We start from the raw sequence: 107,218 nt of genomic DNA, 5'->3' as shown, positions 1-107,218 counted from the left end.
GCCTCCCCAAAGGGAGGCTTTTTTTATGGATTTTCGCCTGGTGGCCTCAGCGTTGGTTGGGCGGGAAGCGGATGGTGAAGCTAGCGCCTTGTCCTAGCGCGCTGTCCAGCCGGATGTCGCCTTTCAGGATGGTGTGCACGATGTTGTGCACCATGGCCAGCCCCAGTCCCAAGCCGCTTTGTCCCATTTGCGTGGTGAAGAAGGGGTCGAACACCTTGTGTTGCAGCTCCGGCTCGATGCCCTTGCCGTTGTCTGAATAGCAGAGCAGCAGGGCATCTTCCTGCGCTTGCAGCCGGATGTCGATATGGCCGCGATCATGCCCGTCAAAGCCGTGGGCGAGGCTGTTGGCGATCAAGTGGGACAGGAGTTGCTCTAAAGCGCCTGGATAATTCTCGATTTGCAGATCTTGCGGCGCTTCCAGCGTCAGTCGGATGTCCGGATAGTGCTCCGGCGGCAGCAAGGCTCGCGTTAGTTGGGCGAGGGTTTGAGCGGGCTTGAAGGCGCGCTTGGGCTGCGTGAGTTGATCGGAGGCGATCAGCTTGAAGCGGCCGATCAGGTCGCCGGCCAGCTCGCTGTTTCTTTGTAGCAGTTCGCTGGTTTCGACTGTCTTGCGCAGAAAATCTTGCAGATTGCCGCGCGAGAGCTGTTTGGCTTCATCGGCTTGAATGATGGACCTGAGGTCCGCGTGCAAGACCGAGGCGCTGAGCAGGATATTTCCTATCGGGGTGTTCAATTCGTGCGCCATGCCGGCGACCATGCGGGCGAGCGCAGTCTGTTTTTCCGCGATGCTGATTTGCTGCATGGCTTGCTTGAGCTCGGCGCTGCGCTTGGCGACGCGTTCTTCCAGGTGGCTGTTGAGTTGCTGCAGCTCGGATTCCGCCTGTTTGCGCCGGCTGATGTCGGAGTAGGTGCCTATCATGCGCGAGGGCCGTCCCTGCTCGTCGCGGCCCACCACCATGCCGCGGCTCAGCAGCCATATCCAGCCGTCTTGCGCGCGGAAACGGTGTTCCGAGGTGAAAGACCCTTCCGGCTGGCGCAGGTAGCGGCTGATTGTGGCCTCGACCTCGGGCAGGTCGTCGGGGTGAATGCCGGTTTGCCACAGCTTGAACGCCTCGCTGTCCCGCTCGTCCAGCCCCAGCAGTTGTCGGCAGCGGGAGGACAGAAAGACAGTGTCGCCGGCGATATTCCAGTCCCAGACGCCGTCGCCGGCGCCTTCCAGCGCGAAATGCCAGCGCTCCTCGCTTTCACGCAGCGCCTGCAGCGCTTTTTGCTCTCCGGCTCGCAAAGATTCGAACTCCCGCCTGACCCGCTCGGCCTCGTCCGCGCGCAGGATGGCGTCTTCCTGTTCCCTGGCCTGATCGTGATACACCTGGTGCAGATCGCGCTCCACCATGGCGCGGAATTGGCCGAGCAATTGTTTGTGGGTCTGGCTATAGGGGTTTTCGGCCCGGTCGAGCACGCAAATGGTGCCGAACACGTCCTGATTGGGCCAGATCAGCGGCATGCCCAGGTAGGAGATCATGCCCAGCTTGATGTCGGGATTGTGATCCCAGTCCGGATCTTTCAAGGCGTTGGGCACCAGCAGCTCTCTGCGGCTGCTCATCACGGTCTCGCAATACAGGCCGGTGTCGAGGTCGGCCAGCTCGTCTTCTTCGTAGGGGTTGCCCTGGCTATGGCTGGAGAGGAAGACCTTGATGCGCGGAGCCTGCTTTTGCATGATCAGCGCGGCGGGGATGTCGACGATTTTGGCCAGCAGATCCAGCACCTGCTGCCACTTTTCCGACAGATCGCGGCTGATGCTCAGGTTTTGGGTGTCGATCTTGATGGCCGGCATCGGGGGCTCCATGTTTTGCTAAGCGTTTTCATCTTTTTAGCATATGGACCGATGCCGGCGGGGAACGGCGGCGTTTTAGCGCGCCTTGAACCGTTTACAGCATCAGGTTGAGCATGCGGTCGATGCGCACGCGGCTCAGGCGGGTCAGCAGCTTTTTGATTTGCTCGGGATAGGTGCGCACGTCTTCCAGTTCGCGGTAGTGCAGCAGCTGCCGGCTGTGGCGCAGGATGTTTTCCTGTTCCTGTTGGTTCTGGTGCTTGAGTTCGGCCTTGGGGTCGCTGATCAGCAAGGCGTTTTCCATGTCCAGGCGGAAGGCGCGCGGATTGAGGTTGTTGCCGGTCAGCAGCATGTGGCGCTGGTCGCTGAACATGCCTTTGAGGTGATAGGTGTTGTCCCCGTCCTTCCACTGGTGCACGCGCAACTGGCCGGTGCCGATGTAATGGCGTTGGCGCTTGGCGAAGCGGCGCAAATTCATTTCGTAGAGATAGGGCAGCGCGCCGATGACGCGGAAGGGCTCGCTGGGCGGAATGTAGAAGTCGTTGGCGGTCTTGTCGCCGACGACGATGTCGATCTGCACGCCGCGGCGCAGCGCCTTGCTGATGGCGAGCACCACCGGCCGCGGAAAGTTGAAATAGGGGGTGCAGATGAACAGCGAGCTGCGGGTGTTGGCAATCAGTTCCAGAATCACCCGGTTGAGCGCGTTGCCCTTGCCGATGCCGACAATCGGGCTGACGCTGAGCTCGTCTTCCGCGCCGGCCTGGTTTTCAATCCGGTATTGGCTATGGCTGATCTTGTCGCGGAAGGCGCGGATTTCCTTGCGGATGCTGCGGGTGGCCGGCGCCGGCTTGTCGAGCCGGAAGACGGCGGGGTCGTTGAAGAACTGCTCGTGCATATAGTCGGCCATGACGTCCGCTAGCGCCTGGTTGCGGATCAGGTGGTAGCGGTCGAAACGGTATTTGTCCAGCTTGTGCAAGTAGACGTTGTTGATGCTGGCGCCGCTGTACAGCACCTGATCGTCGACAATCAGGCCTTTGAGGTGCAGCACGCCGAACAACTCGCGGGTTTGCACCGGAATGCCGTAGACGGGCACGTCAACGCTGTGCCGCAGCGCCTGGGCCCGATACCAGGAGGCGTTGCAGCTGTCCTGGCTCTCGCCGATGCGCCCGCGCTGGGCGCGGTGCCAGTCCACCATCACGCGGATGTCCAGCTGGGGCTGGCGTTGTTTGGCGGCGAACAGCGCGTCCAGCACTTCCTGACCGGCCTCGTCGTGCTCCAGATAGAGCGCGGCGATATAAATGCGGTGCCGGGCCTGCGCGATCGCTTCCAGCAGGCTAAGACGGAAGTCGGCGGTCTGGTGCAGGGTGGTGATGGCGTCGGCTTGCAGGCGAAGCTTGGGCAGCTGGGCCAGCAACGATCTTTTTAGCAGAAATGCCATGTAAGCGTTGGGTTTGACGTTTAATCGTGGAATCGTAGCATCGTTTTCGCCTCTTGGGGGAGTCCGCGCCTGCGCAATCCTTGCGCCAGCGCAGTTCCGGACGAAGTCGGGCCTTTGCCGGGCCGGCGATAGAGTCCATGGCAAGGCGGGGCGAAATGTGCAAAAATTCGTTCAACTAGATGAATTGCAGGTTTTCCAATGCTGGACCGGGACGGATACCGCCCCAATGTCGGAATCATCCTCATCAACGGCAAAAATGAGGTGTTCTGGGGCAAGCGAGTGCGAGAGCATTCCTGGCAGTTTCCGCAAGGCGGAATCAAGCCAGGCGAAAGTCCGGAAGCCGCGATGTATCGCGAGCTGCTGGAAGAGGTGGGTTTGCTGCCGCAACATGTGAAAATACTGGGACGCACCCGCGACTGGATGCGCTACGAGGTGCCCACCAATTGGGTGCGTCGGGAGTGGCGCGGCAGTTACAAGGGGCAGAAGCAGATTTGGTTTCTGCTGAAGCTGGTGGGGCGCGAGTGCGATGTCTGCCTGCGCGCCAGCAGCCACCCGGAGTTTGACGGCTGGCGCTGGAACGAATACTGGGCGCCGGTGGACGCGGTGATCGAGTTCAAGCGCGAGGTGTACGAGCGCGCGCTGGCCGAGTTGTCGCGCTTCCTGCGCGGGGTGGAGAGTCGGGAGGCCTATCTGGCCCGGCTTGGCCGCGCCCAGGAGCCGCATTGACGCGCCGCCGGGCGGCGGCGTCTGCGCGCGCGGCCTCGAAGCGACACGGCGGGCCTGGCCCGCTGTCTTTTTTTGCGCCGCGGCCGTGGCCGCGGCGTTTGGCGTAATTTGCTGAGCAACAAGATTCAAACATGACGCAACAATACGATGAGTCGTCGGTACGGGTGCTGAAAGGCTTGGAGCCGGTCAAGGAACGGCCGGGGATGTATACCCGCACCACCGACCCCACCCATATTTGCCAGGAAGTGATAGACAACGCCGCCGACGAGGCGCTGGGCGGCTTTGCGCGCAAGATCGCGGTGACGGTGCATCAGGATGGCTCGCTGTCGGTGGAAGACGACGGCCGCGGCATTCCGGTTGGCCTGCATCCGCAAGAAGGCGTGCCGGTGCTGGAACTGGTGTTCACCCGCTTGCACGCCGGCGGCAAATTCAACAAGAAGGACGGCGGCGCCTACGCCTTCTCCGGCGGTTTGCACGGCGTCGGCGTATCGGTGACCAATGCGCTGTCCACCCGGCTGGAGGTGGAGGTCAAGCGCGAGGGCGGCGTGCACCGCCTGGTGTTTTCCGGCGGCGACGTCATCGAGCCGCTGGCTCGGGTGGCGGATTGCGGCCCGCGCACCAGCGGCACCCGGGTCAGGGTGTGGCCGGACGGCAAGTATTTTGAAAGCCCGCGCTACTCCTTGCCGGAGTTGGAGCGTCTGCTGCGCGCCAAGGCGGTGTTGCTGCCCGGCGTGGCGGTCACCCTGGTGGTGGAGCGCCCCAGCGGCGACGAAGTCAAGGTCTGGCAGTACCCGGAGGGCTTGAAGAGCTATCTGGCGGAACTGTGCAACGGCGACGAGCCGGTGGCGCCCTTGTTCGCCGGCGAAGCCTATATCGGCGACGATCACGAGCAGTTCGCCAAGGGCGAAGGCGCGCAGTGGGCCATGGCCTGGTTCGAAGACGGCGCCAGCGGCGAAAGCTACGTCAACCTGATTCCGACCCCGGTGGGCGGCACTCACGAGGCCGGCTTGCGCGCCGGCGTGTTCGACGCGGTGAAGAGCTTCATCGATCACCACAATCTGCTGCCGCGCGGCGTCAAGCTGATGGCCGAGGATGTGTGGAGCCGCGTGCGCTTCGTATTGTCCGCCCGCGTGCTGGACCCGCAGTTTCAGGGGCAGACCAAGGACAAGCTGACCAGCCGCGACGCCTTGAAGCTGATTTCCGGCCTGGCGCGCGATCCGGTGGAACTGTGGCTGAACCAGAACGTGGAGTCCGGCAAGAAAATCGCCGAGCTGGCGATACGCCAGGCGCAGTCGCGCTTGAAGTCGGTGAAGAAGGTGGAAAAGAAAAAGGGCTCCGGCGTGGCGGTGCTGCCCGGCAAGCTGACCGATTGCGAGAGCGAGGACATTGATCGCAACGAGCTGTTCCTGGTGGAGGGCGATTCCGCCGGCGGTTCCGCCAAGCTGGCGCGCGACAAGGAATACCAGGCCATCCTGCCCTTGCGCGGCAAGGTGCTCAACAGCTGGGAAACCGACAAGGATCAGCTGTTTTCCAATGCCGAGATTCACGACATCTCGGTGGCCATCGGCGTGGATCCGCACGGCCCTAACGACCGTCCAGACCTGTCCGGCCAGCGTTACGGCAAGATCGCCATCCTGTCCGACGCCGACGTGGACGGCTCCCACATCCAGGTGCTGTTGCTGACGCTGTTCTTCCGCCATTTCCCGCGCCTGATCGAAAACGGCAACATCTACGTGGCCCAGCCGCCGCTGTTCCGCGTGGACGTGCCGGGGCAGGGCAAGCATCGTCCTCCGCGCAAGCTGTACGCGCTGGACGAAGGCGAGATGACGGCCATTCTGGACCGGCTGCGCAGCGAAGGCGTGCGAGAAAACGCCTGGAGCATTTCCCGCTTCAAGGGCCTGGGCGAGATGAACCCGGAGCAGTTGAAGGACACCACGATGAATCCGGACACCCGCCGGCTGTCGCAGGTGCGGGTGCGCGTCGGCGAACTGGAGCAGACCCTGTCCACTTTCGTCATGCTGATGGGCAAGGGCGAGGCGTCCAGCCGCCGCAGCTGGATGGAGGCCAACGGCAACGCGGTCGAGGCCGACATCTGAGAGGCCGCGTCGGCGGTTCCGCTTGAAGGAAAGCCCCTGCGAGCCTTGCTTGCGGGGGCTTTTTCATTGCGGGCTATAGTGAGGCTAGGCGCGGCGTCTCAACTCAAGGGGAAAGGCATGGCCAAGCGATGGCGGGGACTGTTGGCGGGCTGGCTGGCGTTGCCCGCGCTGGCGGCCGGCTACCACTCTTCCAGCCAGGACATCGGCCCCTGGGGCGACGGCGCGAGCCAGGACGGCCTGGCACCGCGTTTCATCCGCTTCGTCGCGCGGCAGGCGGGGCTGGCGCTGACCCAAGACGTCCGGCCTCTGCCGCGGGTGATAGAAGAACTGAAACAGGGCCGCAACGCCTTGGCGCTGGTGACCGCCTCGCCGGAGCGTTCGCGTTTCGCCGTGGAGTTGTGCCGGCCGGCGTCTATCCGCATCTCCGTGCTCTATCATCGCCGCGGCCTGGTGTCGCCCATCGGCCCGTCTTGGTTCCGCCAGCGCAGCCTGGGCGTTCTGCGCGGCACCCATACCCTGGACGGCTTTATCGCCCAAAGCGGCGCAGCGCCGGTGGAGGTGTCGGACATGCCGCAGGGTTTTCGCATGCTGCAAGCCGGCCGGCTGGACGCGATGATGTGCGTGCGTCCCGGCTGCGGCCACGCGCTGCGGCAGATGGGCGGCAGCCTGCCCAATCTGACCGAATACGCGCAGGGCGACGAACCGATGGCGCTCTACGTGTCCAAGCGCAGCGAGCTGGCGCGCGACGCCGCGATGCTGGGCAAACTGAAGGCCGCCTGCCTGTCCGCCGCCGGCAGGCGCGAAATGGCCGAATTGCTGACGATTTACGACTAAGGCGCTGTTCAAGGCCGTAGCGCAGACGCGCTACCGACATTGAACGGTTTCTAAGGCGCCGGGCTCACCAGACGCGCAGCGTCTGACCGGTCTGCACGCCCTCCACGCTGCGCACATAGGCCAGCGCCGCGCGCGCCGCCGGCACCGCCTCGAAGCCGGGGAAGAAGTCCCGGTACTGCTCCCAGGATTCTTGCAGCACATTGGGGCTGACCACATTGATGCGACGCCCGCCGTCCAGTTCCGCCGCCGCGCCGCGGACAAAGCCTTCCAGCGCCGAGTTCACCGCGCTGGCGTTGCTGCCGAAGCGGATGGGCTGCTCGCTGACGATGCCGCTGGTGAGCGTGATGGAGCCGCCGGCGTTCAGGTAGTGCTGGCCGATCAAGGCCAGTTCCACCTGGCCCATCAGCTTGTCCTTGAGGCCGACGCGGAACTGCTCGGCGCTCATTTCCGCCAGGGGGCCGAAATGCAGTTTGCCGGTGGCGCTGATGATGGCGTCCACCTTGCCTATGCGTTCGAACAGCGCGCGAATGCTGTCGCCGTCGGTCAGGTCCACCAGCGTGTCGCCGCGGCGGCTGCCGGCCTTGATCAGCTGATGATGGGACAGCGCCTGGCTGACAGCCTGGCCCAGCGTGCCGTGGGCGCCGACGATGAGAATCTTTTTCATGGGGGATCTCCCGGACAAGTACAAGACCCGGCCATTCTGCGCCCGCGCGGCGTCTTGATTAATCCGCTAAGATGAACAAGATTGAAAACTGTGGGTTATGAATGGCATGGATCGCCTATTGAGCATGGAGCTGTTCGTGGCGGTGGTGGAACGCGGCAGCTTCACCGCGGCGGCGGAGGCGCATGGTTTGTCCCAGCCTATGGTGGGCAAGCATATCGCCAGCCTGGAGCAACGGCTGGGCGGCCGGCTGCTGGCGCGCACCACCCGCCGCCAGCAACTGACCGAATTGGGCTCGCACTATTTCCAGCGCTGCCAGTCCATTCTGGCGGAAATCCGCGCGGCGGAAAGCGGGGCCGAACTGATCAGCGGCGCGCCGCGCGGCGTGCTGCGCGTCAACGCCTCGGTGACTTTCGGCTCTCTGCGCCTGGCCGGCCTGCTGGCCGAGTTCATGCAAACCTATCCGGACATCACCGTGGACCTGAGTTTGTCCGACGAACTGGTCGACTTGGTGGCCGACGGCTACGACGCCGCTTTTCGCATCGGCCGGCTGCCGGACTCCGGCCTGGTGGCGCGGCCCTTGCAGCCCTATCGGATGATGGTGGCGGCGGCGCCCGCCTATCTGGCGCGCAAGGGCGTGCCGCGCACGCCGGCGGATCTGGCCGCGCATGATTGCCTGGGTTTCTCGCTGTGGCGCAAGGACGACGGCTGGGAATTGCTGGGCGCAGGCGAGTGGGCCCGCGCCAGCCGCTTTCAGTCCAATCACGGCCAGGCGCTGCGCATGGTGGCGCTGGCCGGCGGCGGCATCGTGCTGCAAGCCGAGGCCTTGCTGGGCGACGATGTGGCCGCCGGCCGGCTGGTGGAGGTGCTGCCGGGCTGTTTGCCGCCGCCCAAGCCCATGCATTTGATTTATCTGCAGGACCGCCGGCCTTTGCCCAAGCTGCGTGTGTTCATAGACTTCATTCTGGAGCGCCTGGGCGCGCTGTGAGTTTTATTGACAGGGCCTGTCAGCGATTTTCGTTTGAGCTGCGGCGCGCATCGGCGTAGCGTGGGCGCATGGCTGATTTGGCGAGAGGAAAGGGCATGGAAGCGGATGTGCGGACGCCCAGCCGACGTGATTTGTTCGCCGGCTTTTTCTCGATCGGGTTGACCGGTTTCGGCGGCGTGTTGCCGCAGGCGCACCGGATGATGGTGCTGCGCCGTCATTGGTTGAGCGAGGCGGATTTCGCCGTGGTGCTGGGCCTGGGGCAAGTGCTGCCGGGCCCCAATATCGTCAATGTCGCGGTGGCGGTGGGCAGCCGCTTTCACGGCGTGAGCGGAGCCTTGGCCGCCATCGCCGGCCTGTTGCTGGCGCCCATGGTCATCGTGCTGCTGCTGGCGTCCTTCTATGGCCATTATCGGCAACTGCCGCTGGTGCAGAATGTGTTGCACGGCCTGGCCTCCGCCGCCGCCGGCTTGATCGCGGCGATGGGGCTGCGGCTGCTGGCACGCATCGAGCGCAAGTTGTGGTGCGCGCTGGTGGCGGCGCTGACTTTCTGCGCCTTGGGCGTCTTGCAACTGCCCTTGCTGTGGTCGCTGGCCTTGCTGGCGCCCGTCGCCATCGGCTTGGCCTGGCGCGACCGGCCGAAGGAGGGCGCGTGATACTGCTGACGCTGCTGTGGCAGTTCTCCTTGTTGTCGCTGATGGCGGTGGGCGGCGCCAATGTGCTGATACCCGAGCTGCAACGCCTGGTGGTGGAGCAGGGCTGGATGAACGCGCGCGAGTTCGCCGCGCTGTTCGCCATCGCCCAGGCCGCGCCCGGCCCCAATGTGCTGGTGGTCAGTCTGATAGGCTGGCAGGTGGCCGGGGTGCCGGGCGCTCTGGTCAGCATGCTCGGCATTTGCGGCCCGTCGTCGGTGTTGAGTTATTACGTGGCGCGCTGGTGGCAGCGTTATCAGCAGGCGCCGCTGACCCGGGCAATCCAACGGGGACTGGCGCCGCTGGCCATAGGGCTGGTGGCGGCCAGCGCCTGGCTGTTGAGCCAGGCGGCCAATGCCGACGCGGGCGCTTGGCTGCTGTGCGGCGCGGTGGCGCTGACGGCGTGGCGCACTGCGATCAATCCCTTGTGGCTATTGTCGGCCGGCGCTTTGCTGGGCGGCTTGGGCTGGCTCTAAGCAGCGGCTCAATGAAGCGCGGCTGACTTTGAACAGCGTCTAAGCGGCGGCCATAATGAACAGGGTTTTCTCGGGAGGGCGCGCATTGACGCGAATCTTGATGCTGCTGCTGTGCGTACTGGCGCTGCCGGCGCAGGGGCAAACTTTGTCTATCCGCTACGCGCTGGTGTCCGGAGAGCAAGACCCGCATCTGCCCTATATGCAGGCTTTGCTGCAACTGGCGTGCAGCGAGGCCAAACTCAGTTGCGAGCTGAGCAGCGCGCTGGACATGAATCAGGGGCGGGCGCTGGAGCAGATGGCGCACGGCGACGCCGGCGTGGATCTGTTCTGGGGCATGAGCAGCCGCGAGCGCGAACAGAAGGCCCTGCCGGTGCGGATTCCCCTGTACAAGGGCTTGATCGGCTGGCGCGTGCCGCTGGTGTCGCAAAAGCGCGCCCGGCTGTTTGAAAAGGCGTTCACGCTGGCGGATTTGAAGACGCTGAGCGCCGGGCAAGGGCAGGATTGGCCGGATACGCAGATTCTGCGCGCCGCCGGTTTGCCGGTGGTGGCCAGCCCCTTGTACCTGCCGCTGTTCGCCATGCTGCGTCAGGGGCGTTTCGACTATTTCCCGCGCAGCGTGATCGAGGTGGGCCAGGAGCTGGAGTCCGACGCCGCCAAGGGCCTGGTATTGGACCCTTACATTGTGTTGCACTATCCGGCGGCTTTTTATTTCTTCGTGTCGCCGCGCCGGCCGGAGTTGGCCCGGGCGCTGACTCAGGGCCTGGAAGCCGCAATCAAGGACGGCAGCTTCGACAAGCTGTTCCTGCGCTTCAACGGTCCGCGCCTGCGCGCCTTGAATCTGGCGCAGCGGCGCATCATCGAGCTGCCCAACCCCCTGCTGCCCAAGGAGACGCCGCTGCAGCGCAAGGAGCTGTGGTTCTATCCGCGTTGAGGGTCCAGCGGCAGCAAGTCCGTGAATACAAATCCGTCCCGCTCCACCGTCTCGCCCACCGCGTGCGGCACTGGACGCAGGAACATCGGGCCGTCCCAGGCGAAGGAGTGGAATTCGCCGTATTCGCCGCAAGGGTCGGCGTCGGGCGGCAGCGCGTCCAGCAAGGCCTGGCCGAACTCGCGGCCGGCCAGTTCGCGCGGCAGCTTGCGCGGGTCCAGGCAGGTCAGCCTGGCCTTGAGCCCGCTGCGCAGCATGGTTTGCGCCAACTCGGCGGTGGGCAGGCCCCACAGCGGGAAGAGCGGCGCGATGCCGCTGCCGGCCAGGTTCTGCTCGCGGTAGGCGCGCACGTCCTCCAGGAACAGATCGCCAAAGGCCATATGGCTGACGCCGTCTGCGCGGCAGGCGTTGACGAAGTCGGCCATCCGGCTGGCGTAATCCTCGTTGCCGCAAGGGTAGGGGATGGCCAGCTGGCGCAGCGGCAGACCCAGCGCCGCCGCCTGCGCCTGCAGCAGTTCCACCCGCACCGCGTGCATGGCCACGCGCTGGAAAGCCTGATTGACGGTGGTGAACAGGCCGACGACTTCGACGTCGGGATCTTGGCGCAGCACATGCAAGGCCCAGGCGCTGTCCTTGCCGCTGCTCCAGGACAAGAGTACGGTTTTCTTCATGGCGCACAGCTTAGCCGCGCGGAGGCGCGCCGCCAAGCGGGGGGACTGGGCCGGGGGACTCGGGTATAATGACGCTCTATTTTTTCGTCATTCAGGACTGATTGCCGCATGACCCAGCTCAAGAACGATACCTTCCTGCGCGCGCTGCTTGGCCAGCCCGTCGAATACACCCCGATCTGGATGATGCGCCAGGCCGGCCGCTATTTGCCGGAGTACCGCGCCACCCGCAGCCGGGCCGGCAGCTTCATGGGTTTGTGCACCAGTCCCGATTACGCCACCGAAGTCACCCTGCAGCCGCTGGAGCGTTTCCCGCTGGACGCCGCCATCCTGTTTTCCGACATCCTGACCGTGCCGGACGCCATGGGCCTGGGCCTGTACTTCGCCGAAGGCGAGGGCCCCAAGTTCGAGCGTCCTTTGCGCGATGAAGCCGCCGTCCGCGCGCTGACGGTGCCGGCGCTGGACAAGCTGGGCTACGTCTTCGACGCGGTGTCCAGCATCCGCAAGGCGCTGGACGGCCGCGTGCCGCTGATCGGCTTCTCCGGCAGCCCGTTCACCCTGGCCTGCTACATGATAGAAGGCGGCGGTTCCGACGATTTCCGCCACGTCAAGGCCATGCTCTACAGCCGTCCGGAACTGCTGCACCATATCCTGGACGTGAACGCCCGCACCGTGATCGACTATCTGAACGCCCAGATCGACGCCGGCGCGCAGGCGGTGCAGATTTTCGACACCTGGGGCGGGGCGCTGACCCAGGCGGCTTATCGAGAATTCTCGCTGGCCTATATGCGTCAGATCGTCGCCGGACTGAAGCGCGAGGCCGACGGCCGCCGCGTGCCGGTGATCGTGTTCACCAAGGGCGGCGGACAGTGGCTGGAAGAGATCGCGGCCATCGGCGCCGACTGCGTGGGCCTGGACTGGACCACGGATCTGGGCGCCGCGCGCGCCCGGGTGGGCGACAAGGTGGCCTTGCAGGGCAACTTCGATCCCAACGCGCTGTTCGCCGAGCCCGCCGCCATCGAGCGCGAAGTGGCGCGCATCCTGGCCAGCTACGGCGCCGGCAGCGGCCATGTCTTCAATCTGGGCCACGGCATCTCCCAGCACGTCAAACCGGAGCATGCCGGAGCCTTGGTGGACGCGGTGCACCGCTTGTCGCGCTCCTACCATGCCGCGGGCTGAAAAGCCGCTTTTTAAGCCGGCGGCATGTTTCTGCTGTTCCGGCGCGATACCCCCCGGCGGGCGCACCAAGTTGGCGCGGGCCGGCGGGCATTAAAGCCGGCTTTATCAGTGTCTAAATCCGGCATCAAGCTGCTGTTAGCGCGGCCGGCGGAAAAGGATTTGTTTTTTCAACAGAAAATTTAACTTTTCCCCTGAGGTCGTCCGCGCGTCGTCGGGGTATCCTTACCTGTCCGGCCAATGGTTCTCCTGCGGCCGGATTGTATTTTTACACTGGGATGAACAAGGATATTGACAAGGCGAACCGTAGTCGTTCTCGGAGTTATGCACATTTGCTAGTCAGAGTTCAGGTTCTTGTCAAGCCGATTGCTCATGTTTTTTTGATCAATTTAAGTCTTTGAAAACAAAGAGAAAAATAATTGATTAATTTTTGCGCAATCTAACGGAAATGTTGATCTGGGGCCGTTTCGACCTCAAGGCGACAGCTTGTTCACAAAGTTATCCACAGCATCTGTGTACAGTGGCCGCAAAGCCTTGTCACAACAGCATTTGTCTTCGGGGGCGCGCCGGATGGGGCAGCAAAGCATCGTGCAAGTGGCCGTGGACGTGCCGCTGCCAGGTACGTTCAGTTACCTGACCCAGTTGTCTGTCATGGCCGGGCAAAGAGTGGCGGTTTCCTTCGGGCCGCGCCGGCTGTGTGGCGTGGTTGTCACGGATATACCTCAGCAGGGTATCGACCCGGCCAAGCTCAAGCCGCTGGAGTCCGTGCTGAGCGGACTGCCGCCGCTGCCGGCGGACTTCATGGCCCTGGTCCGCTTCGCCGCCGATTACTACCACCATCCGCTGGGGCAGGCGCTGTTCACCGCCTTGCCCACCGGTCTGCGCGAGCCCCGGGACATCGCCTTGCCGGATGAACGGCCGTACGCGCTGACGCCGCAAGGCGAGGCGGAAGCGCCGCCGGCCCGTCAGCGCGCCCGCTTGGCGCTGTGGCAGGCGCTGCAGGATGGCGCGTTGACGCTGGCCGCCGCCAAGGCGGTGACGCCGCAGGCGGGCAAGGTGCTGGCGGACTGGCTGGCGGACAAGAAGGTCCGCCGCGTGGAGCCGGAAGCCACGCCCTTGCGGGTGGCGGACAGTCCCGAACTGAACGAAGAACAACAGGCCGCGCTGGACGCCTTGCGCGGCCAGGCCGGCTACCAGCCCTGGTTGCTGCACGGCATTACCGGCAGCGGCAAGACCGAAGTCTATCTGCGGCTAATCGCCGACCATCTGGCCGCCGGCCGCCAAGTGCTGGTGCTGGTGCCGGAAATCAATCTGACCCCGCAGCTGATCACACGCTTCACCCAGCGCTTTCCGGACAGCCGCATCGCGGTGCAGCACAGCCACCTGGCCGATGGCGAGCGCCTGAAAGGCTGGCTCGATGGCTGGCAAGGGCGTGCCGACGTGGTGATAGGCACCCGGCTGTCGGTGTTCACCCCGCTGCCGCGCCTGGGGCTGATCGTGGTGGACGAGGAACACGACGGCTCCTTCAAGCAGCAGGACGGCCTGCGCTACCATGCGCGCGATCTGGCGATCTGGCGCGCGCGCCGGGCCGCTGTGCCCATCCTGCTGGGATCGGCCACGCCCAGCCTGGAAACCATGGCCAATGTCGAAGCCGGCCGTTATCGCCGGCTATCCCTGAGCCGGCGCGCGCATGGCGCGGCCAGGCTGCCGGATGTCCGCTTGGTCGACGTGCGGCGGCAAAAACTGGCCGAAGGCCTGTCCGAACCTGTGATCGAAGCATTGCGCCAGCGCCTGGCGCGCGGCGAAATGAGTCTGGTGTTCATCAACCGTCGCGGCTTCGCGCCGGTGGTGGCCTGCACCGATTGCGGCTGGACCAGCGGCTGCCCGCGCTGCTCCGCCAAGCTGGTGGTGCACCTGCTGGAGCGCAAGCTGCGCTGCCACCACTGCGGCTGGGAGGAGGCGGTGCCGCGTGCCTGCCCGGATTGCGGCAATCCCGACATCAAACCGCTGGGCGAGGGCACGCAACGGCTGGAGTCGGCGCTGACTCGCCTGTTTCCCGCCGCGCGCATCCTGCGCATCGATCGCGACACCACCAGCCGCAAGGAAGCCTGGGACGACATCTACCGCAAAGTGCACGCCGGCGAGGTGGATATGTTGGTTGGCACCCAGATGCTGGCCAAGGGCCACGACTTCGGCACCCTGTCGCTGGTGGTGGCGCTGGGCGCGGACGGCGGTCTGTATTCCGCCGACTTCCGCGCCTCCGAGCGGCTGTTCGCGCAACTGATGCAAGTGGCCGGCCGCGCCGGCCGCGCCGACGCTCCCGGCGAAGTGCTGATCCAGACTCAGTGGCCGGATCATGAGCTATACCAAGCGCTGACGCGCCACGATTTCGACGGCTACGCCAAGACCCTGCTGGACGAGAGACGCATCGCCGGCTTCCCGCCCTGCGCCTATCAAGCGCTGTTGCGCGCCGACAGTCCCAGTCTGGAACTGGCCACCGCCTTCCTGGCCGAAGTGCGCCGGCTGGCCGAGCCGCTGGCGGCGGAGGTGCTGATCGCCGGCCCGGCGCCGGCGCTGATGGCGCGGCTGGCCAATCGCGAACGCGCCCAGCTGGTGCTGGAAGCGCCGCAACGGCAGGCGCTGCACGCTTTTTTGAACCCATTGCTGCCGCAGGTGGAAGCGGCGGCCAAACGCCATGGACGCGGCCTGCGTTGGTCGCTGGACGTGGATCCGCAAGACATGTGATCGCCCAATGAAAGCAAAAACGAAACAAACCCTGACGGCGGCTTGCCTGCTGCTGTCGGCATGGCCGGCCTGCGCGCTGGACCTGCACGGCCTCAAGCCGGAGGAGGTGGCCGTCTGGGCCGCGCCGGTGGAAAGCGGCAAGACGCTGGCCGGCCACCGCGCCGACAGCGCGGTCAACCCGGCCTCCACCATGAAGCTGATCACCAGCTGGAGCGCGCTGAATCTGCTCAAGCCCGGTTATCGCTGGCATACCGGGCTGTGGTCCGCCGCTCCGCTGCGAGACGGCGCGCTGCAAGGCGACCTTTACTGGCTGGGCGCCGGCGACCCGCGCTTCAACAACGACAGCCTGCTCAATCTGCTGTACGGCCTGCGGCTGCGCGGCGTGCAACGGATAGACGGCAAGCTGGTGTTGGACAAGAGCGCCTTCAAGGGCGTGTCCAGCGCCCGCGACTTCGACGAAGACGCCGGCCGCGCCTTCACCGTGGAGCCGGACAGCCATCTGACCAATCTGAAAGTGGCCTGGCTCAATTTCTACGTCGACGCCGACGGCGCGCGCGTGGCGCTGGACCCGCCGCTGGCCGGCGTCAGCGTCAACGCCAAGCTGCAGGCCGGAGGCCAGAGCGGCGCGAACGATTGCTCCGACGTGCGCCGCTACGTCAGCATCGCCAACGACGTGCGCTCGGTCACCGTCAGCGGCACCTTGCCGCCCAGTTGCGACGGCGCCAAGACCTTCGTCAACGTGCTGGACCACGACGCCTTCGCCAGTCAGGATTTCGCCGCCCTGTGGCTGGCGCTGGGCGGCGCCGGGCCCAAGGGCGCGGGGCTGGGGCGGGTGCCGGCCGGCGCGCGCGAACTGGCCGGTCACGATTCCCAGCCGTTGACCGTGGCGATCAGCGACATCAACAAATACAGCAACAACACCATGGCGCGCACCTTGTTCCTGACCTTGGGCAAGGAGGGCGGCGGCGGAGAGGACACCCGCGCCAACGCCGAGCACGCGGTGCGGCGTCTGCTGGCGGCCAACGCCATTTCCGATGAAACCCTGGTGCTGGAAAACGGCTCCGGCCTGTCGCGGCGGGAGCGGGTGAGCGCGCGCCTGATGGGGCAAGTGCTGCTCAACGCCGCGCGCGGCCCCTACGCCAGCGAATTCCTGGCCAGCCTGCCCATCGCCGGCGAGGACGGCACCTTGCGCAAGCGCTTCGCCGAGCAAGGGCCGCGGCTGCGGATGAAGACCGGCACCCTCAAGGACGTCAAGGCGCTGGCCGGCTACTGGCTGGGCGCGGACGGCCGCCGGCTGGCGCTGGCGGTGATCGTCAACAGCCCGCGCGCGCCGGAGATGGGCAAGGCGATGGACCAGATCGTCGCCGATCTGATCGACCGCTTCGAGGCGTCCAAGTAAGAACATGGCGGATTGACGGTTTCGGCGCGCGCGGCGGGAGTATACTATCGGGTTTTGCGCGCTCCTCGCCGGAGCGCCCGATTCCGCGAGAGCCATCGATGAAACCCGTAACCATGTATACCACCGCGGTGTGCCCCTATTGCATCCGCGCCAAGCAAATCCTCTCCGCCAAAGGCGTGGCCGAGATCAAGGAAATCCGCATCGATCTGGACCCGGTCGAGCGCGACAAGATGATGGATCTGACCGGCCGCCGCACCGTGCCGCAGATCTTCATCGGCGACGCCCACGTCGGCGGCTGCGACGACCTGGTGGCGCTGAACCAGGCCGGCAAGCTGGACCTGCTGCTGGCCGATTGAGCCGGCTTGCCCGCGATCAAACCGCGCGCTTGCGGGCGGTTGGCCCTGAACCGCTTTCGTGCGATGATGCAGGCCTGTTTTAACCATTCCAAAACCGGCCGCTTGCGAGCGGCCTCCGTGTGAGACAAAGAGATGAGCGAACAACAAGAGCTGCAGCCGGCGTTTTCCATCGAGAAAATTTATGTGAAGGACATGTCCCTGGAAGTGCCTAGCGCGCCGCAGGTGTTCCTGGAGCAAGAACAGCCGGAAATCGACATGCAGCTGGCCAGCGAAGGCAAACAGCTGGACGACGGTTTCTACGAAGTGACCCTGACCGTGACCGTGACCGCCAAGCTGCCGGAAAAAACCATGTTCCTGTGCGAAGTGGGCCAGTCCGGCATCTTCCAGATCCGCAACGTGCCGGCCGAAGACATCGACCCGATCCTGGGCGTGGCTTGCCCCAACATCCTGTTCCCCTACGCGCGCGAAGCCGTGTCCAGCGTAGTGAACCGCGCAGGCTTCCCGCCGGTGCTGTTGTCCCCGATCAACTTCGAAGCCCTGTACATGCAGCAACGCGCGCAACAGGCCGAAGCCGGCAACGCCTGAGGCGACGCAAGCAATGAAACGCCTCGTATATCCGCTGGCGCTGAGCCTGGGCCTGCTGTCCCACGGCGCCGCCGCACTTGAGTTTCGCTCGGTGAAGGAAACCGGCGTGGCGCTGTACGAGGCGCCGACGCTCACCTCGAAGAAACTGTTCGTGGTGAGCCGCTATTACCCGGTGGAAGTGCTGAGCAGCCAGAAGGAATGGTCGCGGGTGCGCGACGCCACCGGCGGCATCGCCTGGATTCCGGCCGCCGCGCTGTCCAAGCAGCGCTGGCTGCTGATCACCGCCGACAAGGCGGAAGTGCGCGCCGCGCCGGCCAACGACGGCCCGCTGGCCTACACCGTGCCCAAGGACGGCGTGGTGGAGCTGCAAGAGCCGCCCAAGGGCGGCTGGGTCAAAGTGCGCCACCGCGACGGCAGCATCGGCTATGCTCGTATTACCGACCTCTGGGGCTTGTAAGGGCTACGCATGAAACTGGCCATCCTGGGCGCTGGCGCATGGGGCACCGCCCTGGCCATCGCCTTCGCCCGTCACCATCAAGTCACGCTCTGGGCGCGCGACGCCAACCAGGTGGCCGAACTGGCCGCCAAGCGCGTCAATCAGCGCTATCTTCCCGATTGCCCGTTTCCGGACGCGCTCAAGCTGTCCGCGGAACTGCCGCGCGCCATCCACGACGCCGAACTCATCCTCATCGTCACGCCGATGGCCGGTTTGCGGCCCACCTTGCGGGCGCTGACCGCGCTGTCTTCGCAACTGCCGCCGCTGCTGTGGGCCTGCAAGGGCTTCGAGGCCGGCTCCAGCCTGCTGCCGCACCAAGTGGTGGCCGAGGAATTGCCGGCCAACCACCGCTGCGGCGTGCTGTCCGGCCCCAGCTTCGCCCGCGAAGTGGCCCAGGGCTTGCCGGCGGCGGCGGCCGTCGCCTCCGACGACGAAGCCTTCGCCCGGCAGGTGGCGCGGGATCTGCACAGCCCCTTGCTGCGTCTGTACGCCAACGCCGATCTGGTGGGGGTGGAAGTGGGCGGCGCGGTCAAGAACGTGATGGCCATCGCCACCGGCGTGGCCGACGGCCTGGAATACGGCATGAACGCCCGCGCCGCGCTGATCACCCGCGGGCTGGCGGAAATCACCCGCCTGGCCACCGCGCTGGGCGCCAGCCAGCACACCATGATGGGCCTGGCCGGCATGGGAGATTTGATACTCACCTGCACCGGCGCGCTGTCGCGCAACCGCCAGGTGGGCCTGAAGCTGGCCGAGGGCAAGCCCTTGCAGCAAGCGCTGCAGGAGCTGGGCCATGTCGCCGAAGGCGTGGCCACCGCCCGCGAAGTGCTGACCATGGCGGAGCGGCTGGAAGTGGACATGCCGATCACCGCCGCGGTCTGCGGCCTGCTCTACCAGGGGCATGATCCGCAGCGGGTGGTGCAGGAGTTGCTGAGCCGTTCGCCCAAGTCGGAGGATGGCGATCTGCTGCATTGAAGCATCTGCCGGGGGCGCCGGCCGAATGAGAAAACGGACCGTTGCTCAGAAGAGCGCGGTCCGTTTTTTTATGGTGGCAGGGAATAGCTACCGCCTGTTGTTCGTGTAAAGCCGCCTTGTCATGCGGTGACTGTTCCAGGTGCACATGACCACGCCTGTAGCGCTCTCCTTGGCGCCTCCTTGCTTGTTTTTCAGGTCGGGGCTAGCCATCCCTTCAAGGCCGCGCCTGCAGCGCGTCCAGGCCGTGTTGCAACCACTGCTGCGCCGGCGCCAGCGTCAGATGCAGCACATTGCAGGGGCAGGGCTGTTCCTTGGCCTGCTCCAGCAGCGCCAATACCGCGCGCAGGCTTTCGTGGCCCTTGCGCAGATCGCGTATGGCGCTGCGCAGGCTTTGCTCGCGGGCGTACAGCCGGCTTTCCAGTCGTTTCAGCGAGGCCGGCGCCACGCTGTTGAACGGACGCAATTCGGAGAGCAGCGTATTCAGGGGAAGAGAGGGAGACAGCAGGGCGCGATAGCGCCGGGTTTGGTGCGTCATCGGAAGGCTCCTATGGCTGGGCCTGCCTTCGCTGCTACGCGGGTACGGCAGGCGAATGACGAGGGTAGCAGACCGGCCATAGCTCCGGCAGGCGCACGAATGCGCCTCCCCGCCAGCGCCTGCCTTTGATAAGGCGGGGACTATGGCGAGGCTATGGCTTTATGAGCTGCTACACCCAAATACCGCGGAATGAGGCGGCACGCGGCGATTGTTACTGATTGGGGATGGAGGGTCAAGCCAGCGGCTTTGGAGGGGGGCAAGGCCTGCAAGCAGGCGCGGCCGACGGCTCCGGGGAGAAGTAGCGCCGCCAGAAAGCTTCGCGGCAGGTGCTGTTGAAGCTGATATGGCCGGGCTGGATGGCGTCGCCGGACGGCTGGCGGACGACTTCGTAACGAATCCAGCACTCGGCGCAGGCGGCCTCGGCCGGGTAATCGTCCTGTTCCGTCGTCCGCTGGATCATTGCGCCATCGTCGAAAACATAGGTGGACTGCTCTGCAACGACCGTATAGCCCTGATCCGTCCAACGGTTCCGGCTTGAGCCGTCCAGGCGCGCGCGGCGCGGGGAGGGCGCGTTCAGGATGGCGTTGACGTAGTTGACCAGATGATTCATGCGGCTGCGGCTTGGACAGGTGCGGAAGGCTGTAATGGTAGGCGCAAACGGGGCGAAGAACAAAACAAAAAAGCCCTTGATTTCTCAAGGGCTTAATTGCTTGGTCTGGCGGAGAGGGAGGGATTCGAACCCTCGGTACGCTCGCACGTACGCCTGATTTCGAGTCAGGTACATTCGACCACTCTGCCACCTCTCCGACTCAGAGTGGGGCATTCTATTGGGCAAGGGATTACCTGTCAATAGCCTTGTCGCAGCTAGCCATAAAAAACGCCGCCCGGAGGGGCGGCGCGTTCAACGGAGCAGACCATGCTCAGTGTTTTTTCAGCTCGCCTTCCCACTTGGCCACCACCGCGGTGGCGATGGAGTTGCCCACCACATTGGTGGCGGAGCGGCCCATGTCCAGGAAGTGGTCGATGCCCAGCAAGAGCAGCAGGCCGGCTTCCGGAATGTTGAACTGGGCCAGGGTGGCGGCGATCACCACCAGCGAGGCGCGCGGCACGCCGGCCATGCCCTTGGAGGTGAGCATCAGGATCAGCAGCATGGAGATTTCCTGCGCCAGCGTCAGATCGATGCCGTAAGCCTGGGCGATGAAGATGACGGCGAAAGTGCAGTACATCATCGAGCCGTCCAGGTTGAAGGAGTAGCCCATCGGCAGCACGAAGCTGGCGATCTTGTTGGAGCAGCCGAAGCGCTCCAGCTGTTCCAGGGTCTTGGGGTAGGCGGCTTCGGAACTGGCGGTGGTGAAGGACAGCAGCAGCGGTTCGCGCATCATGCCCATCAGCTTGAGCACGCGCGGGCCGATGAACATCGCGCCGGCCAGGATCAGCAGGCCCCACAGGATGCCGATGGACAGGTAGAACTCCGCCATGAACTTGCCGTAGGTGGCGAGGATGCTCAGGCCTTCCTTGGCCACGGTGGCGGCGATGGCGCCGAACACGGCCAGCGGCGCGAACAGCATCACGTAGCTGGTCACTTTCAGCATCACGTGGGCCACCACGTCAATGGTGTCGATCAGCAGCTTGGCGCGGTCGCCCAAAGCGGCCATCGCGCAGCCGAAGAACACCGAGAACACCACGATCTGCAGAATCTCATTGGTGGCCATCGCTTCAAACACGCTCTTGGGAATGGCGTGGGTGACGAAGTCCTTCACCGACAGCGCGCCGGCCTGGATGCCGCTGGTGGCGTGGGTGTCCGGCAGCGGCAGGTTGAGCGCCAAGCCCGGCTTGAGCAGGTTGACCATGATCAGGCCCAGGGTCAGGGACATCAAGGACGCGCTGATGAACCAGAGCATGGTCTTGCCGCCGATGCGGCCCACGGTCTTGGCGTCGCCCATCTTGGCGATGCCAACGATCAGGGTGGACACCACCAAGGGCGCGATGATCATCTTGATCAGGCGCAGGAAGATGTCGGTCAGGATGGAGATATTGCTGGCGAAGGCTTTGATGTCGGCTTCGCTGGCGGCGTTCTCGCGATAGAGATAGCCGGTGATGATGCCCAGCACCAGGCCGATGAGGATCAGCCCTGTGAGTTTTTTCGACTGCATTGAGAAGTTCCTACCTGTATTTGAGAGCGTTTTGATAACAACACGGCAAGTTCGCAATGAAACAATGCCGGCGCCGGTCCGGTGGAGGGAGCAGCCGCTTCGTGTGTGTCAAGGTTGCCGATGTAGTGGCCTGCCTACGTTATTGTTGTTTGATTTTATTGGCATTGCTGCCAGTTGTAGGACAGTTGTTGACCTATTTAGGGGTGGGATTATAGTGAATTAGCGAACGCTTGTCTTTGTTGTATTTCGAGTCTTGAATTTCGCAGCGGAGTGTGTGTTGCGGAAACGAATGATGATGAACTTGCCATCGGGATGAAGGGCCGCCCCGTCGCCTTGCGGCGGCGGCCCGGTGTTTCAGTGGTGGATGTCCAGCGTGACGTCGCCGCGTTCCTCGGCCACGGTTTCCAGAATTTCCAGAATGGTGGCGTAAAGGTCCACGCCCAGCGCCTTGCGCGCTTCCTCTGTTTCGCGCCAGACGATCTCGAAGGGGCCCGTCACGTCTTTGGCCAGGCTGTCGTACAGCGCGTCCAGATTGCGGCCGAAGTGGGCCGGCAGGAGCAACTGGCGGCTCAGCTCGTCAAACAGCTGGTCCAGGCTCTTGATGTGGTGCAGTTCGCAAACTTTCACTGGCATGGTGGCACCTCGATGAAGCGGTTGTAGTGATCTACGGTGACGAAACGCTGGCCGGAACCGGAGAACACGATGCGGTAAGCGCCGCGCTTGCCCCCTTTATAGTTCAGATCGGCTTCCTGCCATTGCCCCTTGGGCAGACGTTTTTCGTAATTGCCGAAACGGTCGCCGCCTATGGATTTGCCGTTGAGGCCGGGCACGCTCCACAGGCTGCGGCCGGGCTGCCAGCCGGCGTTCTTGGCCTGGCGCTTGTTGATGAATTGCGGCGGCAGCTGGCCGTTCTTGCCCAACTGGCTCAGCACCGCGCTCAGCTCGTTCTGGTTGAGCTTGTTGCCGGCTTGCTGATTGACTTGGACCGCCACCAGCGAGCATTGCGGCAAGGCCCAGGCGGCGGGGGCGGCGATCAGACAGGCCAGCGCCAACAGGCGCGATAGACGTGGAATCATTGGGCTTGCTCCAGAGGCAGGGATTCAACCGGGTGGTCGGCGCCTATCAGCAGCGGCAGGATGCGGCGCATGCCGGCGCTGTCGGCGTCGGTGGTGATGAAGCGGTAGGCCGGGGCGACGGCGGGCGCGGCGTCCGGCAGCAAGGAGGCCACGCGCCGGGCGATGGCCTCGGCCGGGTCGTACAAGGCGATGCCGTCGCCGGTCAGTTCGCGGATCAGCGGCTCCAGAAACGGGTAATGGGTGCAGCCCAGCGCGATGTGGTCGATGCGCTCGTCAAGTAGCGGCCGCACTACGGCCGCCACCAGTTCGCGCGTGCGCGTGCTGTCCAGCTCGCCGGCTTCCACTTGCTCCACCCAGCCCGCGCCCACGCGGCGCAGCACTTCAATGTGGCCGGCGTGGGTGTCCAGCAGTTTGCGCACCCGCTCGCTTTGCAGCGTGGCCTGGGTGGCCAGCACGGCGATGCGGCCGGTGCGGCTCATGGCCGCCGCCGGCTTGATCGCCGGCTCTATGCCCACCAGCGGGATGGAAAGCTCGCGGCGCATGGCGGCGATGCCGGCGGTGGTGGCGGTGTTGCAGGCCACCACCAGCAGGGTGGCGCCTTGTTCTTGCAGATAGCGGCCCATTCTGACGCTGCGCTCGGCGATGTCGCTGTGGCTGCGTTGGCCGTAGGGGCAGTAGGCCTGATCGGCCAGATAGGTGATGCCCCAGCCGGGCAGCGCGGCGCGCACGGCCTTCCATACCGAAAGGCCGCCGAGGCCGGAGTCGAACATCGCGATCATGATGCGTTTGTCAGTTGTTCTGGATGACGATCTTGGGGAATTTGCCGGAGAAGTCCTGGGCTTTCTCGCCCACCTTCACCGCCACTTTGCGGGCGATGGCCTTGTACAGTTCCGCCACCTTGCCGTCCGGATCGGCCGCCACCGTGGGGGTGCCGCCGTCCGCCGCCAGGCGGATGCCCATGTCCAGCGGCAGGGAGCCCAGCACGTCCACGCCGAAGTCCGCCGCCATCCGCGCCGCGCCGCCTTCGCCGAAGATGTGTTCGGCGTGGCCGCAGTGGGAGCAGACGTGGATGGCCATGTTCTCCACCATGCCCAGGATGGGGATGCCCACTTTCTGGAACATGGTGACGCCCTTGCGTGCGTCCAGCAGCGCGATGTCTTGCGGGGTGGTGACGATGACGGCGCCGGTGACCGGCACTTTTTGAGACAGCGTCAGCTGGATGTCGCCGGTACCCGGCGGCATGTCGATCACCAGATAGTCCAGATTGTCCCAGCGGGTGTCGTTGAGCAGCTGTTGCAGCGCCTGGCTGACCATGGGGCCGCGCCAGACCATGGCCTGGTCCGCGTCCACCAGATAGCCGATGGACATGGTCTGCACGCCGTGGCTTTCCAGCGGCTTCAGGCTTTTGCCGTCCGGGGTTTCCGGACGCTGGCCCTGCAAGCCCATCATCAGCGGCTGGGACGGGCCGTAGATGTCGGCGTCCAGGATGCCGACGCGCGCGCCTTCCGCGGACAGCGCCAGCGCCAGGTTGGCTGCGGTGGTGGATTTGCCCACCCCGCCCTTGCCGGAGGCGACTGCGATCACGTTCTTGACGCCGGAGAGCAGCGGCACGCCGCGCTGGGCGGAGTGGCTGGTGATCAGGCTGCCCACGCGCACGCTGAGTTTGCGTTGCTCGGCCAGCGGCGCCAGCGCGGCTTCAAAGCGCAGGCGAACCGGTTCGTGCTGGCTGTTGGCCGGATAGGCCAACACCACGTCCAGCGACAGTTCGGCGTCGCTGATCTTGATGTTTTTCACCGCCTTGGCGGCGACGAAGGGTTTGCCGGTGTTGTCGTCGATCAGGCTGGACACGGCTTCCAGCACTTGAGCATCGCTGAGTGACATGCTGTTTTCGGTTCCCGGTGAGGACTGGAAAAGGCGGGTGAGCTTGGAGAGCATGGGGAGGACATCCGTTGAATCTTTGGCTGTCCGGCAGTTTACCCCAACTTGCCCGCGCTGGCATCGGCGCGGGCGGGCGGGGGCTGCCGGCCTGGCTTATTTGACCACGTTGCCGGCGACGTTGAGCACGTCCCAGGTGCGGGCGAAGGGCGGCGCGTAACAGAAGTCCATCATGCCCAGTTCGCGCGCGCTGACGCCCTTGGCGATGGCCACCGCCAGCGCGTCCAGCCGATGCACCACATCGCCGTTGCGGCCTATCATCTGCGCGCCCAGCAGCCGCCGGCTGCCGGTTTCGTAGCAGAGTTTGACGTGGACTTCCGCCTGGCCCGGCACGTAGTTGGTGTGGTTCTTGTCCTTGACCAGCACGCTTTGGCAATCAAAGCCGGCGGCGCGCGCCTGGGCTTCGGACAGGCCGGTGCGCGCGGCGTCCAGCGACAGCACCCGCACCGCGGCGGAGCCCAGGGTGCCCGGATAGGCCTGGCGGCCGCCGGCCAGGTTCTCGCCCACCAGCCGGCCCAGCTTGTTGGCCCCGGTGGCCAGCGCCACGTAGACCGGTTGGCCGGTCAGCTGATGCGGCGCGGCGGCGCAATCGCCGGCGGCGTAGATGTCCGGCAGGCTGGTTTCGCCGTAGGCGTTGACCACGATGGCGCCGTTGCCCAGGCGCTGCAGGCCGGCGTCGGCGGCAAAGGCGGTGTTGGGGCGTATGCCTATGCTCAGCACCACCAGATCGGCCGGGTATTCGCCGCGCTCGGTGAGCACGCTTTGCACCGCGCCGTCGCCGCGCAGCGCGGTGACGGCCTCGGACAGGTGCAAGGCCACGCCGTGTTCGCGCAGCTCCTGCTCCATCAGGCCGGTGATTTCAGCGTCGAAGGTATCCGGCATCACCCGTTCCGCCAGCTGGATCAGCCGCACGCGCTTGCCCAGGCGGACCATGGCTTCGGCCAACTCCAGGCCGATGAAGCCGGCGCCGATGATGGCGACTTCGCGCACTTCCTCGCGGGCTGCGGCCGCGCGCAGCGCCAGGCCGTCTTCCATCACCCGCAGCGTATGCACGCCCGGCAAGTCCAGGCCCGGCAGCGGTGGGCGGATTTCGCTGGCGCCGGTGGCGATCATCAGCTTGTCGTAAGCGGCGTCGAAGGCTTCGCCGTCCGCCAGCCGGCGCACGCGCACCCGCTTGGAGGCGGGGTCTATGCTCAGCGCCTGGTGGCCGGTGTGCACGCGGATATTGCGCTTGGCGAAGTCTTCCACGCTGAATTCGGCCATATAGCCGGGCTCGTCGAACTCGCCGCCGACGAAGTAGGGCAGGCCGCAAGCGCCGAAGGAAATGACCTCGGACATCTCGTAGACGTCGATTTCGGCTTGAGGCGCGCTACGGCGCGCCTTGGCCGCCGCGCTCATGCCGGCGGCTTCGCCGCCGATGATGACGATTTTCATAGTGTGTTCCCGTCCGGGTTGTTGCTGTGCCGCATTGTGGGGCAGTTGGCGGCTTTAATGGAAAAACCGCCTAGTATGCTGGATTTACAGGTTGTAAATAGGCATTCCCAGGCGGTTTTCAAGGCGGAGTCTCGCGCCGCTTGTTAAGCCATTTCTTCGTCCAGATTGATCTCGCGGTCGCTATTGAACACCTGCATATCGGTCTGGCCCAGCAGACGGCTGGTCACGGTGCCGGCGGTGATGGAGCCGCTGACATTGAGCGCGGTGCGGCCCATGTCGATCAAGGGCTCGATCGAGATCAGCAGGCCGGCCAGCGCCACCGGGAAGTCCAGCGCGGACAGCACGATCAGCGCGGCGAAGGTGGCGCCGCCGCCAACGCCGGCCACGCCGAAGGAACTGATGGTGATGATGGCGATTAGCGGCACGATGAAGTGCAGATCCATCGGATTGACGCCCACGGTGGGGGCGATCATCACCGCCAGCATGGCCGGGTAGATGCCGGCGCAGCCGTTCTGACCGATGGTGGCGCCAAAGGAGGCCGCGAAGTTGGCGATGCCGTCCGGAATGCCCAGCAGCTTGTTCTGGGTGGCCACGTTCATCGGGATGGAGCCGGCGCTGGTGCGCGAGGTGAAGGCGAAGGTCAGCACCGGGATCACTTTTTTAGTCCAGCGCAGCGGATTGACGCCCGCCAGGCCCACCAGCAGCAGGTGCACGGTGAACATCAGCAGCATCGCGCCGTAGGAGGCCAGCACGAAGTTGATCAGGTTGACGATGTCGGCCCAGCTGGAACCGGACACCACCTTGGTCATCAGCGCGAATACGCCGTAAGGGGTCAGGCGCAGCACCAGGGTCACCATGCGCATCACGATGGCCTGGGCCACGGCGATGAAATGGCTGAAGCTGGCGAACAGCTCGGGCTTTTTGCGGGCGATGCCGGTGGCGGACAGGCCGATCAGCACGGAGAAGATCACCACCGCGATGGTGGAGGTCTTGCGCGCGCCGGTCATGTCCAGGAAGGGGTTGGCCGGCAGGAAGTCCAGCACCAGTTTGCTGAAGGACAAGTCCTCCACCGTGCTCAGGTTCTTCACCAGCGATTCGCCGCGCGCCACCTCGGCGGCGCCGGCGGTCAGACCCTCGGCGCTGAGGCCGAACAGATTGGCCATCAGAATGCCGGCGCCGGCGGCGAGCATGGTGGTGAACAAGAGCACGCCCAGGGTGGCGGCGCTGATCTTGCCCAGCGAGGAGCCGCCTTCCAGCTTCAACAGCGCGGCGATGATGGACACCATGATCAGCGGGATTACGATCATCTGCAGCAGCTTGACGTAGCCGGAGCCGATGATTTCGCACAGTTCCAGGCAGGCGGCCAGCGCCGGCGAGCCGGGTTGGGCCAGCCATTGCAGCGCGGCGCCGAAGGCGACGCCCAGCGCCAGGCCGGTGAAGACCCGCTTGGTGAAGGAGACGTGAGTGCGTTGCTGCTGCCACAGCAGCGCCAACAAGGCCAGCGTGACGGCTAGCGTGGCGATGACGGTCAAGGTCATGGGAAACCCCTTAATCTATTGGTTTTGTCGTCAGGTTCCGCTGGCCGCCCGGGCCGGCTTGGCGTCAAAGCGCAGGGGCGGGTTTTGGGGTGGGGCGGCGAGCTGGGCTCAGCGTAGCGACGGCGCGGCGTCGGCATTTTGAGCGAGGTCAGACGAGCTTGGAATCCTGATAAAAAAGCTTCGCCCGGCGGGGCGCCGCTGGCGGGAGCCCGCGCGGCCGCGCCGGGGGAATACGGCGAAAAGCGGCGATTTTACCGATATTCCCCGCGCTTTACTCATATTAATAAGCATAAGCTTATTGATTGTTTTTCTATCAATCGCGCCGTGGCGCCGAGCCGGAGCGATCGACGATGGCTTGGCCGGCGCCTGCGCGCTCGTCTCGTCTTTGCTTGGCGGGGTGTGGGGTGTTTGGGTTGCAAATTGCTGTTTTTATTGTGTTTGTGGCAAAAATTGCTTTGCGCGCCAGGCTTTCTGCAGGTACAATTGCGCCCCTTTTTCGCTTTATTTGGCCCTTGTCCGTCCGGCCGCATGGGCAAGCGCGCCGCTTGCCGGTCTCAGAAAGGCTGCATCTCCCTAATGTCCGCTCTACACGCAAAGCTTAGCCGTTCCAATCTATTGTTTCCGCTGGCCCTGGTTCTGTTCGAATTCGCCGTCTACATCTGCAACGACATGGTGCAGCCGGCCATGTTGGCGGTCACCCGGGAATTCCTGGTCGACGCCTCCTGGGTGCCGGCGTCCATGACCGCCTTCCTGCTGGGCGGCGCGCTGCTGTCCTGGCTGACCGGCCCTCTGTCCGACCGCATCGGCCGCCGGCCGGTGCTGCTGTTCGGCGTCGCCTACTTCACCGTGACCTGCCTGGCCACCTATCTGGTGAACTCCATCGAGGCCTTCATCGCGCTGCGTCTGCTGCAGGGCATTGGCCTGTGCTTCATCAACGCCGTCGGTTACGCCGCGGTGCAGGAAGCCTTTGAAGAAAAAGCCGCGGTCAAGGTCACCGCCTTGATGGCCAATGTGGCGCTGATCGCGCCGCTGGCCGGCCCGCTGGCCGGCGCCGCGCTGATGGAGCTGGCGCCGTGGCGCACCAGTTTCCTGCTGATCGCCGCGCTGTCCTTCCTGGCCTTGCTGGGCCTGATCTGGAAAATGCCGGAAACCACCCAGCCCAGCCACGAGAAACTGCCGCTGGCGCAGATGGGCCGCGATTATCTGAAAGTGTTCGGCAACGGCCGCTTCGTGCTGTCCGCGCTGTGCATCCCGCTGCTGGCGCTGCCGCTGATGGGCTGGATCGCCATGTCGCCGGTGCTGTTGGTGAATGATCTGCACATGAGCGCGCTGGAATACGGCCTGATGCAGCTGCCGGTGTTCGGCGGCCTGATCGCCGGCAATCTGGCGCTGGTGCTGGTGGCCGGCCGCTGGCCGCTGGGCCGTTCCGCGCTGATCGGCATGTGGCCCATCGTGATCGGCCTTAGCCTGATGCTGTCCGGCGTGCTGTTGTCCGCGCATCCGCAATACTTCATGGTGGCCGGCATGACGCTGATGGCTTTCGGCGAAGGCCTGGCGTTTGGCGTGCTCTACCGTTTTGCGCTGATGTCCTGCGACGCCGCCGGCAAGGGCACGGTGTCCGCCAGCATGAGTATGTTGTCCATGGCCGGCTACGCGCTGGGCGTGGAGCTGTTCCGCATCGCTTACCAGCAGGCCGGCATGCTCGGCTTCGCCTGCCTGTCGCTGGCCTTCTCGCTGGCCTATGTGCAGGTGGCGCGCCGCACCGTGCGCGGGGCCATGCTGGAGCGCGCGCAACAGGCCGAGGCCAAGCAGCCGGAACTGGCCAATCAGGCTTCCTGAGCCCGAACCCGGCCCCGCTGGCACAGCCCGGCCCGCATGCGCGGCCGGGCTTTGTCTTGATGGCCGCCGTTTCCCGGATATCCGTCGTGACCGCCGGGGGCGACTGCCTCTATAATTGATCGTTTCAGATCGCACCTTTGGAACAATCCTAATGAGCAAACGCAAGATTCTGGTGACCAGCGCACTGCCTTACGCCAACGCGGGGCTGCATCTGGGTCACATGCTGGAACAGATTCAGACCGATATCTGGGTGCGCTTCCAGAAGATGCGCGGCCACGAATGCTATTACGTCTGCGCCGACGACACCCACGGCGCCCCCATCATGCTGGCGGCGGAAAAACAGGGCATCACCCCGGAGCAGTTGGTGGACAACGTGCGCGAACTGCACCTGGCGGATTCCCAGGGTTTCCTGATCGGCCACGACAACTACTACAGCACCAACAGCCCGGAGAACAAGGCGCTGGCGGAGCAGGTGTATCTGGCCTTGAAAGCCGACGACAAGATCGCCTGCCGCACCATCGAGCAGCTGTTCGACCCGGAAAAGCAGATGTTCCTGCCGGACCGCTTCGTCAAGGGCGAATGCCCCAAGTGCAGCGCCAAGGATCAATACGGCGACAACTGTGAAGTCTGCGGCGCCACTTACAACCCCACCGAACTGAAGAACCCGTACTCGGCGGTGTCCGGCGCCAAGCCGGTGCTGAAAACCTCCGAGCACTATTTCTTCCGTCTGGGCGAGTGCGCCGACTTCCTCAAGCAATGGACCGGCGGCAGCAGCGTGCGCGCCGACGGCGCGACCCAGCCGCATTTGCAGCCGGAATCGCTGAACAAGATGAACGAGTGGATTTCCGGCGGCCTGCAGGACTGGGACATCAGCCGCGACGCGCCGTACTTCGGCTTCGAAATCCCGGGCGCGCCGGGCAAGTACTTCTATGTGTGGCTGGACGCGCCCATCGGCTACATGGCCAGCTTCAAGAACCTGTGCGATCGCAGCGGCCTGAATTTCGACGAGTGGTTCGGCAAGGACAGCCGTACCGAGATGTACCACTTCATCGGCAAGGACATCCTGTATTTCCACGCGCTGTTCTGGCCGGCGATGCTGAACTACTCCGGCCTGCGCGCGCCCACCGGCGTGTTCGCTCACGGCTTCCTCACCGTGGACGGGCAGAAGATGTCCAAGTCGCGCGGCACCTTCATCCAGGCCAAGAGCTATCTGGATTGCGGGCTGAATCCGGAGTGGATGCGCTATTACATCGCCGCCAAACTGAACGGCCGCATCGAAGACATCGATCTGAACCTGAACGACTTCGTCGCGCGGGTGAATTCCGACTTGGTGGGCAAGTTCGTCAACATCGCCAGCCGCTCCGCCGGCTTCATCGCCAAGCGTTTTGACGGCATGCTGGCCAGCCAGGTCAGCGACGGCGACATCCTCGCCAAGCTGCAGGCCGCCGCCGATGAACTGGCCGCCGCCTTCGAAGCGCGCGAATACGCCAAGGCGCTGCGCGACGTGATGGCGCTGGCGGACGTGGTCAACGCCTACGTGGACGCCAACAAGCCGTGGGAACTGGCCAAGCAGGAAGGCCAGGACGCGCGCTTGCAGGAAGTCTGCACCGTGTTGATCAACGCCTTCCGCCTGCTCACCATTTACCTGAAGCCGGTGCTGCCCAAGCTGGCCGAAGGCGTGGAAGCCTTCCTCGACGTGGCGCCGCTCGCCTGGAGCGACGCCGCCAACCTGCTGCTGGGCAAGAAGATCCACGCCTACCAGCACCTGATGCAGCGCATCGACCCGGTGCTGATCGACAAACTGATAGAAGCGAACAAACAGAATATGCAAGCCACCGCAGACACCCCGGCCGCAGCTCAATACGAGCCGCTGGCCGAAACCATCAAGATCGACGACTTCGCCAAGCTGGACCTGCGCATCGGCAAGGTGCTGGAGTGCAACTTCGTCGAAGGCTCGGACAAACTGCTGCAGTTCACCGTGGATATGGGCTTTGAGAAGCGCAACATCTTCTCCGGCATCCGCAAGGCTTATCAGGAGCCGGAAAAACTGGTGGGTCGCAATGTGGTGGTGGTGGCCAATCTGGCCGAGCGCAAGATGCGCTTCGGCGTGTCGCAGGGCATGATCGTCTGCGCTTCCGGCCAGGACGACAGCGAAGGCCTGTTCCTGCTGGACGCCGATCAAGGCGCCAAGCCGGGCATGCGCATAGGCTGAGCCGGTAGTTCCTAATCCTGACTGTTCTTTTTACTAGTTGGGTCCCGCGGCCCCTGCTGTCATATTGGCATGCAGGGGCCGCGTCATTTCGCGGCCCCGAAACCTTCACCGGGCTGTCATCTGAGGCTGTTACATTCACTGCAAGCCAAATGCGAAACATTCTCGTCCGGCTGGCGGAACTTTTGAAAATATGGTATGTCTCTAGATGAAATGAATTTTGAACAACCCAAAAAAAAGAAAAAGGAATGAACCATCATGAAAATTTCTCAACTGAAACCCGGCTACAAAATCCTTGAGCACAAGGACAGCGGCTCTACCATGCATTACGAAGTGGTCAGCATTCGACAGGTTGGCAAGATGTTTGAAGTGACTTTCAAGTCCGCCTTGGGCTTGGCCAGCGCCTTGTATCCCGCCAACGCCTTCATTCAGGCGGCCGCCTGATGCCACTCCCCTGCGTTTGTCCATTCCATTGCGCAGATTACAGATGAAGCCCCGCAAAATGCGGGGCTTTGTTTTTGGCCCGTCCTTTTTCTCCCCCTGCGAAAAACTCAAGTCAGGCAGTTGACGTTTCGATGCAAATTGTTCATGCTTTTTGCATTTGAAGGCGGAGGCGCCGTGCCGAAACGCGCAAAACTGATACTGGAAATCATCGTCAATTTCCTGCTGCCCTGGTTGTGCTACCGCTATGGCGAGCCGCGCTGGGGCGAAGCCGGCGCGTTGATGTTTTCCGCCTTGCCGCCGGTGCTGTGGAGCGTGATCGAGCTGTTGCGTTTCCGGCGCGTGGACGCTTTGAGCCTGCTGGTGTTGCTGGGCATAGGCTTGTCCTTGCTGGCCATGCTGCTGGGCGGCGACGCGCGCCTGCTGTTGCTGCGCGAGTCCCTGATCACCGGTTTGATCGGCTGCGGCTTTCTGCTGTCCCTGGCGCTGCGCCGGCCGCTGGTCTTCTATCTGGCGCGGGCGACCTTGGCGCGGGAGTCGGAGCAGGGGCGGGAGCGGTTCGAACAACTATGGCGCGCGGATGGCTTCAGGCGCGCCATCCAGCAAATGACGCTGTGGTGGGGCTTGGGTTTGAGCCTGGAGGCAGGCGGGCGCGCTTATCTGGCCTGGACCTGGCCGGTAGAGCGTTTTCTGCTGGTGGCGCCCTTCATCAGCTACGGCGTGATGGGCGGGCTGTGCCTGATGACCTTGGTGTATAGGCGGAAGATGCGCCGCGAAGCCGCCGTGGCCATGGCCGCGCTTTGAAGCGGATCTCGGGCGAATAGACAAAAAAAAAGGGCCGCAAAAGCGGCCCTGAAGTTCCGTGATGAACACTTAGGAGGAAAGACACGGCTGCTTGTTTTGCGGCTTCGCTGGCAGTCGAAACCGCAGCGGCAATGTCTTCCAAAATGCACAAGATCGCGCCCGCATCGGCAGCGCCTGTTGGCAGACAGGCGGCTGACTTCTCGGGCCGCAATCGCTCGGGGAGAACGACTGCGCTGACCTTGAGTTCACTTTAGACGGTCTTTGTTGATCAGGTGTGTGGTAGTAAAGATCAACTGTTAACAAGTATGAATCATCTTGGTGCGAACTTTCCCCGCATCAGAAATTTTTTTTTCCAAAACGCTTGACCAGAAAAACGGGGCGGGGTATAGTTCGCTCCTCTGCACGAAACACAGCAGACAGATCAGACGCGGGGTGGAGCAGTCTGGTAGCTCGTCGGGCTCATAACCCGAAGGTCGTAGGTTCAAATCCTGCCCCCGCAACCAGTTTTATAGTAGTAAGCAAGTTAGCCACCGGGACGGTGGCTTTTTGCATTTCTGCCCACCGTTTACCATGTTCGTCTTTGACGATCCTCACCGGCCCGAACATGTCATGTAGTATCGTTCGCGCTTCAGCTGGCTCTGATTGCAGGGCCGCCTCTAGGTTGGCTAGTTGCATCTGGTAGCGCTCAACGATCTGCGCCGCGGATAGGGTTTGAGCCGGCTTTGCATGCTTTCTAATCTCTGCTGTTAGGCGGGCTTTTTCCTCTTCTGCTGTCGTCAGTCGTGCTTTCAATGCGGCAGATATCCCGATTGCTGCAATTGCATCAACCATCCTCCCTATCTCTTTCTCTAGATCTACAATTCGTTGAGCCATTTGCTCCGCTTCGGTGTTGCCATTGTTTGCTTGCTCATTCATTAGCACCTCTACTCGGCAGAGCAACTGTTGGATGGCGTCAGGTGAGCCGAGGGCGGTCCTTATCTGATTCAGCAATATTGTCTCGACCTTATTGCGTGGAATGGTAATGCCACTGCACGCGCTTGGGCCGCTGTTGTGTTTGACGCTGCAGCCGTAGCTGTAATGGCTATATGCAATCATTGGGCCACCGCATACGCCGCAGCGTAGAGTCCCGCCGAAAAGGGTGGATGTGCGTCCCCCGCGTTTGGTTTGGCCGCCCATGATCGCTGGAAGCTCTTTGCGTTGATTGGCGGCATCCCATAACTCATTGCTGATGATGATTAGCTCCGGCCGTTCCTGTATTACCCATTCCATCTCTGGCCGTGGAAGCCGGGTGCGTTTGCCGGTTTCAGGCGAGGTGATCCACTGGCTGCGGTTCCAGATGAAGCGCCCTCTGTATATCTCGTTGTGCAGTAAGCCCGAACTTGTTTTCTTGGTGCCGGCAATGGAGCTCAGTTTCCATTGACCGCCGCGTGGGGAGGGTATGCCACGTTTGTTTAGATCATAAATAATGGTTTTGAAACTACAGCCGGCAGCGAATCGCTCAAAAATCTCGCGCACGATCTTGGCTTGGTCTTCTGCGATTTCGAACCTGCTGCCAGCCTCCTCTTTGACCAGTCGATATCCGTAAGGCGCGGCTCCCGCAACAAACCCTCTATGCACTTGGCCGGCTAACCCCCGGTGTATTTTAAGTCGCAGATCGTCGATGTACATTTCATTGATGATGCCGCGCATGCCGCGATGCAGCTTTCTGCTGCTGGAGTCGGAGTTGTAGCCGTCGGCAACGCCAATGATGTTGATCCCCCAATACTCCAGCAGCCTTACTGCAACCTCCTGGTCAACTCTATCCCGTGCCAGTCGGTCCAGTCCTTCAATGATCAGTACATCGAACAGCCGGGCTTTTGCGGCTTCCATCATCGCTGCGGCACCGGGGCGTTCCGTGATGCTGGTCATGCCGGAGATGCCTTCATCCTGGAATACCTGGCCTACGGCCATATTTTCCAGCGTGGCGCGCTGCCGGGACACGCGAATCTGGTCGTCGATAGACGTTTCGCGTTGCTTATCTGACGAGTATCGAGCGTAGATTACGGCGTTCATTTTTGAACTCCTCGGTGTGCTGTTGCAGCATACGTATGGCAACCAACTTCATTAACTTTGAGTGACAGCGGATGGTCAAGCTAGAGTGGTTCGCGTGATCTTAAGCGCCTGGTATTTCCGTGGTGACGGTTTCGGAAACAGCTTCAAGCGGTGCCTGCTGAACTTCGGCATAAAGGTGTTGGAAGCGGGCGGCGTAGTCGTCCAGTACCTGGATGGACAGGTCCGCCAACAAGTACTGATGGGAGGCTGGGGGCGTTTGGGACTGGAGGGCGGTTAGGGTGGAGCGTAAGAGGGCGAAGCAGTTGAAGGCCATGGCGCAAGCGTCCAAGGTTTGGGACAGCAGGCGTTGTTGTTCCTGGCTTGGGGCCGGGGGCGGTTTGGCGAGAGTCGAGGGAGAGGTCATTGCGGTCTCCAAGTCAGCGTTGGAAACCTGTCCGGCGAGACTTGGACAGGCGCGTGACAAGGTTGGAAGACCGGTACTCGTAACCAAAAACCGGTAGCTCGCTAGGAACTCCCTGCCACGGCCTGTCCGGATGGGGACAGCGTGGCAGCAGACGTAGCTGTGCCAAAGCGGACACTAGCAAGTCTGCGATTACGAGTTATTGGGCTTCCAAACCCTGCGCGGCGTTATTGTGCGCTGCGCGAGGCAAGAGTACTGAGGTGGCGGGGGGGCGTCAAGGCGAGATCGAGGCAGAATCTGCGTGCAATTAAGCGCCTGGGTGGGTGGTCAGGCGCTTTCCTTACGTCAGACGGATGGGGGGGAGGGCTGTCTGACTAGGGCTAGGCGGGCTTCGGCCATATTGCTAAAGCCGACTTGTTTGTAGCAGGCGCGAACACATGTGTCGCGGTTCTTCCATTTGCCGCTGGCCCAAAGTTCGCGGATGGCGGCCCAGGCGGCGTCATTGCGAGGTTTTGCGTGCAGGAGTGGCGTGAATTCCGATAAGAAGCCTTGCCGCATCGATGGGCTAAGTTTCCGCATCCAGTGGTAGTACAGATCCATGGTGAGCTTCATCTCCTGTTTGAATTCGGTATCGATGCCCTGTTGCGCAGGGCAGACGTTCGAGACGGAGCCGTGCTGCGCTTCATAGGCAAGGATGACTTGCACCGCCTTTTTGATCGTCTGGTGTTGTCGAATCACTAGATTCATCATGATGTTCTCCTTCCCATTAGCGTTTAGCAGCGATTGAGGCCGCGGCCGAGCGTGTTGGCTTCGGCTTGGCCGTGCGGGTGGTGTACTCGACTCCACGATAAAAATCCGTCCCGGCAACTGGAACTGCGCCTGCTGCTGCAAGGCCAGCGGACTGGCTCCGGCCTCGCTGCACAGCTGGTAGTGCGCCTGATGCCCGTCCGGCAAGGCCCTGCTCAGCTTCCGCTGGAGCGGTCTATCTGCTAGGGAATAGGATGGGTGGTGGTGGTTGCCTGACTAGGGCTAGGCGAGCTTCGACCATATTGGTAAAACCGGCTTGCTTGTAACAGGCGCGCACGCAGCGGTCCCGGTTACTCCATTTGCCGGTGGACCAAAGCTGACGGATGGTGGCCCAGGCGGCTTCATTACGGGGTTTAGTTGGCATTAACGGCGGTAACTCCTTCAAAAAACCTAGCCTCATTGATGGGCGATATTGCCGCATACAGCGGTAGTACAGGTCCATGGTGAGATTCAGCTCAAACTTGACCTCGGTAAGGATGTTCCGGTAAGCAGGGCAGGTTTTTGAGAGGAGGCCATGGTGCGCTTCATAAGCCTGGATCAGTTGCACCGCCTTCTTGAGCGACTGATGTTGTCGAATTAATAGATTCATCATGATGTTCTCCTTCCCATTAGCGTTTAGCGGTGATTGAGGCCGCGGCCGAGCGTGTTGGCTTCGGCTTGGCCGCGGCGGGGGGTGTGCTGGGTTCCACGATAAAAATCCGCGCCGGCAGCTGGAACTGGATCAGCTGCAACAAAGCCAGCGGGCCGGCTCCGGCCTCGCTGCGCAGCTGATAGCGTGCCTGATGCCCGTCCGGCAAGGCCCAGCTCAACTGCCAGCTGGCGCGGTCAATCTGTTCGCCACCACCCCGCAACGCACCAGCTCTTCCCCGGAGGCGGCGGCAATGCCTATCTTCGCGGCCACACCCAGCAGAGATTTCAGTTCGATGGAACCATTGGGAGACAGGCAGATTAATTGATAGCGATAGCTCTCGGAAACGCCTTCCTCGCCTTCCAGAGCCTGAGGCAACAAGGTTTCAGCCGCGATACTGCCATCCCCGAGGGACAGCGTGAGCAGACGATTGTCTTGCGTGAAGGCACTGGAAAAACTGGCAAGCAGCTGGCTGATATCCATGGAATAAAATGTCCGCAAAGAAAAACCACTTACGCAAAGTGGCCTATTGGTGATGGTTCGCAATGGAGAGCGGAAACATTCTATTTGGATGGCTTGTGACGGTACAAGCGAGCTAGGTCAAGGTTTGGTGAGGCCCAGTTCTAAAGGACAGGTGCGGTACGTTCGCGGTTTTGAAGAGAGCGCTCCCAAAGCACATAGAGTCAGACGGGGAAATACGAAGAGGCTTCATACTCAACACCAGATATCGACAGCGGCAGTGATCGCCATGAAGTTGCTGGGCAGCGGCTATTACGACGTGGGAGCAGATGAGGGCAAGGCGACGCAGGTCAAGGCCGCCAAACACATCTATGGAGACCATAGACGCCGAGGGCGCGCACATCCGGCGTGACGGCATGGGCGCGGCCTTGGCGGGGGCGTTGAGGGAGGGGGAGGGCTTCTTGATGTACTGAAAATGGAAGTTGGGTAAGGGGGGCAATCAAGTCTGAACTCCTGCAGTTTACCAGGTACTTTGATGGCTGTTTCCAATGCAAAAACAGTCACGTTCACCTCACCCGCAAAGGGCAGCCTTGGCCGATCAGCAGCCCTCCCATCGCGGTAAGGGCCGATCATCGGCCATAGCAGTCGGGCAATCTACCTCTGTGGTATGGCTGCTATCGACTCAAAGCGGACTGTGGATAACATCCAAAGCAAACGCTTAGCACAGTAATTAAGTCGCAGATGAAATAAATTATTGCCATCATTGCTAGCCTAATTAATGATGTTGCCTATTATTATTTTTCCTCCAAGAAGGACTTCAATTAGAGATCCACGCTTTTCATGTTTAGACAAGTCATTGTCATCGTCTATCTTTAGCCCTTTCCAATAGCAACAATAGAAGTAGCCAAACTCACGAAAATCTCTCGGAAACTGCTGGTCAAGCCATGTCATATCAAGCTTTAACCCCGCGTCAGTTGATTGAATCTCGAATATCTTAGCATTGCCTTTAAATCCATTCCGTAAAATGTACTTATGGGCATCCTCAATAGAATCAGTGGCAAAAAAAGAGTTGAGCCGCGACTTAGTCGCCAATTTCTTGATCTCTGGATGATCTGTTCTAAATACCTCAAGCCAGAACTCTCTATATGCAGAACTGTCAAGACGATTTACCTCATCAGGAACATTTTGTAGCGAAGGAATGCTTTTTATTCCAACGTTCTTGAATTTTGTCCAGTAATTCTTTCCAAACACCGATGGAGCATTAGAGCGTAAATCTATGTCCATGCCTGAGCGCAAGCGGCCGGTCATATCCACATGAAAGAATGTTTGCATTTTCTTAAATTCGGCAATTAGGGTTAACGTAACATCAAACGCAGCGTAACGCGCTTATAACTGTGTCTACGTGATATCTGACCGCAAAACGCTTACTCCAGAAATCCATGGTAGTGGCCAACTGACACCACGGCATCGACGAATCTCTGTGCCGTTGCGCGGTCCATGATGACTGTCTTGCCGTCTACTGTTAGGTAAATGCTGTCTTCTGGGTAGGACGAAGAACGCCCAAACTCAATATCAAGCGAGGTTTTCCCTCCCTGATCTCTTACCCTTTCCTCGAAATACATCGTTGTTGCCATGACTTATGCTCCTGAGAAAGAAGTTCTACATCTCCGGGGAGAGCGTAACGCACTGTCGATATTCAAGTTTGGTGTCTGGAGTGTATCCCTCTGCCACGCTTAAACGTCGGCTTTGGACCGATAGCAGTCATGCTAGCACAAAGGCATGATCGGCTGCTTCGGCCGAGTTATGGCCAGCAGCAAACAGAATTTCTGATCAAGCGCCTTGCGGTAGCCCACGTAAAAATGCCCCAGCCGAAGCCGAGGCATAAATATTACGATTACAAATCATGAAGATTTAAAGGTAAAAGCGTATACGGCAGTATGTCTGCTTTTATTCCATAGAAGCCCCATTTTCGGGGCGCTCCCTGGCGATGGCCCGGCTACACCAGGCGGTTGATGTGGTTCACGCCATGATTCAAGCGTTGTAGCACCGGCTCCAGCAGCGCCACCGCCTCCTCGCTGCTGAACAGCAAGGGTTCGTCGCGGCGTTGCAAGAGAGTCATGATGGCTTGCAGGCCGGTCTGAGCGGAACGGATATCGATCAGACCTTGCAATAAACAGGCATCCATCTCCGCGCATTGCTGGGCCAGCTGTTGGCCCAAGTGAGGCAGCGCGGTGTTGTCCCGCGTATCGAGCAGGTTCCGGTTCAACTGCTTTAATTGCTCCAGCACCGGTAGTTCGTCTTGCTTCATGACCGGGCCTCCTGCGGGATCAGCTTCGCCTGTGGTTTTTGGATGAACAAGATGATCAGCACCGCCGCTGCCGCCTCCAGCAGCGCAACAAAATACAAGCCAGCGCTCAAGTTGCCGGTACTGGTTTTCAGAAAGCCGATCATATACGGCGCAACAAAGCCCGCCAGGTTGCCCACCGAGTTGATCAGCGCAATGCCGCCGGCCGCGGCGGTGCCGGCAAGGAACAGCGAGGGCAGGGCCCAAAACACCGGGAAGGCGGCCAGAATGCCGACCGAAGCCAGGGTCAGCGCCAACAGCGCCAGCCAGGTGTTGTGAAGCAGCGCTGCGGTCAGCACCAGGCCCAGGGCCGCAATCAGGGCCGCGACGGCGCAGTGCAGGCGGCGTTCGCCTACCTTATCGGAGTGCGCGCCGTTCCAGACCATGGCGATGGTGCCGGCGAGGAAAGGCAGCGTCGAAATCAGGCCGATATTGAGGGTGCCTTGGATGCCGAGTTCCTTGATGATGGAGGGGGACCAGAAGGCGATGGTGGCGTTGCCGCTGACGATGCAGAAGTAGATGGCGGCGCAGAGCCAGACATAGGGGCTGGTGAAAGCGGCTTTCAACGACGACTGCTTGTTGGGGTCGCGCTGATCCGCTGCGATGTCCTGGCGGATGGCTTCTCGTTCCGTCGGACTCAGCCAAGCCGCTTTGGCCGGCGTTTCCGGCAAGTAGCGCAGCACCGCCAGGCCGGCCAGAACCGAGGGCGCGCCTTCCACGATGAATAGCCATTGCCAACCCTGCCACTGGTTCAAGCCGTCCAGACTGGACATGATCAGCCCGGCCAGCGGGCCGCCGATCACCCCGGCAATGGCGAAGGAAGTCATGAACAGGCCATTGATGCGGGCGCGTCGGGCGAGAGGGAACCAATAAGTCAGGTACAGCACCACGCCGGGGAAGAAGCCGGCCTCGGCGGCTCCCAGCAGAAAACGCAGCACATAGAACTGAGTCGGGGTCTGCACCAGGGCCATCGCCATGGAGATGGCTCCCCACAAGATGGTGATCCGGGCCAGAGTCTTTCGCGCCCCGACTTTTTCCAGATACAGGTTGCTGGGGACTTCAAACAGGAAATAGCCGATGAAGAAAATGCCCGCGCCCAAGCCGTAAATGGCCTCGCTGAACTGTAAGTCGTTCAGCATCTGCAACTTGGCGAAGCCGATATTGACCCGGTCAATCCAAGCCAGGATAAAGAGCATGATCAGGAAGGGGATAAGCCGCAAGGTGGCTTTGCGGTAGGCATTGTTCCGCTCGTCGGGAGTCACTCGCAGGGTCTTGTCCATTGCCGTTCTCCTTTAGGCATGGGCCAGCGCGGATTCAATGCTGGCGGCTAGTTTCAGGGTGTGATGATCGCGGTTGTAGAGCCCGCTCACGCTCAGGCCGATTTGCGGCGTCAAGGGGAGGCTGACCGCGCAGCCATCCAGCAGGTTGATGATGCTGGTGTTGCGTAGCACCAGGCTGTTCAAACGGGTGAATGTGGCGTCGTCCTCCAATTCGGCCAGCGTGGGCGGGAGAATCGCCACGGTGGGCATCAGCCAGGCGTCGGCCATGGACAGGCGGCGGGTGGCGACGGCTTGCAGCGCGCGGCGCTGTTCGAGTATGTCCAAGTAGTCGGCTGCGCTTTGACTGGCGCCCGCGCGGATGCGGCGGGCGATGCGCGGATCATAGGAGCTGCCGTCTTTTCCTGTTAGCCGCGCGTGATGCCAGCGCCAGGCTTCGGCCGCGACTAGGCCGCCCTTGGCGTTGATGTCGGCGATCTGTCGCAACTCGGGGAAGTCGAAGCGGATGATTTTGGCTCCGGCACGGGATAAGCGGGACAGGGCTTGCTCAAAGGCCTGGGCCACGGCGGGATCAAGCTGATCGGCGACATAGTCTTCGCTTACATAGAGCCTGCGCCCATTGAGGCTGGGCAGAATGTCTTGGGAGAGCGCAGGTGTCCCGCCAACCCGAAGCACGGCGTCCATCATCGCGCAGCAGGACACGGAGGAGGCGAGCGGCCCAATCGAGTCCAGCGACGGCGACAAGGGCAGGCAGCCTTGTTGCGGCACGCGCCGCGCGGTGGGCTTGAAGCCGGTCAAGCCGCAAAAAGCGGCGGGGATGCGGAGCGAGCCGCCGGTATCGGTGCCCAGCGCGGCGGCGCTCATGCCCTGCGCCACGCTGACCGCTGCGCCGGAACTGGAGCCGCCGGCAATGCGCGTCGGATCGCCGGGGTTGATCGGGGTGCCGTAGTGCGGGTTCAGTCCCAGGCCGGAGTAGGCGAACTCGCTCATATTGGTGCGGCCGAGCAGCACCGCGCCGGCTGCGCGCAGCCTGGCTACCGCCTGCGCGTCTTGGCGGGCCGGCGGCTCGTTCTTCAGCACCACGGAGCCGGCGGTGGTGACTTGGCCCCGGACGTCGAACAGGTCTTTGACCGATATCGGGATGCCGGAGAGAAAAGAGGGATAGTGCTTGGCCGCATCAATCTTGTGGGCGGCGGCCAGCGCGGACTCCGCATCAAGCTGAAGGAAGGCGACGCCGCCATCCTCCCGGTGACGGTGAATCGCGTCGAGCGCGTGTTCGGTCAGCGCCACGCTGCTGGTGCGCCCCTGGCGCAAGGCCAAGTGCAGCTGCGTCAAGGTCGGCCTCATGTCGCCACCTCCAGCGTCTTGACGCGGTAAGCGTGGCGCAGCGTGCGCCCCAGCACCGGGTCATGCAGTTCCATTTCAAACGCTTCGCCATGGCCCAAGGAGCCGTTTACCGCCAAGGTGCCGCAAAACAGTACGCTGCCTGTCGGCAGCGGCCGGCCCTGGCCATAGCGTTCGATCAAGAGCCGCGGATGCAGCAGCTGCGCGGTGCCGCCCTGCTGGTACAACTCGCGTACGCCATTGCGTTCCCGCCAGCATCTCATCAGCAGTTGGTCCCAGTGCGCGACGACTTCATTGAAACGCCAAAGCTCGGCGCTGATCGGCTTGGCGCACATCTGTTTGGAGACCGTCACATCATAGGCTTCCACCTGGCGGTCGGTGTGGTCGGAGCCGACGCCGACGAACAGGCCGTCGGCATCGGCGAACAGCACGCATTCGACTTCGCCGGAGGAGTTCTCGCGCGGCACTTCCAGTTCGGCGGCGGTCGTCAGCAACTGGTGCGACAAAGGATAGAAACAAGGCGTGCTTGCCGGGGGGCGCACCCCCAGCGCTTCCAACTCGCGGATATGGTGCTCCACCGCGTGTTGATCCCGCCCGGCCCAGCCGGCGATGATTAATTGCTGTGGGGAAAACCTACGTGGGCCTTGGCCGACGACATGAAGTTCCAACATGGCTGCCTCCTGGCTAGATACTGCGGGTGGTATTGCGCTTGAACTCCTCGATGTGGTGTTGCATCAATGCTTGCGCGCCGGCGACGTCCCTGCGTTCAAACGCCTCGACAATGGCGAGGTGCTCGCGGTGGACCTGCTCAAGATGGTCGGGGGCGGAGAGGGACAGGAACCAGAAGCGCGCCTGTTTTTCGTGAAGGGCGCGTAGCAATTCGGCCAGCGTGCTGTTGCGCGCGGCGGCGGAGATGGCCATGTGGAACGCCACATCCAGTGCGGCCAGACCGGCGATGTCGCGCTGAGCGATCAGGGCGGGAGTGCGTTCAACGATGGACCGCATGGCGGCAATCTCGCCGTCCGTTGCGTTGTTGACCGCCAGCCCGACGCAGAACACCTCGTTTAGCGTGCGCACGGCGACCAGCTCCATTAGCAGATCAAGCGACAGCGGGGTAATCAGCAAGCCCTTGCGCGGCAGAATCGCCACCCAGCCATCCACCTCCAGCCGATGCAGCGCCTGATTGATCGGTCCGCGGCCCAGTCCCAACAACTCCATGATGCGAGACTCGTTCTGGACTGCGCCGGGCGTGAATTCAGGCTCGCAATGGATGATTCGGTGTTTGATTTCCGCATAGGCCGATTCTCGCTGCGCGGCGCCCTTGGTGATGTTCGTCATCTCGATTCGCACTCGTGAATGATGAGTGAATCAACACTGATCTATCAGGCTGCGGATGGTCAAGCCAGCGTGGTCCGCGTGATCTTAAACAGGCCTCTCCGTGATGACGGTTTCGCTTACAGCTTCAAGCGGTGCCTGCTGAACTTCGGCATAAAGGTGTTGGAAGCGGGCGGCGTAGTCGTCCAGTACCTGGATGGACAGGCCCGCCAACAAGTGCTGATGGGAGGCTGGGGGCGTTTGGGACTGGAGGGCGGTTAGGGTGGAGCGTAAGAGGGCGAAGCAGTTGAAAGCCATGGCGCAAGCGTCCAAGGTTTGGGACAGCAGGCGTTGTTGTTCCTGGCTTGGGGCCGGGGGCGGTTTGGCGAGAGTCGAGGGAGAGGTCATTGCGGTCTCCAAGTCAGCGTTGGAAACCTGTCCGGCGAGGCTTGGACAGGCGCGTGACAAGGTGGCAAGACCGGCGCACTCGATTAAGGACCGGCAACTCACAAGGAGTTCCCTGCCACGGCCTGTCCGGATGGGCACAGCGTGGCAGCAGACGTAGTTGTGCCAAAGCTGACACAGATGAGTCTGCAATCAAGTGCGTTTGGGCTTGCCAGCCCTGCGCGGCGTTATTGGGCGCTGCGCGACACAAAGGGTACTGAGGCGGGGGTGGGGCGTCAAGCTGATGGCGGGGCGGATTGTTTTTGTTGGGACTAATGGATTGGGGAACGACAGGGGTTGGCCGTTTAGGGCTGGGGCGCAGGCGTCAAATTTAGTGGGTTCTGTGGGATAAGTGGTAGAAGTTCAGACTTGATCTGGCAGCCTTCCGTTTTGACGGCGCCCGATTGTCAGTTTAAATCAGAACTTTTACAGATGAGCGCTTTCATCGCCGGTTCCCGGCCAGCGGCCAGTTCCGCGTCGGCTTTGAACAGCTTGATCAGAGCGTTGTCATTCATTGTTGTGCTCAAGTAGGTGCATCTCTTGCTTCGCTGGACCCTGCGCGCCTGGCCCGGGCTGCCGCCCTTCCACCTGCGGTTTGCGGGCGGATTGAAGGTCGGGGCGGAATTAGGGCATCATGTGCGGCCCGCGTCGTCATGCCGGCCGGGTTCGGCGGTTGTGATGGCCTAGCATGGATATTCCGCAATTGTAACTTTGAGCGATGACAGATCAACGCCCTTGCACTCACACCCTGCTGACGGGTTTTCGCATCGTATTCCGCCTCCAGCTCATAGTGTTGGCGGTATCCTGCGTGATGAGCTGGCTCCAGTACCATGACCCGCATGGCAGCCTGCATCAGGATTTGACCGGGAGCGGCGTGCTGCTGCTGGGCATCAATCTCATGGCTTTTCTTATCGGCTGTAGCGTGTTCCTGCAGCGGGTGCGGCTGGATTGGGTTGGCCGCAAGATCGCTTATGTGGGTGTGGAAACAGAATATCGCTGGCGCGAGGTTGATGTTGCCGCTATTGATGCCATCCGTTTTCTGACGCATGGTCAGGGCAATAGAGGGGCGGTGGATCGTCTGTGGCTGAAAGCCGACGCCCATCCGCGTGGTGGCTTGGTGCTGCTCGATTCTCGCATCCGCCCGCTGTTCTGGCGGCGGCCCTCGCCCTTCTTCTGCGCGGTGGTGGATTTCGTCAGGGAGCAGAATCCCGAGGTCAGCCTGCCACAAGCGCTGGTGTAGTGTTGTAGCCGCGCAATGGCGGCTTGATTTCATTTGGGAACGACGATGCCGGAATACTCGAATCTGCTGGCCTTTGCGCTGGTCTCCTTGGGCATGGTGGCCACTCCGGGGCCGAATATGATGTATCTGATCTCGCGCTCCATCTGCCAGGGCAAGCGGGCCGGGCTGATCTCCTTGTCCGGCGTGGCGCTGGGCTTTGTGTTCTACATGTTGTGCGCGGCGCTGGGCATCACCACCTTGCTGCTGGCCATCCCCTATGCCTATGACGCCTTGCGCTTGGGCGGCGCGGCGTATCTGCTGTATCTGGCGTGGCAAGCGCTCAAACCCGGCGGCAGCTCGCCCTTCCAGCTGCGCGAGCTGGCGCCGGACAGCGACCGCAAGCTGTTCATGATGGGGTTTCTGACCAATCTGCTGAATCCGAAAATCGCGGTGATGTATCTGGCCCTGTTGCCGCAGTTTCTGTCCAAGGCCGGCGGCGATGTGTTGTCCCAATCGCTATTGCTCGGGTTCACGCAAATTCTGATCAGCGTCAGCGTCAACGCCTTGATCGTGCTGAGCGCCGGCGCCATGGCCGCGCTTCTGGTCCGGAAACCGGCCTGGGGCGTGGTCCAGCGCTGGATCATGGGCACGGTCTTGGGCGGCCTGGCGGTCAGAATGCTGTTTGAAAAGCCGCGCTGACGCGATTGAGCGTTTGCCGGCGAGAAAAACAATGCGGCGGCCCCGTTGAATGGGGCCGCCGCATTGTTTCAGCCTAAGAACCGGTTCATGGCCCGCCGCGCGTCGGCGGGGTGGATGGACGAGCGTTGAAAACCGCTCTTGCTGGCCAGGCGCTTAGGCGGGGAGAGCCTTACTGCAGCACGCCGTTGATCGTGTAGCGCAAAGCGCCGCTCGCCGCGGGAACCGCCTTGCTGGCCAGCGCTTTTCCGCCGCAAACCACTTTCGCGTTTTGCGGCTGCAAGGCGCTGGGCACGTTGACGTGGAATTTGTTCATCACCTCGCCGTTGACGCGCGTGCTTTGCAGTTTGAACTTCAGCTGCCCGCTGGCGGTGTCGACCTGCAACTGGCATTGCGCGGAGGACGCCGACGCGCCGTCATCCGGGTAGCTATAGCCGTAAGCGCCGCGCAGGGCCGGGTATATATAGGAGGTGAGTTTCATCTCCGGGTCGTAATACCCCAGCAAGGTGGTGACCGGCACGCCAAAGCGCTGCGGCTTGCGGTCGGTTTCAATGGACTGCGTCTTGACCCACAGCCGGCCGTCGGACACGAAGTGATTGTCCCCGCTGCGGCCCGTTATCGTAAACGTCTGGCCGGGCGCCAGCAGGCTGGTGGCGTAGGTGGCGCGGTTGTCTATGGTGATGAGCTTGCCCTTGTTGGCGGCGCTGGCCGCCGGCGCCTTGACCTCCCGTGTCCAATAGCCGTCTTCCATCTTGATCAGCGCGCGGTCGGCCTTGCCTATCGCCTCGGCGAGATAGGCCTCGCTCAGTTTTTCCAGCGGCACGGTCGCCGTGTCCGGCGCGATCCGGTGAGGGTAGGGCTGCATGCTTTGGCTGGACGCGTTCCACAGGCTGAAGCCGGTGGCCGAGGCGGGGTCGAACACCGGCTTGCTCTCCAGGAACTGCTGAATCCGCTTGGCCACATAGGGCGTATACAGCGTGAAGCGGTTGACGGCGCTCATCGGGCTGCCGCCGGCCATGGCGTCCAGGCCGTAACTGCGGCCGGCGAAGGGCGTCTGGCAGGGCTTGCCTTCCGGCATGCAAGTGTCTTGATTGCTGACGACGCCGCTGAAGTTGGGAAGGAAGCGCTTGAGGTCCGCATCCCAGCCCCAGCTGGAGTTGATGGCCCCGGCGGGACGGTGAACCGAACCGTCGAAACCGCCGACATAATGGCCCAGGCCGTAGTTGTGGCCCACTTCGTGGCTGAACTCGTTGCCCAGGGACGCGTCCAGCGTGACCACGCCGCCGCCGCCGGAGCCGCCGTGCACTTGCACGCCGTTGGCGTAGCGGCCCTGGCTGTTGTGCGCGGTCAGCAAGGCGGCGGTCAAGGGGAAGTCCGCCCCGCGGCCGGCCGTGCTGTTGACGCCGTAATTGGCGTAATTGATGCCGGTGGAAATCAGTTCCTTGCCGATGTCCTCCCGCATGGTGCCGGTATGCCAGCCGCCCTCGCTGGGGTCTTGTTGAGTCAGCCGGCTGCCGTCCGGCAGCATCACTTCTTTCAAATGGACGGGTTCGTACTGGGCCACCAGCAGTTGATTGAGCGGAACGGTTTGCAGGTACTCGCGATGCGCGCCGGGATCGTTGGCGAAGGCGAAAGCCCGGCGCGGCTCCACCAGCATGCCGATGTCTATGGTGTTGATCAGCAGCTGGGTGGCCGGGCCCACTTCAAGCTTGGCCAGGGTGCCGGATTTCGACGCGTGGCTGAACTGCAGGGACATGCCCGGCTTTACCCAGGCGGCCGGCAGGACGGCGCTCCAAAGGTTTTGCGCGTAGACGATCCGGTTGTTGTCCAGCTCTCCTTGGCGGAACCATTGGCCGTTGACGTATTTGAACAGCAGGGTGTCGCCGCGGCTGACGTCCACCGCGCGCGAGCTGTAGCGCACCGTGGAGCCGTAACCGGCCTGGGACTGGAAGCGGATCATCTTGCCTTCGAAGGAGGCGTCGGCGGGCAGATAGGCGGTCTTGACCCAGCTGCCGTCCGCGGTCTGGATATTCACCATGGCGTTGGCGCCGAGCTTGCCGCGCAGGAAGGCGCCGTTGGGGTCGTCGAGCTTGGCCAGATCGGCATTGCTGCTGATGGTGGTTTGAGCGCCTGACGGCGGCGTGAAGTCAATGCCGCCTTCCGGCGCGCCGTCGACGAAATACGCCGTCTTGGGCTGTTTGTCGGGCGGATTCAGCGACAGCGTGCCCAGCGTGGCGCCGCTCTTGTCCTTGACGGCGACTTGCAGCGGCTTGTCGGCGCTGATGGCGGAAATCGGGCGCAGCATCAGCAAGGCTTGGCGTCCTGCCACCAAATGCGGCTGGCTGTCTCCGGCGACGCCGGAGCCGGCCGGCATGATCTGGCTTTGGGCGACGGACACCTCGCCCTCAAAGGCGCCGCTTAGATCATTGCGCGGCGCGACGGCGTTGAACGGCCAGGCATTGGCGACGGCGGCATAGCCGGCGGCCTGCCCGGCCAGCTGTTTTTGCGCGTCGTCTTCATTACAGCCAAATAAAGAAACCCCGATCAGCAGACTTGGAATAATAGCTAGGCGCATGTTCTCTTTCCCTTATATGAATGAGGGTGGTTGACATTTGGATCCATAGCCGCGCAGCTATCAGCAGTGACTGGACCTTATGCGGTAAGTTTCTGGATGGGGGTGGTTTTTGTGAATAATGCCGATTATTTTAACGCGGCATTTTGTTTTAAAGATGACTGTATTTATTGGTTTTTTCGTTGTGGATGCTTGGAGGTTAATTGCGGCGTGGCGGTTTTCCGTCTGTTTGATCCCGCCGTGTTTTGGCGGTTTGATCGTCCCAGGTTTTAAAGGACGGCGGTTTGTTTGATGTGAATAGAGAGAGCGGTGTTTTCTTGGCTTTTATGGAAGACGAAATTGTTCTTTCATTGATTTTCCGGCGGTTTGATTGTCAATGAAATAATGGCAACGCCAAGAGGCTTAGCGATGACAGCAGCGCTTCCTTACGGCGTTGAAACCCGCTTCAAAATGCTCATGCGCCAGGTGTGGACTCCGCTTTCTCCTCAGCGGTTTTCGCCTTGTCTCGCTTGTGCTCGCGAGACTTTGAACCGGCTCCAAGGCCCGCCTCCTCTTGGCGTTCGGCTAGCCGAATAAAGGCCGGCCGCCGGTGGGAGGCGTCGCAGGCCGGTTCGGCCGCCGCGGGATGTGAAGGGCGGTGCGGCCTTGGACTCAGTCCAGCTCCGGGTCTTGCTCCACCAATTCCAGGCGCGCCACCACCGCGTGCGGCGGCAGCAAGGTGCCGGGAGACAGCACGGCGTTGGCGCCGATGCGGCTGTGGTCGCCCACCAGGGCGCCGAATTTCTGCGTGGGCAGGGTCCAGGCCTGCTGGCGGCAGCGCAGCGTGATGGTCTTGTCGCGGCGCTCGTTCCAGTGGTTGGCGATGACGGCGCCGGCCTCCATATTGATGTCCGCGCCCAGTACGGAATCGCCGACGAAGTTGAAATGGGCCAGCCGCGAGTAGGGGCCGATGACGCAGGTTTTGAGTTCGCAGCCCGGTCCCACCGTCACGTCGTTGGCCAGCGCCACGCCGCCGCGCAGATAGGCGTGGGCGGCGATGCGGCAATTGGGGCCGATCAGCAGCGGGCCTTTGAGGACGGCGCCGGCTTCGATCGAGGCGCTGCGGTGGATGGCGATGTCGCCGTCCACCGCCCAGTGCGCCGGGTCCAGCAAGGCGTTTTGCCGCGCCAGGCTGTCGGGCAGCCGGCCAAGCCAATGCCACGGCGGCTGGGCGCGGTCCAGCCAGGGAAAGTGGGTGAGCAAGTCGGCGAACAGCTCGGCGGCGAGGGCGGAGGACATGGTTGAGCCTGTTGCGTAAGGAGATTTGTATTGTAGGGCCGGCGGCGCGAGGCGGCCAGAAGGCCGGCCGTCGCGGCTTCAGATTTCGTAGACCCAGCTGATGGAGTCGCCGGGGCGCTCCACTTGGGAGGATTCCAGGCTGAACAGTTCCATTTTGCGCAGCGGCGGCGAATACAGATGCAGGGTGACCAAGTCTTCGCCGTAGGGCTGGAGGTTGGAGATCTGGTGGATGTCCAGATGGCTGTTGACGGTCAGGCTGCCGCTTTCCAGGCGGTGGGACTCCACCGCGTATACCAGGCCGTGATCGGTGCGTTCGAACACGGTTTCGGTGGCGGCGCCTTGCAGCACGCGCAAGCCGCACAGGCTGCCGCGGTGGTTGTGGATGCGGCTGCGCTGGGTGCTGCGCCAACAGAGCAGCAAGAGTTCGCACCAGGGGCTGAGGTAGATCTGGTTGCGGCGGTAGCGTTCGTCGCTGAATTGGCGGAAGGGCTGCAAATCGTCCGGGCCGAGTTGCAGCGAATCGTGAAACAGCCGGATCTGCTCGATGTTCAGATTGGCCTGGTAGGCGTCCAATTGCCGCAAGGAGGCGGCCAGGCTGGGGCTGAGGGGGAAGGCGGACTGCGCGGCGGCGCATAAGGTGTCGTTCATCGGTTTCTCCTTTGGCCGGCGCGGCCGCGGACAGTGGGTTCTGTCCGTCGGGCTGGAGCGCGGGCGGCGTTTTTCTGACTGGGCCCGCGCCGGCAAAGTTCGCGGCGGCGGGGCCGCGGCTATGGATTCGGTATAGCCGATGGGGCCGCGGCCCGGCTGCCTGAATGGGCAGGTTTCAGCCGCTCGGCGCGCCGGACGCCTCGCCGTGGCGCCGCAGCGCGGAGCGCGTGCGGCGCAGGCCCAGGGCGATGGCCAGCGCCAGCAGCGGCACCGCGGCGGCGGTGGCCAGCTCCACGTTGAGCGGCAGGCCGGCGGCCTTGGCGCCTTTGAGCAGATAGCCGATCAGGCCGGCGCTGTAATAGGTGATGGCGGCGATGGACAGCCCTTCCACGGTTTGCTGCAGGTGCAGCTGCATGGCGGCGCGGCGCTCCATCGAGGTGAGCAGCGCCTGGTTCTGCCGTTCGCGGCGGATGTCCACGCGGGTGCGCAGCAACGCGGTGGCGCGGTTGACCCGCGCCGCCAGTTCGCGCTGGCGCGCGGCCACGGCGCGGCAGGTGTCCATGGCCGGCGCCAGGCGGCGTTGCATGAATTGCTGGAAGGGCTGCAGGCCGTGAATCCGGCGCTCGCGCAGCTCGGCGACGCGGCTGCGGACAATGTCGTAATAGGCGAGGGAGGCGTTGAAGCGGTGATCGGTGCGGGACAGCGCGTTTTCCGTCGCGCCCGCGAGCTCGGTCAAACGGTGCAGCAGCTGGGGCTCGCTGTCGGCGCCGGCGCCGCTCATGGCGCCGGTGAGCTCGGCCAGCTCCTCGTCCGCCTTGGCCAGCTCCGGGGCGATGCTCTTGGCCACCGGCAGCGCCAACAGGGCCAGCATGCGGTAGGTTTCCAGCTCCAGCAGGCGCTGCAACATGCGGCCGGCCTGGCGGCGGCCCATATAGAGGTCCGCCAGCAGATAGCGGGAGAAGCCGTCCGGGTGGATGCGGAAATCGGTGTAGGCGCGGCCGGCGCCGTCGCCTATCTCCGCGCCCGCCAGATCGTGGCCGTTGAAGCACTGAGCGGCCAGATCCTCGATGCGCAGCGGCAGCGCGCCGGGCGGCAGCAGCGTGGCGTGGGCGGCCACCAGCACATTGCCGGGCAGCAGCGGCAGCCAGGCCGCCGGCAGCGCTTGCAGCGCGGGTTGGGCGAAGGGGCTGGTTTCCGCGCCGTGGGCGAGGATGGTGAAGCTGGAAAATTCCCCGTGCCGTTCCCAGCGCACGCGGCCAAACGCGGCGTCCAGCTGAAACTGGCCGGTCCCGACGTCGGGCGCCGGCTGTCCCAGTTGCAGCGCCAGTTCCCGGCATAACCAGTTTTCCTGTTCGCGGCTGATGTGACGGTGCAGATAGGCCAGATAGCTGACGCGGTTGTCGGAGGCGATCTGCAGCGCCGGCCTGGCGTGGGCTTCGCGGTTGAGTTGCCGGCGTTGCGGATGTTCGTTGAGGCGGAGGCGGGGCGGATCGGAGAGTTCGGCGGTCATGGCGGGCTCCGGTTGCGGGCGGGCAGTCTTCAGCATAAAGCGTTTTATGCTGCAATGCAGCATATTTTGATGCAGGATTGTTTCGCCATGAATAAAGGGCGGCCGTGGCCGCCCTTTGGTTTTGTTCTCGGTCTTTAGATCCGTGTTTTGCCCGCCTTGCCTTGGGTTGATCACCGTTCAGCTTAGACCCGCTCACAAAACCCCCTGATCCTGCGATGCGCCCCCTTGTCGTACGACGGGACTGTAGCTTCGCGGAAACGTCGTGTTAGCTGCGCTGCTACAAGGTCGTCTGCGTCGGCGCGCTGGGGCTCGGCTTATCCATGAGGTTTTGTTTGCTGCTCTGAATCGGGTGCTGGTCTGTTATGGCTGGCTGGCGACGGCGTCCGGCGCGACCAGGGCAAGCGTCTTGTCGTGCCGCCTCATCAGCAGGTAGTAGGTCGATAAGCCCAGCCCGCAGCCGATGAACCAATTGAAGTTGGCAAGCGTTTCCCATGAGCTGAAGGTAATGATCAGGCCAATGAGCACGGAAGGGGCCAAGGCGTAAAGGGCTTTGGGATTGACGCCGTTTTGATACCAGTAACGGCCTTCGGGCTGATTGCTGTAGAGGTCGTCGACGTGGATGACGCGATGACGGATGAGGTAGAAATCGGCAATCAGGATGCCGAACAAGGGACCGATAAAAGCAGCCAGCACGTCCAGCGTATAGTGGATGACCTGAGGGGAGTTGAACAGATTCCAGGGCGTGATGAAAATCGAGGCGAAAGCCGCGATGAAACCGCCGGTCCGCCAACTGATGTGCTTGGGGGCGACATTGGAAAAGTCGAAAGCCGCGGAAACGAAATTGGCCACGATGTTGATGCCAATCGTGGCGGTGACGAAAGTGAAGCCTCCCAGCACGGCGGCCAGCGTATTGTCGATCTTGCTGACGGTTTCGATGGGGTCGGTGATCATGCGGCCGAATACGGTCAGGGTTCCGGAGGTGATGACCACGGTGACGATGGAAAAGGCCAGGAAGTTGACCGGCAGGCCCCAGAAATTGCCGCGTTTGACCTCTTTGAACGTTTTGCCGTAACGGGAAAAGTCGCCAAAGTTGAGCATGGGGCCGGAAAAATAGGAGACCACCAGGGCGGTGGCGATCGCCATCTGACCCAGGGCGAGGAGGCCCTGATGGCTGGTTTCGCTCAGCGTGGGGCTGATATTGGCGGGGCCCGCCCGCCAGACGACCCACGCCGCGAGCAGCAGCATGACGGCGTATACCGCGGGGCCGGCCCAATCGATGAATTTGCGGATGGACTCCATGCCATGCCAGAACACGATGGCCTGCAGCGTCCACATGATCATGAATCCCAGCCAGCCAAGGTAGGACAAGCCCAGCAGACTGCCGTGGGCAAGAACTGCGAGTTGAGGGAAGAAGCGCAGCAGTATGATGTTGAGCGCGCTGGAAGCCAGGAAGGTCTGGATGCCATACCATGCCACGGCGATCAGCCCGCGGATGACGGCGGGCACGTTTGCGCCGTATACGCCGAAAGACATGCGACAGACCACGGGGTAAGGGATGCCGGCTTGCTGGCTGGGTTTGGCCACCAGGTTGCAAAATAGGTTGACCAGGCAGATGCCGATCAGCAGGGAGAGCAGAACCTGCCAGACATTGAGGCCTAGAGCGAACAGGCTGCCGGCAAACACATAGCCTCCAACGCTATGCACGTCCGACATCCAGAAGGCGAAGATGTTGTACCAGTTCCAGTTCTGCTGCTTGAGAGGTCCGAGATCTTCGTTGTATAGCCGGTCGCTATAGCGGGCGGGGTGTTGCTCTGACATAGGGTGACTCCTGGTGGGGGTGAGTCGCTCCTTTTTTGTCTACGATTTTTTTATTTTCGTATACAAAATAAAGGATGATTTACTAGGGTTTTGCAAGGCTCGATGGCTGTCCATGGCCTAACAAAACATCTCTGCAGCAAACCACATGCCAATCCGCTGATTTTAATGATTTTTTCTTATTGAACACTGATGGCGCATTGTATTTTGCGTTTTTTGTTGTGTACAATATTATTGTGGATTGTGAACAATTTTTGTTGTTTTGATGGTCGGCGTCGTTTTGCGCCGCGGATGGGACAGGGAAAGGGAGGGGAGGGTGTCGGAGCGCAGCAAGGAGGAGGACGCGGCTTTGGACGAGGTCGGCGCCAAGGATGCGTTGGTCTACGAGCATTTGCTGACGGCCATTTACGAGGCGCAGTTGCCGCCGGGCACTAAATTGCCGGAGGATGCGCTGGCGGAGGCGTTTGGCGTCAGTCGCGCAGGGGTGCGCAAGGCCTTGCAGCGTCTGTCGATTGCGAGGCTGGTTGATTTGCGTCCGAATAGAGGGGCTTCGGTGGCGGAGCCGACGGTGCAGGAGTCGCGTGATGTTTTCGCCGCCAGAAGGTTGATCGAGTGCGGCGCTTTGCCGCTGGCCATGGCCAATTTGCGCAAGGAAGATCTGTCCGCGCTGGCGGACGCGCTGCGACAAGAGTGCAAGGCCCAGCACGAGCAGAACCGGTCGGCGGCCATTACGTGGTCCGGCGCCTTTCATCTGCGGCTATTGTCCATTGCCGGGAATCAATTATTGACCGATATCCTGCATGAATTGATTGTGCGCAGCTCTTTGATCATTGCCCGCTACGGCGCGCCGATTGCCGGTTCATGCCGCCATGCCGATCATCAGCAGATTCTAGAACTGATGGAGAACGGACAGGCGGATGAGGCGGTGGAATGGATGCGGCGTCACCTCGACGCCGTGGAGGGCAACTGTCGGTTTGAGGAAGAGAGCGCCGGCGGGCCGGATTTGAAGGCGGTGTTGCACGGTATCGCCAAGCGGCGCAGCGGCCGATAAATGGCGTTTGCGCATGGAGCGTGCTCATGAAGATTTGCGTGATTAATCCTAATACGACCGCGGATATGACCGAGCGTATCCGTTTGGCGGCGGTGCGGGCGGCCAGGCCTGACACTTTGATTGTGGCCAGGAATCCAGAGGATGGACCGGTGTCGATCGAGTCGCATTTCGACGAGGCGGTCAGTGTGATCGGGGTGTGCGAGGAGATCAGGGAGGGCGCGCGGCAAGGCTACGACGCTTACGTGCTGGCCTGTTTTGGCGACCCCGGTTTGAACGCGGCGCGGGAACTGGCGCGCGCTCCGGTGGTGGGGATCGCGCAGGCCGCTTTTCAGATGGCGTCCTTGATCGCCACGCGTTTTTCGGTGGTCACCACATTGGGCCGAACGTGCGTGATCGCCGAGCATTTATTGCATAGCTACGGCTATGCCCATCTTTGCCGGCGGGTGCGCGCCGCCGAGGTGCCGGTGCTGGATCTGGAGCGAGAGCCCGATATCGCTTACCGGCTCATCGTCGAGGAGGCGCGCAGGGCCCGAGACGAGGATGGCGTCGGCGCCATTGTGCTGGGGTGCGCCGGGATGGCGGATCTGGCTCCCCGTATCGGAGATGCGATCGGCCTGCCGGTTGTGGAAGGAGTGGGCGCGGCGGTGGCGTTGGCGGAGTCGCTCGTCGCCCTGGGTCTGCGGACCAGCAAGACGGGCGACCTGGCTTTCCCTCCGCCAAAGCATTTTTCCGGGCGCTTCGCCGCTTTTTCGCCATAGCGCGCGGGCTCCAATGAAAACAGGGCGGCTTTGGCCGCCCTGTTGGTTTGGCGCGTCGGTTTCAGTCCGGCAGGTTCAGCGCCGCCGCGCCCTTGGCGTCGAACCAGGCCACGCCGCTGCCCAGCATCGCCTGGCCGTTGCGCACGAACAGATTGTGCGCCATCGCCTGCTTCAGCTGTTCCAGATAGGCGGGAGTGAAAATGGCGCTCCACTCGCTTTGCAGCTGGCGGGCATTGGCGATCTGGCGGCTGCCGCCCTTGTGGTTGATCCGGAGCGGAAAGTGCACGTAGCGGCTGGCCTGCTGGGCTTCGCCGGCCAAAGCGGCGCGCTGGAAGCCTTGGACTTTGGCTTCGAAGGCGGCGTCGCTTTCTTCGGTGACGTCCTGATACCAGCGGCCTTCGGAGGCCGGCGCCATGTCGCCCATGGTCAGCGCCACCGGCAGGGTCTTGGTCTTCAGCGTCCAGTCGCCGTCCAGGCCCACGCTGTTGTCGAAGCTCAGCGGCTGGCCGTCGGCGCTGCCGTTGCCTTTGAAGCGCAGCTTGAACACGCCGCCGCCCGGTTCGCTGAGTTGCAGGATATCGCCTTGCAGCTTGCCGCGCAGCGGGATGTCCTTCAGATAGCGGCCGTAGAAGTAGTGGCCGCCGCTGAAGGTTTTGCCGTCCTTCACCAGCAGGCTCATGCCTATGCGTTCCTGTCCCAGCGTGCCTTCCAGATTGACGCGGTCGATGTCGTCGGCGGCGTGGGCGGCGCCGGCCAGGCCGGCGAGCAGGGCGGCGGCCATCAGGCCGCGGGATGCGAGTTTGAGCGCGGTCATGGGATGTTTCTCCGTTAACGGGCGATGAGGCGTTTGCGGTAGCTGGCGCGGTCTATTTCCTGGATTTCCACGCACAATTGCACTTCCATGCCCGGCGGCAGCGCCGCGCTGTCGGCCAGCGCCTGCAGGCTCAGTTCGGACAGACGCTGTTTTTCCTCGGGGCTGCGCCCGCTGAGTAAGGCCAGTTTGGCGTGGACGAAGCCGCGCGGCAGATCGTGGACGCCGATGCGGCAGGCGTCCAGCGCCACGGCGCGGCTCTTGATGTCGGCTTCTTCGAAGTGGCCGCTGGCCAGCAGTGCGCGGTTGATGTCCAGCAGCGCGTCCGCGGCGGCGAAGCCGGCCAGATTGCCGCTGTACTCCAGTGTCAGATGGGGCATGTGTGAGCCTGTGGTGTTGCGCCGCCTTCCGTGTGCGCCGGGAGGGCGATGGAATGGTTGCGCGGCGGTCGATACGCCATTGTATTGCAACAGCTCAGTGTACCCAAGCCCGGGACGGGAGAACAGGGGCGCGGCCGGCGGCGCGCCCGGCGCGATCAGGGCTTTTTCGCGGTCCGGATCAGGCTTTGGATGTCTTCGGGCTGGATGATCTCGTGTTCCAGGCTGCGGCTGATCAGCTCCAGCAAATAGGTTTTCTTGAATACCGGGGAGCCTTCCCATTCGCTGCCCGGCTGTCCAAGCACGCTGGACTGGGTAATGATGGCGGGTTCGCCGTCAATCACGTCCAGCGCGAATTCATCTTCTGAAATTCTCATTTAAGCGCTTTCCTCTGCATTGCGTCGTGGCGGGCTTTTGCGTCGCGTTGATTGTTCTTGTTAATATTTTTCTTCTTTTAAATTTATGGTTCGCGAGTATCTTGCGCCTGCCCCGAATGATATAGTGTTGCAAAATTATTATATTGTCTTTTTGTTTAAAAGAGTAGTGACGGAATTACAAAAGATAGTCTGATAAAAACAATATCGTTTGATGCTTGCGCCGGGTTTGGCGCTTGCGTTTAAAATGGGCGTGCATGTTTGGACGTGAAATTAAAAATGGAATCGAAACGGATTCGACTTGCATGGAGGGCTGAATGAGCAGGGCGGTGTGGAAAGAAGAGGCCGAGAATGGCGCTTTGTTGAGTAAGGCGTCGAAAAACCTGACGTGTCTGATGGGGCGCGCCGGCGTCGACGCTGCGCAATTAAGCGAGGCGATAGGCCTGGGCGTGGCGACGATCAACAATATCAAGCGCGGCGTGGGCAATCCCACCTTGCTGACCTTGATGGAGCTGGCCCGGTTTTTCGATGTCAGGCTCAGCGATTTCGTGGAGAGCGATCTGGGGCGCGAGGCCGGCGACAGCCCCGCGGCCATGGCGGTGCCCTTGATCAAATTCACCGAACTGACCCTGTTTTTTGACGGAATGATTATCGAGCCGGAACGGTATTTTGTGGATGCCGCCGGTTTCGACGCCGCGGACGCGTTTGCGGTGTTGTTGAACAATGATTCGCTGTTTCCCGGTTTTTCCCAGGGCAGCGTTTTCATCGTGGCCCGGCAGGAGCGCCCGGCGGACGGCGATGTGGTCTTGGTCAGCATGGCCGGCCAGCAGCCTTGTTTCCGGCGGGTGTTCATCGACGGCGAGCATTGTCTGTTTTCAAGCATTTCCTTGATGCACGATTTGCAGCCTTTGGTGTGCCGGGATTTCAAGGTGCTTGGCGTGGCGGTCAAGGCGATTAAGACTTTTAGCGCAGGATGAAGGTGTGGAACAGTTCAGAGTTTACGGATTGATTGTGGGTTTGTCGGTGACCATCATGGTGGTCTGCGATTCGCTGGTGTACAAGACGCTGGATATTTACGGCTTGAAGATCACCGCCAGCGGCATCGTGTTTTCGCTTTGCTATCTATTGTCCACGGTGTCCACCGAGGTGTACGGCTATAAGCTGGGCGGACGCACGGTGTGGATTCTGGTGGCGTGCCAGACCTTTTTCGTTCTGATCATCAATGGCTTCGCCTTGCTGCAGCCGGATAATAACGAGATTTCCAAGCAGTACTACCTCTTGTTCAACGAATTTTGGCGGGTGATGGTGGGCACCTGGATCTCGGTGCCGGCCTCTTATTTTTGCAATGGCTTCGTCGTGTCGCGGATGAAGGTCTTTTTCGCCGGCCGCTTCTTTTTCATCCGCTATGTGATCGCGTCCATGCTGGCCCAGGCGGTGCTGCTGACCACGGCCTATCCCATCAGCCTGTCGTCGCGCTATAGCGGGCAGGAACTGCTCAACATCATCGCCACCACCTGGTCTTACAAGGTGTTCGTTTCCATCGCCTTGCTGCCGGTGGGCTATTACCTGGTGGGCGTGGTGAAGCGGATAGAAAAGACCGATTACTTTGACTGGAACGTGTCCTACAACCCCCTGGCGGTGTTCAAGGAGGACGGCGAAGACGTCAAGAGAAACAAATACGCGATGGAGGAAGGACGATGAGGGCCGCGCAGATATCCGACACGCATCTGTTCGCCGAGGCCGGCGGCCAGTTGATGGGCTACGACACTTACCGCGAGTTCGACCGGGTGCTGAGCCAGCTGGAGCGGCGGCATGCGGCGGAGCTGGACGCCGTTCTGGTCACCGGGGACATTTCTCAGGATGAGAGCGCGGCTTCCTATGAGCGCTTCGCGCAGCGGCTGGAAAGAACGGGCCTGCCGGTGTACTGGCTGGCCGGCAATCACGACGCCGCGTCCTTGGCGGCCGAGGTGCTGGGCCGCTACCCTTTCATGCGGCCGCTGGAGCGCCTGGAAACGGCGGACTGGCTGTTGTTGGCGCTGGATTCGGTGCGGCCGGGCACGGACGACGGCCATATCGACGAGCGCGCCGCCGCCGCCTTCCGGCAACGGCTGGCCGGGGCGGACGCCGCCGGCAAGCGCTGCGCCGTGCTGTTGCATCATCATCCGGCGGCGGTGGGCACGCCGCTATTGGACAGCTGCATGCTGCAGGACACGGAGCGGTTTTGGGAATTGATGGCGGAGACGCCGCGTTTGCAAGTGCTGTTGTGCGGCCACGCGCATGGGGATTACCGGCTGGAGGCGCGCGGCGTGGCGCTGGAAGTCTGTCCGGCCAGCTGTTTTCAGTGGCGCAAGGGCACGGCGGCGCTGGACACCGTGGACGCGCGCGGCTACAAGCTGCTGGAGTTCGACGCGGCCGGCTTCCGCAGCCAGACCGTGATGATTTAGCGCCTGTTTTCAACGCCGTATCGCCGACGCGCAGCAGCCTATGAACAGGCGCTTAGCGCGGCCGGGCCCGCCGGAGCGCCAGCACCTTGCCCGAGCCGTCCGCCGCCGGCGTGTCCTGGCGGCGGGCTTCCGCCGCCGCGCGGCTGATGTGGCCGGAGACGGCGCGGCCTTTTTGAAAACCGGTGGCGTAGGCGATCTTGCAAACTTCCTGCGGGGGCAGGTCGGCGAAATAATCGATGTTTCGACAGATGCTTTCGCCGGAAAAGGTTTCGCTATTGCCGTGCAGATGAATCCGGTATTGATTGCCGCGCAGTTCTTCCTCCACCTTGCAGCGCTTTTCTTCTTCTTTCCTATGGTTTTCCAATAGCGCGATTTTTATCAGGTCTCGCGGCCGGATGGCGGACAGGAGCTGATTGCTGGCCAGGATGTCCGCGTGGGACAGCTTGACGAAGTCGTGGCTGCCGTAAAGCTTGAACAGGTAGAGATATTCCTTGGAGTTCTTCTTGAGCATTCTGTCGCACAATACCAATTGGTAGGGCGGATTGAATACGCTGATGATCCATTTTTTTATTCGAGTCAGAAAACGAGCGCGCATCGTGCATTACCCCTGCATTTAACGCGCTCTAGTTTACCCAAAGCCGACAAAAGGCGCTTGAGGGAATGTTTTTGGAATATCCTGATCCTTATTATTTTAACGGCGCGGCGGATCCGATTTTCGGCGCAGGCGTTTGCAGCGGCAGAAACAAATCGCAGACGGCTTCGTTTTCCGCCACGTCCGGATAGAAACGCACGCGCTGGAGAAACAGCGGGTCATCGCGCGGGGTTTCGCCGCTGGCGGGCAGCCATTCCGCGTACAGGCGGCGCGCGAGGGCGGCCAGCGCGTCGTCGGAGCCGATGTGGCGCAGCCGGGCGCAGCGTCCGGCGGGAATCAGCGCGGCGCGCACCCCTTGGCGGTTGGCGGCGATGTCGCCGTCGAAAGCGGCGCAGAGGCCGAAGCGGTAGTCCGCCGCCGCGCAGTCGTCCGGATCGGCGTACAGCAGGTTGTAGGTGGCGGCGGCGCTGGGCGGCAGGCGGTGTTCCCGCCGCCAGGCGATGAAGTCGCGCAGGCTGTCTCCCAAGAGCGCGGGGCCGCCGCGGTGTTCCAGCAGGGCGATCGGGGTGGCGGGGAAGTCGACGATGTCGACGGCGAGCGGGATTTGGCGGGATGGCATGGAACGGCTCCTCAGTTGGGATAGGGCGTGGAAGTGCTGATGCCAAGGCCGCCAGCGCGGCCGCCGCCTAAAGGCGGACGGCGTCTGGCCCGTCGCCTGCCGGAAAGCGCGGGCAAAGGCCTCCGGGCTGCGGTAGCCGCTGTCCAGCGCGATGTCCAGCACGGCGCAGCGGCGGAAGGCCAGCCGTTCTCCGGCGCGGCGCAGCCGGCAGAGCCGCACGTATTGATGCAGGCTGAGGCCGAAGCGGGCGCGGAACAGGCGGTGGAAATGGAAGCGCGAGCAGGCGGTCACCCGGCTGAGCCGTTCCAGGCTCAGGTCGGCGTCCAGATGGGCGTCGATATAGGCCAGCGCCTTGTCCAGGCGCGGGCTGGCGGTGTCGTGCTGCATGCTTTCCTCCTTGGCGCCGCCAGTCTAGCGCGGCCGCGCCGCCGCGCGCCTGACCGATCTTGCGGTGTTGTCGGACACCTTAAAGCAGCGGTTTCTGCATCGCCACGCGCCGCCTGAGGCCGTGCTCGGCCTCGGCGCGCAACAGGGCCAGCAGGAAGGGGGGGCTGTCGGCGGGGTCTAGGGTCAGGAAACCGCGTTTGTGGTAGTAGGGCGCGTTCCAGGCCGGGTGTTCGAAGGTGGTCAGCGTCAGCCGGCGCAGGCCCAGCCGGCGCGCGGCGGTTTCCGCGTGCGCGATCAGCGCCGAGCCCAGGCCCCGGCCCTGATGCTTGGGGCAGACGTCCATTTCCTGCAGGTGCAGGCTGTCGTCGTGGCGGCGCGCCAACAGGAAGCCGTGGACGCCGTCGGCGTCGGCCGCCGCCCACAGGAGGCCGGCCGCGCAGGCCGCGGCCAGTTCGTCGCGGGGCAGCGTGTCGCCGGCCAGCGCCGGCGGCAGGTCTTGCGGGTCGAAGCGGGCGGCGGCGGCGCGTTCGATTTCGGCCAGCCGGGCAAAGTCTGCCGGCGCGGCCGGACGGATGCGCGGGGCGTTCATGTCAGCGCGCCTCCCGCCACAGGCCCTGGTAGTCGCGCGGCAGGCCGTCCGGGGTGAGGCTGAGTTCGGCCTGGAACGCGCCTTGCCGCGATTCGTAGCGGTAGCCGATCTCGGACAGGCGGGTGTAGCGCTGCGGCAGCGGCGCCAGGGTCAGCGCCGGGAATTGCAGCCAGGCGGCGTTCAGTTCCAGCGCCGCGCCGATCTCAAGCCGGCCGCGGCGGATGGGCAGCAGATTGGTGGCCGGGGTGAAGGCCAGGTCGATGTCGACGCAGCCTTGCACTTGCGGCTGTTCCGCGCCGTTGAGCCGCCAGCGGCCTTCGGCGTCGGTTTCCAGCCGCAGGGCGATGGCTTCCGCGCCGCGGTAGCCGTTCACCTCGACGCGACGGGTGCTCCAGTCCGGCGCGCAGTCCACCTGGTAATGCAGCAGGCAGTTGACGCCGTCTTCGACGAAGACGGCGCAGCCCTTGAGGCGCGGGCCTTGCTCGCTCTGTTCAAGCGCCGCGTAGTCGTGGCCGGAGGCGTCCAGCCGTTGCCAGACGATGGAGGAGACGAAGGTGTGGGACATGCGGCGGCCTTGCTGTTTTTATGATGGCGTATTTCACCGCATTGTCCTGTTGCTTGTCCATGGCGGGCATTGCCCGATCCGGTGTTTATGCGGCCTGGCCGGCCAGCCGCCGTTCCCGGCTATGCCACAGCAAGGTGGCCGCCAGCGCCAGCGCGGCCAAGGCGCCGCCGGCGACGAAGGTGCTGGCGCTGCCGTGGCGGTCCCACATCCAGCCGGCCAGCACGCTGGCCAGCAGCAGGCACAGGCCGCTGACCAGATTGAACAGGCCGAAGGCGGTGCCCTTCATGTCGGCCGGCGTTTCCTCCGCCACCAGCGTGGCCAGCAGGCCCTGGGTGAAGCCCAGGTGCAGCCCCCACAGGGCGATGCCGGCCAGCGTGACGGCGACGGAGCCGGACAGCGCCAGCGTGACGTCGGCCAGGATCAGGATCAGCAGGCCTGTCGCCAGCAGCGCGCTCTTGCTGCAGCGGTCGGCCAGCACCCCCACCGGATAGGCGGTGAGCGCGAAGACCAGGCTCATCACCACCATCACCAGCGGCAGCCAGCTCAGCGGCAGGCCGTGGCGCTGCGCCAGCAGCACCAGAAAGGCTTCGCTGAAGCGGGCCAGGGTGAACAGCGCGCCGATGGCGACGATCCACCAGTAGCGGCCGGAGAAGCGGCGCAGCAGCGCCAGGCGCAGCGGCGAGCGGAAGGGCTTGCGTTCGCCGCCGTCCGGCTCGCGCACGCCGGCCGCCAGCAGCAGCACCGCCAGCAAGGCCGGCAGGCAGGCCCACCACAGCACTTGCTGGATGTCGTCCGCCAGCCAGAACATCAGCGCGATGCCCAGCAGCGGGCCGGCGAAGGCGCCGACGGTGTCCATGGACTGGCGCAGGCCGAAACAGGCGCCGCGGATGGCCGGCGGCGCGACTTCGGCCACCAGCGCGTCGCGCGGCGCGCCGCGTATGCCCTTGCCCACGCGGTCCATCAGCCGCGCGGCCAGCACGGTTTCGGCGCTGTGAGCCAGCGGGAACAGCGGCTTGCTCAGCGCCGCCAGGCCGTAGCCCAGCAAGAGCAGGCCTTTGCGGCGGCCCCAGTAGTCGCTGATGGCGCCGGAGAACACGCGCAGGATCAGCGCGGTGGCCTGGGCCAGGCCTTCGATGACGCCCAGGGTCAGCGCGCTGACGCCCAGGGTGGAGACCAGGAAGACCGGCAGCAGCGCGTGGATGATCTCGGAGGACATGTCCATGCACAGGCTGACCAGGCCCAGGGCCCAGATGGTGGCGGGGATGCGGGGCTGCATGCGGGAGGCCTTTCTCGATGGGGGAATGCGTTCACGGCAGGCGCCACAGGCTGAGCAGCAGGCCGGCCAGCGCCGCGCCGGCTATCACCGGCATCGCCTTGACTTGTTTTTTCAGCAGCGCCCAGGCCGCCAGCGCGGCGATGGCGGCGGCGGCCCCGTCCACGCCGCCGCGCCAGCCTTGCGGCCACAGCACATGCCAGCCGAAGAACAGGGCGAGGTTGGCGATCACCCCGACCACGGCGGCGGTGACGGCGGTCAGCGGCGCGGTCAGGCGGATCTCGCCATGGCTGTGTTCGATCAGCGGGCCGCCGGCCAGGATGAAGACGAAGGAGGGCAGGAAGGTGAACCAGGTGACCAGCGCCGCGGCCAGCGCGCCGGCCAGGAACAGGTGTTCCGGGCCCAGCAAGGCTTTGGCGTAGCCGCCGACGAAGCCGACGAAGGCCACCACCATGATCAGCGGCCCCGGCGTGGTTTCGCCCAGCGCCAGGCCGTCCAGCATCTGGCCGGCGCTCAGCCAGCCGTAATGCGCCACCGCGCCCTGGTAGACATAGGGCAGCACCGCGTAGGCGCCGCCGAAGGTCAGCAGCGCGGCCTTGGTGAAGAACCAGCCCATCTGGGTGAAGCCGCCGTGCCAGCCGTAGGCGGCTGTCAGCAGCGCCATTGGCAAGCTCCACAGCAGCAGGCCGGCCAGCGCCGCCCGGCCCAGCCGTAGCCAGGAGAAGCGGGCGTGCGCCGGCGGCGGGGTGTGATCGTCGATCAGCGCCGGGCCGTAATGCGCGTCCGCGCCGCCGTGGCCGCCGGCCTGGAACCAGCGCGGCCGCAGCCGGCCGGCCAGCGCGCCGATCAAGGCCGCCGCCAGCACGATCAGCGGGAAGGGTGTTTGCCACAGCGCGATGGCGCACAGCGAGGCCAGCGCCACGCCCCACAGCCAGGGCCGTTTCAGCGTGCGCGTGCCGATGCGCCAGGCCGCCTGGGCCACGATGGCGACCACCGCGGGCTTGATGCCGTAGAACAGGCCGGCGATCCAGGCCAGGTGGCCGTAGGCGATATAGACCCAGGACAGCAGCACCAGCAGGAAGAAGGACGGCAGCACGAACAGCGCGCCGGCGGCGACGCCGCCCCAGCCGCGGTGCAGCAGCCAGCCGATATAGGTGGCCAGTTGCTGCGCTTCCGGCCCGGGCAGCAGCATGCAGTAATTCAGGGCGTGCAGGAAGCGGCGTTCGGAAATCCAGCGCCGGCGCTCCACCAGCTCCTGGTGCATGATGGCGATCTGGCCGGCCGGGCCGCCGAAGCTGATCAGGCCCAGCTTGAGCCAGAAACGGAGCGCTTGCCGGAAGCCGACGGGGGCGGGCGCGGCGTCGCGGGGGCTGGGCGGCATGATCAGCTCTCCTTGGCGAACTGTTGGTAGAGCCCGTCCCAGATATGGGCGGCGGCGCTCAGCAATTGGTCGTCGTCGCTCAGCGCGGCGCGCAAGCCGGCCAGCACGGTTTCCACGCCGCTGGCTTCCGGCGGCGCCGCGCCGCCCACGTCCAGATAATGGACCAGCTCGGCCAGCCTTCGCAGCGGGGGCGCGTCCAGACCGAAGCTGGCCAGCAGCACCTCGAAGCTGACCTTGTCGCCGACATGGGTGAAGGCGGCGCCGTCGAAATCGAAGCCCAGCGCCTCCGGCGGGCAGTCGCCGGGCGCGGCCAGCCACAGGATGCGCGCCTGCGGGTCGATGAAGCGGCGGATCAGCCAGGCCGAGGCCAGCCGGTCCACCCAGGGGCGGCGGCGGGTGGCCCAGGTCCGGCCTTGGTGCTCGGCCACGGCGCGGCGCGGAATCTGCATGTCCAGACTATGGGGCTCGCCCGGCGACAATTGCAGCTGGATGGCGGTTTCCAGCTGTTGCAGCGCGGCCTGCGCCTGTTGCTGGCCGGCGCCGGGGAAGAAATCGATGGCGGCGACGCCGGTCAGGGCCTTGCTCAGCCGCCGCCATTGTTTCAGCCGCTCGGCGGCGTTGTCGGGGTCCAGCCCGCTCAGTTGTTCCTGGATGTCCTGCCGCAGCTGCTGATAGTCGGCGTCGCGCTGGAACAGCGGCGGAAAATCGCTGCCGTCCAGCGGCCGGCAGGCCAGCAGCCGCGCGACGCCGCCGTGTTGTTGGATGTCGGAGGCGATGGCCTCCAATTGTTGCAGCCGGGCGTTGCTGCCGGGCAACAGGTAGGCGCCGTCGCGCAGCGCGGCGGAGCCGCAGGCTTTCAAGGCGCGCCAGGCGCGCATGCGCGCGGTGGCGTTTTCGGTGGGCAAAGAAGTGATCAGCAGCAGCCAGTCCATGATGCGCTCCATTTTTTTGTAGCGTATTCTACAATTATGTAGCGATCAATATATTTTGTCGGGCGCGAGATAACGTTGGACTCAAGCTTGGCCGGCGCGTGGTCGATAATCTAAATCGGGCTCAACAGAGACGGGAGACGAAGATGAAGCGATGGAAGCAATGGTCTGTGTGCTTGTTGGCGGCGGCGCTGGCGGCGCCGGCGCTGGCCAATCCGCCGGAAGGCAAGGGCCAGGGTCATGGCCAGGGGCAGGGCAAGCACAAGGATAAAGGCAAGGACAGGGAAGCGTCGCCGGAGCGGTCGGACCGGGATTTGGTGGCGGCGGGCATCAGCGTCGCCGCCGCGCGGCGCCTGGCGCTGGATTCCGGGGTGACCGGCTATAAATCCTTGCCGCCGGGCATGCGCAAGCGCCTGGCGCGCGGCAAGCCGCTGCCGCCCGGCATCGCCAAGCAGGTCTTGCCGGCGCCCTTGCTGAGCCAGCTGCCGCGCCACCCCGGTTACGAGTGGCGGGCGGTGGGCGCGGACCTGGTGCTGGTGGCGGCCAGCGGTTTGATCGCGGATATCTTGCTGGACGTGCTGCGCTGATCCGGCCGGCTTACAAGATTTGGCGGTAGATCACCGCGTCCGCCAGCTCCGCCACCTGGTCGTACAGGCGGCGCGCGGTGTGATTGTCGCCGGCGGTGCGCCAGTACAGCATGGCGGCGCCGTCGTCGCGCGCCCGTTCCGCGGCGGCTAGCAGCAGCGCGCGGGCGACGCCGCCGCCCCGCGCCGCCGGCGCAACGTATAGATCCTGCAGATAGGCGCTGTCCTGGATCTGGATGGTGCTGCGGTGGTAGAGCAGGTGGGCGATGCCCAGCAGCGCGCCGTCGGCGACCGCGGCCAGCCCGCGCACCGGCTCCTCCGGCGCGAGCAGGCGGCGCCAGGTTTCCCGGTCCACCTCCTCGGGCAGGGCGCTGACGCCGACGCGGCCGTAGAAGGCGTTGTAGTCGCGCCATAAGGGCAGCCAGCCGGCGTGATCGCCGGCTTGCAGCGGGCGGATGGAGAAGACGGCCTCAGCCATGGCGCGCTTCCGTTTCGCCGGCGCCGGCCATGTGTTCCAGCCCGGCCAGCACTTGCAGGCTGGCGGCTTCCATCATCGCGACATGTTCCACCGCGGCCCGGCTGTCGCCGTCGGCGTGGGCGCGCAAGGCGTCCAGCGCCGCGGTGTGCACCTTGGCGTGCGGCGCTTCGATTTCGCGGAAGCCGGGCAGGTGGGAGAAGCCGGCGCGGCCTTCGCCTTCGTAATACCACTTGCCGAAGTGGCAGTGCTGATGCGAGCCGAAGTGGCCGATGTCCTCGTCCGACAGGCCGAACATCACCTGGTAGACGCGGAATTTGTAGATCAGGTGGTCCATCTTGGCCAGTTCGCAGAAACCGCGCAGCGCGGAGGCGGCGATGCTGCCCTCCATGCTGGTGGACATGTCCAGCAATTGTTTCATGGTGCCGGCGGCGGCCTCGCCGTCCTGGCTGAAACCGGCGGCTTGTTCCGCCAATTGCTCCATCTGGCTGCGGCTGCCGGCGCTGTCGCCGCGGATCTGCTCCACCAGCTTGGCGATGTCGGCGGTGGCGGTGGCGGTGCGTTCGGCCAGCTTGCGTACTTCGTCGGCCACCACGGCGAAGCCGCGGCCTTGCTCGCCGGCGCGCGCCGCTTCGATGGCGGCGTTCAGGGCCAAGAGATTGGTCTGGTCGGCGATGTCGCGGATCAGTTGCACGATGCCGCCCACCTCCTGGGCGCGGGCGTCCAGTTCCCCCACTTTTTCCGCCGCGCCCTGCGAGGCGCCGGCCAGTTTGGACAGATCGGCGGCGATCTGGTCTATGGATTGGCGGCTGCGCAGCGAAATGCCCTGAGCGGCGACGGCGCGGTCTTTTTCCCGGCTCATCACGCTGGAGAGGGTGGCCAGCGACTGCTGGGTGTCGGTCATTGATTGGGCGAAGGCGGAGAGGTTGGCGATCAGTCCGTTCAGTTCCTGAACTTTGGCCTGACTGGCGGCCAGCTGGCGTTCGGCTTCATCGGCGCGGCTGCGGGTGTGTTGCAGCTCCTGGCGCATTCGCTCCGCCTCCTGGCTGAGTTGCAAGCGCTCCGCCTGCTCGCGCGCGGCCTTGTCCTTGTTCCGGAACCACATTCCATTCTCCTCTTGAAGCCGGACCGGCACAGGCAGGCGTGGCTTGCGCTTGCATGTCGCCGGGTGATTTTAAATAAACGTTTAGCATTATCCGAATGCCGTCATGAATCTGCAATCATTTGTCTTGTTTAAGTTTGATTAATTATGACAAAAATCAGACTTGACGCTTGTTGCGCCGTTTACTAAGGTGTCATTTTGATACGTTAAATAAGAGGCCCTTATGCACTCCCGTTTTGATGTCTTTCGCGAACAGGCGTTGGGTCGCCAGTTGGAGGCTTTGATCGACACGCCGCAGCGTTATGTGGAATACGCGGCCTTGTCGCGCGCCGAAGTGCCGGCGATTGCGGCCATCGTCCACGATGTGCGCCAGCTGTTTCCGGAAGTGGAGGCGGACGCCAGCGCGCGCCAGTTTTGCGGCGCGATGGTGGCGGAGGTGATGCGCCGCCATTATCACGAGGTGTTGCGGCCGCGCGGCCGGGTACCGGGCGGTTATTTCACTTACGGGGTGGTGTGGACGCCACGGCCGCAACAGTTGGACTGGGAGCAGCGGCTGGAGGCGCTGCGGGCGATGCCGGCCCAGTTGGCGGCGGCGCTGCGCGTGATTCCGGCCGCGGACTGGCGGCGGCGGCCGGACGGCATCGATTTTGCCGCGGTGGAGCATGCCTGCCATCTGCGCGATCTGGACCGGATTTTCTGCCAAAGGGTGGCAAGGGTATTGACCGAGGACATGCCGGATATTCCGTCGGTAGACGGCACTGAAATGTCGCGCGAACTGGCTTATCTGGAGCAGGACGGCTCAGCGGCCCTGGACGATTTCCTGGCCGGACGGCGACATTTGCTGACAGCGCTGGCCGGCGCCGAAGCGGCCCAGCGCGGGCGGCTATGCCTGTTTGGCGGCGAGCGGCGGATGAGTCTGGAGGATTTGGCCGAGGACATGCTGCAGCACGACCGCGCCCATTTGCTGGAGGTGGAGGAGCTGACGGCGGAGTTGGGCGGCGAGCCGGTTTGAGCGCCGGCCCGGCTCAGAGTCGGTTGACGATCTGCTGCGCGTCGGCGATACGGCGTTGAGAACGGCCCTTGTACACCCCGCTTCTTCCGCCGCAAGGCCTGGTCTCGCCTTTGCTCGCGAGATGGTAAACACCCTCTCAGGGTTGTTGATACCAGGGGCGGCGCAGCAGCGCGGGCAGCAGGGTTTCGCGCAGTTTGCCTATCTGCTGCCACAGGCAGCGCGCCAGGGCCGGATTGTCCCGGTGCCAGCGCTTGCCCAACACCAGATAGTAGTCCTTGCGCGACAGCGGCGGCTGCAGGCGGACGATGCCGGCCTGCGGGTGGTCTTCCAGATAGCGGTCGCCGATGTGGTTCTGCGTGGCGTAGGCGGCGATGTGGCGGGCCAGCAGTTTGCGGAAGTTCATCTCGGTGTCTTTGGCGGCCTCCACCTGGGCGCCCTTGGCGCGCAGATCGTCGGCGATGGACCAGCCGGCGTTGACGCCGATGGCGCCCAGCGCCGGCAGGTTCTTGCCGTTCCAGGCCGGCGGCGCGTTTTTCAGCGCGTACAAGGAGTAGGCCAGCGTGGTCAGCCGGTAGCGCGGGTCGGGTTCCTCGCCCTGCATCGGGTAATCGAAATAGGCTTCGCGTTCTTTGTTGTGGGAGAACATGAAGGCGGCGTCGTGCTGATCGTGCTGCATCTCGGTGAGCAGGCGCTTGCCCGGCAGCCGCGACAACTTAAGCGCGATCCGGCAGCCCTTGGCCGCCGCCTGCGCCATTTCCACCACCGCACCGGGGTGGGGCGGCATTTGATCGCCTTCGCCGCTCATATACGGGTCCGAGGCCACCGCGCCGTAAACCATGTCCAGCGTCGCCGCCGCCGCCGCCGGCTGCGCGGCCAGCGCCGCGATCAGCAGTCCTATCTGTTTCAAGCCCAATCCACGCATCCATCGCTATCGCCTGCGCAGAGGGTAACAGCGCCGGACTCCCTTAGCATAGAGTTCCGCGCCGGGGTTTCAATATTCCCGTTCCGCCTGTCGCGCCAGCATGCGTTTCAGCTCCGGCAGACAGGAGCCGCAAACACCGCCGCAACCCAGCCGCGCCTTGAGTCCGGCCAGGTCCGCGCCGTCGGCGATGGCCGCCTGGATGCGCTCGGCGTCCACTTGCAGGCAGTTGCAGACGATGCGCGCGGCGGCGGGCGCGGCCGCGGCGCCGGGGACCAGCGCGCTGAGCCGGCTGCCGGGCCAGGGCCGGCCGCTTTGCATCGCGGCCAGCAGCCGCGCGCCGTCGTCCTGGCCGCCGGCGAAAACGTAGGCCCAGGGCGCGTCGTCGCGCCAGGCGATGCGTTGTTCCAGGCCGCGGCGCGCGTCGCTGAAGGTTTGCAGCTGCGGGCCGCCGTCCAGGTCCAGCAGCCAAGTCAGCTCGGCCAGCCAGTCCGGCCGCGGCTGGGCGTGGGCGGCGTTCAGCACCAGGATGTCCGGCGGGCGCAGGCTGAGCGCGGCGTAGCCGCAGCCGGCCAGCAAGGGCTGCAGCCGCGCGCGCAGCGCCGGCAGGTCCGGGTGGCGGCTGGCGGCGCGCACCCGCCACGGCAGTTCGGCGCGTTCCACCCGCACCGCGGCGTGCTTGAGTTCGGGCTGGAACGATTGCGGGTCCACCGCCGGCGAGCAGGCCTGGTTGACGCCGCCGCTGTCCAGATGCTGGCCGCTCCAGTGCATGGCGGCGAACACGCTGCCGCCCGGCAGTTCCTCGCAAAGCGCCAGCGGCAGCACCAGACCGCCGCGCCGGCTTTCCACCCTGACCAGTTCGCCGGCCTGGAGGCCGCGGCGGGCGGCGTCGGCCGGGTGCATGTCCAGCGTCGGTTCCGGCGCGTGGGAGAACAGCCGCGCCACCCGGCCGCTGCGGCTCATGCCGTGCCATTGGTCGCGCAGCCGGCCGGTGAGCAGGCGGAAGGGGTAATGGGCGTTGACCGCGTCCGCCGGCGGCCGGTAGGGCGTGGCGTGGAACAGCGCGCGGCCGTTGGCGGTGGCAAAGCGGCCGTCCTCGTAACGCCGAGCCTGGCCGGCGGCCGCGCCGGCCGGGAACGGCCATTGCTGCGGGCCGTCCCGCTCCAGCCGCGCGTGGCTGAGGCCGCTGAGGTCCAGATCGCGGCCGGCGGTCAGCGCCGCGTGTTCGGCGAACACCGCCGCCGGTTCGCTGCGTTCGAACAGGCTGGGCGCGTCCGGGTAGAGCAGCCGTTCCAGCCGGCGGCCCACTTCGGCGGCGATCCAGCCGTCGGCGCGCGCCTCGCCCGGCGGCGGCACGGCGGCGCGCACCCGGCTGATGCGGCGTTCGGAGTTGGTGACCGTGCCTTCTTTTTCGCCCCAGCAGGCGGCGGGCAGCAGCGCGTCGGCGCAGGCGGCGGTGTCGGTGTCGGCGTAGGCGTCCTGGACGATGACGAATTCGGCCTGAGCCAGGGCCTGGCGCGCTTGCTCCAGGTCCGGCAAGGAGTGGGCCGGGTTGGTGCAGACTATCCACACCGCCTTGACCCGGCCGGCCTTGAGCGCGTCGAACAGCGCGATGGCCGGCAGGCCGGGGCGGTCGGAGAGCCGTTCCGGCGGCACGCCCCAGTGGGCGGCCACTTCGGCGCGGTGTTGCGGGTTGGCGATATCGCGGTGGGCAGCCAGCATGGTGGCCATGCCGCCCACTTCGCGGCCGCCCATGGCGTTGGGCTGGCCGGTCAGCGAGAAGGGGCCGGCGCCGGGGCGGCCGATCTGGCCGGCGGCCAGATGCAGATTGATCAGCGCCAGGTTTTTGGCGGTGCCGTGGCTGGACTGGTTCAAGCCCATGCAGTACAGCGACAGGCTGGCCGGGCTGCGGCCGAACCATTCGGCGGCGGTGGTCAGGTCGGCTTCGGCGATGCCGCACAGGCCGGCGGCCTGGCGCGGCGAATAGTCGCGCAGCAGGCGCTTGAGCGCGTCGAAGCCCTCGGTGTGGGCGGCGATGTAGCTCTCGTCTATCAGCCCTTCCCAGATCAGGTGGTGCAGCATGCCGTTGAACAGCGCCACGTCGCTGCCGGGCTGGATCTGCAGATGCAGGTCCGCCAGCGCCGCGGTGTCGGTGCGGCGCGGGTCCACCACGATCCATTTGCGGTCCGGCCGCGCCGCCTTGGCGGCCTCCAGCCGGCGGAACAGCACCGGGTGGGCGTAGGCCGTATTGCTGCCGGCCAGCAGCACGCAATCGGCCAGGTCCAGGTCCTGGTAGCAGGTGGGCGGGCCGTCGGCGCCCAGCGCCAGCTTGTAGCCGCTGACGGCGCTGGACATGCACAGCCGGGAGTTGGTGTCGATATTGTTGCTGCCGATCAGGCCCTTGGTCAGCTTGTTGAACAGATAGTAGTCCTCGGTCAGCAATTGGCCGGAGGCGTAGACCGCCACCGCGTCCGGCCCGTGGCGGCGGATGACGCCGGCCAGCCGCTCGGCCACGGTGTCCAGCGCGCTGTCCCAGTCCACGCGCCGGCGCGCGGCGTCGCGGGTCAGCCGCAGTTCGGGGTGCAGCGCGCGGCCGGACAGACTGGCGCAGCTGTCCGCCAGCGCCAGGCCCTTGGTGCACAGCCGGCCGTGGTTGGCGGGGTGGGCCGGATCGCCTTCCACGCCGGTGACGCGCGCGCCGTCGCTGTGGATCAGCACGCCGCAGCCGACGCCGCAGTAACAGCAGGTGGAGGGGGTGGTGGTCATGGCGCGGTCCCCGGGTTCACAGTTGCAGGTAGACGTCGCCGTCCCGCAGGCTGACCTGGAAGCGTCGCGCGCAGCCGCGGTCAGGCGCCTGGGCTTCGCCGTCGTCCAGATTGAGGGTCCAGCCGTGCAGCGGGCAGGTGACCGCCGCGCCGTGCACCAGGCCCTGGCTCAGCGGGCCGCCCTTGTGCGGGCAGCGGTCCAAGAGCGCGAACACTTGCTGCGGCTGCGGCCGGAACAGGGCGATGTCGCCGTCGTCGCGCGCCAGCACGCGGCTGCCCAGCAGCGGGATGTCGTCCAGCGCGCAGATGCGCAGCCAGCGGGAGGAGGGGGGCGGGGTGGGTTCCATGGCGGCCTCAGGCGATGACTTTCAAGGGAATGTATTCCTGGCGCTGCGCACCGGCGATGCGGGCGGCCCAGGGGTCGGGCAGGCCTTCCAGCGCGAACAGCAGCCGCTGGTACAAGGCCTGGCGGTTGGCGGCGTCGTCCACCACCCGCGCCTTGACGTAATCCAGGCCGACGCGGGCGATGTAGCGGACGGTGCGGTCCAGGTAATAGCCCTCCTCGCGGTAGAGCTGCAGGAAGGCGCCGCTGTATTCCTTCACTTCCTCGGCGGTTTTCACCTTGCACAGGAATTGCGCTACCTCGGTCTTGATGCCGCCGTTGCCGCCCACGTACAGCTCCCAGCCGGAGTCCACCGCGATCACGCCCACGTCCTTGATGCCGGCTTCGGCGCAGTTGCGCGGGCAGCCGGACACCGCCAGCTTGACCTTGTGCGGCGCCCACATATTGGCCAGCATGGTTTCCAGGTCTATGCCCATCTGGGTGCTGTTCTGGGTGCCGAAGCGGCAGAATTCGCTGCCGACGCAGGTTTTCACGGTGCGGATGGATTTGCCGTAGGCGTGGCCGGATTGCATGCCCAGGTCTTTCCAGACATCGATCAGGTCTTCCTTGCGGATGCCCAGCAGGTCGATGCGCTGGCCGCCGGTGACCTTGAGCATGGGCACCCGGTATTTGTCGGCCACATCGGCGATGCGGCGTAGCTCGGCGGCGTTGGTGACGCCGCCCTTCATCTGCGGGATCACCGAGAAGGTGCCGTCCTTCTGGATATTGGCGTGCACCCGCTCGTTGACGAAGCGGCTTTGCGGATCGTCCACCGCCTCGCGCGGCCAGGTGGACAACAGGTAGTAGTTGATCGCCGGGCGGCAGCTGGCGCAGCCGTTGGGGGTGCGCCATTCCAGGAAGTGGTAGACCGCGGCGTGGTCCAGCAGGCGGTGGTCGCGGATGGCCTTGCGCACTTCGGCGTGGCTGTGATCGGTGCAGCCGCAGACGGCCTTGGTCTTGGGCGCTTCCTGGAAGCTCGCGCCCACCGTGTTCATCAGGATCTGTTCCACCAGGCCGCTGCAGGAGCCGCAGGAGCTGCCGGCCTTGGTGCATTGCTTGACCTCGTCCAGGGTGAACAGGCCGTTCTCCTTGATCGCCTTGACGATGGCGCCCTTGCTGACGCCGTTGCAGCCGCAGACTTCGTCGCCGTCCCGCATGCCGGCGGCGCGGCTCTGGCCTTGGACGCCGACGTCGCCGATGGCGGTTTCGCCGAAGATCAGCCGCTCGCGCAGATCGCCTATCGCGCGCTGTTCGCGCAGCAGCTTGAAGTACCAGGCGCCGTCGGCGGTGTCGCCGTACAGGCAGACGCCGATCAGCTTGTCCTCGCGCAGCACCAGTTTCTTGTACAGGCCGCCGGCCGGGTCGGACAGCACGATCTCTTCGCAATCGCCGCCGCCGATGAAGTCGCCGGCGGAGAACAGATCGATGCCGGTGACCTTGAGCTTGGTGGCCATCACCGAGCCCTGGTAGCGGCTGCTGCCCAGCTGGGCCAGATGGTTGGCGCAGACCTTGGCCTGTTCGAACAGCGGCGCCACCAGTCCGTAGCAGACGCCGCGGTGGCTGACGCATTCGCCCACCGCGTAGATGCGCGGGTCGAAGGTCTGCAGCGCGTCGCTGACCACCACGCCGCGCTCGCAGTGCAGGCCGGCGCCGGCGGCCAGCGCGATATTGGGGCGGATGCCCACCGCCATCACCACCAGCTTGGCCTCCAGGGTTTCGCCGTCGGCGAGCCGCGCCGCCGCCACCGCGCCATGGCCGTCGTCCAGCAGCGCGGCGGTCTGGCGGCCCAGCAGGAAGCGCAGGCCGCGCGCTTCCAGCGAGGCCTGCAGCAACTGGGCGGCCGCGGGGTCCAGTTGTCTTTCCAGCAGCCAGTCCGCCAGGTGGACCACGGTGACGTCCATGCCGCGCTGCTTCAGGCCGTAGGCGGCTTCCAGGCCGAGCAGGCCGCCGCCTATCACCACCGCCCGGCCGCCGCCGGCGCTGGCCGCCAGCATGGCTTCGGTGTCGCGGATGTCGCGGTAGCCGATGACGCCGGCGAGATCGCGGCCCGGCAGCGGCAGCATCACCGGCAGCGAGCCGGTGGCGAGCAGCAGCCTGTCGTAAGAGGCGACGCTGCCGTCGTCGGCGCGCACCAGGCGGCGCGCGCGGTCCAGCTCCACCACGGTCTTGCCGGTGTAAAGGCTGATGCCGCGTTCGGCGTACCAGGCGCGCGGATTGAGCACGATGTCGTCGAAGGTCTGTTCGCCGGCCAGCACCGGCGACAGCTGGATGCGGTTGTAATTGGGGTGCGGCTCGGCGCCGAACACGGTGATGTCGTACAGGTCCGGCGCCAGCGTCAGCAGCTCTTCCACGGTGCGGATGCCGGCCATGCCGTTGCCGACCACCACGAGTTTGGGTTTGGTCATGATGGATGTCCTCGCGGGTTCAGAGCCGGGCGCTGGCGAGAGACCAGCCGGCGCGCCAGCGCTGGCGCAGCCCGGCCAGGCCGGCCCAGCCGGCCAAGGCCAGCGCGGCGTACAGCCACAGTCCGATGGCGTAGCCGCCGCTGGCCTGCTTGATCACGCCCAGGCCGGCCGCCAGCAGGAAGCCGCCGACGCCGCCGGCCATGCCGATCAGGCCGGTGACCGCGCCGATCTCGCCGCCGAAGCGCTGCGGCACCAGCTGGAACACCGCGCCGTTGCCGGCGCCGAGGCAGAGCATGGCCAGCACGAACAGCAGCAGCGCGCCGCCGGCGCCGCCCGCTTCCAGGCCGGCGGCGAACAGCAGCGCCGCCACCGCCAGGTAGACGGCCAGCAGCGAGCGGGTGCCGCCGACGCGGTCCGCCAGCACGCCGCCCAGCGGCCGCATCATCGAGCCGGCGAACACGCAGGCGGCGGTATAGAGCCCGGCGGTCTTGGCGTCGAAGCCGAACTGGTCGTGGAAATAGCCGGGCAGCGCGCTGGCGAAGCCGGCGAAACCGCCGAAGGTGATGGCGTAGAACAGCATCAGCCACCAGGCGTCGCGCTGAGCCAGCACCGCCAGATAATCAGCCCAGCGCTTGGGCGGCGGCGCGCCCGGCGCGTCCTTGGCCAGCCGGGCGAACAGCAGCAGCGCCAGCAGCAGCGGCAGACAGGCGAGGCCGAACACGTTCTGCCAGCCAAACTGCAGCGCCAGCGCCGGCGCGAACAGCGCCGCCAGCACGGTGCCGGAGTTGCCGGCGCCGGCGATGCCCAGCGCCGTGCCCTGATGCGCCGGCGGATACCAGCGCGAGGCCAGCGGCAGCGCCACGGCGAAGGAGGCGCCGGCCACGCCCAGGAACAGGCCCAGCAGCAGCGCGCCGCCCAGGCTGGAGAGGCCGACGCGCCAGGCGGCGAGCAAGGCGGCGATGACGACGATCTGGGCGATCAGCCCGGTGCGCTTGGCGCCGATGCGGTCCGCCAGCATGCCGACGGCCAGCCGCAGCAGCGCGCCGGCCAGGATGGGAGTGGCCACCATCAGCGCGCGTTCTTGGGTATCCAGGTCCAGCGCGGCGGCGATGGGCACCTGCAGCGGGCCCAGCAGATACCAGACCATGAAGCTGAGGTCGAAGTAGAGAAAGGCGGACAGCAAGGTGGGCTTGTGCCCGGTGTGCCAGAAAGAACGGTCCATGCGAAACTCCTGTGCCGCGAGCGGCCGGGGGCCGGCCAAAATAAAAACGGCGTTCGCTCCTCGGTGATAGCAGGAGCGGACGCCGTTGTCCGTTGCCGTCCCGGCCGCCATTGGCCGGACAAGCATTTGGGGTGGGCGGGGCACGTCTTTGTGCCAGGCCCGGCTTGACTTATGCAAACGCCGTGCCAGCCTCCGCGAGCCGGAAATCCGGGTTTCGCGTGGATTCGCGGCGGGAAGCCGCACCGCGCTGGTGCGAAAATAGCCGGCCGCGCACTGAGTTTGTGCGTTGCAACATGCGGGGCTTAATCAAGCAGACGCTCCGTCGCCGGGTAGCGCGGCCGTCCGTCCCACTCCACGCCGTCGCACAGCCGGCTGCGGCGCTGCGGCCGGGCCGGCGCGGGCAGGCCCAGCGCGTCCGCCGCCTGCCGGTAAAGCCGGCTCTGGCTCACCGCGGCGGCCACGGCCTGCGCGTCCTCGTCGCCGCGCAGCCAGCCCCAGCGCCGGAACTGGTCGATGAACCAGACGCCGTCGGACGGATAGGGATGGTTGACCCGGCCCTGGTCGAAGAAGCGCAGCGCCGACGCGCCGGCGGCGGCCGAGGGCAGGGTGGCGGCGATCAGCGTTTCCGGCAGGGCGATATGCTCCGGCCGCGCCAGCCAGCGCGCCGCCTGGCGGCGGTTTTCGCCGTGCTCCAGCCAGCGGCAGGCTTCCAGCAGCGCCATGATCAGCGCGGCGGCGGCGGCCGGTTCTTCTTGCGCGAAACCACGGCGGCAGAGCAGGGCTTTTTCCGGGTGGCCGGGCCAGATCTCGCCGCTGGCGACGGCGATGCGGCCGGCCTGGCGCGCCGCCGCCTGCTGGTGCCAGGGCTCGCCGGCGCAAAAACCGTCCAGCTGGCCGGCTTCCAGCGCCGCGCCCATCTGCGGCGGCGGAATCACCACCAGGCGCGCGTCGCGCAGCGGGTCCAGGCCTTGCGCCGCCAGCCAGTAATTGAGCCACAACGCGTGGGTGCCGGCGGGAAAGGTGTGCGCCAGCGTCAGCGGCGCGCCGCCTTGGCGGACGCGGCGCGGCAAGGCCTGCTGCGGCGCCGCGGCCAGCGCGTCGGCCAACGGGTGGCTGAGGGTGATGGCCTGGCCGTTCTGGTTCAGCGTCATCAGCAGCGCCATGTCCGCTTGCGGGCCGGCGAGGCCCAGCTGCATGCCGTAGGCCAGGCCGTACAGCGCCGCGGCGGCGTGCAGGCGGCCGTCCAGCAGCTTGTCGCGCACCGCGCTCCACGAAGGCTGGCGCAGCAATTCCAGTTCCAGGCCGTGGCGGCGGTCCAGGCCGAGCTGGCGCGCGACGATCAGCGGCGCGCTGTCGGTCAGCGGCAGATAGCCCAGGCGCAGGCGGTGGGGGACGGTCATGGGATTTCCTCGCGGCTCAGCCTAGCAGTTCGGCGGCCTGGATCAGTTGTCGGGCGAGATCGGCGACGCGCAGGCCCTCGCGCATCGCCTGCCGGCGCAGCGCCTGGTAGGCGTCGTTTTCGCTGAGCCGGCGCTTGTCCATCAGAATGCCCTTGGCGCGCTCGATCAGCTTGCGTTCGGCCAGCTGCTGTTCCGCCGCCGCCAGCCGCTGTCGCAGCCGGGCGTCCTCGGCGAAGCGGGCGCGGGCCAGGTCGATGATGGGCGCCAGCCGCGCCGCGTCGGCCTGGTCCACCACATAGGCCGCCACGCCGGCGTGGACGGCGGCTTCTATGGTGGGCAGGTCGCCCTGGTCGGCGAACATCACCACCGGGTGCGGCGCGATCTCGCCCAGCAGCGCCAGTTGTTCCAGGGTGTCGCGCGACGGGGATTCGGTGTCCACGATCACCACGTCCGGCCGCAGCCGCTCCACCGCCTGCAGCAGCGCGGCGGCGCCGTCCACCTCGGCGACGACGGCGTAGCCGGCGCGCGCCAGCGCCTGGCGCAGCGAGGCGATGGTTTTGGCGTGGTCGTTGACCAGCAGCAGGCGCAGCGGCGGAGGCGTGGACATTGCGGCACCGGGGAGAAGGGACGGCTTGGCTGAAGCAAGCGCCGTGCCCAAGGGAATTCTTGACGCGATTTTTAGCGAGGATGCGGCCGGATTGACGCGGCGTTTAGCCGCGATGTCTTAGAGTGGCTAACAAAAATCAGTTTTACGGCTGAGGCAAGGCGTGCCGACGCAGGCAGTACTTGAGTACGACAAGTCGGCGCAACGCAGCATCAGGGGTTTGTTAGCCGCTCTTATCGTGGAGCGGAGACAAGGCCAATGGACAGGAGGTGAAACACGAGTGAACAACAGTCGTTGGCGAGGCCGGCCCCGCGCGAGCGGAGCCGGCCGATTTCATTTGAGTTTGACGTTCCAGTTGTCCTCGACGCAGCGCTGGTAGTTGCCGGCTTGCAGCGCGCTGTACGGGGTCTGGTAGTTCACCAGCTGGCATTTGTAGTCATTGCCCCATTTCCAGTCCTTTTCCCAATAGATGTTGTAGGCGGCGGAGCTGGCGGCGCTGAAGCGCTGCATATTGGCGCAGGACAGCTGCTCGTTGCCGTAGTCCCAGCCCAGGTCCTTGGCGAACTGGCGGTAGTAATCGATGCGGTTCTGCGCCGCCTGGCGCTCGGTGCCGCCGCCGCACTCGGCGTTGATGATCTGGATGGTGGTGGCGAAGTTGTTGCCGGCGCCGGCGGCCTTGTCTGCGGCGTTGGGCACCCAGGTGCCGTCCAACACATGCAGCATCGACGGCTTGGGCGGCTGCGGGAAGACGAAGAAGAAGGTGGCCGAGCTCAGGTTGAGCCAGGTGGAAGCCACCAGGTCCGGGTTCTTCAGCAGCACGGATTGGTCGCCGTCGTGCATGGCTTGGGAGAAGGGGCCGTAGTTGTAGTTGTAGGACAGCTGCTTGGCGCCGCGGCCGAAGTATTTCTTCCAGCTGCCGTCGGCGTTCTTACCGCAGGTCCACACCTTGTTGAACACCGGATCGGCGCATTCGGTGTTGTAGCCGCAGCCGGGGCCGGTTTCGGCGCAGCCCATTTCGCGCAGGTATTTCAGGCCTTGCCGCCATTCCGGCACCGTGTCGCTGCGGTTGTGGTCGCCGGTTTCCTGAGCGAAGTGGGCGAACATGGTGGCCAGGCTGTGGCGGCAGATGGCGTCGCCGTCGCGGCCGTCGCCGTAGTCGTCGCAGATGGCGGGGAACTTGGCGATGGCCTGCAGGAAGCGCTGGTAGCTATAGCTGGCGTCGCGGCGGGAGAAGTAATACTCCCACTTGGCGGCAGGCAGCAGGCGCTCCACCCGGCGCACGTTCAGCGGGTTGGCGGCGCGGCCGGGGGTCACCTGTTCCACCTGGGCGTTGGGCAGGGTGCGGATCGAGGCTTTGACGTTGCGGAAGAAGGGGGTGTCGGTCAGGGCGGCTTCATATTGCAGCGCTTGCTGCAGCGTGGGCGGCTGAGGCTGGCCCGGTTCGGCCAAAGCCGTGGTCTTGGCCGCCGCCGGCGTCCAGCTGCCTCTGGGATTGGCGGCCGGCGTTTCGGCGCGGGTGCGCCATTTGGCCTGCCAATCCTGGCCTTGCCATTGGACTTGCTGTCCAGCCTGATAGACGGCGCCGGCGTTCCAGGGCGCGGCCAAAACGGACTGGCAGGCCAGGCTCAGCAGCAGGGCGGTGAAGGGTTTGCGCATGTTGGCTCCTGTTGTCGGGCTGCCGGCGCGGGGGACGCCGCGCGAAATCATCGCAGCCGTTTATGGGGGCCTCGACACACCCGCTGCGCGGTCCGATGGCCTCGCTCAGTCACAGGCTTCTGGCTTTGCCTTGCGCGCGGTTTCGGGGTTTGCGTTCTGATGTCAGAGGACGCGTCTTGCTCTTGAACGGATCGCGGCGGTTTTCGAGGTTGCCCTAGATGGTTTTCTGCCGCGCGCGACGCACGGCATAGATACCACTATGGAACCAATTTTTGATATGTCAAACGACTTTTTGAAGGAGAATGGGATTGACGCGGCCATGCGGCCGGCGCGCGGCTAAGCCGGAAGGGGCGAAGAAGGCGGAAGCGGCCGCGGCGGGCGCCGGGGTGAGATCCCGGACGGGTGCGGCGTTGAGCGTCAATCGGACCGTGCGGCCGTCTCAGGGGCGAGAGGCGTTGATCCAGGCGTCGTGCGGGTAGCTGGCGGAATCCAGGCCCAGTTCCGACGAAAAAGTGACGTGACAGTGACGTCCTACTGCATTGACCGCAATCACGGTAAATGTGATTGCGGCGCTATCGTGTTGTTCGGCGATGTAATCGCCGGGTTTGAGTTCATTGACTCGCAAATGTTGCTCCAGGGCATGACCGCGATAGCGGGTCATGCCGGCAGATCAACGGCGTCGGTTGTGATGGGGGCGAGGCGTGCCGCCGCCGGCCGGCGCCGTCGGATGACGGAAATTGATGCGGCCCTTGGTCAAGTCGTAGGGCGACATCTCTACAGTGACGCGGTCGCCTACCAGAACGCGAATACGGTGCATCTTCATCTTGCCCGAGCCATAGGCCAGGATTTCGACGTTGTTGTCCAGACGCACGCGGAAGCGGGACTCGGGCAACATTTCAATGACAACACCTTCCAGTTCGATCATGTCTTCTTTGGACATTACGATTCCTTTCTAATACGGTAGGCCAACAGCCACAGCGGCAGTCACATGGACTGCCGCGAGCGGGTGCTATTGGCGCGTCTATTCGGTAACCAAGCTAGGGAGGGGCTGGCTTCACAGGCAGCCCTCAGGCAAGGCGGAGCGTCCGACAGGCAGCTGCCGGAACGATCAGAAAATCTGAGGCGAACGGTATTATATATCTAACGCACTGATTTGTCAGAAAAATACAAGAATTTATCCGGCAATGGCCGAATCAGACACGGCGATGAGGCGGTTTTCACAAAAAAATCAGGGAGATGGATTTATCCGCCGCCGCCGCCGTTGTGTTGAAAATCGCATTGGCAAGCGGGTTTCAGCGCCCTTGTCCCGCTATCCCGTCTAAGCGCGGCGGTTCGTAAACCGGTTCATTTAGTTTAGAGGCGGAGCGGGGCCGCGCCGCCTTTCTTGACCAGTTCGGCGAATTCGTTTTCCGGCATCGGCCGGGCGTAGAGAAAACCTTGGCCGTGCTCGCAACCGGCGTCCAGCAGGAAGCGGCGCTGGGCTTCGTTTTCCACGCCTTCGGCCACCAGGCCCAGGTGCAGGGTTTTGGCCAGCGAGATGATGGCCAGGCTGATGCTGGTTTCGTGCTCGCGGTCCGGCAGGCCGCGCACCAGCGATTGGTCGATTTTCAGCGTTTGCACCGGCAATTGGCGCAGATAGCTGAGCGAGGAATAGCCGGTGCCGAAATCGTCGATGGACAGGCCGACGCCTAGTTGGCGCAACTCTCGCAGCACCGACAGATGTGCGTCCGGATTGCTCATCACGAAGCGCTCGGTGATTTCCAGTTCGATCTGCTGCGGTGGAACCCGGCAGTCGCGCAGCGCCTGCTTCAGGGTTTGCAGAATGGGCGCGCGCTGGATTTGCGCGCCGGCGATATTGAGGCTGAGCACGCCCGGCGACAGGCCGGCGTCCTTCCAGCGGCGCAGAATGCCGCAGGCGTGGCGGATCAGCCAGCTGCCGATCGGGATGATCAGGCCGGTTTCCTCGGCCAGCGGAATGAAGGTGTCCGGCCCGATCAGGCCCCGGCTCGGGTGCTGCCAGCGCAGCAAGGCCTCGGCGCCGATCAGGGCGCCGCTTTGCAGATGATATTTGGGCTGGAACACCAGGAATAGCTCGCGCCGCTCTAGCGCCAGGCGCAGCTCGCGTTCCTGTTCCACCCGCAGCCGCGCGCGCTGGGTCAGTTCCTCGGTGTAAAAGCGGAAGGCGCCCTTGCCGTCGTTCTTGGCCTGGTACATGGCGGCGTCGGCGTTGCGCATCAGCGTTTCCGCGTCCTGGCCGTCGCGCGGGTAGATGCTGATGCCCACGCTACAGCCCACTTCCACCTCCTGTTCTTCCAGGCGGAACGGCCGGGCGCAGGCTTTGACGATCTTGTTGGCGATGTCGATCACCGGATTGTCGGCTTTCTGGTTCTCCAGCAGGATCAGGAATTCGTCGCCGCCGATGCGGGCCACGGTGTCGTTGGCGCGCAGGCAGTCCTTGAGCCGGGCGGCCACTTCCACCAAGAGGCGGTCGCCGGCGCCGTGGCCGCGGGTGTCGTTGATCTGCTTGAAGTTGTCCAGATCGATGAACAAGACCGCCACGCGGCGGCGTTCGCGTTTGGCGGTCTGGATCGCGTGTTCCAGCCGCGACAGGAACAGCAGCCGGTTGGGCAGGGTGGTCAGCGAGTCGTAATGCGCCAGCTGCGCCATTTCGGCGGCGGATTTTTTGATCTGGGCGATGTCGGAGAACACGCCGACGTAGTTGCGCACCGCGCCGTCGGCGTCGCGCACCGCGGTGACGGTGAGCCAGGCCGGCGCTACGCTGCCGTCCTTGTGCAGGTTCCAGATTTCGCCTTGCCAGCGGCCGTGTTCCGCCACGGTCTGCCACAGCCGGCGGTAGAAGCCGGCGTCGTGGCGCCCGGAATGCAATAGGCGCGGGCTCTGGCCCAAGAGGTCGGCGCGGGCGTAGCCGGTGAGCGCGCTGAAGGCCGGGTTGACGTCGAGGATGCGCAGATCGGCGTCGGCGATCATCACCCCTTCCAAAGTGTGTTCGTAAACGGCGGCGGCCTGCTGCAGGGTCTGTTCGCGGCGCTTGAATTCGCTGATGTCCTGCAAGGTGCCGCTCAGGCGGACGACGCGGCCGCGGCCGTCCTGTTCCAGCGAGATGTGATGGCGCACGTGGCGGTCGCCGCCGTCCGGCAGCAGGATGCGGTGGTCAAGCTGCGCGGTTTCGCGCCGGCGCAGCACTTGGCGCAGGCAGCGGCGCAGCGGCGGCCAGTCGGCGGGCGGCAGCAAGGCGGGCAAGCGCGCCAGCGGCGGCGGGGGCCGGGCCGGGTCCAGCCGCCACAATTGGTACAGCTCTTCCGACCAATGCGGGGCGGCGTCGCCGCGCCGCCATTCCCAATGGCCTATCCGCGCCTGGGCCAGCGCCTCGCTCTGACGGCGTTGAGCGTCGCTGTGGTATTGGCTGCGCTCCAGGAAGTTGGACAGCATGTCCGCCACCGATTGCAGCATGTGTTGCTCTATCCACAGCCAGCTATGCGGCGTCGGCGCGCTGACCGCCAGCACGCCGCGCCAGCATTGGCGAGGCCGCAGCGTGGCCAGCAGCGCGCTCTGGCCGTTGTCGCCCAGCAATTGGCGCAGCGCGGCGGCGGCTTCCGGCGCGTCGGCGCTGTCGTTCAGTTGCAAGGTGCGTTGCTGGCCCAGCTGTTGTTCCAGCCAGCAGAGTTTGGAGCGGGGGATGGCCGGGGCCTCGGCCGGCGGTCCGGCCGCCCGCGCCTCGTTTCGCCATTCTCGGGCGATGCGCACTTGCTTGCCTTCGATGTCGAGCAGGGCCAGCAGGCAGCGGTCGGCGTCCAGGAATCGTCCCACGCGCTCCAGCAGGCCGCTCATGCGCGCCCACAGCGGTTCGGCCGGTTGGCTGGCCAGTTCGGCGGACAGGCCGGCCAGTTGCGCGAGGATGTCCAGATGGCGGGTCAGCAGTTGCTCGGAGGTGAGCCGGTCGGTGGCGTCGTGGAAGGTCAGCAGCAGGCAGTCCTGGCCTTCGGCCCGCAGCGGCCGCGCGCGGATGTCGGCATGGCCGGCGTCGCCGTCCGGCCGGCGCAGCGGGGTGGCGGCGATCTGGCTGGGTTTGTCCTTGGGCAGGGCCAGCAGCGGCCGCAGCGCTTCGGCCAGCCCGCTGTCGGGCGCCAGCGCCGAGAGCGCGAGGGGATAGGCGGGCGGCTCGGCGAGGCCCAGCAATTCCATCAGCGCGGCGTTGGCGTACAGCACTTGCTGGCCGCTGGGCTCCAGCAGCAGCACGCCGTCGTCCAATTGCTCCAGCATGGCCTGGGCCGGCGGCGGCTGGGGTTTGGCGGCGGCGCTCAGCGCCGGTTGCAGCAGCTGCCGCCCCAGGCTGTGGGTCATGTCGGTGAGCATCTGCCGCGCTTGTCGTCCGGCGGCGCTGTCCTGCGGCAGCGCGGGCTGGGCGGCCAGCGCGGACAGCATCTGCGCTTCGCCTATGGCGTGGCGCAGCGCGTAATCGCGCACTTGCTCCAGCTGGCGCAACAGGCTGTCCAGCGACGCGCCGGCGGCGAAGGCGGCGTCGTAGCGGTTCAGCAAGTCGCGCAGACGGCGTTGGTGTTTGCCGGCGGCGGGCCCGCTATCGGCGGCGGCTGGTTTCTTGATCGTCGGCATGAAGTCTCTTTCTGCGCTCGCGCCCGCTGCGGACGCGGTCAGGTCTTGCTTCATTGTTAGGCATGGATTTCAAAAAGGCCAACCACTTAATAGCTATATGAGTGGTTCATAAAAACGCCGGCGCGTCTTGAACATGTCTTCGCGCGCGGCGGGGCGCGGACTTGCGCGGGATCCGCCGCCGGCGGGCGTTGCCGGCGGGGTTTTATGAACGCCGGAGCAGGCCGGCCAGTTCGCCGACGCGCGCCAGCGCCGCCAGATAGCGGTCGTCCAGCGGATAGCAGCAGGACAGCCGCAGCGCGTTGGGATAGCGGCCGCTGGGGGAGTACAACGGGCCGGGCATGATGCTGATCTTTTCCGCGATGGCGGCGTGGAACAGCGCCACCGCGTCGATGTCCTCGGGCAGTTCCACCCAGATCAGGAAACCGCCGGAAGGCGCGGTGGCGTGGGTGCCGGCCGGGAAGTGGCGCGCGATCATGCCGCGGACTTTTTCCACGTGGGCGGCGTAGCGCCGCTTCAGCGCGCGCAGATGATGGTCGTAGCCGCCGGACTCCAGAAAGGCGCCCAGGGTTTCCGCCAGCACCGCCGGCTCCGCCACCGAGGAGGCGAATTTGAGCTGGCGCAGCGCGTGGCCGAAGCGTCCGCCCTCCATCCAGCCGATGCGGAAATCGGGCGCCAGGGTCTTGGTGTAGCTGGAGCAGACGATGACCCAGCCTTCGTCGTCGAAGGCCTTGACCGCAGGCGACAGGGTGTCGCCGAACTGCAGCTCGGCGTACAGCGCGTCCTCGATCAGCGGCACTTGGTGGCGGGTGATCAGCCGCGCCAGCCGTTTCTTGGCCTCCAGCGGCATGGTCGCGCCCAGCGGATTGTGCACATTGGGCATCGCCACCAGCGCGTTGATGCGCTTTTCCGCCAGCAAGAGTTCCACCGCGTCGATGGACAGGCCGGTTTGCGGGTCGGTGGGGATCTCCACCGTTTTCAGGCCCAGGCTGGCGATCAAGGGCAGCAGGTTGAAATAGGTGGGCGATTCCAGGCCCACGGTGTCGCCGGGCCGGGTCACCGCGCGCAGCGCCAATTGCAGCGCTTCCATGCAACCGTGGGTGAGCACGATGTCCTGCGCCTGCAAGGTCATGCCCAGTTCCAGACCGCGGCGCGCGATCTGGGTGCGCAGCCGCAAGGAGCCCGGCGGCAGCGCGTAGCGGCTGATCATGCCGGGCTGGCGGCGCAGTATCTGTCCCATCAGCCGGCCCAGCTTGCCGCCGGGGTAGAAGTCGCCGCCGTGCGGACAGGCCAGCGCCAGGTCGATGTAGTCCTCGTTCTGCTGCGCCTCCAGCACGGTGTCGATCAGGCCCAGCACCTGCGGGCGGGTGGGCGCAGCCGGGCTGCTGAGGGTGGCGGCCGGCCGCGCCGGCGACGGCAGCCGCGCCCGCACGTAGTAGCCGGATTGCGGCCGGGCTTCGATCAGGCCGCGGTCTTCCAGCACCCGGTAAGCGGCCACCACGGTGTTCAGGCTGAGCTGGCGGCTTTGCGAGGTGCGCCGCACCGACGGCAATTTGGCGCCGGGCGGCAGCGTGCCGCGCTTGATGGCCAGCGACAGATCGTCGGCCAGTTGCTGATACAGCGTGGGGGCTTGGGGGGCGACAATGGGTTCCATGGGCACAGCTTGCCGCGCTTGGGCGGTGGTAGACAGACACAGTGCCCATGATAGGCGATGGTGACAGTTTGAGGAAACGCCGCGCTGTCACCACCGCGAAAGGTGACAGCTGCGGCTGTCGGCGCGGCGAGGCGCTGCGTAGCATGGATTGGGAAAGCGGGGCCGCGTCGGCCCCATGCATCGTCATACCGCGCCGCCGGCCGGCGCGGAGCAAGAAAGTGAAGCCCGTCATGCCCGAATTCGCCCTACTGTCCTACGTGGCGGTGATGTCCATCACCCCCGGCCCCAATAACCTGATGCTGACCGCGTCCGGCGTCAATTTCGGCTTTCGCCGCACCATCCCGCACATGCTGGGCATCAGCCTGGGCTGCGCTTTCCAGGTGTTCCTGGTGGGCAGCCTGCTGTCGCTGCTGCTGGACGGCATCCAGGCCGCGCGGCTGCCGCTGGCCCTGCTGGGCTGCGCTTATCTATTGTGGCTGTCCTGGAAGATCGCCCGCGCCGGCCAGCCGGAGGCGGGCGCGGCGGCGCGTCCGCTGGGCTTTGTCGGCGCGGCGCTGTTTCAATGGCTGAATCCCAAGGCCTGGGTGATGGTGATCAACGCCGCCATCCTGTTCATGCCGGCGGCGGACGGGCAGCGCTGGCTGGGCGCGGCCATGCTGGCGGCGGTGTTCGCCGTGGTCAATCTGCCCTGCATCGGCGTCTGGGCCTGGGCCGGCGAGCGCTTGCGCGCCTGGCTGGCCAGCCCGCGCGCCTTGCTGGGTTTCAATCTGAGCATGGGCGTGTTGATGGCGGCCACCGCGCTGTGGCTGTTGTACGACGAATTCCAGCCGCAGGGCCCGGCGCGGGCGGCCGAGGTCGCGGCCGCGCCGGCGGCGCCGCGAGCGGTGGGCACGATGTCCGTTTTTGACAGCGGCTTGTCCGTAATCAGCGTTAAATAAAGGCGGGAGAGTCCGTAGCATTCGGGCTGTGTTCAACAGCGTCCGGCCCGGACGTGAGGGAGAAACCGCCATGAAGAAAACCGCCTTGCTGGTGATTGACGCGCAAGAGTCGTTCCGCCACCGTCCGTATTGGAAGGAAGACGAGATTCCGGCCTTTCAGGACAAGTTGCAGCAATTGATCGCCGGCGCCGAGAGACTGGGCGCGCCGGTGATCAACATTCTGCACGAAGACGGCGACGCCGCCTTTTCCGCCGAGTCCGGCCTGGTGCGGCCGCTGGAGTGGCTGCGCCACCGGCCGGCTGCCACCTTCGTCAAGCACGTGCACAACGCCCTGACCGATTCCGGCCTGCAGCCCTGGCTCATCCGCCACGGTATCCAGCGCTTGATCGTGTCCGGCATCCGCACCGAGCAATGCTGCGAAACCACCACCCGGGTGGCCTCGGACTTGGGCTACGAGGTGGATTTCGTCACCGAGGCCACGCTGACTTTCGACATGAGCCATCCGCATAGCGGCCAGGTGTTCAGCGCGGCGGAGATTCGCGCCAAGACCGAGCTGGTGCTGGCCGGCCGTTTCGCCGACGTCGTCAGCGTGGAGCAGGCGCTGGCCAAGCTGGCGCGCTGAACGGCGGGTATTTGATCATCGCCATCTCGACTATCTGATGTTACCGTAAAGCGATATCCAAAATGAATGCGGCGGGCGCGGCCCGCCGCGCAGCCATGGGAGAATTGCATGCAGCCCACCCTTCCGCCCGACGACATGCCGGTCTATCGTCTGCTGACCAGCCCGGACGACGCCGGCTTCTGCCGCCGCGTCAGCGAGGCGCTGGCCCTGGGCTACCGGCTGTACGGCTCGCCGGCGGCCACCTTCAACGGCGAGCGCGTCATCGTCGCCCAGGCGGTGCTGTGGCCGGGCGCGCAAGCCCAGGGAGGCGGCGATGCCGTGGAGTGATCTCTTGCAGGCGCTGGCCATCGTGCTGGTGTGGGGCGTCAACTTCGTGGTGATCAAATGGGGCGTGTCCGATGTGCCGCCCTTGCTGCTGGGCGGCCTGCGCTTCTGTCTGGCCGCGGTGCCGGCCTTGTTCTTCATCCGCCGGCCGGCGCTGCCGTGGCGCTATCTGCTGGCCTACGGCCTCAGCGTGGGCGTCGGCCAGTTCGCCTGCCTGTTCACCGCGATCAAGCTGGGCATGCCGGCCGGCCTCGCCTCGGTGGTGCTGCAATCGCAGGCCTTCTTCACCCTGATCCTGGCCGGGCTGTGGCTGCGCGAGCGCTGGCAGGCCAGTCAGATGGCCGGCCTGCTGCTGGCCCTGGGCGGCCTGGCGCTGATAGGCCTGAGCAAGGGCGGCAGCATGACGGCGGTGGGCCTGGGTCTGACCATCGCCGCCGCCTTCAGCTGGGCATTGTCCAATGTGGTGGTGAGGCAGATGGGCCGCGCCGGCTACAGCGTGCAGCCGCTGGGCCTGGTGGTGTGGTCCAGCCTGGTGCCGCCGATTCCGTTCTTCCTGCTGTCCTGGTGGCTGGAAGGGGGCGAGCGCATCGCCGCCGCCTTGGAGCATTTCACGCCGCAGGCGCTGTTCGCGGTAGCTTACCTGGCTTTTGTCGCCACCCTGTTTGGCTATGGCTTGTGGAGCCGGCTGCTGTCGCGCCATCCGGCCGGCAAGGTGGCGCCGTTTTCCCTGCTGGTGCCGGTGGTGGGCGTGCTGGCCTCGGGCCTGCTGCTGGGCGAGCGCCTGAACGCGCTGCAGGCGGCCGGCAGCCTGTTGTTGCTGGCCGGGCTGGCGGTGAACGTGTTCGGCGCGCGCTGGCTGGCGCGCCGGCGCGCGGGAGCGGCGACGCGTGGCGCTTGATATCTTTTTCGTACTGCCGCCCAATCTGCTGCTGGTGGATCTGGCCGGTCCGGCCGACGCTTTTCGCATCGCCGCGCAACTGGGCGCGCCGTTCCGGCCGCATTACATCGCGCCGGCGGCCGGCGTGCCCACCTCGCTGGGCCTGAGCCTTGAAGGCGCGGCGCCCTTGCCGGACGCGCTGCCGGACGAGGCGCTGGTGGTGATCAGCGGCGCCGCGCATTCGATCGAGGCCTATGCGCGGCCGGAGGCGCGCGAGATCGTGCGCTGGCTGCGCCGCCGGGTGGACCCCGGCCGCCAGCGCGTGGCCAGCATTTGCTCAGGCAGCCTGCTGGCGGCGGAAGCCGGCCTGCTGGACGGCCGCCAGTGCACCACTCACCACACCCTGCTGCAGCGTTTGCAGCAACTGGCGCCGCAGGCCAGGGTGCAGCAGAACCGCGTCTTCGTGCAGGACGGGCCCATCAGCAGCAGCGCCGGCATCACCGCCGGGGTGGACCTGGCATTGCAACTGATCGCGCAGCTGGCCGGCCCGGCGCTGGCGCGGGACGTGGCGCGCCACATGGTGGTGTATTTCCGCCGTTCCGCCGGGGATCCGGAGTTGTCGCCGTGGCTGACGCACCGCAACCATTTGCACCCGGCGGTGCACAAGGCGCAGGACCTGATCGCCGCCGATCCGGCGCGCGGCTGGCGGGTGGAGGACTTGGCCGGCCAGGTGCACGTCAGCGCCAGGCATTTGTCGCGCTTGTTCCGCGAGCACGCCGGCGTGTCGGTGCACGACTATCACACCGGGCTGCGCCTGGCGCTGGCCAGCCAGTGGCGCGGCGCCGGCCTGTCCAAGGAGAAGGCCGCGCTGGCGGCCGGATTTTCCTCGGCGCGGCAATTGAACCGGGCCGACGCCGGCGGCCATTGATGCGGGCGGGATTTTGTTTTTATTCAAGTTTTGCATAGGAATGCCGATGTTGCGGTTGACGTTCGCTTAGATCGCTTCATAATTCGAGCAATATCCAACGGTATTTGCCATGAAAACGATTCCCAGTGTTGCCTGCTTCCTGTCCGTCTTGCTGGGCTTGTCCGCCTGCGCCACCGCCGAGCGTCCGCCGCAGGCCGCCGAGGCCCCGCGCGCCGCCGCGGGGATGACGCCGAGCGGCGTCGGTTTCGTCGGTCCTGGCATTGAAACCGAAGCGCCCAAGGTGGTGGTCAAGGAAGTGAATCCCTATCAGCCCATTGTGGTGCGGGTGGTGGGCAGCGGCGCGGCGCCGTACACCTCCAGCCTGACGCCGTCGCAGCGCAAGCTGCTGGCCTTGCGCGCCGCCCGGCTGGACGCTTTCCGCGCCATCGCGGAACAGGTGCAGGGCATGAAGCTGGTGGGCAACAGCTCGGTGTCGAACATGATCGCCAACAGCGATAGCTTCCGCACCTATGTGGACGCCTATCTGCGCGGGGTCAACATCGTGTCCAACAACATGAAGCCGGACGGCACCAGCGAGGCGGTGGCCGAGATCACGCTGGATCAGGACTTCTACAAGCAGTTCCGCCAGGCGCTGGACAAGACCGGCAGCGTGATGAAGGCTTCGCAGGAAAACGCCACGTCCGGCCTGCAGTGCGCCGAGGGCAATTGCGGCGCGGCGCGTTACAACAGCAACTACTACATGGCTCAATGATGCGGTTTCGTTTCCGTACCCTGCTGGCCGCCGCGTTTGCGGCGGCTTTTGTTTGTCCGGCCGGCGCCGAGATCATGCGCGCCGAGGGCGTGGCCTCATTGGACAACGGCGTCGCCGCCGCGCGCGAGCAGGCGCTGCAGGACGCGCTCAAGATGGTGGCGCTGCGCCAGGGCGCGCGGGTGGAGGCTTCGCAGGGGCTGGATTACGGCAGGAGCAGCGAGTCCGGCACGCTGACGCCGCTGGCGCCGGCGCAGGGCGCGGTCAAGGTGGTGAAGGAGTTCCAGCAGGGCAAGCTCTACCATGTGCTGGTGGAGGTGGACACCGCCAAACCGTCCGGCGCCGCGCGCGGCAAGGAGGCCGCCTGCGCGATGCCGCCGGGCCGCAGCCTGCGCCGCAAGATCGTCACCACGTATTTCCAGGTGGACCGCCCGGCGGAGGCGTCCGACATGCCGGAGCTGGCCACCGGGCTGCCCACCGAGCTGTCGCGGCGGCTGGGCGCCAACCGCATGTACAGCCTGTTGGACGCCAACACGGTGTCGGTGCTGGCGGATGCGCGCGTGGCCGAACCGGCCGCCGGCGCGGAGATCGCCCGCCGCATCGGCCAATCCGAGGACGCCCAGTTCGTGGTGGCCGGGCGGGTGCTGGCCACCGGCGCCACCGCCAAGGGGCTGCGCAAATCGCTGTACGAGTCCAACAACACCAGTCAGCAGGGGACGTTCTACAACGGGCCGTTCGCCGGCCTGTTCGGCGGCGGAGTCAAATACGTGCCCACCGAGCGCCAGTTCGACGCCGAAGTCTGGGTGTACGACGCGCTGACCGGCGCCTTGCTGGCCCGCGAGCGGGTGTCGGAGCTGGCCAAGGGCGAAGTGACGCCGAATCCGCCGCGGCCCTTCGCCTCGGCGGCGTTCTGGCAGAGCGATTACGGCCAGGCGGTGAACCGGGCGCTGGATCAGGCGGTGAGCAGGATAGGCGAGGTGATTTCCTGCATTCCGTTCTCCGCCCGCATCGTCAAACTGGCCGGCCCGCGCCAGGTCTACATCAACGCCGGCTCGCTGGACGGCGTCGCCGTCGGCGATAAATTCCTGGTCTATCAGCGCAAGAGCGCGCAGCCGGTGCGCGATCTGATCTCCGGGCGCGAGCTGGGCGTGCCGGAAACCCTGGCCGGCGACGTCGTCATCAGCCAGGTGCAGCCCAATTTCGCCGTCGGCGCGGTGCAGGCGCCGGGCAAGGTGGAAGAAGGTGATTACGTGCGCTTCATGCCGCGGCGCTGAGCGCGGCCGCCAATGAAAAAAAGCCCGCCTTCACGGCGGGCTTTTTGCGTCGGATTTGCGTCGGAGAGTCAAGCGGGCAGGAAGGCGGTGGCCTCGATTTCGAACAGCATGCCGTCCAGCGCCAGCCGCGGCACCGGGATCAGCGTGCAGGCCGGCGAGGGCAACGCGCCCCAGGCGGCGGCCAGTTCCGCGCCGAAGGCGCGCAGCCGCGTTTCGCTGTGATCGACGATCAGCACCGTCAGCTTGGCGACATGGGCGAGGTCGGCGCCGCCGGCGGCCAAGGCGGTGCGCAGATTGGCCAAGGCCTGGCGCACTTGCGCCTCGAAACCGTCGGCCAGTTCGCCGGCGGCGTTTTCACCGCCCTGACCGGCCACCAGCAGCATGCGGCTGCCGGCGTCGACGATGGCCAGATGGGAATAGCGGTTGGGCGCCGGGTCGTACAGACCGGCGGGATTGCTCAGGCGGAAGGGAACGGTTGTGCTCATCGACTCTCTCCTGTGGTGTGCCGCCGTCCCGGGATCAACGGGGCTGCGCGGCGACGACGGCCGGGTTTTGCATCGCTTCGGCGTAGCCCTGGGGCGCGAAGCGGCGGGTCAGCACCAGCAGGCTGGCGATCAGCAGCGCCAGGCACAGCCAGGCCAGATTGAAGCTGGAAGTGGCGTCGCGGATCCAGCCGGCGGCGAAGGGCGCCACCGCGGCGATCAGATAGCCTATGCCCTGCACGAAGGCCGACAACTGGCCGGCGTTGCGCGCGTCCTCGTAGTGGTGCAGCGTCAGAATCATGGTCAGCGGGAACAGGCCGCCCACGCCCAAGCCCAGCAGCGCCACCCACAGCAGCAGCAGGCCGCCGTGCGGCGCCAGCACCATGCCCAGCAAGCCGGCCAGCACCGCCAGCAACACCAGGGTCAGCCAGCCGCGCATATCATGACTGCGCGCCGACAACAGCGGGATGGTCAGGCCGGACACCACTTCCATGCCGGTCATGAAGCTGAGCATCAGGCCGCCTTGTTGCTGGCTCCAGCCCAGTTGCACGAACAAGGCCGGCAGCCAGGCCAGCGAGCTGGCGTAGACCGCGGTGCCGATGCCGAAATAAAAGGCCAGCAGCCAGGCGCGCGGGATCCGGCTGAATTGCGGAGCGCGCGCGGCGGAGCCGCCGCCGGGAGCGCGGCGCGGCGCGCTCAGCAGCCAGCAGGGCAGCGCCAGTGCCGCCAGAGCGGCCCAGGCGGCCAGGCCGTTTTGCCAATGCGCGCTATGCGCGGCCAGCCACGGCGCGCCGGCGGCGGCCAGGGAGGCGCCGCCCATGATGGCGGTGATGTAGAAGCCCATCAGCGCCGAGACCTTGTGCGGGAAATACTGCTTGATGAAGCCGGGAATCAGGGCCTGGGCCAGCGCGATGCCGATGCCGGCCATCAGCGCGGTGGCCAGCAGCGCGCCGAAGCTCGTTGGCAGCCAGCGCAGCGCGCTGGACAAGAAAATCAGCAGCAGGGCGATGACCACGCCCTGGCGCGCGCCGGCGCGGCGTTCCAGCCAGCTGCCCAGAAAGGCGCCGGCGCCCATGGTGGCCACCGGCAGCGTGGTCAACAGCGAGGCGTCGCTAAAACTCATGCCGGTGGCGTGGCGCAGCTGGTCCAGCAGCGGGCCGATGGCGGCGAGGGCGGGGCGCAGGTTCAGGCCCACCAGAATGATGGACAGCGCCAGCCACAGCGGGCGCTGAACGGAGGTGTCTTGCTTCATGAAGTTTTGCTTTCGGTGGGGAGGGGGCGAGCTTGGGGCGTCGCTTCGGCTTGCGCTTCTCCGGGGAAGCTTTGCAGCCACTGACTCAGCAGCGCGGCCAGTTGTTCGCGTTGCGGCGCGGCCAGCGCGGCCAGCGCGGTGTCCTGGGTGGCGATGTGGGCGCTCATCGCGCGCTCAATCAGCTCCAGTCCGGCCGGGCTCAGACGGATCAGCATGCCGCGGCGGTCCTTGGGGTCGGGCAGGCGCTCCACCCAGCCGGCGCTCTCCAGCCGGTCCAGGCGCTTGCTGACCGCGCCCGAGGTCAGCAGCAGCGTGGTGTAGAGCATGGTGGGCGATAGCTGGTAGGGCGCGCCGGCGCGGCGCAGCGTGGCCAGTACGTCGAACTCGCCGTCCTTGAGTCCGAAGCGGGCGAAGTTGTCGGCCAGCGCGCGCTCCACGTGGGTGACCAGCCGCGCCAGCCGGCCGATGACGCCGATGCTGGCGCTGTCCAGATCGGGCCGCTCGCGCCGCCACTGGGAGATGATGGTGTCTATCTTGTCCATGGGGGGCGATTATGTCATGGATATGTATTCCTGGGAAGATATTTTACTTAAAGTATCTTTATATGAAATTATTCGCGCGGCATCAGGCGACCCCGCGTTTGAACCGCTTCAGCCGTCCGCTTGCAGCCAGGCGGACTTGAAATCAAACCAGCCCAGGCTGTTGAGGCGCACGCCTTGCATCTGGGCCGGCCCTTGCAGCCGCAGCCAGTTGTGAAACAGCGGCAGCATCCAGCGTTGCTGGACCACGGCGGCGGACAGATCCTGGGCGCGGAACAGGCCCTGGCGCCAGCTCTGATGCCACTGCGCCAGCGGCAGCGCCGGCTCCAGGCAGCGGCGCAGCAGCGGGGTGCCCAGCACCCAGGCGGCCACCGAGTATTCCGGCCGGGTGGCGAAGTTGACCGAGCCCAGCCACACATCGGCGTCGGCCCGGCCCTGCTCCCAGTCGGCGTAGGGCAGGGCGCGGCATTCCAGCGTCACGCCGTGGGGCCGCAGGCAGCGCGCCATCGCGGCGGCGATCAATTGGTACTCCGGATGCTGCTCGTAATACGCCAGACGCAGCGCGCTCAGACCGTCCGGCGGCTTCAGGTTCAAGGCCGGCTGGGCGTGGTGCCAATTGGGCAGCAGGCCGGCGGCCGGCGCCCAGTACTGACGCACCGCCGGCGCGGTTTCATGGATCACGGCCAGCGGCGCCAGGGCCTGGGCCAGCCAGTCGCGCAGCGCGGCGTCGTGCAGACGCGGGGAGCGGCCGTCGGCGAGCAGGAAGTAGACGCCGGACTCCAGCGCCATTTCGGTCTGCACGCTGGGCTCGCGCGGATTGATGCGCACTTCCAGGCCGCAGACCTGGCCGTTGCCGTGTTCCAGTTGTTCGCCCAGTTCCGGCATCATCCAGATGTCCACCTGGTCCAGCAGCGCGCGGTAGCCGAAGTAATCGTCGAAGGCCTGCAAGCACAGCCGGTGGCGGGTGTTGGCGGCGACGCGGTAAGGGCCGGTGCCCACCGGGCGCGAGGCGAAGTCGGCGCGGGCGGCGTGGTCGGCCGGCAGGATCAGCGCGGCGCTGTCGGCCAGCAGCCAGGGCAGCCATTGGTCGGGCTCGCTCAATTCCAGCGCCAGGCTGCGCGGCGACAAGGGCCGCACGGCTTGCAGATGGGAGAACAGCGGCTGCGCGCGCAAGCGCAGCAGCGAGGCCTGGACATCGGCGACGCTCAGCTCGCGGCCGTCGTGCCAGCGCACCGCCGGTCGCAGGTGGAAGTGCCATTCCAGCGGTCCCTGCTGGCTCCAGTGATGGGCGAGATCGCCTTCTACTTCCCCTTTTTCCTCATTTATCCGGCTCAGTCCGTTGAAGATCTGGCCGACCAGATGCCGCTCGGAACGGCGCAAGGGCGTGCCGGGGTAGAGGTTGGGCAAGGGCCGGTAATAAGGCACGCCCAATACCTGGCGGTCCTGGCTCCAGCGTTTGCCCAGCCGCGCCAACAGCAAGGGCGCCAGCTCGCCGCGGTCGTCGCCCAGCAAGTCCACCGCCTGCTCCACCCGGCCCTGTTCCAGCAATTGCGCGGCGCGCTCCCGCTGCAACTGCTCCGGGGCTTGCAGAAAGCGCAGTTGCGAGCGCATGCCGCGCCCGGCTTGCGCCTGCCACGCTATCCAGCCTTGCGCCTGCATCTGTTGCAGCAGGCTGCGCATGTGGCGACGCGTGCAAAACAGCAGGTCGGCCAGCTGTTGCAGCGAGACGGCCTCGGTCTGGCCGGCGAAGTGATGATGGAGCTTCTGGTATTGCTGGGCGAGCCGCGCGGACATAAGAGGAAGTTTCCTGATTGAAAGTCAGCAATTTTTATTGCCTCATATTGCGCCGACAATACTCGCATCCACAGCGGGAGTCCACAGCGATGAAAACCGATCCGACCTTCTTGTTTTACCAGCGTTTTCTCGACGGCAAAAAGCCGGTGTTCGGCTTGACGCCGCAGGCGGCGCTGGAACGTTTGAACGAGTTGATGCAATGGCGGCCGCCGGCGGACGGCGGCGCAGAAAAAAAGCCGGGCGAACCCGGCTTGGAAGGTACTGAGGAGAACGAGGGAATTCAGAACCCGTTCAAAGTCTGGCGAGCCAGCGCCAGACATTGAAGCGGATCTCAGCGTAGGTAAGGCAGGTAGGGCGCCTCCTCGCGGATGGCGTAAGTCTTGCCGCCCAAGGTCACGCTGAAGTTGCGCGGGCCGGAGATCGGCAGATAGTAGACCACGGCCAGGCTGACGCTCTGGCCCGGCGCCAGCGACTGCCACGACGGCAGCTTGACCGAGACGCGATGGGCGTCGCCCTTCAGGCCGCCGATATTGTTGCCGCTATGGCCGACGCTGATCACCTTGAGTCCGAAGCCGGACTGGTCGGCGAAGTTGGACGGCGCCGAGGTGGGCACGTCGAACTGGAACTCGGTGCCGCCGGGCAGGGTGCTGCCGGAACGGTTGGTGATGGTCAGCTTGGGGTTGATCGGATAATTGCTGTCGCCCAGCGCGTAGCCGTCCAGCGAGAAGCCGACGTCGATGGCGGCGGTGGCAGCCGGCGCGGCGGCGGCGGGCTTGACGCTGACGGCGGCCGGTTTGCTGAAAGCGTTGTACAGCAGGCTGGTCAGCGTGGTGCCGATGAAGTACTCGCCCTTGCCGCCGTTGCGCTCCTGTTTCCAGTCGTAGTCGCCGGCCAGTTCCCAGAACATCACGCCGCCGACGTTGTTGGCGTCGACCCAGGCGGCTTTTTTGGCGATGGACTGCTCATCCTCGGTGGACAGGAACACTTTCTTGCCGGCGTTCCACAGCCACGGCGCGCTCAGGGTGTCGTTGTAGAAACGCTGATAGCTGCCGCTGAGCTGGTTTTCCGGCTTGCTCGGGTCCAGGTAGGCGGACAGATAGCTGCCGCCCTGGTTTTTCTCCAGGTTCTTGGCGTGCCACATCGGGTTGGAGCCGGCGCCCACTTCACGGCCTTGTTCGTCCAGGTCGTGCCACAGATTGTCTATGCCCACCGCGCCGTCGCCGCAGGTTTTCAGGCCGGTCGGGCAGTTGCCGCCCACCGAAGTGCCCCACAGGCCGTTGCTGCCGCCGTTGACGTTTTTCCAGCCGCGGGTGTAGTAGGGCACGCCGATATTGACGCGCGCCGCCGGCAAGCCGCCGCGGTAGTAGTGGTAGGACCAGTCGGTGTTCAGATAGCCGATGCCGCCGTATTGCGCGGTGGTGTACACGCTCCAGCGCGCCAGTTCGGCGTCCTTGCCGTCGTCGTAGAGCGCGGCGTTGGGGCCGACGAACTCGTTCCAGGCGCCGTGCAGGTCATAGGACATCACGTTGACGAAGTCGAAGTTGCGCAGGCTCTGGAAGGCTTCCATGCCGCGCAGCAGATAGCCGGAGGCCGGCACCGCGGCGGTGAGCTGGTAGTAGCGGCCGTCTTGGGAGGCGGCGCGGTCCAGCCGTTCGCGCAATGTCCGCGTCAGCGCGTTGAAGCCCTTGTTCAGCGAACCGCGGCGGGCGTTGGCGACGCTCCAGTCCAGCGGATTGCCGGCGTCGTTCATCGAGGTCGGGTATTCGAAGTCGATGTCCACGCCGTCGAAGCCGTATTTGCGCAGGAAGGCGACGGCGGAGTCGGCGAAGGCGTCGATGCCGGCCTGGTTGACGCTGCCGTCGGCGTTGATGGTCATGCTGTAGAAGCCGCCGCTGTTGACGCGCTTGCCGTCCGCGCCGAAATAGCCGCCGGTCTCGGCCCAGCCGCCCACCGAGACCAGGGTTTTGACGCCCGGGTATTTGCGCTTGTACTGGGTCAGCAGGTTGAAGTGGCCCTTATAGGGCAGGCTGGCGTCCATTTCCGCGCCGGGCACGCCCGGCCAGCTCATGTCGGTGGCCGGGTTGCCGGGATTGTTTTCGCCCACCGACAGCCGGTTGTTGCCGTCCACGTGGGCGAAGGCGTAGTTGATGTGGGTGAGCTTGCCCCAGGGGATGTCGCTGGCGAGGTAGGCCGGCTGGCCGTTCTTGCCGGTGCGCCAGCTGGTGAAGTAGCCAATCAGCCGCTTGCGGCTGCCGTTGGCCAACTGCTCGGCGCCGCCTTTCTGGTAGGCCGCGCAATACGGCACGTCCACGCCGTCGGTGCGCGCCAGCCCTTCCGGCCGGCACAGCGCGTTGCCGGTGGGCGGCGGCACTTGCACCAGCGGCGGTTCGGTCGGGTTGCCGCCGCCGCCGTCGCACTGGCCGATCAATTTCCACGGACTGGCGTCGCTGGCGGAGGGCGTATTGCCCTGGGTCCACCATTTGGCCTCCCAGGTCTGGCCCTGGTAGCTGACGCGCTGGCCGCCGGTGTAGATCGAGCCGGCGCTCCAGGCCGGGTCGACGCAGCTGGCGGCCGCGGTTTTGATCAGGCCGTCGCGGGCGGCGGATGCCGGCGCCTTGGCGGCGGTGGGGGCGTGCTGGGCGGCCAGCAGCGCGGCGCCGGCCACGGCGGTGCCGGCCAGGCCGGTTTTCAGCAGCAGTAAGGCTTTGCTCACAGTCCATCTCCTTCTTGGAAAAAGGCGGGGCGAAAGGCCGGCGCGGCGCGCCGACTTGTATTTAAGTTGTATTAAAGTTGTATGTAAGTGGTATTGGACCTAAGCATGTGCAGGGAAGGACTAAGCACACACCTGTTCTTTTTTTCAGGTGTATTCGCGCCATTTTTTGCTAGCGCCCGGACGAAGACGGACGCGCTGAGCGCGGCGGGACGGCCAAAGCCCGCAGCGGCGGCGTTTATGCGGTTTGGAGGCGGGAGAAGGAGACGGAGCGGCGGTCGGAATGCTGCAATGCGGCACGCCGACCGTGAATAATGGCGGAAAGAGCGAACTGTCGTTTTTCCGCGGCAGGAACTGTCGAAACCGGTTTAGTCGAAGCTCAGTTGACTGCCGGCGGCGATGGCGTGCTGGCGCGCCAGCGCGTGACGGGCGTAGCCGGTGCAGTGACAGGCGTACAGGCCCTCCGGCGCCAGTTGCTGGAAGTAGCGGCGGGTCCGCCAGACGCGCCACGGCGCCGCGCTGCGCAGGTGGAAACCACCTATCACCGCGTGGACGCGCGGCTCGGCGCAGACTTCGCGCGCGTAGTCGACGATGTGGCGGATGCCGGAATGGGCACAGCCGCTGAAGACGATCAGGCCTTGCTCGCCGCGGTAGACCAGGGCCGAATCGTCGGCCACCGGGTCCGGCCGGTGGCCGCTCGCGTCGACGAGGCGGCCCAGGGTACCGCGGCCTTCGGCGTGGCGCCGCCGTGGAATCTGGCCGAGGAAGACGTAGCGGTCGGCGAAGGCGTGGGGCCGGGCGTGCAGTTGCAGCTCGAAGCTGGCTTGCAGATCGGCTTCGGCGAGCGGCGAGCCCAGCTTGCGCAGCGTGATCGGTCCCAGCCGCGCTTCGCGCGCTCGGAAGGCCTCGGGATGGGCCAGCAGCGGCAGCGGCGCCGCCGCGCGCTGACGCAAGAGCCGGCTGAGCGCCGGCAGGCCGCCGCTGTGATCGTAATGGCCGTGCGACAACACCACCTGGCTGAGCGCGGCGAGGTCGACGCCCAGCTGGCTGGCGTTGCGCAGCAGCGTGTCGCTGCGGCCGGTGTCGAACAGGATGCGGTGCGGGCCGTCCTCGATCAGCAGCGCGAGGCCGGGCTCGGCGATCAAGTCCGGCCGCAGACTGTGGTTTTCCGCCAGTACGGTGACGCGCATCGCTTATTGACCGCGCATGAACAGCTTATCCAGCTCGCGCATCGACAGCCGGGTCCAGGTGGGGCGGCCGTGGTTGCATTGGCCGGAGCGTTCGGTGGCTTCCATATCGCGCAGCAAGGCGTTCATTTCCGGCAGCGTCAGCTGGCGGTTGGCGCGCACCGCGCCGTGGCAGGCCATGGTGGCCAGGAGCTCGTTGCGGCGCTCGGTCAGCACCTGGCTGAGGCCGAACTCGCGCACATCCTTCAGTACCGCGCGCGCCAGGTCCACCGGATTGCCGTCCTTCAGCCACACCGGCACGCCGCGCACGGCGATCTGGGTGGGGGACAGCGGCGCCAGTTCCATGCCCAGCCGCTTCATCTCCTCGCCGTGTTCGTGGGCGGTGGCCACCTCCATGCGATCGGCGGCGAAGGACACCGGCAGCAGCAAGGGCTGCATCGGGATGGTGTCGGCCTCCAGCGCGGTTTTCAGCTGTTCGTAGACGATGCGTTCGTGGGCGGCGTGCATGTCCACCAGGATCAGCCCGTCTTCGCACTGGCTGAGGATGTAGACGCCGTGCAGCTGCGCCAGCGCGAAGCCCAGCGGCGGAACGCCGTCCGCGCTTTGCGGCAGCGCGGCCACGCGCTGCGGCGGCAGGCTGTATTCCACCGGCGCCGGCGCGGCGGGCTGGGCGCGTTCTTCCTCGCGCAGGCCGCCGAACAGCTTGTCGTAGATGCCGGTGGCTTCCCGGGCCACGTGCAGCGGCATCGCCTGCTGCTGGTAGCGGAAGGCGGGTTGTCCCCCGGCCGGGCCGGAGGAGGGCGCGGCGGGCCGGTTGAACGGCTTGTCGAACAAGGGCGCGGATTCGCCCTGGGCCAGCGCGGGCTCGGCCGCCTCATCGGCGCCGGCGATCTGAACGGTAGGCGCGGCGCCGGCGGTGGTGCTGGCCAAAGCCTTGTGCACGCTGTGGAACAGGAATTGGTGGATGGCCTGCGATTCGCGGAAGCGCACTTCGATCTTGGTCGGGTGCACATTGACGTCGACGCCGGACGGCTCCATGGTCAGGAACAGCGCGTAGGCCGGATGGCGATCGTGGTGCAGCACGTCGCGGTACGCCTGGCGCAGCGCGTGCAGCGCGGTCTTGTCGCGCACGAAGCGGCCGTTGACGTAGAAGTACTGGGCGTCGCGGCTGGCCTTGGAGTAAGTGGGGGAGGCGACGAAGCCGCTGAGCGTCAGCGGGCCGGCGGCGGTGTCGATCTCGATGGCGGCGGCGACGAAATCCTTGCCCAGCATCGCGGCCACGCGTTCGGCCAGGCTTTGCGCCGGCAGGCGCCAGATCACCTTGCCATTGTGGCGCAGCATGAACTCCACATGGGGGTGGGCCAGCGCGATGCGCTCGAAAACGGCCTCGCAGTGCGCGTATTCGGTGTTCTCGCTTTTCAGGAATTTGCGCCGCGCCGGGGTGTTGAAATAGATGTCCACCACCTCGACGCTGGTGCCGGGCGCGTGGGCGGCCGGCTCCACCGGGTGCAGCGCGCCGTCGATGGCGATGAGCTGATGGGCGTGTTCGGCGTCCGGCGGCCGGCTGACCAGGGTCAGCCGCGACACCGAGGCGATGCTGGCGAGGCCCTCGCCGCGGAAACCCAGGGTGGCGACGTTTTCCAGATCGTCCAGCGAGGCGATTTTGCTGGTGGCGTGGCGATCCAGCGCCAGCGCCAGGTCTTCCGCCGCGATGCCGCCGCCGTTGTCGGTGACGCGCAGCAGCTTGATGCCGCCCTGGGCCAGGTCCACCGTGATCTTGGACGCGCCGGCGTCCAGGCTGTTTTCCAGTATTTCCTTGAGCGCGGAGGCGGGGCGTTCCACCACTTCGCCGGCGGCGATCTGGTTGACGAGGTGGTCGGGCAGGCGTTGGATGCGTTTCATGGGCGGCATTGGGGCGTGATGTCAAAGCAAAAGGCCGCGCTACGGCGGCCTTGTCGATTCTACTACGGATCAGCCGCGGGCGGCCGCGCGCTTGTGGCGCCAGATTTCAATCAACCCCGGCAGGAAGGACACCAGGATGATGCCGAAGATCAGCAATTCCAGGTTCTTGCGCACGAAGGGCAGGTTGCCGAAGAAGTAGCCGGCGTAAGTGAAGCCGACCACCCAGGCGATGGCGCCCACCACGTTGTAGCGCAGGAACTGCGGGTAGTGCATCTTGCCGATGCCGGCGACGAAGGGCGCGAAGGTGCGCACGATGGGCACGAAGCGGGCGAAGATGATGGTTTTGCCGCCATGGCGTTCGTAGAAGGCGTGGGTGCGGTCCAGGTATTGCGGCTTCAGGATGCGCGGAAACTTGTCGAACAGCTTCATGCCGACGTTGCGGCCGATGGCGTAATTGGTCGCGTCGCCGAGGATGGCGGCGACGATCAGGAGCAGCACCAGCAAGTGCGGGTTCATCTGGCCCATGGCCGCCAGCGCGCCGGCGACGAAGAGCAGCGAGTCGCCGGGCAGGAAGGGGGTGACCACCAGTCCGGTTTCGCAGAATACGATCAGAAACAGAATGGCGTAGATCCAGGGGCCGTAGGCGGCCACCAGCTGGGACAGATGAGTGTCGATGTGCAGGATGAAGTCGATCAGAAAAGTGATGGCTTCCATGATGTCGTTGCGCTCGGTAAGGGTGCTGCTCGGGTTGAAAGTAAAACTGGCCGGACAAGCCGGCCAGCAATCAGAACCTTTTTAAATGAGGCTCATGAGGGAAGTGATCAGACGACCGCTTCTTCTTTTGGTTTCACCGGCTTGATCATATGTTCGCGCTTCACGCCCAGCCACAGGGCGATCGGGCTGGCGACCAGCACCGAGGAGTAAATGCCGAACACGATGCCGATGGTCAGCGCCATGGCGAAGCCGTGCAGCGCCGGGCCGCCGAACAGCAGCATGGACACCACCATCATCTCGGTGGAGAAGTGGGTGATGATGGTGCGGCTCATCGTGGCGGTGATGGCGTTGTCGATGACTTCGGCCACGCTGTGGCCCTTCATGCCCGGCTTGCGGAAGTTCTCGCGAATCCGGTCGAACACCACCACCGATTCGTTCACCGAGTAGCCCAGCACCGCCAGGATGCCGGCCAGCACGGTCAGCGAAAACTCCCAGCGGAAGAAGGCGAAGCAGCCCAGGATGATCACCACGTCGTGCATGTTGGCGATGATGGCCGCGATGGCGAAACGCCATTCAAAGCGGATGGCCAGGTAGATCATGATGCCCACGCACACCAGGATGGTGGCGGTCAGACCGTGGGTCACCAGTTCCTCGCCCACGCTGGGGCCGACGAAGTCCACTTTGCGCAGTTGCACTTGAGGATCGCCGGCCTTGAGCATGGCCATCACTTTTTCCGACAGCTGGGCGGAGGTGACGCCCGGCTTGTTGGGCAGGCGTATCATCACGTCGCGGCTGCTGCCCAGGCTCTGTACCGTGGATTCGCCCAGCTTGAGCTCGTCCACCTTGTCGCGGATGGCGCCTAGGTCGGCGGACTGCTGGTACTGCACTTCCAGCACGGTGCCGCCGGTGAATTCCACGCTGTAGTTCAGGCCGCGGGTGGCCAGGAAGAAGATGGCCAGGATGAAGGTCACCAGCGAGATGGTCGTGGTGAGCCGGCCGTAGCTCATGAACGGGATGTCCCGTTTGATGCGGAAAAGCTCCATATCCGGTCCTTATCCTTTGTTTTCCGGTTTCCACACCTGGCCGATGGCCAGCGTGGTCAGTTTGCGGCGGCGGCCGTACCACAGGTTGACCAGGCCGCGGGAAATCACCACCGCGGAGAACATCGAGGTCAGGATGCCCAGGCTGTGCACCACGGCGAAGCCGCGCACCGCGCCGGAGCCGAAGATCAGCAGCGCGAGGCCGGCGATCAGCGTGGTGACGTTGGAGTCCAGAATGGTGTGCCAGGCGTGGGTGTAACCGGCCTGGATCGCCGAATGCGGCGGCACGCCGTTGCGCAGCTCCTCGCGGATGCGCTCGTTGATCAGCACGTTGGCGTCGATGGCCATGCCCAGCGCCAGCGCGATGGCGGCGATGCCGGGCAGGGTCAGCGTGGCCTGGATCATGGACAAGAGCGCCAGCAGCAGGAAGACGTTGATCGCCAGCGACAGCGCGGAGAACACGCCGAACATGCCGTAGTACAGGACCATGAAGGTGGCGATGGCGGCAAAGCCCCACAGCGTGGCGTGGAAGCCTTTCTCGATGTTTTCCTGACCCAGGCTCGGGCCTACGGTGCGTTCTTCGACGATGTTCATCGGCGCGGCCAGCGAACCGGCGCGCAAGAGCAGGGCGGTGTCGTTGGCTTCGGCCGGGTTCATGCTGCCGGAGATCTGCACGCGGCCGCCGCCGATTTCGGAGCGGATCACCGGAGCGGTCACCACTTCGGCGCGGCCTTTTTCCACCAGCACCATCGCCATGCGGCGGCCGATGTTCTCGGCGGTCACCTGACGGAAGATGGAGGCGCCGGCGGAGTCCAGATTGATGTGGACGGCGGGCGCGCCGTTTTCGTCGAAGCCGGCCTGGGCGTCGTTGATATTGTCGCCGGTCAGTTCAACGTCCTTGCGCACCAGAATCTTCTGCACGCCGCGGGAAGAGGCTTCGTCCAGCAGCTCGTAGCCGGCCGGCACATTGCCGGCCATCGCGTCGGCCATCTTGCTCGGGTCGTCTTCCACCATGCGCACTTCCAGCGTGGCGGTGCGGCCGATGATGTCCTTGGCGCGGGCGGTGTCCTGGATGCCGGGCAGCTGCACCACGATGCGGTTGGGGCCGTTCTGCTGAATGATGGGCTCGGAGGTGCCCAGCTCATTGACGCGGTTATGCAGCGTGGTGATGTTCTGTTTGACCGCGTCGCCCTGGATCTTGGTGATCTCTTCCGGCTTCAGGGTCAGCGTCAGCCGGTAGTTGCCGTCGTCGCTCTTGACGGTGAGCGAGGGCAGGCTGCGGTAGACCACGTCCTGAGTGGCCTTGAGCGTGTCGGCGTCGCGCAGCTGCACTTCCAGCGTATTGCCGTTGCGCTTGATCGCGCCGTAGCGGACTTTCTTGTTCTTCAGCTCGCGGCGCAAGTCGCCGGCGTAGCGTTCCATCGTCTTGTCGATGGCGGCCTTCATGTCCACTTCCAGCAGGAAGTGCACGCCGCCGCGCAGGTCGAGGCCGAGGAACATCGGGTGCGCCTTCAGGCTGGTCAGCCAGGCGGGGGAGGCGGACAGCAGATTAAGCGCGATGATGTAGTTGTCGCCCAGCGCGTGCTGGATGGCGTCGCGCGCCTTGAGCTGGGTGTCGGCGTCCTTGAAGCGGACTCGCAGGCTGGTTCCGTCGAGGAACAGGCCGTCGGGAGAGATGTTCTGCGCTTTCAGCGCCTCTTCCACGCGCGTCATCACGGCGGTGTCCACCGGAATGGATTGGCGCGAGCTGGAGACCTGGACCGCGGGAGTCTCGCCGTAGAAATTGGGCAGCGTGTAGATCGCGGAAAGGATCAGGGCCACCGCAATGACGAGGTATTTCCAAAGAGGGTAGCGGTTCATGTTTTAGTTCGGGAAAAGAAAATGAACCGGCCACCGGCAGCGCGCTGCGGTGGCCGTCGGCTGAATCCTTACAGCGACTTCAGCGTGCCTTTTTCCAGCTTGGCGGAAACCGAGCCGCGCTGAACGGTGATTTCCACGCCGTTGGCGATTTCCAGAGTCAGGAACTGTTCGCCGATCTTGGCCACGCGGCCGACGATGCCGCCCTGGGTGGCGACTTCATCGCCCTTCTGGATTTCCGACAGCATCTTCTGATGCTCTTTCATGCGCTTCTGCTGCGGGCGCACCATCAGGAACCAGAACAGCACGAAGATGGCGATCATGGGCAGGAAGCCCATCAGGTCGAAACCTCCTACTGCGGCGCCGGTGTTGGCGAAGGCGGGGCTGATAAAGGACATCAAACTACTCCCTTAGATTATGTATTGTTATGGCTGGTCGAAATAAACGGACCATTGTAGCCATGCTGGTCCGCTTTTTCCAATGCTTGCGACGGTCAGGCCTGTGACAGGCCGACCGCGCAGGTGGTTCCTCAGTTGACGCCGCGGGCGCGCTTGGCGGCGAACTCCAGGCGGAAGTCCTCGAAACGGTCTTCCTCGATGGCGCGGCGCATCTGGCGCATCAGCTCCTGGTAATAATGCAGATTGTGTATGGTGTTGAGGCGGGCGCCCAGAATCTCGCCGACGCGGTGCAGATGATGCAGGTAAGCGCGGCTGAAGTTGCGGCAGGCGTAGCACTCGCATTCCTCGTCCAGCGGCTTCTTGTCGTCCTTGTAGCGCGCGTTCTTGATCTTGACGTCGCCCCACTGGGTGAAGATCCAGCCGTTGCGCGCGTTGCGCGTCGGCATCACGCAATCGAACATGTCCACGCCGTTGGCCACGCCGTGCACCAAATCCTCCGGCGTGCCCACGCCCATCAGATAATGCGGCTTCTCCGCCGGCAGCATGTCCTTCAACTCGGTCAGCATCCGGTACATCTCAGGCTTGGGCTCGCCCACCGACAGGCCGCCGATGGCGATGCCGTCGAAGCCGACCTGCATCAGGCCTTCCAGCGATTCCTGGCGCAAATCGGTATAAAGGTTGCCCTGGACGATGCCGAACAGCGCATTGGGGTTTTTCAGATCGTCGAAGGCGCGGCGCGAACGCTCGGCCCAGCGCAAGCTCATCTGCAGCGACTTCTGCGCGGTGGCGTGGTCCACCTGGCCCGGCGTGCACTCGTCCAGCTGCATCACGATGT

The 107,218-nt window shown here is 64.9% G+C and carries 100 protein-coding genes, 2 tRNA genes and 1 pseudogene (1 of these 103 only partly in view); 37 read left to right on the top strand and 66 right to left on the bottom strand.

All coding sequences use genetic code 11. The features are described from left to right. Positions 1-46: 46 nt before the first annotated feature. Together DB032_RS15890 and pssA are read right to left on the bottom strand one after the other, a co-directional pair. A complete protein-coding gene (locus DB032_RS15890) occupies positions 47-1,834 on the bottom strand; it encodes an ATP-binding protein (RefSeq protein ID WP_107800334.1) in 1,788 nt (595 codons plus the stop codon). 94 nt (positions 1,835-1,928) lie between these two features. Beyond that, positions 1,929-3,269 carry a CDP-diacylglycerol--serine O-phosphatidyltransferase gene (gene pssA / locus DB032_RS15885; protein WP_107800333.1) on the bottom strand — a complete coding sequence of 447 codons (1,341 nt, stop codon included), beginning with the start codon at positions 3,267-3,269 and terminating at the stop codon, positions 1,929-1,931. Between the two features lie 198 nt (positions 3,270-3,467). On the opposite strand from pssA, the gene DB032_RS15880 reads away from it, so the two are divergent. From DB032_RS15880 to DB032_RS15870, 3 genes are all read left to right on the top strand, one after another. Then, positions 3,468-3,995: an RNA pyrophosphohydrolase gene (locus DB032_RS15880; RefSeq protein WP_019103838.1), complete on the top strand. Its 528-nt coding sequence runs from the start codon at positions 3,468-3,470 to the stop codon at positions 3,993-3,995. A gap of 131 nt (positions 3,996-4,126) precedes the next feature. Then, positions 4,127-6,091 (top strand): DNA topoisomerase IV subunit B, encoded by a 1,965-nt coding sequence (gene parE, locus DB032_RS15875; protein ID WP_107800332.1) that lies wholly within the window; start codon positions 4,127-4,129, stop codon positions 6,089-6,091. A 117-nt stretch (positions 6,092-6,208) separates the two neighbouring features. After that, positions 6,209-6,925, top strand: a complete 717-nt coding sequence (locus DB032_RS15870) for an ABC transporter substrate-binding protein (RefSeq protein ID WP_107800331.1) — start codon at positions 6,209-6,211, stop codon at positions 6,923-6,925. Positions 6,926-6,989: 64 nt separating this feature from the next. Here DB032_RS15870 and DB032_RS15865 read toward each other — a convergent pair whose 3' ends face one another. Beyond that, positions 6,990-7,589 carry a short chain dehydrogenase gene (locus tag DB032_RS15865; protein WP_107800330.1) on the bottom strand — a complete coding sequence of 200 codons (600 nt, stop codon included), beginning with the start codon at positions 7,587-7,589 and terminating at the stop codon, positions 6,990-6,992. A gap of 106 nt (positions 7,590-7,695) precedes the next feature. Between DB032_RS15865 and DB032_RS15860 the strand changes: the two genes are divergently transcribed. The 4 genes from DB032_RS15860 to DB032_RS15845 all read left to right on the top strand — a co-directional run bounded on the left by DB032_RS15860 (position 7,696) and on the right by DB032_RS15845 (position 10,670). Beyond that, the gene (locus tag DB032_RS15860) at positions 7,696-8,574 is read left to right on the top strand and encodes a LysR family transcriptional regulator (protein WP_107801931.1); all 879 of its coding nucleotides are present in this window, start codon (positions 7,696-7,698) and stop codon (positions 8,572-8,574) included. Between the two features lie 95 nt (positions 8,575-8,669). Continuing rightward, positions 8,670-9,227: a chromate transporter gene (locus tag DB032_RS15855; RefSeq protein ID WP_107800329.1), complete on the top strand. Its 558-nt coding sequence runs from the start codon at positions 8,670-8,672 to the stop codon at positions 9,225-9,227. After that, complete coding sequence (locus DB032_RS15850) at positions 9,224-9,739, top strand: chromate transporter (RefSeq protein ID WP_107800328.1); 516 nt, start codon at positions 9,224-9,226, stop codon at positions 9,737-9,739. The genes DB032_RS15855 and DB032_RS15850 overlap by 4 nt, the downstream gene beginning before the upstream one ends. Before the next feature lie 85 nt (positions 9,740-9,824). Further along, positions 9,825-10,670 carry an ABC transporter substrate-binding protein gene (locus tag DB032_RS15845; RefSeq protein WP_199225917.1) on the top strand — a complete coding sequence of 282 codons (846 nt, stop codon included), beginning with the start codon at positions 9,825-9,827 and terminating at the stop codon, positions 10,668-10,670. Here DB032_RS15845 and DB032_RS15840 read toward each other — a convergent pair. After that, positions 10,658-11,338: an ATP-binding protein gene (locus DB032_RS15840; protein WP_107800327.1), complete on the bottom strand. Its 681-nt coding sequence runs from the start codon at positions 11,336-11,338 to the stop codon at positions 10,658-10,660. The genes DB032_RS15845 and DB032_RS15840 overlap by 13 nt on opposite strands. A gap of 108 nt (positions 11,339-11,446) precedes the next feature. Between DB032_RS15840 and hemE the strand changes: the two genes are divergently transcribed. The 7 genes from hemE (at position 11,447) to DB032_RS15805 (ending at position 19,067) form a co-directional block, all read left to right on the top strand. Beyond that, on the top strand, positions 11,447-12,514 hold the full coding sequence (hemE, locus tag DB032_RS15835) for a uroporphyrinogen decarboxylase (RefSeq protein ID WP_107800326.1): 1,068 nt from the start codon (positions 11,447-11,449) through the stop codon (positions 12,512-12,514). Between the two features lie 567 nt (positions 12,515-13,081). Next, a complete protein-coding gene (locus tag DB032_RS15830) occupies positions 13,082-15,256 on the top strand; it encodes a primosomal protein N' (protein WP_107800325.1) in 2,175 nt (724 codons plus the stop codon). A 7-nt stretch (positions 15,257-15,263) separates the two neighbouring features. Next, entirely contained in the window at positions 15,264-16,655 is a 1,392-nt protein-coding gene (gene dacB / locus DB032_RS15825; protein WP_107800324.1) for a D-alanyl-D-alanine carboxypeptidase/D-alanyl-D-alanine-endopeptidase, read from the top strand. Positions 16,656-16,753: 98 nt separating this feature from the next. Beyond that, positions 16,754-17,011 carry a glutaredoxin 3 gene (gene grxC, locus DB032_RS15820; protein ID WP_107800323.1) on the top strand — a complete coding sequence of 86 codons (258 nt, stop codon included), beginning with the start codon at positions 16,754-16,756 and terminating at the stop codon, positions 17,009-17,011. 132 nt (positions 17,012-17,143) lie between these two features. Further along, the gene (secB, locus tag DB032_RS15815; RefSeq protein ID WP_107800322.1) at positions 17,144-17,596 is read left to right on the top strand and encodes a protein-export chaperone SecB; all 453 of its coding nucleotides are present in this window, start codon (positions 17,144-17,146) and stop codon (positions 17,594-17,596) included. A gap of 13 nt (positions 17,597-17,609) precedes the next feature. Beyond that, a complete protein-coding gene (locus DB032_RS15810; RefSeq protein ID WP_107800321.1) occupies positions 17,610-18,053 on the top strand; it encodes an SH3 domain-containing protein in 444 nt (147 codons plus the stop codon). Positions 18,054-18,062: 9 nt separating this feature from the next. Beyond that, the gene (locus tag DB032_RS15805) at positions 18,063-19,067 is read left to right on the top strand and encodes an NAD(P)H-dependent glycerol-3-phosphate dehydrogenase (RefSeq protein ID WP_107800320.1); all 1,005 of its coding nucleotides are present in this window, start codon (positions 18,063-18,065) and stop codon (positions 19,065-19,067) included. A 214-nt stretch (positions 19,068-19,281) separates the two neighbouring features. On the opposite strand, the gene DB032_RS15800 is transcribed toward DB032_RS15805, so the two are convergent. The 10 genes from DB032_RS15800 to DB032_RS15755 form a co-directional block, all read right to left on the bottom strand. Further along, complete coding sequence (locus DB032_RS15800) at positions 19,282-19,602, bottom strand: DUF1484 family protein (protein WP_107800319.1); 321 nt, start codon at positions 19,600-19,602, stop codon at positions 19,282-19,284. A 232-nt stretch (positions 19,603-19,834) separates the two neighbouring features. Continuing rightward, the gene (locus DB032_RS15795) at positions 19,835-20,212 is read right to left on the bottom strand and encodes a hypothetical protein (protein ID WP_107800318.1); all 378 of its coding nucleotides are present in this window, start codon (positions 20,210-20,212) and stop codon (positions 19,835-19,837) included. A gap of 106 nt (positions 20,213-20,318) precedes the next feature. After that, positions 20,319-20,408, bottom strand: a tRNA-Ser gene (locus DB032_RS15790). Positions 20,409-20,522: 114 nt separating this feature from the next. After that, entirely contained in the window at positions 20,523-21,755 is a 1,233-nt protein-coding gene (locus DB032_RS15785; RefSeq protein ID WP_107800317.1) for a dicarboxylate/amino acid:cation symporter, read from the bottom strand. 354 nt (positions 21,756-22,109) lie between these two features. Then, complete coding sequence (locus DB032_RS15780; RefSeq protein ID WP_107800316.1) at positions 22,110-22,388, bottom strand: barstar family protein; 279 nt, start codon at positions 22,386-22,388, stop codon at positions 22,110-22,112. Then, positions 22,379-22,831, bottom strand: coding sequence for a ribonuclease domain-containing protein (locus tag DB032_RS15775; protein WP_107800315.1), 453 nt, complete (start codon positions 22,829-22,831; stop codon positions 22,379-22,381). Before DB032_RS15775 ends, DB032_RS15780 begins: the two co-directional genes overlap by 10 nt. After that, entirely contained in the window at positions 22,828-23,610 is a 783-nt protein-coding gene (gene murI / locus DB032_RS15770) for a glutamate racemase (RefSeq protein ID WP_107800314.1), read from the bottom strand. The genes DB032_RS15775 and murI overlap by 4 nt, the downstream gene beginning before the upstream one ends. 10 nt (positions 23,611-23,620) lie before the next feature. Beyond that, positions 23,621-24,712, bottom strand: a complete 1,092-nt coding sequence (gene apbC, locus DB032_RS15765) for an iron-sulfur cluster carrier protein ApbC (protein ID WP_107800313.1) — start codon at positions 24,710-24,712, stop codon at positions 23,621-23,623. Positions 24,713-24,862: 150 nt separating this feature from the next. Then, entirely contained in the window at positions 24,863-26,200 is a 1,338-nt protein-coding gene (locus DB032_RS15760; RefSeq protein WP_107800312.1) for a CoA-disulfide reductase, read from the bottom strand. A gap of 143 nt (positions 26,201-26,343) precedes the next feature. After that, positions 26,344-27,738: an L-cystine transporter gene (locus DB032_RS15755; RefSeq protein WP_107800311.1), complete on the bottom strand. Its 1,395-nt coding sequence runs from the start codon at positions 27,736-27,738 to the stop codon at positions 26,344-26,346. Between the two features lie 576 nt (positions 27,739-28,314). Here DB032_RS15755 and DB032_RS15750 point away from each other — a divergent pair. The 5 genes from DB032_RS15750 to DB032_RS15730 all read left to right on the top strand — a co-directional run bounded on the left by DB032_RS15750 (position 28,315) and on the right by DB032_RS15730 (position 33,534). Then, positions 28,315-29,577, top strand: a complete 1,263-nt coding sequence (locus tag DB032_RS15750) for an MFS transporter (RefSeq protein ID WP_107800310.1) — start codon at positions 28,315-28,317, stop codon at positions 29,575-29,577. A gap of 151 nt (positions 29,578-29,728) precedes the next feature. Further along, positions 29,729-31,789, top strand: a complete 2,061-nt coding sequence (metG, locus tag DB032_RS15745) for a methionine--tRNA ligase (RefSeq protein WP_107800309.1) — start codon at positions 29,729-29,731, stop codon at positions 31,787-31,789. A gap of 255 nt (positions 31,790-32,044) precedes the next feature. Further along, on the top strand, positions 32,045-32,230 hold the full coding sequence (locus tag DB032_RS15740) for a hypothetical protein (RefSeq protein WP_019103612.1): 186 nt from the start codon (positions 32,045-32,047) through the stop codon (positions 32,228-32,230). A gap of 174 nt (positions 32,231-32,404) precedes the next feature. Continuing rightward, entirely contained in the window at positions 32,405-33,031 is a 627-nt protein-coding gene (locus DB032_RS15735) for a VC0807 family protein (RefSeq protein ID WP_199225915.1), read from the top strand. Positions 33,032-33,457: 426 nt separating this feature from the next. Then, positions 33,458-33,534 (top strand) — tRNA-Met (locus DB032_RS15730). On the opposite strand, the gene DB032_RS24885 is transcribed toward DB032_RS15730, so the two are convergent. The 11 genes from DB032_RS24885 to DB032_RS15665 form a co-directional block, all read right to left on the bottom strand. Further along, positions 33,491-35,083 carry a recombinase family protein gene (locus DB032_RS24885; protein ID WP_370445218.1) on the bottom strand — a complete coding sequence of 531 codons (1,593 nt, stop codon included), beginning with the start codon at positions 35,081-35,083 and terminating at the stop codon, positions 33,491-33,493. The two genes, DB032_RS15730 and DB032_RS24885, sit on opposite strands and share 44 nt — an antisense overlap. 745 nt (positions 35,084-35,828) lie before the next feature. Continuing rightward, positions 35,829-36,233, bottom strand: a complete 405-nt coding sequence (locus DB032_RS15710; RefSeq protein WP_107800306.1) for a hypothetical protein — start codon at positions 36,231-36,233, stop codon at positions 35,829-35,831. 232 nt (positions 36,234-36,465) lie between these two features. Continuing rightward, entirely contained in the window at positions 36,466-36,882 is a 417-nt protein-coding gene (locus DB032_RS15705) for a hypothetical protein (protein ID WP_107800305.1), read from the bottom strand. A gap of 213 nt (positions 36,883-37,095) precedes the next feature. Continuing rightward, positions 37,096-37,401, bottom strand: a complete 306-nt coding sequence (locus tag DB032_RS15695) for a hypothetical protein (RefSeq protein ID WP_199225914.1) — start codon at positions 37,399-37,401, stop codon at positions 37,096-37,098. Between the two features lie 747 nt (positions 37,402-38,148). Then, complete coding sequence (locus DB032_RS23810; RefSeq protein WP_146176698.1) at positions 38,149-38,709, bottom strand: hypothetical protein; 561 nt, start codon at positions 38,707-38,709, stop codon at positions 38,149-38,151. A gap of 92 nt (positions 38,710-38,801) precedes the next feature. After that, positions 38,802-39,011 carry a hypothetical protein gene (locus tag DB032_RS15690; RefSeq protein ID WP_107800303.1) on the bottom strand — a complete coding sequence of 70 codons (210 nt, stop codon included), beginning with the start codon at positions 39,009-39,011 and terminating at the stop codon, positions 38,802-38,804. A gap of 362 nt (positions 39,012-39,373) precedes the next feature. Further along, positions 39,374-39,685, bottom strand: coding sequence for a DUF1484 family protein (locus DB032_RS15685; RefSeq protein ID WP_107800302.1), 312 nt, complete (start codon positions 39,683-39,685; stop codon positions 39,374-39,376). Next, positions 39,682-41,001 (bottom strand): MFS transporter, encoded by a 1,320-nt coding sequence (locus DB032_RS15680; RefSeq protein ID WP_107800301.1) that lies wholly within the window; start codon positions 40,999-41,001, stop codon positions 39,682-39,684. Before DB032_RS15680 ends, DB032_RS15685 begins: the two co-directional genes overlap by 4 nt. 12 nt (positions 41,002-41,013) lie before the next feature. Further along, positions 41,014-42,345 carry an amidase gene (locus DB032_RS15675; RefSeq protein WP_107800300.1) on the bottom strand — a complete coding sequence of 444 codons (1,332 nt, stop codon included), beginning with the start codon at positions 42,343-42,345 and terminating at the stop codon, positions 41,014-41,016. Further along, positions 42,342-43,013 carry a DUF2848 domain-containing protein gene (locus DB032_RS15670; protein WP_107800299.1) on the bottom strand — a complete coding sequence of 224 codons (672 nt, stop codon included), beginning with the start codon at positions 43,011-43,013 and terminating at the stop codon, positions 42,342-42,344. The genes DB032_RS15675 and DB032_RS15670 overlap by 4 nt, the downstream gene beginning before the upstream one ends. Before the next feature lie 13 nt (positions 43,014-43,026). Then, positions 43,027-43,680 (bottom strand): GntR family transcriptional regulator, encoded by a 654-nt coding sequence (locus DB032_RS15665; protein ID WP_107800298.1) that lies wholly within the window; start codon positions 43,678-43,680, stop codon positions 43,027-43,029. 18 nt (positions 43,681-43,698) lie between these two features. Between DB032_RS15665 and DB032_RS23805 the strand changes: the two genes are divergently transcribed. The 3 genes from DB032_RS23805 to DB032_RS15650 all read left to right on the top strand — a co-directional run bounded on the left by DB032_RS23805 (position 43,699) and on the right by DB032_RS15650 (position 46,018). Beyond that, positions 43,699-43,938 carry a hypothetical protein gene (locus DB032_RS23805; protein WP_146176697.1) on the top strand — a complete coding sequence of 80 codons (240 nt, stop codon included), beginning with the start codon at positions 43,699-43,701 and terminating at the stop codon, positions 43,936-43,938. A gap of 970 nt (positions 43,939-44,908) precedes the next feature. Further along, positions 44,909-45,340 carry a hypothetical protein gene (locus DB032_RS15655; RefSeq protein WP_158274323.1) on the top strand — a complete coding sequence of 144 codons (432 nt, stop codon included), beginning with the start codon at positions 44,909-44,911 and terminating at the stop codon, positions 45,338-45,340. 45 nt (positions 45,341-45,385) lie between these two features. Beyond that, on the top strand, positions 45,386-46,018 hold the full coding sequence (locus tag DB032_RS15650) for a LysE family translocator (RefSeq protein WP_107800295.1): 633 nt from the start codon (positions 45,386-45,388) through the stop codon (positions 46,016-46,018). 169 nt (positions 46,019-46,187) lie between these two features. Here the strand turns inward: DB032_RS15650 and DB032_RS15645 are convergent, their stop codons facing one another. From DB032_RS15645 to DB032_RS15625, 5 genes are all read right to left on the bottom strand, one after another. Beyond that, positions 46,188-48,590 (bottom strand): M66 family metalloprotease, encoded by a 2,403-nt coding sequence (locus DB032_RS15645; RefSeq protein WP_107800294.1) that lies wholly within the window; start codon positions 48,588-48,590, stop codon positions 46,188-46,190. Positions 48,591-49,238: 648 nt separating this feature from the next. Beyond that, positions 49,239-49,865, bottom strand: coding sequence for an LpxA family transferase (locus DB032_RS15640; protein ID WP_107800293.1), 627 nt, complete (start codon positions 49,863-49,865; stop codon positions 49,239-49,241). 78 nt (positions 49,866-49,943) lie between these two features. After that, a complete protein-coding gene (locus tag DB032_RS15635; RefSeq protein WP_107800292.1) occupies positions 49,944-50,513 on the bottom strand; it encodes a cysteine dioxygenase family protein in 570 nt (189 codons plus the stop codon). 175 nt (positions 50,514-50,688) lie between these two features. Further along, positions 50,689-52,023, bottom strand: coding sequence for a DUF3422 family protein (locus DB032_RS15630; RefSeq protein ID WP_107801925.1), 1,335 nt, complete (start codon positions 52,021-52,023; stop codon positions 50,689-50,691). A gap of 360 nt (positions 52,024-52,383) precedes the next feature. After that, entirely contained in the window at positions 52,384-53,841 is a 1,458-nt protein-coding gene (locus DB032_RS15625) for an NCS1 family nucleobase:cation symporter-1 (protein WP_107800291.1), read from the bottom strand. Positions 53,842-54,187: 346 nt separating this feature from the next. Here DB032_RS15625 and DB032_RS15620 point away from each other — a divergent pair, with 346 nt between their 5' ends. Together DB032_RS15620 and DB032_RS15615 are read left to right on the top strand one after the other, a co-directional pair. Further along, positions 54,188-54,889, top strand: coding sequence for a GntR family transcriptional regulator (locus DB032_RS15620; protein ID WP_158274322.1), 702 nt, complete (start codon positions 54,188-54,190; stop codon positions 54,887-54,889). A gap of 26 nt (positions 54,890-54,915) precedes the next feature. Next, positions 54,916-55,647, top strand: coding sequence for an aspartate/glutamate racemase family protein (locus tag DB032_RS15615; protein WP_107800289.1), 732 nt, complete (start codon positions 54,916-54,918; stop codon positions 55,645-55,647). A 61-nt stretch (positions 55,648-55,708) separates the two neighbouring features. On the opposite strand, the gene DB032_RS15610 is transcribed toward DB032_RS15615, so the two are convergent. The 3 genes from DB032_RS15610 to DB032_RS15600 form a co-directional block, all read right to left on the bottom strand. After that, the gene (locus tag DB032_RS15610; protein ID WP_107800288.1) at positions 55,709-56,461 is read right to left on the bottom strand and encodes a hypothetical protein; all 753 of its coding nucleotides are present in this window, start codon (positions 56,459-56,461) and stop codon (positions 55,709-55,711) included. 14 nt (positions 56,462-56,475) lie between these two features. Continuing rightward, a complete protein-coding gene (locus DB032_RS15605) occupies positions 56,476-56,838 on the bottom strand; it encodes a 5-carboxymethyl-2-hydroxymuconate Delta-isomerase (protein ID WP_107800287.1) in 363 nt (120 codons plus the stop codon). 155 nt (positions 56,839-56,993) lie between these two features. Next, a complete protein-coding gene (locus DB032_RS15600) occupies positions 56,994-57,212 on the bottom strand; it encodes a hypothetical protein (protein WP_107800286.1) in 219 nt (72 codons plus the stop codon). A 314-nt stretch (positions 57,213-57,526) separates the two neighbouring features. Here DB032_RS15600 and DB032_RS15595 point away from each other — a divergent pair, with 314 nt between their 5' ends. Genes DB032_RS15595 through DB032_RS15585 form a run of 3 tightly spaced genes read left to right on the top strand, consistent with a single transcriptional unit; the run spans position 57,527 to position 59,653 of the window. Next, positions 57,527-58,186, top strand: coding sequence for a helix-turn-helix domain-containing protein (locus tag DB032_RS15595; protein WP_107800285.1), 660 nt, complete (start codon positions 57,527-57,529; stop codon positions 58,184-58,186). Between the two features lie 4 nt (positions 58,187-58,190). Beyond that, positions 58,191-58,910 (top strand): VUT family protein, encoded by a 720-nt coding sequence (locus DB032_RS15590; RefSeq protein WP_199225913.1) that lies wholly within the window; start codon positions 58,191-58,193, stop codon positions 58,908-58,910. Continuing rightward, positions 58,907-59,653 carry a metallophosphoesterase gene (locus DB032_RS15585; RefSeq protein WP_107800284.1) on the top strand — a complete coding sequence of 249 codons (747 nt, stop codon included), beginning with the start codon at positions 58,907-58,909 and terminating at the stop codon, positions 59,651-59,653. The genes DB032_RS15590 and DB032_RS15585 overlap by 4 nt, the downstream gene beginning before the upstream one ends. A 52-nt stretch (positions 59,654-59,705) precedes the next feature. On the opposite strand, the gene DB032_RS15580 is transcribed toward DB032_RS15585, so the two are convergent. The 7 genes from DB032_RS15580 to DB032_RS15550 all read right to left on the bottom strand — a co-directional run bounded on the left by DB032_RS15580 (position 59,706) and on the right by DB032_RS15550 (position 65,991). Further along, positions 59,706-60,164 (bottom strand): hypothetical protein, encoded by a 459-nt coding sequence (locus tag DB032_RS15580; protein WP_107800283.1) that lies wholly within the window; start codon positions 60,162-60,164, stop codon positions 59,706-59,708. A gap of 175 nt (positions 60,165-60,339) precedes the next feature. Beyond that, positions 60,340-61,251: a GyrI-like domain-containing protein gene (locus tag DB032_RS15575; protein ID WP_107800282.1), complete on the bottom strand. Its 912-nt coding sequence runs from the start codon at positions 61,249-61,251 to the stop codon at positions 60,340-60,342. Between the two features lie 79 nt (positions 61,252-61,330). Further along, positions 61,331-61,840 carry a GNAT family N-acetyltransferase gene (locus DB032_RS15570; RefSeq protein ID WP_107800281.1) on the bottom strand — a complete coding sequence of 170 codons (510 nt, stop codon included), beginning with the start codon at positions 61,838-61,840 and terminating at the stop codon, positions 61,331-61,333. Between the two features lies 1 nt (position 61,841). Next, entirely contained in the window at positions 61,842-62,405 is a 564-nt protein-coding gene (locus DB032_RS15565) for a putative glycolipid-binding domain-containing protein (protein WP_107800280.1), read from the bottom strand. A gap of 85 nt (positions 62,406-62,490) precedes the next feature. Continuing rightward, complete coding sequence (locus DB032_RS15560) at positions 62,491-63,681, bottom strand: MFS transporter (RefSeq protein ID WP_107800279.1); 1,191 nt, start codon at positions 63,679-63,681, stop codon at positions 62,491-62,493. Between the two features lie 31 nt (positions 63,682-63,712). Continuing rightward, positions 63,713-65,059, bottom strand: coding sequence for a chromate efflux transporter (gene chrA / locus DB032_RS15555; RefSeq protein WP_107800278.1), 1,347 nt, complete (start codon positions 65,057-65,059; stop codon positions 63,713-63,715). 2 nt (positions 65,060-65,061) lie between these two features. Further along, positions 65,062-65,991 (bottom strand): chromate resistance protein ChrB domain-containing protein, encoded by a 930-nt coding sequence (locus tag DB032_RS15550; RefSeq protein ID WP_199225912.1) that lies wholly within the window; start codon positions 65,989-65,991, stop codon positions 65,062-65,064. A gap of 143 nt (positions 65,992-66,134) precedes the next feature. Between DB032_RS15550 and DB032_RS15545 the strand changes: the two genes are divergently transcribed. Beyond that, the gene (locus tag DB032_RS15545; RefSeq protein ID WP_107800277.1) at positions 66,135-66,575 is read left to right on the top strand and encodes an anti-virulence regulator CigR family protein; all 441 of its coding nucleotides are present in this window, start codon (positions 66,135-66,137) and stop codon (positions 66,573-66,575) included. A gap of 10 nt (positions 66,576-66,585) precedes the next feature. Here DB032_RS15545 and DB032_RS15540 read toward each other — a convergent pair whose 3' ends face one another. Then, positions 66,586-67,050: a GNAT family N-acetyltransferase gene (locus tag DB032_RS15540; RefSeq protein ID WP_107800276.1), complete on the bottom strand. Its 465-nt coding sequence runs from the start codon at positions 67,048-67,050 to the stop codon at positions 66,586-66,588. After that, positions 67,043-68,152 carry a methyl-accepting chemotaxis protein gene (locus tag DB032_RS24830; RefSeq protein WP_107800275.1) on the bottom strand — a complete coding sequence of 370 codons (1,110 nt, stop codon included), beginning with the start codon at positions 68,150-68,152 and terminating at the stop codon, positions 67,043-67,045. The genes DB032_RS15540 and DB032_RS24830 overlap by 8 nt, the downstream gene beginning before the upstream one ends. A 220-nt stretch (positions 68,153-68,372) precedes the next feature. Between DB032_RS24830 and DB032_RS15530 the strand changes: the two genes are divergently transcribed. After that, complete coding sequence (locus tag DB032_RS15530) at positions 68,373-69,161, top strand: DinB family protein (protein WP_107800274.1); 789 nt, start codon at positions 68,373-68,375, stop codon at positions 69,159-69,161. A gap of 136 nt (positions 69,162-69,297) precedes the next feature. Here DB032_RS15530 and DB032_RS15525 read toward each other — a convergent pair whose 3' ends face one another. The 12 genes and pseudogenes from DB032_RS15525 to DB032_RS15475 all read right to left on the bottom strand — a co-directional run bounded on the left by DB032_RS15525 (position 69,298) and on the right by DB032_RS15475 (position 86,797). Then, positions 69,298-70,068, bottom strand: a complete 771-nt coding sequence (locus DB032_RS15525) for a transporter substrate-binding domain-containing protein (protein WP_158274320.1) — start codon at positions 70,066-70,068, stop codon at positions 69,298-69,300. A gap of 84 nt (positions 70,069-70,152) precedes the next feature. Then, positions 70,153-72,846 carry a nitrate reductase gene (locus DB032_RS15520; RefSeq protein WP_107800272.1) on the bottom strand — a complete coding sequence of 898 codons (2,694 nt, stop codon included), beginning with the start codon at positions 72,844-72,846 and terminating at the stop codon, positions 70,153-70,155. Positions 72,847-72,862: 16 nt separating this feature from the next. After that, positions 72,863-73,192 (bottom strand): nitrite reductase small subunit NirD, encoded by a 330-nt coding sequence (gene nirD / locus DB032_RS15515; protein ID WP_107800271.1) that lies wholly within the window; start codon positions 73,190-73,192, stop codon positions 72,863-72,865. A 7-nt stretch (positions 73,193-73,199) separates the two neighbouring features. Then, positions 73,200-75,632 (bottom strand): nitrite reductase large subunit NirB, encoded by a 2,433-nt coding sequence (gene nirB, locus DB032_RS15510; RefSeq protein WP_107800270.1) that lies wholly within the window; start codon positions 75,630-75,632, stop codon positions 73,200-73,202. 19 nt (positions 75,633-75,651) lie between these two features. Next, a complete protein-coding gene (locus DB032_RS15505) occupies positions 75,652-76,854 on the bottom strand; it encodes an MFS transporter (protein ID WP_048409169.1) in 1,203 nt (400 codons plus the stop codon). A 302-nt stretch (positions 76,855-77,156) separates the two neighbouring features. Beyond that, positions 77,157-78,254: a CmpA/NrtA family ABC transporter substrate-binding protein gene (locus DB032_RS15500; RefSeq protein WP_107800269.1), complete on the bottom strand. Its 1,098-nt coding sequence runs from the start codon at positions 78,252-78,254 to the stop codon at positions 77,157-77,159. Between the two features lie 16 nt (positions 78,255-78,270). Further along, entirely contained in the window at positions 78,271-78,861 is a 591-nt protein-coding gene (locus DB032_RS15495) for an ANTAR domain-containing response regulator (protein ID WP_107800268.1), read from the bottom strand. Positions 78,862-79,191: 330 nt separating this feature from the next. Next, positions 79,192-80,514: a glycoside hydrolase family 19 protein gene (locus DB032_RS15490; protein ID WP_107800267.1), complete on the bottom strand. Its 1,323-nt coding sequence runs from the start codon at positions 80,512-80,514 to the stop codon at positions 79,192-79,194. Between the two features lie 439 nt (positions 80,515-80,953). Next, positions 80,954-81,175, bottom strand: coding sequence for a hypothetical protein (locus DB032_RS23800; RefSeq protein WP_048409173.1), 222 nt, complete (start codon positions 81,173-81,175; stop codon positions 80,954-80,956). A gap of 66 nt (positions 81,176-81,241) precedes the next feature. Next, positions 81,242-81,454: pseudogene (infA, locus tag DB032_RS15485) on the bottom strand (translation initiation factor IF-1); the annotation flags it as partial. A gap of 413 nt (positions 81,455-81,867) precedes the next feature. Continuing rightward, positions 81,868-85,146, bottom strand: a complete 3,279-nt coding sequence (locus tag DB032_RS15480; RefSeq protein ID WP_158274319.1) for an EAL domain-containing protein — start codon at positions 85,144-85,146, stop codon at positions 81,868-81,870. A 202-nt stretch (positions 85,147-85,348) separates the two neighbouring features. Further along, positions 85,349-86,797, bottom strand: coding sequence for a PLP-dependent aminotransferase family protein (locus tag DB032_RS15475; protein WP_107800265.1), 1,449 nt, complete (start codon positions 86,795-86,797; stop codon positions 85,349-85,351). Between the two features lie 230 nt (positions 86,798-87,027). Between DB032_RS15475 and DB032_RS15470 the strand changes: the two genes are divergently transcribed. The 7 genes from DB032_RS15470 (at position 87,028) to DB032_RS15440 (ending at position 92,508) form a co-directional block, all read left to right on the top strand. After that, complete coding sequence (locus DB032_RS15470) at positions 87,028-87,735, top strand: LysE family translocator (RefSeq protein ID WP_107800264.1); 708 nt, start codon at positions 87,028-87,030, stop codon at positions 87,733-87,735. 70 nt (positions 87,736-87,805) lie between these two features. Then, entirely contained in the window at positions 87,806-88,357 is a 552-nt protein-coding gene (locus DB032_RS15465; RefSeq protein ID WP_107800263.1) for an isochorismatase family protein, read from the top strand. Between the two features lie 108 nt (positions 88,358-88,465). Further along, positions 88,466-88,684 (top strand): DUF1737 domain-containing protein, encoded by a 219-nt coding sequence (locus DB032_RS15460; RefSeq protein ID WP_107800262.1) that lies wholly within the window; start codon positions 88,466-88,468, stop codon positions 88,682-88,684. Further along, positions 88,671-89,579 (top strand): EamA family transporter, encoded by a 909-nt coding sequence (locus DB032_RS15455; RefSeq protein ID WP_107800261.1) that lies wholly within the window; start codon positions 88,671-88,673, stop codon positions 89,577-89,579. Before DB032_RS15460 ends, DB032_RS15455 begins: the two co-directional genes overlap by 14 nt. After that, positions 89,569-90,486 (top strand): GlxA family transcriptional regulator, encoded by a 918-nt coding sequence (locus DB032_RS15450; protein ID WP_107800260.1) that lies wholly within the window; start codon positions 89,569-89,571, stop codon positions 90,484-90,486. The genes DB032_RS15455 and DB032_RS15450 overlap by 11 nt, the downstream gene beginning before the upstream one ends. Positions 90,487-90,595: 109 nt before the next feature. Beyond that, positions 90,596-91,237: an LPP20 family lipoprotein gene (locus DB032_RS15445; RefSeq protein ID WP_107800259.1), complete on the top strand. Its 642-nt coding sequence runs from the start codon at positions 90,596-90,598 to the stop codon at positions 91,235-91,237. Continuing rightward, positions 91,234-92,508: a flagellar assembly protein T N-terminal domain-containing protein gene (locus DB032_RS15440; RefSeq protein WP_227107598.1), complete on the top strand. Its 1,275-nt coding sequence runs from the start codon at positions 91,234-91,236 to the stop codon at positions 92,506-92,508. The genes DB032_RS15445 and DB032_RS15440 overlap by 4 nt, the downstream gene beginning before the upstream one ends. Positions 92,509-92,576: 68 nt before the next feature. Here DB032_RS15440 and DB032_RS15435 read toward each other — a convergent pair whose 3' ends face one another. The 4 genes from DB032_RS15435 to sgrR form a co-directional block, all read right to left on the bottom strand. Continuing rightward, entirely contained in the window at positions 92,577-92,993 is a 417-nt protein-coding gene (locus tag DB032_RS15435) for a RidA family protein (RefSeq protein ID WP_107800258.1), read from the bottom strand. Positions 92,994-93,027: 34 nt separating this feature from the next. Continuing rightward, entirely contained in the window at positions 93,028-94,242 is a 1,215-nt protein-coding gene (locus tag DB032_RS15430; protein WP_107800257.1) for a cyanate transporter, read from the bottom strand. Continuing rightward, positions 94,239-94,784, bottom strand: coding sequence for a MarR family winged helix-turn-helix transcriptional regulator (locus DB032_RS15425; RefSeq protein WP_107800256.1), 546 nt, complete (start codon positions 94,782-94,784; stop codon positions 94,239-94,241). Before DB032_RS15425 ends, DB032_RS15430 begins: the two co-directional genes overlap by 4 nt. 108 nt (positions 94,785-94,892) lie before the next feature. Continuing rightward, positions 94,893-96,575: an HTH-type transcriptional regulator SgrR gene (gene sgrR, locus DB032_RS15420; RefSeq protein WP_107800255.1), complete on the bottom strand. Its 1,683-nt coding sequence runs from the start codon at positions 96,573-96,575 to the stop codon at positions 94,893-94,895. 17 nt (positions 96,576-96,592) lie between these two features. Between sgrR and DB032_RS15415 the strand changes: the two genes are divergently transcribed. Then, positions 96,593-96,898 (top strand): hypothetical protein, encoded by a 306-nt coding sequence (locus DB032_RS15415; protein ID WP_146176695.1) that lies wholly within the window; start codon positions 96,593-96,595, stop codon positions 96,896-96,898. Positions 96,899-96,906: 8 nt separating this feature from the next. On the opposite strand, the gene DB032_RS15410 is transcribed toward DB032_RS15415, so the two are convergent. The 8 genes from DB032_RS15410 to tgt form a co-directional block, all read right to left on the bottom strand. Further along, the gene (locus tag DB032_RS15410) at positions 96,907-99,288 is read right to left on the bottom strand and encodes a glycosyl hydrolase family 18 protein (RefSeq protein ID WP_107800253.1); all 2,382 of its coding nucleotides are present in this window, start codon (positions 99,286-99,288) and stop codon (positions 96,907-96,909) included. A 365-nt stretch (positions 99,289-99,653) separates the two neighbouring features. Continuing rightward, complete coding sequence (locus DB032_RS15405; protein WP_107800252.1) at positions 99,654-100,475, bottom strand: MBL fold metallo-hydrolase; 822 nt, start codon at positions 100,473-100,475, stop codon at positions 99,654-99,656. A gap of 3 nt (positions 100,476-100,478) precedes the next feature. Beyond that, a complete protein-coding gene (mutL, locus tag DB032_RS15400; protein ID WP_107801917.1) occupies positions 100,479-102,374 on the bottom strand; it encodes a DNA mismatch repair endonuclease MutL in 1,896 nt (631 codons plus the stop codon). A 69-nt stretch (positions 102,375-102,443) separates the two neighbouring features. Beyond that, on the bottom strand, positions 102,444-103,088 hold the full coding sequence (locus DB032_RS15395) for a DedA family protein (protein ID WP_107800251.1): 645 nt from the start codon (positions 103,086-103,088) through the stop codon (positions 102,444-102,446). 107 nt (positions 103,089-103,195) lie between these two features. Further along, positions 103,196-104,131, bottom strand: coding sequence for a protein translocase subunit SecF (secF, locus tag DB032_RS15390; RefSeq protein ID WP_107800250.1), 936 nt, complete (start codon positions 104,129-104,131; stop codon positions 103,196-103,198). A 9-nt stretch (positions 104,132-104,140) separates the two neighbouring features. Then, positions 104,141-105,988, bottom strand: coding sequence for a protein translocase subunit SecD (gene secD, locus DB032_RS15385; protein WP_107800249.1), 1,848 nt, complete (start codon positions 105,986-105,988; stop codon positions 104,141-104,143). A 68-nt stretch (positions 105,989-106,056) separates the two neighbouring features. After that, entirely contained in the window at positions 106,057-106,383 is a 327-nt protein-coding gene (gene yajC / locus DB032_RS15380) for a preprotein translocase subunit YajC (RefSeq protein ID WP_043633815.1), read from the bottom strand. Positions 106,384-106,514: 131 nt separating this feature from the next. Then, positions 106,515-107,218 carry the 3' portion of a tRNA guanosine(34) transglycosylase Tgt gene (gene tgt / locus DB032_RS15375; protein ID WP_107800248.1) on the bottom strand. The gene runs 412 nt beyond the window's last position, so the window shows 704 of its 1,116 coding nt (coding positions 413-1,116); its start codon lies off the right edge, out of view — the gene reads right to left on this strand; the stop codon is at positions 106,515-106,517.

Origin of the sequence: Chromobacterium sp. Panama (genome assembly GCF_003052555.1) — a bacterium.
Taxonomy (GTDB): Bacteria; Pseudomonadota; Gammaproteobacteria; order Burkholderiales; family Chromobacteriaceae; genus Chromobacterium.
Note: the sequence above shows the minus strand (reverse complement) of the source record. Positions and strands in the feature narration are given on the sequence as shown.

What these genes read in the sequence shown, in the direction of transcription:
- DB032_RS15890 (WP_107800334.1), bottom strand. Translation starts at nt 1,834, where the DNA reads ATGCCGGCCATCAAGATCGACACCCAAAACCTGAGCATCAGCCGCGAT.
- pssA (WP_107800333.1), bottom strand. Translation starts at nt 3,269, where the DNA reads ATGGCATTTCTGCTAAAAAGATCGTTGCTGGCCCAGCTGCCCAAGCTT.
- DB032_RS15880 (WP_019103838.1), top strand. Translation starts at nt 3,468, where the DNA reads ATGCTGGACCGGGACGGATACCGCCCCAATGTCGGAATCATCCTCATC.
- parE (WP_107800332.1), top strand. Translation starts at nt 4,127, where the DNA reads ATGACGCAACAATACGATGAGTCGTCGGTACGGGTGCTGAAAGGCTTG.
- DB032_RS15870 (WP_107800331.1), top strand. Translation starts at nt 6,209, where the DNA reads ATGGCCAAGCGATGGCGGGGACTGTTGGCGGGCTGGCTGGCGTTGCCC.
- DB032_RS15865 (WP_107800330.1), bottom strand. Translation starts at nt 7,589, where the DNA reads ATGAAAAAGATTCTCATCGTCGGCGCCCACGGCACGCTGGGCCAGGCT.
- DB032_RS15860 (WP_107801931.1), top strand. Translation starts at nt 7,696, where the DNA reads ATGGATCGCCTATTGAGCATGGAGCTGTTCGTGGCGGTGGTGGAACGC.
- DB032_RS15855 (WP_107800329.1), top strand. Translation starts at nt 8,670, where the DNA reads ATGGAAGCGGATGTGCGGACGCCCAGCCGACGTGATTTGTTCGCCGGC.
- DB032_RS15840 (WP_107800327.1), bottom strand. Translation starts at nt 11,338, where the DNA reads ATGAAGAAAACCGTACTCTTGTCCTGGAGCAGCGGCAAGGACAGCGCC.
- hemE (WP_107800326.1), top strand. Translation starts at nt 11,447, where the DNA reads ATGACCCAGCTCAAGAACGATACCTTCCTGCGCGCGCTGCTTGGCCAG.
- DB032_RS15830 (WP_107800325.1), top strand. Translation starts at nt 13,082, where the DNA reads ATGGGGCAGCAAAGCATCGTGCAAGTGGCCGTGGACGTGCCGCTGCCA.
- dacB (WP_107800324.1), top strand. Translation starts at nt 15,264, where the DNA reads ATGAAAGCAAAAACGAAACAAACCCTGACGGCGGCTTGCCTGCTGCTG.
- grxC (WP_107800323.1), top strand. Translation starts at nt 16,754, where the DNA reads ATGAAACCCGTAACCATGTATACCACCGCGGTGTGCCCCTATTGCATC.
- secB (WP_107800322.1), top strand. Translation starts at nt 17,144, where the DNA reads ATGAGCGAACAACAAGAGCTGCAGCCGGCGTTTTCCATCGAGAAAATT.
- DB032_RS15810 (WP_107800321.1), top strand. Translation starts at nt 17,610, where the DNA reads ATGAAACGCCTCGTATATCCGCTGGCGCTGAGCCTGGGCCTGCTGTCC.
- DB032_RS15805 (WP_107800320.1), top strand. Translation starts at nt 18,063, where the DNA reads ATGAAACTGGCCATCCTGGGCGCTGGCGCATGGGGCACCGCCCTGGCC.
- DB032_RS15800 (WP_107800319.1), bottom strand. Translation starts at nt 19,602, where the DNA reads ATGACGCACCAAACCCGGCGCTATCGCGCCCTGCTGTCTCCCTCTCTT.
- DB032_RS15795 (WP_107800318.1), bottom strand. Translation starts at nt 20,212, where the DNA reads ATGAATCATCTGGTCAACTACGTCAACGCCATCCTGAACGCGCCCTCC.
- DB032_RS15785 (WP_107800317.1), bottom strand. Translation starts at nt 21,755, where the DNA reads ATGCAGTCGAAAAAACTCACAGGGCTGATCCTCATCGGCCTGGTGCTG.
- DB032_RS15780 (WP_107800316.1), bottom strand. Translation starts at nt 22,388, where the DNA reads ATGCCAGTGAAAGTTTGCGAACTGCACCACATCAAGAGCCTGGACCAG.
- DB032_RS15775 (WP_107800315.1), bottom strand. Translation starts at nt 22,831, where the DNA reads ATGATTCCACGTCTATCGCGCCTGTTGGCGCTGGCCTGTCTGATCGCC.
- murI (WP_107800314.1), bottom strand. Translation starts at nt 23,610, where the DNA reads ATGATCGCGATGTTCGACTCCGGCCTCGGCGGCCTTTCGGTATGGAAG.
- apbC (WP_107800313.1), bottom strand. Translation starts at nt 24,712, where the DNA reads ATGTCACTCAGCGATGCTCAAGTGCTGGAAGCCGTGTCCAGCCTGATC.
- DB032_RS15760 (WP_107800312.1), bottom strand. Translation starts at nt 26,200, where the DNA reads ATGAAAATCGTCATCATCGGCGGCGAAGCCGCCGGCATGAGCGCGGCG.
- DB032_RS15755 (WP_107800311.1), bottom strand. Translation starts at nt 27,738, where the DNA reads ATGACCTTGACCGTCATCGCCACGCTAGCCGTCACGCTGGCCTTGTTG.
- DB032_RS15750 (WP_107800310.1), top strand. Translation starts at nt 28,315, where the DNA reads ATGTCCGCTCTACACGCAAAGCTTAGCCGTTCCAATCTATTGTTTCCG.
- metG (WP_107800309.1), top strand. Translation starts at nt 29,729, where the DNA reads ATGAGCAAACGCAAGATTCTGGTGACCAGCGCACTGCCTTACGCCAAC.
- DB032_RS15740 (WP_019103612.1), top strand. Translation starts at nt 32,045, where the DNA reads ATGAAAATTTCTCAACTGAAACCCGGCTACAAAATCCTTGAGCACAAG.
- DB032_RS24885 (WP_370445218.1), bottom strand. Translation starts at nt 35,083, where the DNA reads ATGAACGCCGTAATCTACGCTCGATACTCGTCAGATAAGCAACGCGAA.
- DB032_RS15710 (WP_107800306.1), bottom strand. Translation starts at nt 36,233, where the DNA reads ATGATGAATCTAGTGATTCGACAACACCAGACGATCAAAAAGGCGGTG.
- DB032_RS15705 (WP_107800305.1), bottom strand. Translation starts at nt 36,882, where the DNA reads ATGATGAATCTATTAATTCGACAACATCAGTCGCTCAAGAAGGCGGTG.
- DB032_RS15695 (WP_199225914.1), bottom strand. Translation starts at nt 37,401, where the DNA reads ATGGATATCAGCCAGCTGCTTGCCAGTTTTTCCAGTGCCTTCACGCAA.
- DB032_RS23810 (WP_146176698.1), bottom strand. Translation starts at nt 38,709, where the DNA reads ATGCAAACATTCTTTCATGTGGATATGACCGGCCGCTTGCGCTCAGGC.
- DB032_RS15690 (WP_107800303.1), bottom strand. Translation starts at nt 39,011, where the DNA reads ATGGCAACAACGATGTATTTCGAGGAAAGGGTAAGAGATCAGGGAGGG.
- DB032_RS15685 (WP_107800302.1), bottom strand. Translation starts at nt 39,685, where the DNA reads ATGAAGCAAGACGAACTACCGGTGCTGGAGCAATTAAAGCAGTTGAAC.
- DB032_RS15680 (WP_107800301.1), bottom strand. Translation starts at nt 41,001, where the DNA reads ATGGACAAGACCCTGCGAGTGACTCCCGACGAGCGGAACAATGCCTAC.
- DB032_RS15675 (WP_107800300.1), bottom strand. Translation starts at nt 42,345, where the DNA reads ATGAGGCCGACCTTGACGCAGCTGCACTTGGCCTTGCGCCAGGGGCGC.
- DB032_RS15670 (WP_107800299.1), bottom strand. Translation starts at nt 43,013, where the DNA reads ATGTTGGAACTTCATGTCGTCGGCCAAGGCCCACGTAGGTTTTCCCCA.
- DB032_RS15665 (WP_107800298.1), bottom strand. Translation starts at nt 43,680, where the DNA reads ATGACGAACATCACCAAGGGCGCCGCGCAGCGAGAATCGGCCTATGCG.
- DB032_RS23805 (WP_146176697.1), top strand. Translation starts at nt 43,699, where the DNA reads ATGATGAGTGAATCAACACTGATCTATCAGGCTGCGGATGGTCAAGCC.
- DB032_RS15650 (WP_107800295.1), top strand. Translation starts at nt 45,386, where the DNA reads ATGCCGGAATACTCGAATCTGCTGGCCTTTGCGCTGGTCTCCTTGGGC.
- DB032_RS15645 (WP_107800294.1), bottom strand. Translation starts at nt 48,590, where the DNA reads ATGCGCCTAGCTATTATTCCAAGTCTGCTGATCGGGGTTTCTTTATTT.
- DB032_RS15640 (WP_107800293.1), bottom strand. Translation starts at nt 49,865, where the DNA reads ATGTCCTCCGCCCTCGCCGCCGAGCTGTTCGCCGACTTGCTCACCCAC.
- DB032_RS15635 (WP_107800292.1), bottom strand. Translation starts at nt 50,513, where the DNA reads ATGAACGACACCTTATGCGCCGCCGCGCAGTCCGCCTTCCCCCTCAGC.
- DB032_RS15630 (WP_107801925.1), bottom strand. Translation starts at nt 52,023, where the DNA reads ATGACCGCCGAACTCTCCGATCCGCCCCGCCTCCGCCTCAACGAACAT.
- DB032_RS15625 (WP_107800291.1), bottom strand. Translation starts at nt 53,841, where the DNA reads ATGTCAGAGCAACACCCCGCCCGCTATAGCGACCGGCTATACAACGAA.
- DB032_RS15615 (WP_107800289.1), top strand. Translation starts at nt 54,916, where the DNA reads ATGAAGATTTGCGTGATTAATCCTAATACGACCGCGGATATGACCGAG.
- DB032_RS15610 (WP_107800288.1), bottom strand. Translation starts at nt 56,461, where the DNA reads ATGACCGCGCTCAAACTCGCATCCCGCGGCCTGATGGCCGCCGCCCTG.
- DB032_RS15605 (WP_107800287.1), bottom strand. Translation starts at nt 56,838, where the DNA reads ATGCCCCATCTGACACTGGAGTACAGCGGCAATCTGGCCGGCTTCGCC.
- DB032_RS15600 (WP_107800286.1), bottom strand. Translation starts at nt 57,212, where the DNA reads ATGAGAATTTCAGAAGATGAATTCGCGCTGGACGTGATTGACGGCGAA.
- DB032_RS15595 (WP_107800285.1), top strand. Translation starts at nt 57,527, where the DNA reads ATGAGCAGGGCGGTGTGGAAAGAAGAGGCCGAGAATGGCGCTTTGTTG.
- DB032_RS15585 (WP_107800284.1), top strand. Translation starts at nt 58,907, where the DNA reads ATGAGGGCCGCGCAGATATCCGACACGCATCTGTTCGCCGAGGCCGGC.
- DB032_RS15580 (WP_107800283.1), bottom strand. Translation starts at nt 60,164, where the DNA reads ATGCTCAAGAAGAACTCCAAGGAATATCTCTACCTGTTCAAGCTTTAC.
- DB032_RS15575 (WP_107800282.1), bottom strand. Translation starts at nt 61,251, where the DNA reads ATGCAGCACGACACCGCCAGCCCGCGCCTGGACAAGGCGCTGGCCTAT.
- DB032_RS15570 (WP_107800281.1), bottom strand. Translation starts at nt 61,840, where the DNA reads ATGAACGCCCCGCGCATCCGTCCGGCCGCGCCGGCAGACTTTGCCCGG.
- DB032_RS15565 (WP_107800280.1), bottom strand. Translation starts at nt 62,405, where the DNA reads ATGTCCCACACCTTCGTCTCCTCCATCGTCTGGCAACGGCTGGACGCC.
- DB032_RS15560 (WP_107800279.1), bottom strand. Translation starts at nt 63,681, where the DNA reads ATGCAGCCCCGCATCCCCGCCACCATCTGGGCCCTGGGCCTGGTCAGC.
- chrA (WP_107800278.1), bottom strand. Translation starts at nt 65,059, where the DNA reads ATGCCGCCCAGCCCCCGCGACGCCGCGCCCGCCCCCGTCGGCTTCCGG.
- DB032_RS15550 (WP_199225912.1), bottom strand. Translation starts at nt 65,991, where the DNA reads ATGGACTGGCTGCTGCTGATCACTTCTTTGCCCACCGAAAACGCCACC.
- DB032_RS15545 (WP_107800277.1), top strand. Translation starts at nt 66,135, where the DNA reads ATGAAGCGATGGAAGCAATGGTCTGTGTGCTTGTTGGCGGCGGCGCTG.
- DB032_RS15540 (WP_107800276.1), bottom strand. Translation starts at nt 67,050, where the DNA reads ATGGCTGAGGCCGTCTTCTCCATCCGCCCGCTGCAAGCCGGCGATCAC.
- DB032_RS24830 (WP_107800275.1), bottom strand. Translation starts at nt 68,152, where the DNA reads ATGTGGTTCCGGAACAAGGACAAGGCCGCGCGCGAGCAGGCGGAGCGC.
- DB032_RS15530 (WP_107800274.1), top strand. Translation starts at nt 68,373, where the DNA reads ATGCACTCCCGTTTTGATGTCTTTCGCGAACAGGCGTTGGGTCGCCAG.
- DB032_RS15520 (WP_107800272.1), bottom strand. Translation starts at nt 72,846, where the DNA reads ATGACCACCACCCCCTCCACCTGCTGTTACTGCGGCGTCGGCTGCGGC.
- nirD (WP_107800271.1), bottom strand. Translation starts at nt 73,192, where the DNA reads ATGGAACCCACCCCGCCCCCCTCCTCCCGCTGGCTGCGCATCTGCGCG.
- nirB (WP_107800270.1), bottom strand. Translation starts at nt 75,632, where the DNA reads ATGACCAAACCCAAACTCGTGGTGGTCGGCAACGGCATGGCCGGCATC.
- DB032_RS15505 (WP_048409169.1), bottom strand. Translation starts at nt 76,854, where the DNA reads ATGGACCGTTCTTTCTGGCACACCGGGCACAAGCCCACCTTGCTGTCC.
- DB032_RS15500 (WP_107800269.1), bottom strand. Translation starts at nt 78,254, where the DNA reads ATGACCGTCCCCCACCGCCTGCGCCTGGGCTATCTGCCGCTGACCGAC.
- DB032_RS15495 (WP_107800268.1), bottom strand. Translation starts at nt 78,861, where the DNA reads ATGTCCACGCCTCCGCCGCTGCGCCTGCTGCTGGTCAACGACCACGCC.
- DB032_RS15490 (WP_107800267.1), bottom strand. Translation starts at nt 80,514, where the DNA reads ATGCGCAAACCCTTCACCGCCCTGCTGCTGAGCCTGGCCTGCCAGTCC.
- DB032_RS23800 (WP_048409173.1), bottom strand. Translation starts at nt 81,175, where the DNA reads ATGACCCGCTATCGCGGTCATGCCCTGGAGCAACATTTGCGAGTCAAT.
- DB032_RS15480 (WP_158274319.1), bottom strand. Translation starts at nt 85,146, where the DNA reads ATGCCGACGATCAAGAAACCAGCCGCCGCCGATAGCGGGCCCGCCGCC.
- DB032_RS15475 (WP_107800265.1), bottom strand. Translation starts at nt 86,797, where the DNA reads ATGGAACCCATTGTCGCCCCCCAAGCCCCCACGCTGTATCAGCAACTG.
- DB032_RS15470 (WP_107800264.1), top strand. Translation starts at nt 87,028, where the DNA reads ATGCCCGAATTCGCCCTACTGTCCTACGTGGCGGTGATGTCCATCACC.
- DB032_RS15465 (WP_107800263.1), top strand. Translation starts at nt 87,806, where the DNA reads ATGAAGAAAACCGCCTTGCTGGTGATTGACGCGCAAGAGTCGTTCCGC.
- DB032_RS15460 (WP_107800262.1), top strand. Translation starts at nt 88,466, where the DNA reads ATGCAGCCCACCCTTCCGCCCGACGACATGCCGGTCTATCGTCTGCTG.
- DB032_RS15455 (WP_107800261.1), top strand. Translation starts at nt 88,671, where the DNA reads ATGCCGTGGAGTGATCTCTTGCAGGCGCTGGCCATCGTGCTGGTGTGG.
- DB032_RS15445 (WP_107800259.1), top strand. Translation starts at nt 90,596, where the DNA reads ATGAAAACGATTCCCAGTGTTGCCTGCTTCCTGTCCGTCTTGCTGGGC.
- DB032_RS15440 (WP_227107598.1), top strand. Translation starts at nt 91,234, where the DNA reads ATGATGCGGTTTCGTTTCCGTACCCTGCTGGCCGCCGCGTTTGCGGCG.
- DB032_RS15435 (WP_107800258.1), bottom strand. Translation starts at nt 92,993, where the DNA reads ATGAGCACAACCGTTCCCTTCCGCCTGAGCAATCCCGCCGGTCTGTAC.
- DB032_RS15430 (WP_107800257.1), bottom strand. Translation starts at nt 94,242, where the DNA reads ATGAAGCAAGACACCTCCGTTCAGCGCCCGCTGTGGCTGGCGCTGTCC.
- DB032_RS15425 (WP_107800256.1), bottom strand. Translation starts at nt 94,784, where the DNA reads ATGGACAAGATAGACACCATCATCTCCCAGTGGCGGCGCGAGCGGCCC.
- sgrR (WP_107800255.1), bottom strand. Translation starts at nt 96,575, where the DNA reads ATGTCCGCGCGGCTCGCCCAGCAATACCAGAAGCTCCATCATCACTTC.
- DB032_RS15405 (WP_107800252.1), bottom strand. Translation starts at nt 100,475, where the DNA reads ATGCGCGTCACCGTACTGGCGGAAAACCACAGTCTGCGGCCGGACTTG.
- mutL (WP_107801917.1), bottom strand. Translation starts at nt 102,374, where the DNA reads ATGAAACGCATCCAACGCCTGCCCGACCACCTCGTCAACCAGATCGCC.
- DB032_RS15395 (WP_107800251.1), bottom strand. Translation starts at nt 103,088, where the DNA reads ATGGAAGCCATCACTTTTCTGATCGACTTCATCCTGCACATCGACACT.
- secF (WP_107800250.1), bottom strand. Translation starts at nt 104,131, where the DNA reads ATGGAGCTTTTCCGCATCAAACGGGACATCCCGTTCATGAGCTACGGC.
- secD (WP_107800249.1), bottom strand. Translation starts at nt 105,988, where the DNA reads ATGAACCGCTACCCTCTTTGGAAATACCTCGTCATTGCGGTGGCCCTG.
- yajC (WP_043633815.1), bottom strand. Translation starts at nt 106,383, where the DNA reads ATGTCCTTTATCAGCCCCGCCTTCGCCAACACCGGCGCCGCAGTAGGA.